103 protein-coding genes and 1 pseudogene (1 of these 104 only partly in view) are annotated in these 115,343 nt (G+C 44.7%); 69 read left to right on the top strand and 35 right to left on the bottom strand.

The window, feature by feature from the left end:
* Positions 1-578 carry the 5' portion of an HAD-IA family hydrolase gene (locus RIM23_RS25400; protein WP_446370489.1) on the bottom strand. The gene continues 85 nt to the left of window position 1, outside the view, so only the first 578 of its 663 coding nucleotides appear in the window; the start codon lies at positions 576-578; the stop codon falls past the left edge of the window.
* Between the two features lie 427 nt (positions 579-1,005).
* On the bottom strand, positions 1,006-1,347 hold the full coding sequence (locus RIM23_RS25395; protein WP_446370487.1) for a hypothetical protein: 342 nt from the start codon (positions 1,345-1,347) through the stop codon (positions 1,006-1,008).
* Between the two features lie 109 nt (positions 1,348-1,456).
* Between RIM23_RS25395 and RIM23_RS25390 the strand changes: the two genes are divergently transcribed.
* Positions 1,457-1,618, top strand: coding sequence for a hypothetical protein (locus tag RIM23_RS25390; RefSeq protein ID WP_446370485.1), 162 nt, complete (start codon positions 1,457-1,459; stop codon positions 1,616-1,618).
* A 95-nt stretch (positions 1,619-1,713) separates the two neighbouring features.
* Positions 1,714-2,466 carry a hypothetical protein gene (locus RIM23_RS25385; RefSeq protein WP_446370483.1) on the top strand — a complete coding sequence of 251 codons (753 nt, stop codon included), beginning with the start codon at positions 1,714-1,716 and terminating at the stop codon, positions 2,464-2,466.
* Positions 2,467-2,865: 399 nt separating this feature from the next.
* Here RIM23_RS25385 and RIM23_RS25380 read toward each other — a convergent pair whose 3' ends face one another.
* Entirely contained in the window at positions 2,866-4,254 is a 1,389-nt protein-coding gene (locus RIM23_RS25380; protein WP_446370481.1) for a carotenoid oxygenase family protein, read from the bottom strand.
* A gap of 207 nt (positions 4,255-4,461) precedes the next feature.
* On the opposite strand from RIM23_RS25380, the gene RIM23_RS25375 reads away from it, so the two are divergent.
* The 5 genes from RIM23_RS25375 to RIM23_RS25355 all read left to right on the top strand — a co-directional run bounded on the left by RIM23_RS25375 (position 4,462) and on the right by RIM23_RS25355 (position 10,388).
* Entirely contained in the window at positions 4,462-4,611 is a 150-nt protein-coding gene (locus RIM23_RS25375) for a hypothetical protein (protein ID WP_446370479.1), read from the top strand.
* A 261-nt stretch (positions 4,612-4,872) separates the two neighbouring features.
* Positions 4,873-5,982 (top strand): tetratricopeptide repeat protein, encoded by a 1,110-nt coding sequence (locus tag RIM23_RS25370; protein ID WP_446370477.1) that lies wholly within the window; start codon positions 4,873-4,875, stop codon positions 5,980-5,982.
* 1,174 nt (positions 5,983-7,156) lie between these two features.
* The gene (locus RIM23_RS25365; protein WP_446370475.1) at positions 7,157-7,915 is read left to right on the top strand and encodes a PEP-CTERM sorting domain-containing protein; all 759 of its coding nucleotides are present in this window, start codon (positions 7,157-7,159) and stop codon (positions 7,913-7,915) included.
* Between the two features lie 370 nt (positions 7,916-8,285).
* Complete coding sequence (locus RIM23_RS25360) at positions 8,286-9,185, top strand: RsmE family RNA methyltransferase (RefSeq protein WP_446370473.1); 900 nt, start codon at positions 8,286-8,288, stop codon at positions 9,183-9,185.
* A 90-nt stretch (positions 9,186-9,275) separates the two neighbouring features.
* A complete protein-coding gene (locus RIM23_RS25355) occupies positions 9,276-10,388 on the top strand; it encodes a tetratricopeptide repeat protein (RefSeq protein WP_446370529.1) in 1,113 nt (370 codons plus the stop codon).
* A gap of 159 nt (positions 10,389-10,547) precedes the next feature.
* Here the strand turns inward: RIM23_RS25355 and RIM23_RS25350 are convergent, their stop codons facing one another.
* Positions 10,548-10,700: a hypothetical protein gene (locus RIM23_RS25350; protein WP_446370471.1), complete on the bottom strand. Its 153-nt coding sequence runs from the start codon at positions 10,698-10,700 to the stop codon at positions 10,548-10,550.
* Between RIM23_RS25350 and RIM23_RS25345 the strand changes: the two genes are divergently transcribed.
* Both RIM23_RS25345 and RIM23_RS25340 read left to right on the top strand, forming a co-directional pair.
* Positions 10,690-10,773, top strand: coding sequence for an element excision factor XisH family protein (locus tag RIM23_RS25345; protein ID WP_446370527.1), 84 nt, complete (start codon positions 10,690-10,692; stop codon positions 10,771-10,773). The genes RIM23_RS25350 and RIM23_RS25345 overlap by 11 nt on opposite strands.
* Entirely contained in the window at positions 10,761-11,099 is a 339-nt protein-coding gene (locus RIM23_RS25340) for an element excision factor XisI family protein (protein ID WP_446358530.1), read from the top strand. Before RIM23_RS25345 ends, RIM23_RS25340 begins: the two co-directional genes overlap by 13 nt.
* 79 nt (positions 11,100-11,178) lie before the next feature.
* Here RIM23_RS25340 and RIM23_RS25335 read toward each other — a convergent pair whose 3' ends face one another.
* From RIM23_RS25335 to RIM23_RS25315, 5 genes are all read right to left on the bottom strand, one after another.
* Positions 11,179-12,195 (bottom strand): ComEC/Rec2 family competence protein, encoded by a 1,017-nt coding sequence (locus RIM23_RS25335; RefSeq protein WP_446370469.1) that lies wholly within the window; start codon positions 12,193-12,195, stop codon positions 11,179-11,181.
* Entirely contained in the window at positions 12,179-12,877 is a 699-nt protein-coding gene (locus RIM23_RS25330) for a hypothetical protein (RefSeq protein WP_446370467.1), read from the bottom strand. Before RIM23_RS25330 ends, RIM23_RS25335 begins: the two co-directional genes overlap by 17 nt.
* A gap of 5 nt (positions 12,878-12,882) precedes the next feature.
* A complete protein-coding gene (locus RIM23_RS25325; protein WP_446370465.1) occupies positions 12,883-14,925 on the bottom strand; it encodes a sensor histidine kinase in 2,043 nt (680 codons plus the stop codon).
* Positions 14,926-15,117: 192 nt separating this feature from the next.
* Positions 15,118-17,619 (bottom strand): phosphoenolpyruvate synthase, encoded by a 2,502-nt coding sequence (gene ppsA, locus RIM23_RS25320; RefSeq protein ID WP_446370463.1) that lies wholly within the window; start codon positions 17,617-17,619, stop codon positions 15,118-15,120.
* A gap of 729 nt (positions 17,620-18,348) precedes the next feature.
* Positions 18,349-18,519, bottom strand: coding sequence for a hypothetical protein (locus tag RIM23_RS25315; RefSeq protein WP_446370461.1), 171 nt, complete (start codon positions 18,517-18,519; stop codon positions 18,349-18,351).
* Positions 18,520-18,756: 237 nt separating this feature from the next.
* On the opposite strand from RIM23_RS25315, the gene RIM23_RS25310 reads away from it, so the two are divergent.
* From RIM23_RS25310 to RIM23_RS25255, 12 genes are all read left to right on the top strand, one after another.
* Complete coding sequence (locus RIM23_RS25310; protein ID WP_446370459.1) at positions 18,757-19,311, top strand: peroxiredoxin; 555 nt, start codon at positions 18,757-18,759, stop codon at positions 19,309-19,311.
* Positions 19,312-19,554: 243 nt separating this feature from the next.
* A complete protein-coding gene (locus RIM23_RS25305) occupies positions 19,555-20,481 on the top strand; it encodes a heme-dependent oxidative N-demethylase family protein (RefSeq protein WP_446370457.1) in 927 nt (308 codons plus the stop codon).
* A gap of 169 nt (positions 20,482-20,650) precedes the next feature.
* Complete coding sequence (gene rnc, locus RIM23_RS25300) at positions 20,651-21,817, top strand: ribonuclease III (RefSeq protein WP_446370455.1); 1,167 nt, start codon at positions 20,651-20,653, stop codon at positions 21,815-21,817.
* A 26-nt stretch (positions 21,818-21,843) separates the two neighbouring features.
* Positions 21,844-22,008 (top strand): hypothetical protein, encoded by a 165-nt coding sequence (locus tag RIM23_RS25295; RefSeq protein ID WP_446370453.1) that lies wholly within the window; start codon positions 21,844-21,846, stop codon positions 22,006-22,008.
* 859 nt (positions 22,009-22,867) lie between these two features.
* Positions 22,868-23,005 carry a 50S ribosomal protein L34 gene (gene rpmH, locus RIM23_RS25290; protein ID WP_446339826.1) on the top strand — a complete coding sequence of 46 codons (138 nt, stop codon included), beginning with the start codon at positions 22,868-22,870 and terminating at the stop codon, positions 23,003-23,005.
* A 137-nt stretch (positions 23,006-23,142) separates the two neighbouring features.
* The gene (gene rnpA, locus RIM23_RS25285; RefSeq protein WP_446370451.1) at positions 23,143-23,547 is read left to right on the top strand and encodes a ribonuclease P protein component; all 405 of its coding nucleotides are present in this window, start codon (positions 23,143-23,145) and stop codon (positions 23,545-23,547) included.
* Positions 23,537-23,929 carry a PH domain-containing protein gene (locus RIM23_RS25280; RefSeq protein ID WP_446339824.1) on the top strand — a complete coding sequence of 131 codons (393 nt, stop codon included), beginning with the start codon at positions 23,537-23,539 and terminating at the stop codon, positions 23,927-23,929. The genes rnpA and RIM23_RS25280 overlap by 11 nt, the downstream gene beginning before the upstream one ends.
* Positions 23,930-24,218: 289 nt before the next feature.
* Positions 24,219-25,388: a membrane protein insertase YidC gene (gene yidC / locus RIM23_RS25275; protein ID WP_446370449.1), complete on the top strand. Its 1,170-nt coding sequence runs from the start codon at positions 24,219-24,221 to the stop codon at positions 25,386-25,388.
* Between the two features lie 2 nt (positions 25,389-25,390).
* Positions 25,391-25,873 carry a Jag family protein gene (locus RIM23_RS25270; RefSeq protein WP_446370447.1) on the top strand — a complete coding sequence of 161 codons (483 nt, stop codon included), beginning with the start codon at positions 25,391-25,393 and terminating at the stop codon, positions 25,871-25,873.
* A gap of 42 nt (positions 25,874-25,915) precedes the next feature.
* Entirely contained in the window at positions 25,916-26,419 is a 504-nt protein-coding gene (locus RIM23_RS25265; protein ID WP_446370445.1) for a YceD family protein, read from the top strand.
* A gap of 166 nt (positions 26,420-26,585) precedes the next feature.
* On the top strand, positions 26,586-28,100 hold the full coding sequence (locus RIM23_RS25260) for an AAA family ATPase (protein WP_446370443.1): 1,515 nt from the start codon (positions 26,586-26,588) through the stop codon (positions 28,098-28,100).
* Between the two features lie 144 nt (positions 28,101-28,244).
* Positions 28,245-28,736: an SH3 domain-containing protein gene (locus tag RIM23_RS25255; protein ID WP_446370441.1), complete on the top strand. Its 492-nt coding sequence runs from the start codon at positions 28,245-28,247 to the stop codon at positions 28,734-28,736.
* Between the two features lie 175 nt (positions 28,737-28,911).
* Here RIM23_RS25255 and RIM23_RS25250 read toward each other — a convergent pair whose 3' ends face one another.
* Complete coding sequence (locus RIM23_RS25250; RefSeq protein WP_446370439.1) at positions 28,912-29,721, bottom strand: SH3 domain-containing protein; 810 nt, start codon at positions 29,719-29,721, stop codon at positions 28,912-28,914.
* Between the two features lie 314 nt (positions 29,722-30,035).
* Between RIM23_RS25250 and RIM23_RS25245 the strand changes: the two genes are divergently transcribed.
* From RIM23_RS25245 to RIM23_RS25225, 5 genes are all read left to right on the top strand, one after another.
* On the top strand, positions 30,036-30,212 hold the full coding sequence (locus RIM23_RS25245; protein ID WP_446339817.1) for a hypothetical protein: 177 nt from the start codon (positions 30,036-30,038) through the stop codon (positions 30,210-30,212).
* Positions 30,213-30,304: 92 nt separating this feature from the next.
* Positions 30,305-31,273 (top strand): peptidoglycan-binding domain-containing protein, encoded by a 969-nt coding sequence (locus RIM23_RS25240; protein ID WP_446370437.1) that lies wholly within the window; start codon positions 30,305-30,307, stop codon positions 31,271-31,273.
* A 377-nt stretch (positions 31,274-31,650) separates the two neighbouring features.
* Positions 31,651-32,487 carry a WecB/TagA/CpsF family glycosyltransferase gene (locus RIM23_RS25235; RefSeq protein ID WP_446370435.1) on the top strand — a complete coding sequence of 279 codons (837 nt, stop codon included), beginning with the start codon at positions 31,651-31,653 and terminating at the stop codon, positions 32,485-32,487.
* 369 nt (positions 32,488-32,856) lie between these two features.
* On the top strand, positions 32,857-35,208 hold the full coding sequence (locus tag RIM23_RS25230; protein WP_446370433.1) for a GumC family protein: 2,352 nt from the start codon (positions 32,857-32,859) through the stop codon (positions 35,206-35,208).
* Between the two features lie 499 nt (positions 35,209-35,707).
* Positions 35,708-36,901, top strand: a complete 1,194-nt coding sequence (locus RIM23_RS25225; protein WP_446370431.1) for a glycosyltransferase — start codon at positions 35,708-35,710, stop codon at positions 36,899-36,901.
* Between the two features lie 108 nt (positions 36,902-37,009).
* On the opposite strand, the gene RIM23_RS25220 is transcribed toward RIM23_RS25225, so the two are convergent.
* The gene (locus tag RIM23_RS25220) at positions 37,010-38,011 is read right to left on the bottom strand and encodes a glycosyltransferase family 2 protein (RefSeq protein ID WP_446370429.1); all 1,002 of its coding nucleotides are present in this window, start codon (positions 38,009-38,011) and stop codon (positions 37,010-37,012) included.
* 177 nt (positions 38,012-38,188) lie between these two features.
* Between RIM23_RS25220 and rfbC the strand changes: the two genes are divergently transcribed.
* The 25 genes from rfbC (at position 38,189) to RIM23_RS25095 (ending at position 65,994) form a co-directional block, all read left to right on the top strand.
* Positions 38,189-38,734 carry a dTDP-4-dehydrorhamnose 3,5-epimerase gene (gene rfbC, locus RIM23_RS25215; RefSeq protein ID WP_446370427.1) on the top strand — a complete coding sequence of 182 codons (546 nt, stop codon included), beginning with the start codon at positions 38,189-38,191 and terminating at the stop codon, positions 38,732-38,734.
* Positions 38,731-39,615, top strand: coding sequence for a dTDP-4-dehydrorhamnose reductase (gene rfbD, locus RIM23_RS25210; protein ID WP_446370425.1), 885 nt, complete (start codon positions 38,731-38,733; stop codon positions 39,613-39,615). The genes rfbC and rfbD overlap by 4 nt, the downstream gene beginning before the upstream one ends.
* Positions 39,616-39,624: 9 nt before the next feature.
* On the top strand, positions 39,625-40,671 hold the full coding sequence (locus RIM23_RS25205; RefSeq protein ID WP_446370423.1) for a sulfotransferase domain-containing protein: 1,047 nt from the start codon (positions 39,625-39,627) through the stop codon (positions 40,669-40,671).
* Between the two features lie 131 nt (positions 40,672-40,802).
* Positions 40,803-41,876 (top strand): glucose-1-phosphate thymidylyltransferase, encoded by a 1,074-nt coding sequence (locus RIM23_RS25200; protein ID WP_446370421.1) that lies wholly within the window; start codon positions 40,803-40,805, stop codon positions 41,874-41,876.
* Between the two features lie 825 nt (positions 41,877-42,701).
* Positions 42,702-44,507 (top strand): ABC transporter ATP-binding protein, encoded by a 1,806-nt coding sequence (locus RIM23_RS25195; RefSeq protein ID WP_446370419.1) that lies wholly within the window; start codon positions 42,702-42,704, stop codon positions 44,505-44,507.
* Between the two features lie 51 nt (positions 44,508-44,558).
* Positions 44,559-45,575, top strand: coding sequence for a class I SAM-dependent methyltransferase (locus RIM23_RS25190; protein ID WP_446370417.1), 1,017 nt, complete (start codon positions 44,559-44,561; stop codon positions 45,573-45,575).
* Between the two features lie 28 nt (positions 45,576-45,603).
* Complete coding sequence (locus RIM23_RS25185) at positions 45,604-46,518, top strand: sulfotransferase domain-containing protein (protein ID WP_446370415.1); 915 nt, start codon at positions 45,604-45,606, stop codon at positions 46,516-46,518.
* A gap of 71 nt (positions 46,519-46,589) precedes the next feature.
* A complete protein-coding gene (locus RIM23_RS25180; RefSeq protein WP_446370413.1) occupies positions 46,590-47,993 on the top strand; it encodes an O-antigen ligase domain-containing protein in 1,404 nt (467 codons plus the stop codon).
* Positions 47,994-48,081: 88 nt separating this feature from the next.
* Entirely contained in the window at positions 48,082-49,212 is a 1,131-nt protein-coding gene (locus RIM23_RS25175; protein WP_446370411.1) for a glycosyltransferase family 4 protein, read from the top strand.
* Between the two features lie 64 nt (positions 49,213-49,276).
* A complete protein-coding gene (locus RIM23_RS25170; RefSeq protein WP_446370409.1) occupies positions 49,277-50,548 on the top strand; it encodes an ArnT family glycosyltransferase in 1,272 nt (423 codons plus the stop codon).
* Between the two features lie 112 nt (positions 50,549-50,660).
* Entirely contained in the window at positions 50,661-51,605 is a 945-nt protein-coding gene (locus tag RIM23_RS25165) for a decaprenyl-phosphate phosphoribosyltransferase (protein ID WP_446363497.1), read from the top strand.
* 174 nt (positions 51,606-51,779) lie between these two features.
* A complete protein-coding gene (locus RIM23_RS25160) occupies positions 51,780-52,274 on the top strand; it encodes a YqeG family HAD IIIA-type phosphatase (protein ID WP_446370406.1) in 495 nt (164 codons plus the stop codon).
* A gap of 9 nt (positions 52,275-52,283) precedes the next feature.
* Positions 52,284-52,622 (top strand): SMR family transporter, encoded by a 339-nt coding sequence (locus RIM23_RS25155; protein ID WP_446370404.1) that lies wholly within the window; start codon positions 52,284-52,286, stop codon positions 52,620-52,622.
* Between the two features lie 227 nt (positions 52,623-52,849).
* Positions 52,850-54,538, top strand: a complete 1,689-nt coding sequence (locus tag RIM23_RS25150; RefSeq protein ID WP_446370402.1) for an alkaline phosphatase family protein — start codon at positions 52,850-52,852, stop codon at positions 54,536-54,538.
* 321 nt (positions 54,539-54,859) lie between these two features.
* Entirely contained in the window at positions 54,860-55,720 is an 861-nt protein-coding gene (locus RIM23_RS25145) for a PEP-CTERM sorting domain-containing protein (protein ID WP_446370400.1), read from the top strand.
* Between the two features lie 44 nt (positions 55,721-55,764).
* A complete protein-coding gene (locus tag RIM23_RS25140) occupies positions 55,765-57,285 on the top strand; it encodes an alkaline phosphatase family protein (RefSeq protein WP_446370398.1) in 1,521 nt (506 codons plus the stop codon).
* Between the two features lie 285 nt (positions 57,286-57,570).
* The gene (locus tag RIM23_RS25135; RefSeq protein ID WP_446370396.1) at positions 57,571-58,395 is read left to right on the top strand and encodes a sulfotransferase domain-containing protein; all 825 of its coding nucleotides are present in this window, start codon (positions 57,571-57,573) and stop codon (positions 58,393-58,395) included.
* Positions 58,396-58,742: 347 nt separating this feature from the next.
* A complete protein-coding gene (locus RIM23_RS25130) occupies positions 58,743-59,573 on the top strand; it encodes a sulfotransferase domain-containing protein (protein WP_446370394.1) in 831 nt (276 codons plus the stop codon).
* A gap of 69 nt (positions 59,574-59,642) precedes the next feature.
* The gene (locus tag RIM23_RS25125) at positions 59,643-60,656 is read left to right on the top strand and encodes a sulfotransferase family protein (RefSeq protein ID WP_446370392.1); all 1,014 of its coding nucleotides are present in this window, start codon (positions 59,643-59,645) and stop codon (positions 60,654-60,656) included.
* 40 nt (positions 60,657-60,696) lie between these two features.
* Positions 60,697-61,827, top strand: a complete 1,131-nt coding sequence (locus tag RIM23_RS25120) for a glycosyltransferase family 4 protein (RefSeq protein ID WP_446370390.1) — start codon at positions 60,697-60,699, stop codon at positions 61,825-61,827.
* A 10-nt stretch (positions 61,828-61,837) separates the two neighbouring features.
* Positions 61,838-62,833, top strand: a complete 996-nt coding sequence (locus RIM23_RS25115; protein WP_446370387.1) for a glycosyltransferase family 2 protein — start codon at positions 61,838-61,840, stop codon at positions 62,831-62,833.
* The gene (locus RIM23_RS25110) at positions 62,830-63,741 is read left to right on the top strand and encodes a sulfotransferase family protein (protein ID WP_446370385.1); all 912 of its coding nucleotides are present in this window, start codon (positions 62,830-62,832) and stop codon (positions 63,739-63,741) included. The genes RIM23_RS25115 and RIM23_RS25110 overlap by 4 nt, the downstream gene beginning before the upstream one ends.
* Positions 63,734-64,288, top strand: a complete 555-nt coding sequence (locus RIM23_RS25105; protein WP_446370383.1) for a serine O-acetyltransferase — start codon at positions 63,734-63,736, stop codon at positions 64,286-64,288. The genes RIM23_RS25110 and RIM23_RS25105 overlap by 8 nt, the downstream gene beginning before the upstream one ends.
* A gap of 54 nt (positions 64,289-64,342) precedes the next feature.
* Positions 64,343-65,566 (top strand): glycosyltransferase family 2 protein, encoded by a 1,224-nt coding sequence (locus tag RIM23_RS25100; protein WP_446370381.1) that lies wholly within the window; start codon positions 64,343-64,345, stop codon positions 65,564-65,566.
* 179 nt (positions 65,567-65,745) lie between these two features.
* Positions 65,746-65,994, top strand: coding sequence for a ribbon-helix-helix domain-containing protein (locus RIM23_RS25095; RefSeq protein WP_446370379.1), 249 nt, complete (start codon positions 65,746-65,748; stop codon positions 65,992-65,994).
* Positions 65,995-66,038: 44 nt separating this feature from the next.
* Here the strand turns inward: RIM23_RS25095 and sigC are convergent, their stop codons facing one another.
* From sigC to RIM23_RS25070, 5 genes are all read right to left on the bottom strand, one after another.
* The gene (sigC, locus tag RIM23_RS25090) at positions 66,039-67,289 is read right to left on the bottom strand and encodes an RNA polymerase sigma factor SigC (protein ID WP_446370377.1); all 1,251 of its coding nucleotides are present in this window, start codon (positions 67,287-67,289) and stop codon (positions 66,039-66,041) included.
* Between the two features lie 931 nt (positions 67,290-68,220).
* Positions 68,221-69,198: an NAD-dependent epimerase/dehydratase family protein gene (locus tag RIM23_RS25085; protein WP_446370375.1), complete on the bottom strand. Its 978-nt coding sequence runs from the start codon at positions 69,196-69,198 to the stop codon at positions 68,221-68,223.
* Between the two features lie 420 nt (positions 69,199-69,618).
* Positions 69,619-70,680, bottom strand: a complete 1,062-nt coding sequence (gene hemE, locus RIM23_RS25080) for a uroporphyrinogen decarboxylase (protein WP_446370373.1) — start codon at positions 70,678-70,680, stop codon at positions 69,619-69,621.
* Between the two features lie 74 nt (positions 70,681-70,754).
* Positions 70,755-71,819: a S66 peptidase family protein gene (locus RIM23_RS25075; RefSeq protein ID WP_446370371.1), complete on the bottom strand. Its 1,065-nt coding sequence runs from the start codon at positions 71,817-71,819 to the stop codon at positions 70,755-70,757.
* A 73-nt stretch (positions 71,820-71,892) separates the two neighbouring features.
* Entirely contained in the window at positions 71,893-72,363 is a 471-nt protein-coding gene (locus tag RIM23_RS25070; RefSeq protein WP_446339782.1) for a tetratricopeptide repeat protein, read from the bottom strand.
* A gap of 320 nt (positions 72,364-72,683) precedes the next feature.
* On the opposite strand from RIM23_RS25070, the gene RIM23_RS25065 reads away from it, so the two are divergent.
* Positions 72,684-73,664 (top strand): hypothetical protein, encoded by a 981-nt coding sequence (locus RIM23_RS25065; protein ID WP_446370369.1) that lies wholly within the window; start codon positions 72,684-72,686, stop codon positions 73,662-73,664.
* A gap of 181 nt (positions 73,665-73,845) precedes the next feature.
* Here RIM23_RS25065 and RIM23_RS25060 read toward each other — a convergent pair whose 3' ends face one another.
* Both RIM23_RS25060 and RIM23_RS25055 read right to left on the bottom strand, forming a co-directional pair.
* Entirely contained in the window at positions 73,846-75,045 is a 1,200-nt protein-coding gene (locus tag RIM23_RS25060; RefSeq protein WP_446370525.1) for a homocysteine biosynthesis protein, read from the bottom strand.
* 207 nt (positions 75,046-75,252) lie between these two features.
* Positions 75,253-76,470 (bottom strand): AI-2E family transporter, encoded by a 1,218-nt coding sequence (locus RIM23_RS25055; RefSeq protein WP_446370367.1) that lies wholly within the window; start codon positions 76,468-76,470, stop codon positions 75,253-75,255.
* A 168-nt stretch (positions 76,471-76,638) separates the two neighbouring features.
* On the opposite strand from RIM23_RS25055, the gene RIM23_RS25050 reads away from it, so the two are divergent.
* The 5 genes from RIM23_RS25050 to RIM23_RS25030 all read left to right on the top strand — a co-directional run bounded on the left by RIM23_RS25050 (position 76,639) and on the right by RIM23_RS25030 (position 81,493).
* A complete protein-coding gene (locus tag RIM23_RS25050) occupies positions 76,639-76,974 on the top strand; it encodes a hypothetical protein (protein ID WP_446339779.1) in 336 nt (111 codons plus the stop codon).
* Between the two features lie 286 nt (positions 76,975-77,260).
* Complete coding sequence (psbB, locus tag RIM23_RS25045; RefSeq protein WP_446370365.1) at positions 77,261-78,790, top strand: photosystem II chlorophyll-binding protein CP47; 1,530 nt, start codon at positions 77,261-77,263, stop codon at positions 78,788-78,790.
* Positions 78,791-79,017: 227 nt separating this feature from the next.
* Positions 79,018-79,113, top strand: coding sequence for a photosystem II reaction center protein T (locus RIM23_RS25040; RefSeq protein ID WP_446370363.1), 96 nt, complete (start codon positions 79,018-79,020; stop codon positions 79,111-79,113).
* A gap of 566 nt (positions 79,114-79,679) precedes the next feature.
* Positions 79,680-80,252: a transcriptional regulator NrdR gene (gene nrdR, locus RIM23_RS25035; RefSeq protein ID WP_446370362.1), complete on the top strand. Its 573-nt coding sequence runs from the start codon at positions 79,680-79,682 to the stop codon at positions 80,250-80,252.
* Between the two features lie 263 nt (positions 80,253-80,515).
* Complete coding sequence (locus RIM23_RS25030; protein ID WP_446339827.1) at positions 80,516-81,493, top strand: 30S ribosomal protein S1; 978 nt, start codon at positions 80,516-80,518, stop codon at positions 81,491-81,493.
* A 114-nt stretch (positions 81,494-81,607) separates the two neighbouring features.
* Here RIM23_RS25030 and RIM23_RS25025 read toward each other — a convergent pair whose 3' ends face one another.
* The 15 genes from RIM23_RS25025 to RIM23_RS24955 form a co-directional block, all read right to left on the bottom strand.
* Complete coding sequence (locus tag RIM23_RS25025) at positions 81,608-82,765, bottom strand: glycosyltransferase family 4 protein (protein WP_446370360.1); 1,158 nt, start codon at positions 82,763-82,765, stop codon at positions 81,608-81,610.
* Positions 82,766-82,791: 26 nt separating this feature from the next.
* Positions 82,792-83,943: a glycosyltransferase family 4 protein gene (locus RIM23_RS25020; RefSeq protein ID WP_446370358.1), complete on the bottom strand. Its 1,152-nt coding sequence runs from the start codon at positions 83,941-83,943 to the stop codon at positions 82,792-82,794.
* A 63-nt stretch (positions 83,944-84,006) separates the two neighbouring features.
* Positions 84,007-84,390: a DUF2304 family protein gene (locus RIM23_RS25015; protein ID WP_446370356.1), complete on the bottom strand. Its 384-nt coding sequence runs from the start codon at positions 84,388-84,390 to the stop codon at positions 84,007-84,009.
* A gap of 55 nt (positions 84,391-84,445) precedes the next feature.
* A complete protein-coding gene (locus tag RIM23_RS25010) occupies positions 84,446-85,147 on the bottom strand; it encodes a glycosyltransferase family 2 protein (RefSeq protein WP_446370354.1) in 702 nt (233 codons plus the stop codon).
* A gap of 168 nt (positions 85,148-85,315) precedes the next feature.
* Positions 85,316-86,800 carry a B12-binding domain-containing radical SAM protein gene (locus RIM23_RS25005; RefSeq protein ID WP_446370352.1) on the bottom strand — a complete coding sequence of 495 codons (1,485 nt, stop codon included), beginning with the start codon at positions 86,798-86,800 and terminating at the stop codon, positions 85,316-85,318.
* A gap of 1 nt (position 86,801) precedes the next feature.
* Complete coding sequence (locus RIM23_RS25000) at positions 86,802-88,229, bottom strand: protoporphyrinogen/coproporphyrinogen oxidase (protein ID WP_446370350.1); 1,428 nt, start codon at positions 88,227-88,229, stop codon at positions 86,802-86,804.
* A complete protein-coding gene (locus RIM23_RS24995) occupies positions 88,226-89,119 on the bottom strand; it encodes a class I SAM-dependent methyltransferase (protein ID WP_446370349.1) in 894 nt (297 codons plus the stop codon). The genes RIM23_RS25000 and RIM23_RS24995 overlap by 4 nt, the downstream gene beginning before the upstream one ends.
* 57 nt (positions 89,120-89,176) lie before the next feature.
* Entirely contained in the window at positions 89,177-90,556 is a 1,380-nt protein-coding gene (locus RIM23_RS24990; protein ID WP_446370347.1) for a hypothetical protein, read from the bottom strand.
* Positions 90,556-90,870 carry a hypothetical protein gene (locus tag RIM23_RS24985; RefSeq protein ID WP_446370345.1) on the bottom strand — a complete coding sequence of 105 codons (315 nt, stop codon included), beginning with the start codon at positions 90,868-90,870 and terminating at the stop codon, positions 90,556-90,558. The genes RIM23_RS24990 and RIM23_RS24985 overlap by 1 nt, the downstream gene beginning before the upstream one ends.
* Before the next feature lie 127 nt (positions 90,871-90,997).
* On the bottom strand, positions 90,998-92,647 hold the full coding sequence (locus tag RIM23_RS24980) for a hypothetical protein (RefSeq protein WP_446370343.1): 1,650 nt from the start codon (positions 92,645-92,647) through the stop codon (positions 90,998-91,000).
* Positions 92,648-93,047: 400 nt separating this feature from the next.
* On the bottom strand, positions 93,048-94,232 hold the full coding sequence (locus RIM23_RS24975) for a glycosyltransferase family 4 protein (protein ID WP_446370341.1): 1,185 nt from the start codon (positions 94,230-94,232) through the stop codon (positions 93,048-93,050).
* Positions 94,232-95,173 (bottom strand): class I SAM-dependent methyltransferase, encoded by a 942-nt coding sequence (locus RIM23_RS24970; protein ID WP_446370339.1) that lies wholly within the window; start codon positions 95,171-95,173, stop codon positions 94,232-94,234. Before RIM23_RS24970 ends, RIM23_RS24975 begins: the two co-directional genes overlap by 1 nt.
* Before the next feature lie 9 nt (positions 95,174-95,182).
* Positions 95,183-97,645, bottom strand: coding sequence for a glycosyltransferase (locus RIM23_RS24965; protein WP_446370337.1), 2,463 nt, complete (start codon positions 97,643-97,645; stop codon positions 95,183-95,185).
* Positions 97,642-98,850 (bottom strand): class I SAM-dependent methyltransferase, encoded by a 1,209-nt coding sequence (locus tag RIM23_RS24960; RefSeq protein WP_446370335.1) that lies wholly within the window; start codon positions 98,848-98,850, stop codon positions 97,642-97,644. Before RIM23_RS24960 ends, RIM23_RS24965 begins: the two co-directional genes overlap by 4 nt.
* Before the next feature lie 52 nt (positions 98,851-98,902).
* A complete protein-coding gene (locus RIM23_RS24955; protein ID WP_446370333.1) occupies positions 98,903-100,192 on the bottom strand; it encodes an ABC transporter ATP-binding protein in 1,290 nt (429 codons plus the stop codon).
* A 302-nt stretch (positions 100,193-100,494) separates the two neighbouring features.
* Here RIM23_RS24955 and RIM23_RS24950 point away from each other — a divergent pair, with 302 nt between their 5' ends.
* A complete protein-coding gene (locus RIM23_RS24950; RefSeq protein WP_446370331.1) occupies positions 100,495-102,930 on the top strand; it encodes an O-antigen ligase family protein in 2,436 nt (811 codons plus the stop codon).
* Positions 102,931-103,018: 88 nt separating this feature from the next.
* On the opposite strand, the gene RIM23_RS24945 is transcribed toward RIM23_RS24950, so the two are convergent.
* Together RIM23_RS24945 and RIM23_RS24940 are read right to left on the bottom strand one after the other, a co-directional pair.
* Positions 103,019-104,932 (bottom strand): polysaccharide biosynthesis protein, encoded by a 1,914-nt coding sequence (locus RIM23_RS24945; protein WP_446370329.1) that lies wholly within the window; start codon positions 104,930-104,932, stop codon positions 103,019-103,021.
* Positions 104,933-105,079: 147 nt separating this feature from the next.
* A complete protein-coding gene (locus RIM23_RS24940) occupies positions 105,080-105,934 on the bottom strand; it encodes a hypothetical protein (RefSeq protein WP_446370327.1) in 855 nt (284 codons plus the stop codon).
* Positions 105,935-106,489: 555 nt separating this feature from the next.
* Here RIM23_RS24940 and RIM23_RS24935 point away from each other — a divergent pair.
* The 11 genes and pseudogenes from RIM23_RS24935 (at position 106,490) to RIM23_RS24885 (ending at position 115,302) form a co-directional block, all read left to right on the top strand.
* Positions 106,490-106,930 carry a DUF29 family protein gene (locus RIM23_RS24935; RefSeq protein WP_446370325.1) on the top strand — a complete coding sequence of 147 codons (441 nt, stop codon included), beginning with the start codon at positions 106,490-106,492 and terminating at the stop codon, positions 106,928-106,930.
* Between the two features lie 204 nt (positions 106,931-107,134).
* Complete coding sequence (locus RIM23_RS24930; RefSeq protein WP_446370323.1) at positions 107,135-107,587, top strand: DUF29 domain-containing protein; 453 nt, start codon at positions 107,135-107,137, stop codon at positions 107,585-107,587.
* Positions 107,588-107,649: 62 nt separating this feature from the next.
* Positions 107,650-108,087, top strand: a pseudogene (locus RIM23_RS24925) (Uma2 family endonuclease); the annotation flags it as partial.
* Between the two features lie 93 nt (positions 108,088-108,180).
* On the top strand, positions 108,181-109,524 hold the full coding sequence (locus RIM23_RS24920; protein WP_446370321.1) for a nucleotide sugar dehydrogenase: 1,344 nt from the start codon (positions 108,181-108,183) through the stop codon (positions 109,522-109,524).
* Complete coding sequence (locus RIM23_RS24915; protein ID WP_446370319.1) at positions 109,521-110,465, top strand: Gfo/Idh/MocA family protein; 945 nt, start codon at positions 109,521-109,523, stop codon at positions 110,463-110,465. The genes RIM23_RS24920 and RIM23_RS24915 overlap by 4 nt, the downstream gene beginning before the upstream one ends.
* On the top strand, positions 110,458-111,036 hold the full coding sequence (locus RIM23_RS24910; RefSeq protein ID WP_446370317.1) for an acyltransferase: 579 nt from the start codon (positions 110,458-110,460) through the stop codon (positions 111,034-111,036). Before RIM23_RS24915 ends, RIM23_RS24910 begins: the two co-directional genes overlap by 8 nt.
* 71 nt (positions 111,037-111,107) lie before the next feature.
* Entirely contained in the window at positions 111,108-111,380 is a 273-nt protein-coding gene (locus tag RIM23_RS24905) for a UPF0175 family protein (protein WP_446370315.1), read from the top strand.
* A 101-nt stretch (positions 111,381-111,481) separates the two neighbouring features.
* A complete protein-coding gene (locus tag RIM23_RS24900; protein WP_446370523.1) occupies positions 111,482-111,946 on the top strand; it encodes a DUF4058 family protein in 465 nt (154 codons plus the stop codon).
* A 23-nt stretch (positions 111,947-111,969) separates the two neighbouring features.
* On the top strand, positions 111,970-113,136 hold the full coding sequence (locus RIM23_RS24895; protein ID WP_446370313.1) for a DegT/DnrJ/EryC1/StrS family aminotransferase: 1,167 nt from the start codon (positions 111,970-111,972) through the stop codon (positions 113,134-113,136).
* A gap of 31 nt (positions 113,137-113,167) precedes the next feature.
* The gene (locus RIM23_RS24890) at positions 113,168-114,649 is read left to right on the top strand and encodes a lipopolysaccharide biosynthesis protein (RefSeq protein ID WP_446370311.1); all 1,482 of its coding nucleotides are present in this window, start codon (positions 113,168-113,170) and stop codon (positions 114,647-114,649) included.
* On the top strand, positions 114,646-115,302 hold the full coding sequence (locus RIM23_RS24885; RefSeq protein WP_446370309.1) for a class I SAM-dependent methyltransferase: 657 nt from the start codon (positions 114,646-114,648) through the stop codon (positions 115,300-115,302). The genes RIM23_RS24890 and RIM23_RS24885 overlap by 4 nt, the downstream gene beginning before the upstream one ends.
* The last annotated feature ends 41 nt before the right edge of the window (positions 115,303-115,343 follow it).

The following is a 115,343-nucleotide window of genomic DNA, read 5'->3' as shown; positions in this document are numbered from 1 at the left end:
TCCTGTTGAGTAATGAAAGCAGTTCGCAAACCAGCACAGGCAGCACCTGCAATATCCCAGCCATGAGCAGCAATCATCCAGATATCCCCCTCGACATCCTGTTTCGCCAAAGCGTAGACATCCGGGTGCGGCTTCGTCTTCTCGATAGCATCACAGGAGAAGATGCTGGCAAAGTACTCAAGAGCATTGGCTCGTTCTAGCAGCTTATGTGTGGAATCCTCACTACCGTTGGTGAGGGCGACTAGCTTCCAGCCTGCTGTTGTTAGAATGCGAAAAGCTTCTAAAGCTTCTGGCTGCGGCTCCAGTTCAGAGAAGGCGTTTACTACGTGCGATCGCTGCTCGTTATCTGCCTCAATTCCCAGCACCTTGAGCGTCCGGGGCAGTTCTGCCTCTAGTACTTCCTTGAGCCGTCGGTAGCCACCTGCATGGGAGAGGGCGAAGGCATCCCGTAAGGTTTGGGCAAACCAGAGTTGGAGAGCATAAGGGGGAGCACCTAGTTCTACCAATCTCTGGCGGGGCTTGTCCAAACTGAAGCAGGTGCCGATGATGTCGAATACTACAGTGCCTTTTGTGTTCATTTAGGGTTGATAAATTTAGATTATACGAGAATACCGGGCTACGCGGTAAACCAGTCCAGTGCAGAGCATGCGATCGCAGGAGGAATTCAAATTCCTGAAAGCCTTGTACAGAAAGCGTTTTGTGTAACTCCCACCTAGCGTCTTTGCGTAAGTCCTGAGATTTTAGGAGACACGCAACGCCTTGGAGAACTAGAGAAACACCGTAGGGCTTGAGAATGGTACTCTTCAGATAGATGACAATTCCGGCGGCGAAAGGCTAAGTCTTAAATCAGTAATATACTGCTCATTGGCAAAGGAGAATAAAGTGGCATAAAAGTTTCAGTCGGTTTAAACCGACTTAAGCTATAAGCCAAGAACTTGAGTTCTTGGCGAGTGCAGGGAAACCTACTAAATATAAATTAGAACAGATTTCAGCTTAACCCCCTGCTTACCCTTTTTCTGTAACATCCACATCAAGGTTTTGGAATTCTCCAGCTTTTGGCACATCTGCTTTCATTTTCAGTTTACCTAACCCGATCACATTCACACTAACTTCTAAGGATACATTTTCCGTAGGAATATCTTTTTCAATAACCCGCTTGCTAGCAATTTGCATCACATTGACAGCGCGATCAACAGCCGCCGTTATCGCCTCCTCAGACAACTCTGATGCTTTATCTTGAGTAGCATTAACTACCTGTTCTTTAACCTGTTGTCCTTTTTCTTCCAGCGTATGAGTGACTTGATTCACTACATTTTTTCCTTTTTCTTGAATGTTTTGCAAATCCATACCTATCTCTTTAGCTTAGTAAAACTATTGAGCCTAGTATAAGGCTTGTACTTCTGTTCTACCTCATCCTAGAGTTATAGTATCTGTCCAGCTATAATCCAGACGCGCCATGGCACGTCTCTACAGTCTGGCAATACAGCAGTTTGCTCTGCTATGCGGTACATTGTCGATCCCCCTCGCATCCCCCTTAAAAAGGGGGACTTTTATTTACTGTACTTTATTACAGCGCAAAGCGCTGTATACACAGATCGTCATTTTCCTTATGCCATAATACAGGCGCTGAATTTTTGGACGCGGATATCCCATGGAACAAGTTGAGTTGAAAAGCGTCCAGATATTCTGAAAAAGTTAACGATTAATTCTAGAATGCCAACCAAATCAAAGGTAGCTCAGTATACTCTTTTAGTATTTACAACCCTGATTAGCTACACCAGTTTTATAGTTAAATCCCCTCCTAGCTTCGGACAAATAGAGGCAGAAAACATAGAGCAAAAAAAGCTAAAAAATCGATCAAATTCCACCCGATTTATAGCTGAATCTATTAAAATTACCCAAGGTTCACCACCAGCGAACCTAAACGCATCAGCTATTGCTGAATCCGTTGAAATTGTTTCTGATGGCACCCAACTGCAATGGGAATGGCAGGGAGAAACCTATAGCATTAATGTTAATCAGCTAAACGTGCGGCTGATGGATAGCGTCGATCGTGAAACCTACAATCAGGTTGAAAAAGTCATGAATGGTCAACGTTTTATCAGAGATAGCATTAGCGTTGATCCAAAAACTGGCAACATTGCTGTTGGGGTAGTTCTCGATTATTTTGCTGCAACAAGTTTTAGTGCCGTTTTCATTATCGCTCCCCAACCGGGTGCTTACGCCATTTATCGAGTTCAGGTGCCAGGTTCTAAACCCTTACCGGATGAATTTTCTACCTATTCTTTGGACACGATTAATTATGTGAGGTTCTTAGAGGGGGACTTATTAATCAAGCATGGAGATGCATCGGGGACGACAGCACTATTAGTGTTTAAACCTGCCAATACCCCAGCAATGGACTATGCCGGTTGTGTTGATCTAGAGATTGGCGAAAGCCGTAGCGTTTGTCCCAGAAACAAATAGAGATATTGGCGAGGAGGAAGTCACAGCTACACTTGCCTTGCGTCTGCCTGCGCGGACTCGATTATAACTTTGGTAGGTTGGGTTGAACGAAGTGAAACCCAACAGACGAAAGCTAGCTTTTGTGGGGTCTCGTACCTCGACCCAACCTACCTCAATATATAGCAGTAGACACATCGATTAGGACAAACGAACTGTTGTAGAGACGCTTCAAAAGCGCGTCTCTACCATAAGATGCGTCCTAACCGCTATGGCGATTGCTATATCAGTAAGCAAATCTAATATGCTCCCTATGAATTTATGACACTAAAAAGTTATGATTCCTTATAAAAATAGGATTGCTCAACAAAAAAAAGGGACTCAATTGTCCCCTGATTCTTAAACAGTGCGGAAATCCTCAAACTACATCGAATCGGTCAACTGTGCTTGAGTAACCCAAGTCCCATGAAACCCATAAGGAACACGTTGAGGCATCAAAACCCGCGCTATCGGTTCAGCCGTCAAGTCTTGAGCATTCAACACCACCAGTTCAGAGGTGTCTGAATTCTCATCATGGACAAACGTGATTAGCCAGCCATCATCTTCAGCTGTTCCATTCGGACGTGGCGCAAATACCGCCTCACCGCCATAACGTTTTGCCCCATAGTTGTGAACTTGGGATGTGCCATTACTAAAGTCGTATTTAATCACGCCTTCAAACAACGGCATCGGATTATCTGCCATCTTTGCCGTGTAACCATAGCGCATTTTGCGTCCGATTCGCTGTTCATTGATGCGGGGGAAATCCGAGATGCGCTCATCCAATGGCTCTTCTTGCACTTTGCCTGTGCGAAGATTAAACCGCCACTGATACAGCCGAGGCTTATCTGAGTCAGCTTCAGGCGTAGCCTCTTCAGAGGTTAACACCGTCGTCGAATTCATGCGACAGGCAATCAGCACCACCTCATCCCCTTCCTGATAGGCATTCAGGGTATGGAAAACAAAGCAGGACGGACTCTCAAACCAACGGATACTGCTATTATCACCATGACGGGGAACAATACCAAACCGACTGGGACGTTCAGGTTTAAACTGAAGCATTGGTTCTCCCTGGGGGTTAAACACCATCGGCAGATCCATAAACAAAGTGTAATCTTGGGTAATGGCAAAATCATGCATCATTACCGGTTCTGGCAAGTCAATTGGCACAGTACGCAACAGTTCACCTGATGCCGATACAATGCTGTATGTTAAGAACGGTGGCTGCATGGGTGAGTAGCCAAAAAACATCATTTCGCCCGTGACTGGATCAATTTTGGGATGCGCCGTAAATGGAGACGCTAACTTGTCCTCAAACGTATAAGCACCAATCGTCTCTAACTCCGGAAGCTTAATCGCGTAGGGTTCCCCACCTTCCCACAGCGCCAGAAAATGACCAGCGTGCCAGATAACAGACGTATTCGCAACATTTTTAAACGAGGGTGGGGAGTCCTCATCCTTGGGAGGTTCCATTAACCCTGTCCAGATAGCATGACCCGCTTCTCGCTCTTTCTCAAACCCTGGAGTCCGGACATAGCGATCGCGGTAAGATGCTTTACCATTACTAATGTGCACCCCATGTAACATCCCATCGCCATCAAACCAGTGATATTGACCGATAGGAGGAAACTGAGGATTCGGACCATTGCGGACAAACATCCCGGATAAGTTGGGAGGAAGTTCACCAATGACAGTTAGTTCATCCTCCGTGATTTCGTCCTGCACTGGGGCAAAATTCCCCTCCAAAAACGGATTGACGGCTGTTGTATTCATCCTGTTCACTGAAGTTGTTACCTAAAATTTTCGGAAAAAATTCCCACTATCCTCCATTGTGTCTTGCCGAGAGAGAGTCAAGACGGCTGCTGAAGCACGCTAATCCTCAACCTTTTGCTTCAGTACGACTAAGGTAATATCATCAAATGCAGTTCGGCAAAGAGCAATTCCACGTCCACAGAATCGCAAACCTGATCAAATACAAATATGATGAACCTGGAAAGTCAAGCCTTTAGCGCCAACGGGATGATTCCTTCCCAGTACACCTGTGATGGAGAGGAGATTTCTCCCGAACTCCACTGGGATGCACCCCCCATAGGAACCGAGAGCCTTGCTTTAATCGCACATTGGGATTAGACGCAGGTGCAACCAAAGCGCAGCTTCAAGCCGCGATGAGTGGTCATATTCTGGCAAATGGGGAACTGATTGGACGTTACTCGCGAGCTTAATTGGGTTAAAGTTAGGGGTTTTCTCTGTTACAATCCTCTTTGTTCAAAACTTCTGCTCTTAAAACTGGCACCGCAACCCTACCACTTGCCCCTTGAGGATGTCCTGATGTCTAGCTCTGGTTGGCGTAAACCAAAACCATTACACTCAATAGCGACGAGAAGATTAGCTGTGTCCAAGCCGACTCTATTTCTGGTGAGTAGCCTATTCCTCACCGGCGTGACGATAACCTTAACGCCTGTAGCTCAAGCGAGTCAACCCCAGCTAGTTAGCCAGCTACAGCCGGAACAACAGCGGCTGCGCGAATTACTCCGCCAAGCGCGAGACTTGGTGGATGCAGGGAATTATCCTCAGGCGATCGCAACCTATCAACAAGCGGCTAATCTAGATCAAGACAATGCCAGGATTTTCTCCGGAATCGGTTATCTCCAGGCGCGTCAGGGGAACTTCCGAGAAGCGGCGAGAGCCTATCAACAGGCAATTGCCCTTGAACCCAATAATGCAGAATTTCAGTATGCTCTCGGCTACAGCTTAGCCAATGCCGGAGAGAATGCGGGAGCCGAACAGGCGTATCGTCAAGCACTGAGACTGGAAAGCAACCATATTAATTCCTATTGGGGATTGGGGGTTGTCCTCCTGCGTCAAAAAGATTATGACGGAGCTATCCAAGTTTACCGCCAAGTCATCAGTCTTCAACCCAAGAATGCTCAAGCTCACCAGTTGCTGGGTAGGGTTTTTCTCCAGCAGGGGCGTCCCCAAGAGGCGATTCAGGCACTCCAACAAGCCGAAACCTTAGCGCCTCTGGATAGTAATATTCAGCTTACATTGGGAATGGCTTGGATAAGTCAGGGCGATATCGACACCGCACTGAAGGTTTTTGACCGAGCGGCAAAATTAGAACCCAATAATAGTCAAGTTTATCTGCAAATTGGCAAAATTCTCCAAGCTCAAGAAAATTTCGCCGGTGCATTGAAAGCCTTTCAACGAGCTGTGGCTGTGCAATCGGATTTAGTTGAAGCTCAAGCCGCTATTGGTGAGATTTTACTCACTGAGGAAAATTACTTAGAAGCTATTGTTGCCTATCGGCGCTTAATTGAAATTGCCCCCCAAGACGCCCAAGCCCATTACAATTTAGGATTAGCCTTAAAAGGACGGGAGCGCATTGCTGAAGCGATTACTTCTGTGGAAAAAGCCCGTGATCTCTTCCGTCGTCAGGATAATCGCGATGGCGTCAAGCAAGCTGAATCTTTGCTACAGGATTTAAAGAAAGCGCGGCGTTAAACTGGGTTCGTAGTCGGGTATGCGAGCCTTTCATTCTGTTAAGCTTCCTGCGTCAACCCAACCGACTCGTTCACTAGAATGTCACTCACATCTTGCACCATTCAAGGGTCAAGCAAATTTTAGTAGCGTGGCACACCTAAGCAAGATGAATGACGCTTACGCCCGGAAACCGTAGGGGCGCAAAGCCTTCATTGGTGGGAGCAGGGGAATGCTCTTGCTGATTGCTCTTTATTTTACTCTGCCTAACCTTTTAATTCATCATGTTTTAACATATATTCAATTTAAATTCATATTTATTCAGATTTTACAAATCTACAATATTTGCTGAATATTCTGTGAAATCATTCAATTCCTATAGACAAGGCAATCACAGATTCAGTAAATTATAAAAATATAAGGGATTACTAATTTTTTAGTTATTCAACCCGAGTACCCTGAGTTTTATAATCCTATCACCCCTCTATTGAACATGAAACAACTGCCTTTACATCTCCTAAGTCACAGCTTACTTGCTACCAGTTTTACACTCATATCCTGTTTTGTTTCAACTAACGCGGTACAAGCCTCAGTTATTTCCTTGGATAACACCAGCACATCAACACATACGCTTACTACTGACGCTGTTGTTCAAGTCAACGAAGCAAATAGAAGAATACTTATTAGTACAATGCCTCATATTCCTGAGCATAGTCTGGATCATGATGATGGTTCTGCGTCCCAACCAACTATGCTAATAAGTTTTGCTTTGATAGTTGGTTCTATCGCCGCCACAGCCGCACGTTATCGGCAGTCTTGCTAAATATTGAGTATGAATCGGTTGGCTGATTGGGGTGGGAAGTTAAATGATACTTCTAACCCCTTTTTTTCGTTGTTGTGAATTATATAGCGTTTCACATATTGATACTTGGCTTGAATTGCCGTGTCTAGTTAAGCGTAGGTATTTTTACAGTCTGAAAGGATTAGCTGAGGAGAGATAGGATGTCTTCATTCCTCCCGTTTATCAGGACTTCATAAATCAAGGCATTTTGCTGAAATTTCTGTAAACTTAGATACTTTTTCTAGACAACCTACTAAAACATTCAGTAACGTAGTAAATAAGAAGAGGGTGCTGATTCTTCTGCCATTCTAAAAAAGTCTCATAAGTTTTCTAATCCTACAAGCCAAGCACAAGAATATGACAACTTTCACCTCTCGTTTACTGGGTTCCAGCTTACTCGCTACAAGCATTGCTCTCGCTTCCTCTTTGGTTTCAGCCAACGCCGCACAAGCCTTAACCATTAACTTTGATAGCACCAGTACTTCAACCAATACTCCAGCTACAGGCGCTTCGGCTCAGGTAGATTTTAATTTCGTTGATGTAGCAGATGGTGTTCAACTTGATTTAACGTTACTCAATACCACAAATCAACTGGCTACTTCATTTGGGCTAGGAGCGACTGACTCGGAATTTGTAGCATTTGGATTCGATTTACCCGATTTTATTTCATCCTACACTTACAATAGTCTGAGCAGTCCCTTTACCCGGCTTTTCGCAGATGCTGAAATTAATGGTGCTGGGGGTAAAAATGTCTTTGACATTGGCATTCGCGTTACTGGCTCAGGAACGTTTGGTGGTGGACAAACAGCCGCCGGACTCAATTCAGGTGAGTCTGCACAAGTCAGCTTTTTCCTGAATACAACCTCTAATGCACAAGCGGTTGAACAAGGGTTTGCAAATTTATTTAATGGTCAAGAATTCCGCGCTGTCGCTCGCTTCCAAGCAGTCGATGGACCAGGGTTTAGTGGCGCTTCTGACAAGTTACTAGTTAGCACTATTTCTAACAGTGATCCTGGTGATGATGGCGAAGTTTCGGTTCCTGAACCAGGTACGCTAGTAGGTTTAGCCTTGATAGGTGGTTCCTTCGCCGCATCGCGTCGCCGCAAGTCTTGCTAACTATTCAATTGTTAATTGGCTGGTTGACGGGGGTTAGAAGTTGAGCCATACTTCTGACCCCTTTTTTTAGGGCGCACCGATGTCATTGGTGTCAACTTAAGCGCTAAAAGGTTTGTAGAGACTCCTCATGCTACGTCTGGGAGCAATGTAGAGACTCCTCATGCTACGTCTCTTAGCTGGGGAAGCTGGGGAAGGTTCAGTCTAGAGTTAATATTTTTCCATTGGTAGGATCTAGAAGTCTTGACCTCTTCGTTTACGAAGAGGTCTTAGACCCAATTAATCAATTGTCAATTATCAATTATTAATTATCCATTGATAAAAAATTCATTTAACCACTCTACTATGAACAATGAACCATGACCAATTAACAATGAACCTGCAACGATTAGTCATCTCACCCACGCAACGACAAAACCAACACATTCTCCTCACCGACAGCCAACAGCATTACCTGGTGCGAGTCTTGCGACTGAGTAAAGGCGATCGCTTTATTGCGATGGATGGACAGGGAAACTGGTGGTTGAGCGAGTTAGCGGCTAACTTGAGTGCAGCTATCATTATTGAATCTATTCCTATCCAAACCGAATTACCCTGTACTATTACCTTAATGGCAGCGATGCCAAAGGGGAGTGGATTTGAGGATATCATCTCCGGTGCAACCGAACTCGGTGTAACCTGTATCATGCCCATTAAGAGCGATCGCACGATTCTCAACCCCAGTCCCCGCAAACTGGAACGCTGGCGGCGTATCGCCCAAGAAGCCGCGGAACAATCAGAACGTCAGATTGTACCTAGGATTCTTGATCCCCTGGATTTTACCTCAGCCATTGAACAAGCTATCCACTCCACCACTCACTGTTATATTTGTGTCGCACGAGGTAACGTTCCTCATCTGTTAAATTGCTTACCCAACTCAGAAGTTTTCAACTCTAAACCAGAAAAGGGAGATGAGGGCGGGTTGAGTAACATCAGGGTGACAACAAACGATAGTAGTGAAACCCATCCCTACCTTCAAAACCAGGTGCCCTCGAACCCAGTGAAGGGTCAAAACCACGCCCTCGAACACGGTGAAGGGTCAAAACTTCCTGTTATCGCCATTGCGACAGGACCCGAAGGCGGCTGGACTCCCGCAGAAATCGAACAAGCCATCGTTGCTGGATTTCAACCCGTTTCACTAGGACACCGGATTTTACGTGCTGTTACCGCCCCGCTCATGGCTCTCTCTTTAATTGCCGCTAGTTTAGAGGTACAACAGGTAAATAGCCGGTAAAAAAGGATTAGATAGTATTGAGTTTTGCTCCCCTTGTTTCCAGACGTTCCACCGAAACGTCAAGACAAGCTCCCCCTGCTCTCGACGATTATGCTTGACCAAGTTACTGATGCCTTTAAACAAAAAGACTACCGCACAGCGGCTCGGTTACTCAAACAGTTAGCCAAGGAAGAACCCAATAACCCTTGGGTGCGACTCTATATCGGACGCTTACATGAAGCCACAGGTAAGCTAGACGCCGCAGAAACCGCCTACCGCAACTTACTCAAAAATACCACGCATCCCAAAGTTATGACCCAAGCGCGTCAGGGACTTGGGCGTTTAGAAGCCAGGGAACAGGAAAAACGTCGCCAAGCTTTAGCCCAAGCCACGGCTGACCCCCAAAATACCCAATTTGGCATTTTAATCCTCGAACCCATTGAACCCCAAGCCAAACCCACCGCCGCCCAAACTTTGGCGAAGATCATGCAAATTGATCCCTACACAGCACGCCTGCAACTCCCTACACGCGGCTGGCGGTTGTATAGAGTTGGACCCATTGGCGAATTAAAATTTTATGCGTCATCCCTACAGCAGGGTTCAGTTCCCTGTTTTTGGGCAATTCTGGCACAGATTCAATCCCTTAATGTGTTCAGCGTCCATTATTTTTCCCAAGTCAGTTCTGAGGAAGCTACAGTTGTCTGCGAAAATGATCAAGGTCAACTGGGTTCTCTCCCCTTCCAGTGGTCCCAAGTGAGTCAACTGGTGGAGGGACGCTTGCCTATTTTTGAACAAGTCGTGGATCTCGACGCTCGTGGTAAATTACAGCGTAAGACTCAAACCCAAGACTACGCCCAGTTTTGCGACTTGCATTTACCGACAAGAAAAACTATCCTGCGTTTGTGCGATCGCGATTATCAGTTTCAACAGGGAATTGAGCTATCCCTCCAGCAAAAGAGCCACCCAATCCAGGGAAAATCCACATCTTCCCTAAGCCATACAACCAATAGAATCAACTGGAATAACCTACGGGATTTTCTCAACCGCCAACTTCCTCAAACCCCAGTTTGGTCAGATTTCACTAGCTTTGCCGAAACTGCTCTCGATTACCGAGAAATGCTGACTCGTTTACCTGCTCACATTGACCTGTTTCGCCGTCAAGAAAGCCTCTGGGATTCTGCCTTTGAGCTATACAGTGGACTGGTTTTTCTGAAAAATGACTAAAGGTTTCCGGTTTATACAGCAAGTCTAGTGATAAAAGAGCGATCGCACTTCCTCACAGAAAACATGCGATCGCACTTACCTCAGTCTACGCCCCATCAAAGACAGGGTAACGCACCAGCGAGGGCTAAGATAGTGAATTGTGGCTTTGCCGAACAAATTCTACTGACTGACACAGCTAAAATTGTGGGATAGATGTGACCATTGAATCGGGCGCACGCCATGCGCCCCTACGGTTTCTGGATATAATTGTAATTCATCAAATAAGGTGTGCCACGCCACTACTAACTGACAATGGTTTGCAATGCCTGCCAAAGATGCCTTTCATCAGCTTGTTAGAACTGCCCTTGAGCATGAGGGCTGGACAATCGCTCAATGGATAAATTAGATTGGTATCGTCAACTAATTCAGGATTTGCTGAGGGCAAGGGCGAAGTTGCGTTCTGCCAATGATCCGATCAAAAGTCAAACCGTTTTCGATCGAGAAGGCGATCACTATCAGCTTGTCAATTTAGGCTGGAAAAATAACAACACTCGAATCTACGGCTGTGCCATCCATGTTGATATTATTGATGGCAAAATTTGGGTGCAACATGATGGAACGGAAGACGCGATCGCTGATCAGTTAGTTAAAAAAGGAGTGCCGAAGCAAGAGATTGTCTTGGCTTATCATGCACCTAATGTACGAAAATATACAGATTTTGCCCCAGGGTAACCTGAAGTTCCCCCCATAAGCTCTCATAATCTTCGTATAAACCTTTCTTTTTAAGGATTTCCAATTTTTGCAGCAAGCCCTAGCTAGAATCAGACAGAGAGCTTGGTTTGAATTTTCGACATATTGGGGTAGGCACTTGATCATCAATAAACGCTTGGTGCAAATCAATTTTAGTATAAGTCGTGCTTCTGCCATTTATATGGACTGAGACAGTTCCTCCACAACAACTGTTTTTTAACCATCCTTTAGCCGGAAGACGACTTAAATGGATAGGTTCAGAACTAGGCAGATTTTCAGCACATTGTTTGGATAGTTGAGTACACAAAATATGAGCCTCTGGAACCGATACACTTATCCCTTCTATGATTTCTTCACGAGGATTATTGAAACGATTGCGATCAATTGAAAAGATTATCAACTTAGGTTTGGTCAAATTACATAACTCTTGAGCAAATGCTTTGCCATCTGCGCCACCCGGTTTTCCGCCATGATGAGGGAAGACAAGTATATCCGTGCTGATATCAGGTTCGTCCTGTAGCAGATTTTCCAATCCTATTTTGTCAATATCTGCCGCTAATAGGGCGACTCGGTGAGAATTATGGACTATGCCAATCACAACGGATATGGAGTTGGAAGTCAATCGTCTCCCTTGTAAATCTCTTCCCCCAGCACCGCCGAGTATTAACTCAGGTGTGGGAGCCAGAACTTGTATATCTACTTGACCAATGTTTAACTGTCCTGTCTTAGTTGTGGTTAATTCCGTTGAAACTACCGTTCCAAAACGTTTTCTGGCATCTTTTAAAGCAATTCGTAGATCCTGCCAAATTTCACTCTTTTTAATGGCATCAGGATTTAAGTGAATATTGTGTATCCTGATATTCTTATCTAATAGCAGATTAACAATACCTGCAATATGGTCTGCATCTGCATGAGAAATCAAAATATGAGAAATGTCTTGAATCGCTCTATACTCAATAATTTCTCTTAATGTATTGCCATAGGGACAATCAATAACAACTACACCCTCTGTATCTTGGAGAACAGCACAATTACCGTGACCGACGTCTACAATAATCAGTTCAGGCAAGTCCATCATCGTCATCTGGCTCAGGTGCTAACTCAAATTTATCGAAGTATAAATCATCAGCGTTATCAGCTCCAATATTAACGTGAGCAAATAGACGGACACCTTTTTTTAATACATCAGACCGAATAGTCTCAGGAATCAGTGAAGCTGGAAAACGGACAGCCTTAGAGGGATTCCAACCAGGGACAATTGCATCGACAACAGGCTCATTAGATGCTTGATCAAGGTCAACAATTCTTACTAATGTTCTAGAAGGTTTTCTGGTAATTGGCAGATGACCACCAAGTTCTTGTTGACAAGCTTCAATTCCTTTGGTGATACTTGACGCATTTGCTTTGTCTCGACTTAACAATACAGGAATTTTTTGTCTCCATTTTCTAATGGAAAAAGAACTGTCAATTTCCACAAACTGAGATATCAGTAATGATGGAAACTTCCGATCATACAAAGTAGCGACTAATTCGGCACCCGAAAAGTTAGCCAGTCCAGAATTAGTCAAGCGATTATCACAAATAGCACCTTGAGTATTTTCTAAAATAACTGATGCTAAATCATTGACGTTTGTAAAATGTCCCTTGACGACTAAAAAGGGTTCATACCCAGCGTCTTCTACTTCCCAGCCAGTTGCTTCTGCTAATTCTGCTTCATCATCAACTATCGCTATTTTCTGATTAGATTGAATAACTGCCATAACAGCTAACCTCCAACAAGTGGTAGTTCTATAATAAATTCTGCTCCACCTAATTCTCCCTGAGCAATTGCCTGCACCTTGCCTCCCAAGTCAGTAACCGAATCTTTGACTATAGTTAGTCCCAATCCTGTACCCTCTGGTTTAGTTGTTTGACCCGGTAACCAAATTTCATTTAACTTTATATCTTTAATCCCAAGACCATTATCTAAAACTTTGATCTGCACATAACCTTCGACAATTTTAGTAGAGATTATGACTTGGCGTCCTTCTGTACGTGAACCTTCTACATTAAAGGCATTGATCGTATTGGTCAAAAGATTAGTAAAAATTGCTTCTAATAGAGCTGTACTTCCACGAATAAAATACTGATTATTAATACTATTTTTTATAACCTCTATTTTGCTGTCTTGAAGGAATGGATGAAATAGCTCAAGTATGTCATCAATTACCAGATAAACATCAATACGACCTGTTTTACGCTTTTCTCGCTTTAATAAATGTAACGGAAACCTAGAAAAACTCAGCAAAGATTTGCTAACTTTATAAAGTATATCTACAGGTTTTGCAAAAGACTTGAGATATATCTCTTCTGGTAGCTCTTGACCTTTTTTTTCTATTCGTTTAGCGGCTTTCTCGATTAACGTGACAGGTTTACCAGACTCATGAGCAAAAACGGCTGCTGTTGTTCCGGCTGTCGCCAGACTTCGATAGAGTTGAAGATCTTCCCGTAGTGCTTTTGTTTCACGCTCTTTTACCTCTTCGTACTGTTGAATTACCTTGCGTACTGTGTCACGGGATTGCTGTGGCACCGTTTTTTCAATAACACTTTCAATATTTCTTTTAGCAGAAATGACATCACGACTCGATTCTTTCTTAATTGTTTGTCGTCTCTTTTCAGTTTGTTCCAGCCTCTCTTTAGCCATCCAGTTCAATACATCAATGGCAAAGCGTTTTAGCTCCAGAAAAGCTTCATTTTCTATAAAACCTAGCCTATCAGTCTTTTGAATCAGCAGATCATCAGGATCATTGACAATTATCCGACCGATAACAGTACTTGTCGAGGGACGTACCTCTGGGTTTCTGGCTCGTGCATAATTTAATTTCAGCCAATCATCTCCTTGATCGCCATAGGGTTTCACCCGCAAACCCCTGTGGTATAAATGAACATTACCCACTTCTGATAGCCATTTTCTAACCTGTCCGAAAGAAGCTGTTTTTGTAGAGAAACTTTGAGGGTTTAGCAAAAATACCCATAACTCAAATTCTGCTGGTGCTGTTTTGTAATCTTCTTGAGCGATATCACCATTTTTGGAGTGAAATAGCAAATCCCCCTTCCAGTCCAATACAGAAGCTTCTACAATTCCATATCTATTAACTGACGACTTCAAATGATATTCAGCATCATCAAAATAAGATTCATTAACTTGTTTTTCAAGATCAGTAAATTCTGGAGCAATCAGCCGAGGGCGGAAAGCAATATCACTATCAAATGGATCTGCTAAAAATAAAAGTTCTCTGGCTAATCTTTTAACCTCTCGCCGACCCAACTTTATGTTTAAATTTTCAATTAAAATTTCCGTCCCTTGGGGCAAGTTAGCCATATCTTTTTGGACATCGAAGGAAATGTCTTCCACAACAGAGGCTTGCTCAAAATCTTGCCAATTAATAGTCAGAGAATACTCAACTTCAGGTTCATTTTTAGGTCGGGTTTTTAATTGTACTTTCGACCCTTGTCTCAACGCAGCTAACCGACCTAATCCCTTATCACCAACAGGTAGACGTCCTAAAGACGTAGGTTCGCGGGCGGCTTTTTTTGACCGACCTAGCACAAACCATCCCTCACTAATAGCCGCGAGATCCATACCAATGCCGTTATCTGAAATCAGGATCGAACCACCTGTGGTGTCAGTATTGATAAGCTCTACTGTACATTGGGTCGCATCAGCATCATAAGAATTCTTTACCAATTCGATAATTCCTTGGTCTGGATTAGGAATCAGTTCTTCACCTAATCTATTCAGGATATTGGGTGAAAACTTAAAATGCATGATTTTATCGCTGTGACTTGACAGCCAATCGCTCTGTTTAAGATTATACCTGAGTTCCATCGATAAGGTTGAGCCACGAACAAGTGATTCTATCTCTTACGAGAAAGAGCGATCGCACCCCCCACAGGAAATGCGATCGCTCTTACCCAAGTCTACGCCCCATCAGAGACGCAGACTCTAGACACTCAAGACTTAGCCTTGTTTTGCTTCAACTTCAGCCACCATCAACAGTGTCTTCATCACGGAGTCAGGGTTCAAACTCATCGAGTCAATACCCAACTCAACCAAGAACTTGGCAAACTCAGGATAGTCACTGGGCGCTTGACCGCAGATACCAATCTTACGACCATTCTTCTTCGCCTTCTCAATCACCATCCGCACCATTTCCTTAACCCCTTCATTGCGCTCATCAAAGATGTGAGCCACCAAACCGGAGTCGCGGTCAAGACCCAAGGTTAACTGAGTCAGGTCATTGGAACCAATGGAGAACCCATCAAACACTTCACTGAACTGATCAGCCAAGATCACGTTGCTGGGAATCTCGCACATCACATAGACTTGGAGTCCATTTTCGCCACGCTTCAAGCCGTATTTCTCCATTTCTGCCAACACCTTGCGCCCTTCATCGGGGGTACGGCAGAAAGGAACCATGGGGATCACATTCGTTAAGCCCATGTCATCCCGGACACGCTTGATGGCTTGACACTCTAAGCCGTAGGCTTCGGCATAGTTTTCATCGTAGTAACGAGACGCACCACGCCAGCCAATCATCGGGTTTTCTTCCTTCGGCTCAAACTGCTGACCGCCGAGGAGGTTGGCATATTCGTTACTCTTGAAGTCGGACATCCGTAACACCACCGGGTTGGGATAGAATGCCGCAGCAATCATTGCCACACCCCGCGCCAACTTATCTACGAAGAAGTCCGCCTTGCGTTCGTAGAGGTAGGTCATCTTGTAGATTTCCCGCTTGACTGTGGCATCTTCGAGCTTATCGAAGTTCAGCAGTGCCAAGGGGTGTGCCTTAATATGATTGGCGATGATGAACTCTAAGCGGGCTAATCCCACACCATCGCAAGGGATCGCCGCCAAACCAAAGGCTTCTTCTGGGTTACCCACATTCATCAAAATCTTGGTGCGGGTTGTGGGTAGGTTTTCCAGTTGGGTTTCTTGGACTTCAAAGGGTACAAGACCTTCATAAACCCGTCCTTCTTCCCCTTCGGAACAGGAAACTGTGACCTCTTGTCCACTCTTGAGGATACCTGTGGCATCACCACAACCAACAATCGCTGGGATTCCCATCTCACGGGCGATAATTGCCGCGTGGCAGGTACGTCCACCTTGGTTGGTGACAATGGCTGATGCCCGCTTCATGATCGGTTCCCAGTCAGGGTCAGTCTTGTTGGTGACTAAGACTTCTCCGGGTTCAAACTCATCAATCCGGTGGACATCCAGAATCACTTTAGCTTTGCCCTGACCAATCATTTCACCAACGGCGCGACCGTTGACTAGGACATCAGAGGTTCCTTGAAGCTGATAATGCTGGAGGACGCTTTTTGACTTCTGGGATTGGACGGTTTCTGGACGAGCTTGAACGATATACAACTCACCCGTTTCACCGTCTTTTGCCCACTCAATGTCCATGGGGGTATAGACACCCCGGACTTCGGAGTAGTGGTCTTCAATAATACAACCCCAGCGAGCCAGTTGGAGAATTTCTTCGTCGTTGATGGCGTATTTGATCTGTTCCGGCTCTGACACGGGTACGTTCTTGGTCAGTTTTGAACCACCGATGTCATAGATCATCTTGATTTCTTTGCTACCCAAGCGTTTTTCGAGAATTGGGCGATACCCTTGCTTGAGCGTCGGTTTGAATACAAAGTATTCGTCGGGGTTGACAGCACCTTGAACAACGTTTTCACCCAAACCATAGGCGGCGGTGACTAGGGCGGCATTCTTGAAGCCCGTTTCTGTGTCGATGGAGAACATGACACCAGACGAGGCTAAGTCAGAGCGCACCATTTTCTGCACACCAACTGAAAGGGCCACATCAAAGTGATCAAACCCTTTGAGGGTGCGATAGGAGATGGCTCGGTCAGTAAAGATGGAGGCAAAGCAGCGATGACAGGCGTCTAAAACGTCTAGGACACCGTAGACGTTCAGGTAGGTTTCTTGCTGACCCGCAAAGCTGGCATCGGGCAAGTCTTCAGCCGTAGCGGATGAACGGACAGCTACGTCAACGGCTTGGGTTTTCTCCTTGCATTCTTCTTGGTATTCCGGCTCAAACCGCTCGCAAAACTCAGCGGTGACTCCATACCGTTCGCACAGCTTCAGGTAAGCTTCCGCGATCGCGGTTCGCAGGTTTTCTGGGAACGGTGTGTTCAGAATCAAAGACCGCGCTTGCTTACCCCTGACTCGCAGGTTACTCATATCCTCGACATCGAGGTCAGAAAACAGTTCGCGTAGCCTTTCTTCTAAACCTGCTTCCTTAATGAAGTAACGGTATGCATAAGCCGTCGTCGCGAATCCGGTGGGAACCCTGACGCCCTTAGCCGTCAGTTGTCGGATCATTTCGCCGAGGGAGGCGTTTTTACCACCCACCAAGGGAATGTCTGAAATTCCTACCTCTTCAAACCACAGAATCAGAGCTTGCTCTTTAGACGATTGAGATGTTGTTGTTTCAGTAGCTGCAACCATTCAGTATTTCCTCCTACTTTTGGTTTCAGGTTCAGTTTACCGAGAGTCAGCCTGGAAAATTACTTTAGGTAATCTTTTCTTTAGGATCGGCTGTTTTTTATAGAACCATACTTCACAATCAAATTCGTAGTGATTTACACATTTAGTAGTAATTTACACATTTATCTTGTCGGAAGTCTGGTTATATTCCTGTTCATCGCTAATCTAGCCCTCAACTTAACTTGAGAGTTTAAGCCGTCAGCTAGACTATCATTCCTTATCCCTATAGTCTGGATAGATTTAATTGATGTTTATCTTCATCAATTTTTTAGATTTTGACTTAGGGAGTAGATATATCAAACCCAGCCTTGTCGCGCTTGGGCGAGTTTGTAGCGTTGAAAAGTTACAGCGTTCTCCTTGAAGAATTGTTTAGCTAAAGGAGACTAGAAAAGTCGGAAACAGTCCTTTCTTTTAGAACACTTCTACCATAGCAGACTATCGAAAAATAGACAAGCAGTAACAGCTAATCTAAAAAAATAAAGCCACTATCTATATGGATATTAGCAACAATAATATTGTTTATTTGGTTGGTAACGCGAATGATAGCTCTGGTTGTTATACATCATTAGTTTAGATGTCTTACATTTTTCAATGATCCCCAGCTAGATGTGTCAAACCTTGTCTATTTATAGATCCATTTTGTGTTTATTTAGACAAACTCATTATAATTAAGATAGGGAATTTATACGTTTAATAGAGCGGATTCTCTTCATCCAACCTATCCAAAGTCTTTTGAATAGTTAAAACAATGGTGTTAAGGGGACTTCCTGGGGGTTGACGCTTTCCTTCCCCCGGTAAGAGTACGAGAATGACCTGTCCCTCTAGAGCGCGATCGACACGAATCTTTTTTTGAACATCCATAATTCCCCTTCCCCTATCCATCGGACTCATCCTCATCAGCAAATATGTTCAGGAGCGTGTTTATCTGAATTTTCCTGACACCCCCTCCACCCAGACATGCCTCTGCGGCTGACTTACAAAAGGAGCTTTACCTCCGAGTGACTCTTACCTTGCTAGACATGATAGCGCAATCACAGATTCTGACAAGATCTAAATTAGGATTGTAAACTTATGTAAAACAAACACGCTGTATCGATCATGATTTCTCGTCGCACCCTGGTGAACATTCTCTTGGCAAGTTGTCTAGCTTGCTTAACTTGGTTACACGTCACTCCCGCCGCTTATGCTCTCGGCGGTAAACAACCGCCACTAAATGAGCCTGCACCAGAGTTTACGCTACCGACTAATAGTGGGGATGGGGAGGTATCGCTCTCCGATTACCGGGGGAAATGGGTGGTTCTGTACTTTTATCCCAAGGATTTTACCTCAGGTTGCACTCTAGAGGCTCGTCGCTTTCAGCAAGATTTGCCTGAATATATAGAGAGAAATGCCCAAATTTTGGGAGTGAGTGCAGATGATGTAGACTCCCATGCCGATTTTTGTGACTCAGAGGGGTTGAAATTCCCCCTTTTAGCAGATACAGATGGGTCAGTGAGTCAGGCGTATGGCTCTTGGATGGGGTTTATCTCCCTACGCCATACTTATATCATTGATCCTGATGGCATCTTACGGGAGACATTTCTCGGCGTTCGACCGGCGATTCATAGTACAGAGGTACTGGCACGGTTGGATGAGTTGCGATCGGTGACCTAAGCATCATCCACTACCAGAAGGAACTTGTAGGGGCGACCCGCTTGCATTGGTGTCAACTTAAGCGCCAACAGCAGGGGGAGCAGGGGAAGCAGGGGGAGCAAGCAAGAGGAGGCGATTGAAATCGCTGCTACACAAACTTTCGTCCGCCTGCGCGGACTGGGTTATAACAAGGGTAGCGTTCCCCGGATTTGGTATCACACTTCTAGTCCATTCAATTGGATCGGGTCGCCCATTATTGAACCCATGAGGCTTTCTTCACAACCCATGAGCCGCCAACCGATATATCTACCCTTTGCAGAAGGAAAATGGCAAATGAGAATGAGTCTCAAAGCCCTTGCTCCCCAGGATTGGATTGAAATTGATGATCAGTTTGTCAAGTATTTGTTACAAAAAGATACTCTGCTCAAGTCTCGACATTCAGAGGTATTTGCTAGTCTCCCCGGAACCGAAGCCAGTCAGAAAGAGGTTCTAGATTTACTGCTTGATCATCTGCTGAAACGCTTTCCCCACCATTATCGACGCCACGGTCAAACTATTGACGCGATCGCAACAAATCAAGTTTGGCATATTCCTGACTTTGAGTCAGCACCTCTGGATTTAGCTGGGCGTCTGGTACAGGAGGATTTATTATTGATGGAGCGATCGCGTCAAGGATATCGTTTAGTCGCGGCTTCTCTCTGTTTTCCTTTACGTTGGCGACTGCGAGAAAAGTTGGGGTGTCCTCTGACTCAAATCCACGCCCCGGTTCCGGGATATTCTGAAAAACTGGCGCATCCTGTGGATAAGGTGTTCAATCGCCTCAAATCCAGTCATCCCGTTTGGCGATTAAACTGGAGTATTGTTGAGTCCCCCGAACTATTTTTCCCTCCAGAGAACGCCAAACCCGGTTGGGAAACAACGATAAATTGCCAAAACGCTGGGGATAAGCTGTTTTTGAGAATTGAACGTCAGACATTAAGACGCTTAACCGGGAGTGGTGACATTCTGTTTACCGTGCGTACCTACGTGCATCCCTTGCGAGTGCTTGAAGATAATCCCCAGATGGCTCATAATTTAAGGGAAACTATCCAGCAAATTCCCCTTGAGATGCAGAATTATAAAAACTTACTGCCAATTCAGGAAGTGCTTTTGGGGTATCTTGAGTATATAGCTAGTTTCAAGCCTTTGTAAAATGGCAGCCTGGGTTGGACAAGTTTTTCAAATACTTTTACGTTCACACACAATTTATTGAAAACAGCCATATTACTAAATGATTTAATGTTCAAAAACTAAAAATAAATAATTCTTAATCTAGTAAATTAGTTTAATATTTCATTGTTGTAAAGTTTAATGTATCAGTATGGCGAAAAAAAATAACACTTTAAAAAGCAGTACGATAAATAATTCATCTCCTCTAGTATCACTTTATTGGGATTGCCAAAATGTTAAAGTCAGCCAAGAGAGAGCCGAGTTTTTGCAAGCATTTGCCAACGAACAAGGTGATGTAATTTGTCAAAAAGCATATTCCAATTGGCAGCGAGAAAATAAAGACTATGCCAAATTTTTAAGTGGTATTGGTTTTAAAAGAATTAATGTTCCCTCCTTCACCAGGAACAGCGTAGACAATCAACTAATAGTTGATTGTATTGAAGAAGCCTATAGTAATGCCTCAGCTAATATCTTCATTATCGTATCAGGAGATGGTGACTTTACTAGTCTAGGTCATGTCTTAAAAAATAAAGGGAAGAAAGTCATAATTTTCGCTCAACAAGGTGGGGTTAGTCAGAGTCTAATTGATATTGCTGATGAATCCCACATCATAGAAAGATTAGATGAAATATCCAAACTTCCTTCCTTCCGCGACCCTTCTCTTCTCAATCGTGCCCTCACCCACCGTTCATACATTAACGAAAACCCTAGTGCAGGTGAAGACAACGAACGTTTAGAGTTTCTCGGTGATGCTGTACTAAATTTTATTAGTGGTGCGTTTCTCTATAATTATGATCCAGCGATGAAGATGAGCGAATCTAAACTTACACGTCTGCGAGCTAAATTAGTTGAAGAGCAACAGTTAGCAATATTTGCAAAAGAACTAGATTTATCTAAAAAAATGAGGTTAGGTCATGGTGCTATAAAAGAAGGAGGACGCAGAAATCCGTCTTTGCTCAGTGATACGTTTGAAGCCGTTGTTGGTGCTTACTTTCTCGATTCAGGTATTGAGGCAGTTATCACTTTTATTAAACCTTTGTTAAGTTCTGCAATTAGAGACCTCTGTTCCACTGAAACAACTCTAGATAATAGTATTCTCGTGGACTCCAAGGGTCGATTTCAGCAGTGGGCATTAGAAAAGTTCGTCCAGAATCCCGAATATTTTATTATCGATGAGTCGGGACTAGATCATGCCAAAGAATTCACGGCTGAAGTGCGCGTAAATGGTAAAGTTTACGGTGTCGGAAAAGGTCGCCGTAAACAAGATGCTGAAAAACTTGCAGCCGAAGCAGCACTTAAAAAAGTTGGAGTGGGATAAATCTGCGTGACCCACAGGATAGTGGCGTGGCACAGCTAAAATGGGAGATTAGCATTACATCCAGAAATTCATCAAATGGTTTTGGCAAGGAAGTCCTCAACCCCAACAAAATCTACGACACCCACCTGATCTGGATTATTGGGATTATCGGGATTTTCGCGGTTGTAGGGGCGAGTCGCTGCATATCGTAGGTGGTGTGAGAATTAAGGTATATCGACTCGCCGTTGTCCAAATGCGGTGTCAGATAGTTTCCGCTATCTAATACGGGGTTCCCCTGATCAAATTAAAGGTTGGGTGATGTTAATTGAATGCGGCGGGTCGCCTCTACCATTGTGTTTGGGTACACCGTGTAGTGCGATATATATATGAGTTGGGTTACTCTTCGAGAAGGCTCCTCGCCTACGTACCAAGGGCCCAACCTACATCTTGCCTCCACACCTGTGGAAAACGGAAACTTTATTTAGATTGGGTATTGACTTAGGCACAACAGCTTGCTATCGTGTCCAGTAATAGGCATCTCGTTAAAGTTTCATAGAAAGTCCTCAGCTATGCTCAACTACAACAACTACTTTTATTTTTGGTTTAGGGAGGTTCACCGGAGGTGAGTAGAGTTCCTCATGGAACCCCCCGGTGGACCGCAGAGCGAAAGCTGCGGTCTTTTTGTTTTTTAAGGAGTATCTGGTAAGCAACCCCGGTCTAAAGACGCGGAGCAAAAGCCAAGCAAGTTGAAGCTGTGCTTACCAGCCTAAGTCTTAATTGACTACGTTATCGGCAAGTGTTTAAGACCTACCAGTAGATGCGTAGCTAGTCTGCTGCTCTAGAACCGAAAAGTTAAACAGTTTTAAGGTCACTGAAACAGTGCTTTTTGGATAGTTACCGACCGATAACATTGGCGAAGCTAACTTTACCCGAAAGGAGATTGAGGCAACCATACCTCACAGGAGGGGCAACCATACCCCTCCACCCCGAAAGGGGTATGCGGTTTTAACCGCTACCGCGCGTTCCTCCCCGGTCTGAAGACACGGGGTTTCCCACAACGGAGGAGTTCTAATGACAAAACGCACATTAGGCGGTACTAGCCGCAAGCAAAAACGCAAATCCGGATTTCGCGCCCGCATGCGAACCAAAAACGGTCGAGCTGTGATTAAAGCCCGCCGGAGTAAGGGACGTTATCGTCTAGCGGTGTAATGTCACCTGGTAAAGGCTCAGGACTTACGCCAAATTCACCATTAGGCGTCGATAGTACTATAGGGTGCTTGATCAGGCGCCCTATAGCCCCTTCCCTGACGAATGACGAATGACGAAGGAAAAAGGACAAATAACAATTGTTGCCTCAAGCAAATCGACTCAGGCATTGGCGAGATTTTAAGGCAGTATACCAAAAGGGAATTCGTCGCTATGGACGCCATTTAACAGTGCGAGGGTTGCGCTTGCCTAGGATTATCCATGAGGATGTTCTAAGTTCAGACAACTCACAGCTTAATCGGTTAAGCCAGCCGCCTACTCGCATTGGTATTTCCGTCAGCCAAAAAGTCAGTAAAAAAGCCGTTGTCCGTAATCGCTTGAAACGACAGATTAGAGCCGCTTTGCGCCAATTATTGCCGCGACTGAAACCGGGTTGGTACGTCATAGTTGGAGTACGTCCCAACGCCTTGGAGTGCGAATATGCTCAATTTTTGCAAGAATTAGAGCAGTTATTGGTAGATGCTGAGGTAATAAATGGGCATTAAAGAAGAAACCTATTATGAGGGGGGTCCCCACGTCGGTGACTTGATTATAAACATTTTGCTGGGGTTCACGGTTATCGCCTTGCCCTTAACCATTGGAGCGGTTGTGCGGGCGTTGTGGCTGCGCTATCGGATTACCACTCGCCGCATTTCGGTGACAGGAGGATGGCAAGGGCGCGATCGCACGGATATTGTCTACTCCGAAATTGCTCAACTGCGGAAAGTTCCCCGTGGTATCGGTCTTTGGGGAGATATTGTGGTTATCCTGAAAGATGGTAGCCGTTTAGAACTGCGGGCTATGCCTCAGTTTCGCGAAATTTACGATTACATCGGTGAAAAAGTGTCTGCCAAAACGGGTAAACCTCTGGATTCCGTTAAGGCTTAAAGTATAGCGGCGGTGAGCAGGAGGGCAATATTCCTAGGGTTTGGGTGTAGGGTACGGGAAATAGTTGAACTTCTTTATACCGCTCAAAAATTTCCCGTAACTTTTGATACATTTGCCCATTGGATTTCTCTGGGCTGCCAAAGAGGGCGATCGACGCCAAAGTCGCCCCATCCGATTACAGCTTAGATTCTTAAGAGCGATAAATTGGGTGACATTGCCTCCCATTGCCGCCAATATTCGATAAATTAGATTCAGAAAACGTTACAGCGCCTAGGTTGAATTTATACGAATGGATTTTGGTATCGGGTTTCTCTCTAACAACGTCATGCTGCCAATCCTGGATTTTTTCTACGGGATTGTGCCTAGCTACGGTCTTGCCATCGTGGCACTGACTCTGGTAATTCGCTTTGCTCTCTATCCCCTGAACGCAGGCTCCATTCGCAACATGAGGCGCATGCGAATTACCCAACCCTTAATGAAAAAGCGGCAAGAGGACATTCAGAAACGCTATGGCGATGACAAGGTGAAGCAACAAGAGGAAATGAGCAAACTCTTCCAGGAGTTTGGTAATCCCCTAGCTGGCTGTTTCCCTGTCCTGCTACAAATGCCTGTTTTATTTGCCCTATTTGCCACATTGCGGGGATCACCGTTTTCTAATGTGAACTATACGGTGGATGTTCAAATCTTTCCCCAGGAAAAAATGGAGTTCATCCAACCCCAAGCCTTTGCCACCAAACCCCAAAATATTTACTTTGCCGATGGTGTGCATGCACCAGTCGCCGCCGTATTACCGAGCGGTAATCGTTTAGTGGTGGGGGAGAAGACGCCAATCGACTTTCAATCCGTTGAGGGGAAATCCTTAAGCACCCTGAAGCAGGAATATCCAGACACCAAAATTATTCCTCAATGGGAAATCACCAAAGGGGAAGATAAGGTGCGCTTGAGAGAAGATGGCACCATTGAAGCCTTAGCACCGGGCGAGGTAACGCTCAAGGCAACGATTCCAGGATTGGCGGCAGATCGAGGATTCCTGTTTATTGACGCCTTGGGACGGGTGGGTGCCTTTGAAGAGGATGGCAGCATCCACTGGGATATTGTCGGCATGATTCTATTTTTTGGCGTGAGTTTGTATGTGAACCAGATTCTCACCGGTCAGAATGCTCCAAGTGGTTCATCCCAGCAAAACACGGTGAATAAGATTACCCCAGTTTTATTTTCTGGGATGTTCTTCTTCTTCCCCTTACCAGCCGGGGTGTTGATGTATATGGTGATTGCTAACGTTTTTCAGACGCTACAATCCTTTATTTTGATGCGAGAACCCCTACCGGAAAATATCCAGAAAATGGTTGAGGAGCAAGAAAAAGCGGAACGGAAAACCCAATCGAAAGAAAACTCAGGCGAAGGGCGAGAATCACTGCCATTTGAACCGAAACGTTCCAAGAAAAAAGCGTCAAGTTAGTTATGAGTAATCAGCAGCGGGGTCAGCAGTGGCTGGAAGAGTTGCTACGCTTATCCAATGTGTCGGCGACGGTGCAAGTCACTGATGAGAACCAAGATAGTAAAGCGAGCTACTGGTTGACCATTGACCAAAGCCAATTGACCGAGGCAGAAATTCAAACCCTGATTGGCACCAATGGTGAGGTTCTGGATGCGCTACAGTATTTGGCAAACGCAATTCTTAACCTCGGTCAGCTACCAGTAGATCAGGCGGCGTATACCGTTGAACTCAATGGTTACCGTCTGCGGCGTCAAGAGGAACTCCGGATACTAGCAGATCAGGCGGCTCAGAAAGTGCGGGAGACCGGTCAAGATTATGAATTGCGATCGCTCTCCGCTGCAGAACGCCGTCAAGTGCATACGTTTCTTCAGGAATGTGAAGATTTAGAAACCCATAGTCAGGGTCAAGAACCAGACCGCCGCTTAGTGGTTCGTCTACGTCCTTGAGTGGCGATTATGGTGGGTTGTTTGCAGCAAAGGAGTGGCATCATGGAAGCAGTTTATATTCCTGGATTGCTTAAATTACCAGAGCAAACCGATGTGATTCAGGTGAATGAATTCCTGCCTGATTTAGAAACTCTAACGCCCGTGCGAGGAGGCTTACAGGTTAAGCATCAAGGGAATTATTTGGAAGTATCGGCGCAAGCGGAAACGATTATTACCCTAGCCTGTAACCGTTGCTTGCAGCAGTACAATCATCGGTTAACCTTGGATGTGTCTGAACTGGTTTGGTTAGATGAAGCCGCCGACCAAAAGGATCAGGGTGTCCTAGAACGAGAAACGCCCTTGGAGGAGTTGGTGGAAACATTACATCCCCAAGGGTATTTTGATCCCCATAGTTGGCTTTATGAGCAATTGTGTCTAGAAATTCCTCCCCGACAGTTATGTGACGCCAACTGTCCAGGAATTGTTATTGATGAGAATAGCACCACTAAGCCAACAGACCGACGTTGGGATGCTCTGGAAATTTTGAAGGGACAATTGCCCAAATAATGGTCATTTGCCCAGATTTATGTAGGTAGGGGTGGGTTTAGAAATTAATGTTGATGATTTTTCCTAACTGAGATAGAAAACCCGCCCTCCTCTCATTGAACAGAGGTAAAATATAGGTTTGGTGAATGATTCGGTTTGAGGTTGTCGCATTTAACCCCAGTACACCATGAGTTTTAATGATGAGTTTGAGCTGCTTCTACGCGCCCGCTACCCCCTGATTTACATCCCCACCCTGGAAGAAGAACGAGCCGAAGTCGCGATCGCACAGGTGGCTCAACGCTTGGGTGAACGTGGGGTTTATCTGTGGGATTTTGTCGATGGCTATCAAGGGAACCCTAATGATCAAGGGTTTGGACGCCGCAATCCCTTACAAGCCTTAGAATTTGTCGAGAAAATCCCCCCGAATGCCCCTTCTATCTTTATCCTCAGAGACTTTCACCGCTTTCTAGACGATATCTCCGTTTCCCGTAAACTGAAAAACCTGGCGCGACTCCTCAAATCCCAGCCGAAAAATATTGTCATCGTCACCCCCCAAGTCGCCATCCCCCCAGACTTAACTGAAGTGCTGACAGTACAAGAGTTTCCCCTACCCGATGTCTCACAAATCAAAGCCGAAATTAGTCGCTTAGTCGCCGCAACCCATCAATCCCTCAGCGACAAAGTTTTAGATGAACTGGTGCGCTCTTGTCAAGGGTTATCCTTAGAACGGATACGCCGGGTATTAGCCAGAGCGATCGCGGCGCGGGGACAAATCCAACCCGATGACGTGGAAATGGTGCTAGAGGAGAAACGCCAATCGATTCGTCAAACCCAAATCTTAGACTATTACCCCACCGCAGAAAGAATTTCCGATATTGGTGGCTTAGATAACCTCAAAGACTGGCTGCTACGTCGAGGCGGTGCTTTTACTGAACGCGCCCGACAATATGGATTACCCCATCCCCGTGGCTTGCTATTAGTGGGAATCCAAGGAACTGGAAAATCACTCACCGCCAAGGCGATCGCTCACCATTGGCATCTTCCCCTATTACGCTTAGATGTAGGGCGTTTATTTGGCGGCTTAGTCGGAGAATCCGAATCCCGTACCCGCCAAATGATTCAACTCGCCGAAGCCTTAGCCCCCTGTATTCTTTGGATTGACGAAATTGACAAAGCGTTTGCGGGAGTGGAATCCAAAGGCGATTCCGGTACCGCTAGTCGGGTGTTTGGTACATTTATCAACTGGTTAGCCGAGAAAAAATCTCCCGTCTTTGTCGTCGCCACAGCCAATAATATCCAAGCACTCCCTCCTGAAATGCTGCGGAAAGGGCGATTTGATGAAATATTCTTCGTTGGCTTACCCTCTCAAGACGAACGCCAAGCTATTTTTGAACTGCACTTAGGGCGACTACGGCCTCATAACCTAAAGAACTATGATCTAGAACGACTAGCTTACGAAACCCCCGACTTTTCCGGTGCAGAAATTGAACAAACCCTGATCGAAGCCATGCACATTGGCTTTAGTCAAAATCGAGATTTCACCACTGATGATATATTAGAAGCCGCCAGCCAAATCGTTCCCCTCGCTCGTACCGCCCAAGAACAAATTCAATTTCTCAAAGACTGGGCGGCGGCGGGAAAAGCACGTATGGCGTCTAGAGATACTCGTTTGAGTAGTCGGATTCAGCGTCAACTCCAATAAAAATTTGTAGTTGTGATCCTTGAGTTTGCTAATTGGGCATAGTTTTGTATAGGATCTCTTTTCACTATTATCGTTTCTTACCTCACAAAAGATGCGACTAAACCCGCCCCATCCAAGTGAGAGACTTTTGAGTTTTTTTTAGGAATGACAAATCCTATGATTTTATCAGGTATTGCCAAATTTTTTATCGGTCTTATTCTGGGTATTACCATACTATTAGCAGGAGGTGGCGCTGTCGCCTATTACTTTTTCACAAAATTGTCAGCGAATCCAGCTAAACCCATTTTTGCTGAAGAACAACCAGCCCAGCCAGTTAAATCTCCCGATTCAGCTAAGAAACCCGCCCAATCTACCCAGAAGCCGAAACCTAGTCCTAGTCCTAGTCCTACTCCCAGTGAATCCCCAGAACCCGAGGAATTACCCCCTGGCGCTTATGAAGCGAGGGTAACTTGGCCCGAAGGATTAAGCCTGCGCGATTCTCCCAGTCTTGATGCCAATCGCATTGGCGGGGTAGCCTACAATCAGGATATTATCATCCTTCAAGAAAGCGATGATAAAAAATGGCAGAGAGTGCGATTGGCAGAAGGTGAACAAGAAGGTTGGGTTAAGGCGGGAAATGTTGAGCGATTCGAATAAGTGTAGAGACGATTCGAATAAGTGTAGAGACGCGCCATGGCGCGTCTGTATTTAGACCCTGTGCTTCCCTCAATCGCATGGTTTGTAGGGGCGGGTTTTACTACTATCGTTTCCTTAGCACCCATAAGTAACTAAACCCGCCCCGATCAAATGACAATGAACCATCAACCAATGGCTAGAAACATGCTTTAAGATTAATATCGCCCAGTTGGGGAAATCCATTCGATATCCACCCAGCCGTCGGGGCGGTAATCCTCACCCATTCCCGTCCGGCGTCATCTAGTCTAAATTGGGGCGGATCAGAAAGAGTGACGCGATCGCCAGGGAAGACACCACCCACTCTCGCTGAATTCGTATTGGGACCCTCCCGAATCGCTAACCCTTCTTCTTCTTCATAAATCACTCGGCGACAACGGTTAGGCGGTGTGGGTGAGGGCGTAGTTGCAGCAGTATTCCCCGGACAAGGCTTAAGATCTTTCGCTTGGACAAATCCACTAATTGGAGAACGAATTGCAATCCAACCATTCCTACCACTATCTTCGGCGATGATGACTTGCTCGTCAGCTTGTAAGGCGCGAATTGGATTGGCGGTAGAACGTTCCGCGTAGATAAAACTTGACTGCGTCGCCGCCCGACATTGCCCACTCAGCCCTTGAGTGAGCAGAAAAGAACTTGTCGGGTTATACTCATGTTCGATGATGTTGCGCCCTATTAACCCACTGGGCGATAGTCCAGTTGTGTAAACGTTTAACGATTCAACAGAAATGGTATGAGAGGGCTTTGAGGAGAATGTCACACCCTGGTGGCTGATAATGTTTCTGTCAGAATTTATCTTTACATTTTCTTGGGTATGAACAAAAGTGGTCACAAACGGGGTCTGTCCTGCACCAACAGCTACACTCGCCGTTACTGTCCAACCTTCTACTAAAGCAAATCCTAACACCAAGAGTGCGGCTGGCTTACTCCATTGGCTAATTTTGCTCATCCTAATCACTCCTCAATCTGATTTAGCATCATGTCCGCTTGAATACACACAATTGCAATTTCTAACCAGTGCGATTGCTTTACCGCCAAGACCCGGATATATCATCAGTGGTGAACCGGACTTGATCGCAGTAGTTGCTCAATCACTGGGCATAACCATCATCCATCAAAATAGCGTAACATCGAGATTATATTAAGAAAGTTAGCTAAATCTAAATCTTGATTGCAATACTTCAGCAAAGACTTCAGTTAAACAAAAGAGAGTGGTACGGTTAGAAAACTTGTCTAAATTGATCCAAAATCCGAAAAATACGCATGTACCACAAAAATACAAATAAAGATATCTGGACAGCATTAATTACCGCCGCCTTGGGTGCTGGAATCGTCACCTCCTTTGCCGTAAGTCAAGGTCAACACCCCATATTAGCCTTGACAATTACCGGCATAGCAGCGCTGTCGGCGGTTCTCATCGAGCGATCAGGATTAATTTGACATCCTCCCCAACAGACAACGATAACATACCCCCCCATACCATTTTCCCAGATAGCTTGATAAACTAGCAATAAAAGCTATCGGGGAAACCTATGGAAACCCTTGCCTATAGCCATCTTGTCTGGGCGTCGGAAAGCCAAGCCGAGGTGGTTCTAGAGAGTTTAAATCTGGATGAGTGGCAGCCGACCAAGCCTTCGGCTGCCGTACCCTGGCATTGGCTATTATTCGCCATCATCCTCAGCAGCCTAGGAATCACAGATAAAGCTGTAGCCCAAACGCTACAGCAAGGAAGTCGTGGAGCTCAAGTCTTTGAGATTCAACAGCGTTTGCGGGAATTAGGCTATTTCAATCAGCAACCCACCGGTTATTTTGGTCAAATCACCACAGATGCTGTCCGGCAATTTCAACGCACTCAGGGACTGGTTCCGGATGGAATTGTCGGTCAACGCACTCAATCTTTCTTGTTCGATAACCTTAAGAGTCTTTCCCCCTTCGATTCTACCCTTACCCTGACAACTTTACCTCCCCCGAGTTCCATGATCGGCACATTGCCTACCCCTCCGAGTATCGGGAACATCTTAACCCCTCCTAGAGGGCAAGTGACGCCGCCGCCTCCCATTCAGACGCAACCGTTTAACCTGCGAGAGTTGCGTCCCGGCGATCGCGGTGAAGATGTCGTTGAACTTCAGCTAAAGTTAAGACAGGCAGGTTTTGATCCAGGTCCTGTTGATGGTATCTATGGCGCCCAAACTCAGGACGCTGTGGAGCAGTTTCAGGATGCGAATAATCTATTTCCCGATGGCGTGGCGAGTCAAGACACACTTCAGGTGTTGGGGTTAATCCCGACTCCTGAATCCAATCCCTATGTTGTCATTGTCCCCATTTACAATGGTGATACACTTACCCGAGTGCAACGATATGCGTCGGGGGCGTTTACCGCAGACTCCGGGCGGGGCAAATTTGTCAATGCTGGCTCATTTACAGATCGTAACACTGCCGAAAGTCTTTCCCATCAGCTGCGATCGCAGGGTTTGGATGCACGGGTGGCGTATTTTCGCTAAGATTCACACCCAATGTATCGTAACAGAATCAAGCAATCTTTTATTCTTAGCCAAGGGAAAGACAGAGAAGTACCTAGACATAAATTCTTTCCGCTGTACTAAGAAATGTTAAAACGTCAAATCCTTACTGTTAAGATTTCCCTGTTTCCTATTCCCTTGTCCTCATGCTCAACTTGAATTGGGTTCGACTATTTAGAGGATCTTCTACAGGTTATCAGCCAACACCAGCTAACCACCTGAACATCAGTCGGCTGACAGATTTACTATTTGGCGCAGGCTCTTTAAATTGAATCAATAGCCATTCAATTCCAGCCTAAGTTAATGTTATCATTGATGGGGTTGCTTCTACTATGAATTCATCATCAGTTCCACGCCCAATGAAAGACCAACAGGATAGTCAGTTTACACCTGAATCAGAGGTTATGCCGATGTCTTTAGCTAGTGAAGATAGCGGTCTTTCAGTTCGTAAAAAAGTTAGAATTCTTAACTTATATATTGATAATTTTTCTAAAGATGAGTTTTTAAAGAAATTAAAGCAGGGTGTGGTCTTTACTCCTAATGTCGATCATCTCATGCAATTACAAGAAAATCGACAGTTTTTACAGGCTTATAAAGCCGCTGATTATTTGATATGTGATAGCCAAATTCTGGTTTACGCCTCTAGATTTTTGGGTACTCCCTTCAAAGAAAAATTATCGGGTTCAGATGTCTTTCCAGAGTTTTGCCACTATCACAAAAATAATCCAAATATTCGCATATTTTTATTAGGAGCCGCTCCGGGCGTAGCCAAGAAAGCTCAAGCAAGAATAAACGCTAAAGTTGGTCGGGAAATCGTCATAGCCGAATATTCACCCCCTTGGGGATTTGAAAATGATGAACAAGAATGCCAAAAAATTGTGCAACTGATTAATGATTCAGGCGCTACAGTGTTGGGTGTAGGAGTCGGGGCACCGAAACAAGAGTTGTTTATCAGTAAATACAAAAACCAATTTGATGATCACATTAAAATCATTATGGGAATCGGTGCAACCATCGATTTTGAAGCCGGTAATGTCAAAAGAGCGCCAATTTTTCTCAGTGACATCGGCTTAGAGTGGTTTTATAGGTTCATGATTGAACCGAGACGATTGTGGAAGCGATATTTTGTCGATGATGTAGGTTTCTTGTGGCTGATATTAAAACAGAAGTTAAAGATTTATAAGCCTCCTTTTTAGAAGATAGATTCATCCATTATAAAGTCTGCTTCGATACTGGAACTAAGAGTTGTAGAGACGTTGGATGCAACTTATCTACACAAGAGATTATTTTGCCGCTTTTGTTACAGTTTTTCGTTAATTGCTAGCATCAATTTCGATTACCCTAGACATAAATTGGGTTAACTCAGTTCTGTAAAGAGGCAAAGGTTTATTGTTGCTGTTCCCTGTTCCCCGTTCCCTCTTGAAGTAAACTTTATCAAAGCTTTATTGATAGTCATCTAGGGTTTCATTTAAAATGGATGAAGCAGACTCGCCAATTGGCAAAAAAGTATTGTGTGAGACACCTAGGGATAGAGACAGTTGGCTCAATGGTCTGGCATAATAGACATGCCAGGAACTGTTGCTAAAGAAGGGTTTGGGTGCGGTACAGTCAACATGACAGAGGTCAACATGGAAATAGAACGGGATTCTGCACTTTCATCAAACGGCAAGGGCGATAGACTTGATCCGCCGTTGTCCTCCGATTTTGCTGATGAGGTGACAGCGACTCCTCAACGCGGATTGAATTTGCGTCCCTTGTTGCGAACCGCGAAGCGGAAAGCTTGGCTAATTGCTGGTTTGACTACCCTAACTACCGCAGCCGCTTGGTATGTAAGTACCAAAGAACCCCCAATTTATGCAGGAAATTTTCGTCTATTAGTAGAACCCGTAACCAATGAAGAACGGGCAAGTGACCCTAGCGCCCTGGCTCGCACCGATGGATTGCCAAGTGATAAAATGTTTAGTCTGGATTATCCGACTCAGATTGAAATTTTAAAGGGAGTGGGTGTTCTCAAGCCAGTGGTTGAGGAAATTGAAACGGAATATCCGGGATTTAGTGTTGGGGCTTTAAGACAAGGGTTAAATATTGAACAAGTCACTGTCGGAAAAGGTAGAGATGCTGGAACCAAGATCCTGGAAGTGAGTTATCAAGGATATAATCCAAAACTGGTCGAGTTGGTTTTAGAGGAAACCGCCCAGAAGTATTTAAAGTATAGTCTGGATGAACGCCAGAGCAGTATTGGCGAAGGGGTTAAATTTATCGATGAGCAACTGCCGAAATTGCAGGAGCGTGTCACTAATTTTCAGAAACAGATTCAAAGTATTCAAGAGCGGTATAACCTGATTGACCCCCAATCTAAAGGGGCAGAATTACTTGCCCAAGTCCAGGCTATTGAAAACGAACAGATAGCCACCCAAAAAGAGTTACGGGAGTTGAGAACCCTCTCCACTAACTTGCGGCAACAATTAGGATTATCACCAGAGGAAGCTATCGCTTCATCAGCCTTAAGTCAAGACCCTCGTTATCAAGGGTTGTTGGGGAAAATTCAGGAAGTTGAAAGTCAGATTGCCATTGAATCTGCCCGCTTTGGACCGGACAATCCTAGGATGCAAGCCCTAGAGGAACAGCGACAGAATTTACTGGCACTGCTGAATCAAGAAGCCCAGCGGATTATTGGCGAGAACCTAAAAAGCACGACGAATAATTCGGATGTGATGACATTTCAGAATTCAGTTCGCATGGGGCTGATCCAGCAACTGGTGGAAGCGACGAACCAGATTAAACTCTTAGAAGAACGCACTCAGCAGTTAGCCCAGACGAGAGCTACATTCGCTCAACAAGCCGCTCAAATGCCTGAAGTTATCCGTCAGTATAGCGAACTCCAGCGGCAGTTGGAAGTGGCGACTCAGACGCTGAATCAACTTTTAAGGCAGCGGGAAACATTCCAAGTTGAGGAAGCGGGAAATAAACTGCCTTGGGAAATTCTTTCGGAACCGCAAATCGCCCGTGATGGAGAAGGGGAGCCTTTGAATATGGCGGAATCCTCCGACAAGCTGCTGTTGATGGGTGTGATGGGTGGAGTAGTCTTAGGTCTGGGGTTAGGAGTTCTCCAGGAAAAAATTAGAGATATTTTTTATAGCACAGAAGACCTTAAGGATGCGACGGATTTGCCGGTGTTGGGTGAAGTTCCGGCTTATCAAAATCGGAATCCGAGGCAGGATAAAGACTCTGGGGAGCAGAGTTATGCTGATGCGACGTTTATGGAAGCTTTTGACTCCATTTATACCAGTATCCGGTTTCTGTTTTCTGACCGCCCAATTCGTTCCCTGAGTGTTACCTCGGCGGCGTTGGGGGATGGTAAATCCACGGTGGCGTCACACTTAGCGCAAACGGCAGCCCAAATGGGTCAACGGGTGCTTTTGGTGGATGCAAATTTGATGCACCCTCAGATTCATCAACAGTTGAATTTATCGAACGCCAAAGGGTTGAGTGACTTACTGGCAGAGAATTTGATGCCTCATGACTTTATCCAGCGATCGCCGATTTCTGATAATCTGTTTGTATTAACCGCAGGTCAACCTCGGCCAAATCTGACGCGGCGGTTTGCCTCGGCGCAGATGCAGGAGCTGATGGCGGAGTTTAAGACTAAATTTGATTTGGTGGTTTATGATACGCCAGAGTTTCCCAGTTGTATGGATATCAGTTATTTGGCAAGGCACACCGATGGGTTGTTGCTGGTGACAGCAATCAAGAAAACCAAGAACTCCTTAGTTAAGCAAACCATCACGCAGTTAGATGCCTTTGGCTTGCCCACACTAGGGATTATTGCCAATCATATCAAACGCTCAGGATTTATGGGGTTACCGCCCGCGCCCCAGGATAATAGTTGGGAGAAAACCCCGGTTTCCGTCTCTTGATTGTATCGTAGAGACTCCTCCGATAGAACGTCTAGGGTCACCCATTGGTAGGGGCGGGTTTAGGGAATCTGTAGGGGCGGGTTTAGGGACTTTGTAGTGGACTGACACAGCTAAAATTGTGGAATAGATTTGACGTTTAAACTGGGCGCAAGCCTTGCGCCCCTACAATTCTAATCTACCATTTTAGGTGTGCCACGACAGTAGGGGCGGGTTTAGGGACTAAATTCAGCTATTTACCGATAACGGAACAACAAAACCCGCCCTTTCCCACCGATAACTGAACAGCAAAACCCGCCCTTAATAAGCTGTCATGCATTTAAATTGGGAATGGGTAGCGAGCAAGATGCTCAATGTAGCGAGCAAGATGCTCAATGTAGCGAGCAAGATGCTCGCACTACGGCAAGGATTTAGCCATTATTGACATTAAGGTTTAAATGCCGAACAGCTTAAATGGCGAAGGACAAATGACCAATGACCAATGACCAATGACTAATAACCAATGACAGTTGCCTATTTAGTTAATCAATATCCCAAGGTTAGCCACAGCTTTATCCGACGAGAAATTCTGGGAGTAGAAGCCTGTGGGATTCCCGTTTGTCGATTCGCTATCCGTTCTTGTGCGTCTGAGTTAGTTGACGAAGGGGACAAGTTAGAGCTGGAAAAGACCCGAATTGTATTAGATATGGGTATAGTGGGCTTACTCTTGGGCTTACTCCGGGTTGCTATAACCCGACCGATGCGGTTTCTGAGTGCATTAAGGCTAGCCATTCAGGTGGGGTTCAAATCAGAACGGGGAGTTTTGCTTCATCTGGCTTACCTGGCAGAAGCCTGTGTGTTGCTTATATGGTTTTCTCAGGCAAAAATCACCCATGTTCACGCTCACTTTGGCACCAACTCTACCACCGTGCCAATGTTGTGTCACGCTTTGGGTGGACCTCCCTATAGCTTTACCGTTCATGGACCGGAAGAATTTGATAAAGTAGGAGCAATCTCCTTAGCGGAAAAAATTAAGCGGGCAGCTTTTGTCGTAGCAGTTAGCAGCTTTGGCAAGAGTCAACTGTATCGCTGGTGTGCTTCAGAACAATGGTCGAAAATTCATATCGTTCATTGTGGGGTGGATGAAAAGTTTTTAACTCAGTCCCCTATCCCTGTGCCAGATTGTCCACATTTGGTGTGCATTGGGCGGTTAAGTGAACAGAAGGGACATCTGCTGTTGATAGAAGCAGCAGGTTTATTAGCGGCAGAGGGCTTGTCCTTTAAAATTGTACTGGTTGGGGATGGGGAACTACGACCAGAAATTGAAAATAGAATCGCACAGCTAGGGTTAGAGGATAAGGTTGAGATTACCGGATGGCTGAGTAATGATCAGGTGCAGCAACAGATTTTAGCAGCGCGGGCGGTGGTACTCCCTAGTTTTGCCGAAGGCTTACCTGTAGTAATTATGGAGGCATTGGCTCTTTCTCGTCCCGTGATTAGCACCTATGTAGCAGGAATACCTGAACTGGTTGAACCTGGAGTTTGTGGTTGGTTAGTTCCAGCCGGTTCAGTTAACGCTTTGACTGAAGCAATGCGTACAGTCTTACAGCTTCCGGTAGACAAGTTGGAACAGATGGGTAAGGTGGGGGCGGAACGAGTAGCGAAACAGCATGATGCAACGAAAGAGGCGGCAAAATTAGCCGAGCTATTTCAGTAGGTTCGTAGTCAGGGCTTTAGCCTTTAAACGTCACTCACCCCCAGACTCTATTACAGAGGGCGTATCGTTTGTAGTAAGGGCTTTAGCCTTTAAGCAAACAGGAGGATCTTATACAGATGTTTTATATTCAATCAATGTTGCCTGCTGACCCCGCCATCGGCTCAGCCAGTATTTCATCTGCCCAATAACTTGCGGCAACTTGTATAATACACAAAAAAGAGCGTACAATCCGGCGTGGGACGGCAAATCACCATAACGGCGGCGATACCGATACACTCGCCACATCAAAACCGGGTAACCCAAAAATAATAATAGACTCAGACCCGATGTAACCCAAGCCAAACTTAGAGCCGTCACAGGTAGAACAAATCCCCACAACCAACCGCTCAAATTTTCCCGAATCATATACCGTTCCGGGGGATCACCATGCATCGCCGCACCTTCTGCTACTGCCCAGCCACCACGCATGGAGCGTTTCCACCATTGGCTAAACTTGAGCATTGCCGCATCATGAAGGGTCATATCGGCATCAATACGACGAATTTTCCAGCCCCGTTGACGCAGGCGGATACACATTTCCGGTTCTTCTCCACCGATGAGGGTTTCGTTGTAGCCGTTCACTTCTCGAATAGCGCTAACGCGGATTAAGGCATCCCCACCACAGGCTTGGGCTTCACCCACAGGCGTGTTCCATTCCATATCAGCGAGGCGGTTATAGATTGAGGCATCCGGGAATCGTTCCCGCCGTCGTCCACAGGTGGTCGCTAATTTATCATCATTATCTAGGGTTTCGATGGCTTGTTCAATCCAGCCGGGGATCAGTTCGCAGTCGCCGTCGATAAACTGCACGTATTTAATATCTGGGAACTGTTCGACTAGATACCTAAATCCCGTATTCCTTCCCCGCGCCATGGTAAACGGGAGGGACATATCCAGGTTGATCACTTGGACACCCAGAGATTCCGCCGCTTCTACGCTGCCATCGGTGGAACCGGAGTCCACGTATATAATTGGTGTATCTTGGGGAAGGAGTGCGATCGCGGACTTTAGACAGCGAATTAGTCGTTCCCCTTCATTTCTGCCAATGGTGACTACCCCAATGCGGGTCATACTTCTTAACTTCAGTAGCTTTTCAATTGATTCAATTAACTTCTATTCTAGAGGTGTAAATTATCATTGTCTTTACCATAGACTTTAAAAAACATTCCGAGGTCTGGGTTTGATGATATGGTATCCCGACAATTTAACGGCACGAATCCTTATATAACTATAACTTCAGAAGGCTAAATGCAAATTATTCCGACTAAAATTCCAGACGTTGTAATTATAGAACCTCGCATCTTTGGGGATGAGCGTGGTTTTTTCTTGGAAAGCTACAACCAGAAAGCGTTTACAGAGAAAGCGAATATAGGCGCTACCTTTGTCCAAGATAATCATTCCCGTTCCGTCAAAAACGTTCTCCGGGGGCTACATTATCAAATCCAGCAACCTCAGGGGAAATTGGTACGGGCTATCGTGGGGACAGTATTGGATGTGGCGGTGGATATTCGCCAAAGTTCTCCCACGTTTGGGCAATGGGTAAGCTGTCTATTGAGTGCCGAAAATAAACGACAGATTTGGATTCCCCGGGGTTTTGCCCACGGCTTTTTGGTGGTTTCCGATGTAGCTGAGGTTTTGTACAAAACCACGGATTATTATGCACCGCAGCATGAACGGACATTGCTGTGGAATGATCCCGAATTAGGCATTGATTGGGATTTGACCACAGAGCCTATCCTATCGGCAAAAGACCAAGCAGGGCAACCCTTGAAGACAGCGGAAGTTTATCCATGACGCGAATTTTACTCACAGGTATGGCTGGACAACTGGGGAGTGAACTGCAACAAACCCTAGCCCCCCTGGGAGAGGTGATGGGAGTTGACCGTCACAAGTTAGATTTAACTCAACCGGATAAAATTCGCCAGGTTATCGGTGAATTTAAACCTGATGTGATTGTTAATGCTGCCGCTTATACTGCCGTAGATAAAGCCGAAACCGAAACCGAACGGGCAAATGCGATCAATGCTACAGCGCCCACAATTATGGCAGAAGCCGCGCAGCAGCTAGGGGCGGCGTTAATTCACGTTTCCACCGATTATATCTTCGACGGTAAAAAAAATACGCCGTATACTGAAGACGATAAACCTGATCCGATTAATGCCTATGGTCAATCAAAGTTATTGGGAGAAGAGGGCGTGCTAAAACAGTGCGATCGCGCCCTGATTCTCAGAACCTCTTGGGTTTATGGGGTGCAAGGTAAAGGCAACTTTGTCAAAACCATGTTAAGACTAGGAGCGGAACGTGACGAACTGCGAGTGGTTGTGGATCAGGTGGGGACACCAACTTGGACGGGGGACTTGGCAAGTGCGATCGCGCAGTTGGCTCAATCTCTCAAATCCGATACTCTGACGGGTATCTATCACTTTACCAATAGCGGTGTCACCAGTTGGTATGATTTTGCTGTGGCTATATTTGAGGAAGCTCAACAAATTGGCTTCCCGTTGCAGGTCAAGCAGGTTGTGCCAATTGCCACGGCTGATTATCCCACACCAGCAGCGCGTCCAGCTTATTCAGTTCTCTCTACTCAGAAGATATCAGCTGTTTTGGGGAATCATCCTCCCCATTGGCGCACCGGGTTGCGGCGAATGCTTCAGCAACTTTACACGTACCAATAGCAAGCAGAAATGTCTTTTAACCTTAATCAAACTCGTAGTGGTAGCAACCAGCTAACTCAAAAAGCAAATGGTGATGAACAATTCCACTATGTTTGCATCATTGGTCCAGGTCGTTCCGGTACAACTTGGCTGGGTCAGATTATGAATACCTACGAACATTGTAGCTATAAGTACGAGCCATTTCTCCGGTCGAAGTCTACACCTTATAGGGATTGGATGCAAGACTTAGAGTCTAGCCCTATCGAGGAACTGCGTCACCGCTTTCAGTCATTATGTCGTCAGTGTTATCACGAGATTGATCTACCCCCGTTTCCAGCCAAAAGCTTTCGCTGGCAAAGTCCAACGCTACTCCATCTACTTTATGGTCTGGGCAAACGTGTAGACCCGTTGAAGTCTTTTTATGAATGGTACGGACAAACACGACTGACCTCAAAACACCCAATCCTGATCAAGGATGTGAACTTTCCCAATGATTTGTTACCCCGTCTGTGTGAAGTCCTGCAACCCACACTGATTGCGATGATCCGTAACCCCTTTGGCAGAATTGCCTCGGGTCTCAAAGGCGTCGAAATTGGTGTTTTTCAACAAGCGGAACAGTCTCAAAAGATAAACAACCTACGTCAGAAACTTAATACCCCCAGTGGCAAGTTTCTCTCTCAGTATTGTGATCAACTCGAAGATATGTCAAACGTTCAGTTAGGAGCCGTGATTTGGCGTTTGCAAGTAGAACCCTTGGTTGAGTTTGCCCGGTCATACGAACGTGGATTGGTGGTTGTTTACGAAGACTTATGTACTGACCCCCAAGGAAAGGTTAGTGAAATCTTTGACTTTGTTGGCTGGAGACTCGATCAACCCACTCTTGACTTTCTCAATCAATCAACCGCTGGGGAACATAATTCATTCAATCAGTCTAAAGCTTACTACAGTGTCTACCGTGATCCCCGTAAGAGCATGTCCAAGTGGAAAACCCAACTGACGGCTGAACAAAAGGCGGACATTGCCTCTGTGATTCGTGAATCACCCCTAAAAGATCTTTGGTCTGATTTACCCATTTAAACTCTTACTGTTCGTAGTAGGCACTTTAGTGCCGCGTTGAAGCGCTCACTACAAAACCTTTATTTTTGCAATGGTACAATAAACTTTTTCTCTATCCGCACCAGCCACTCTAGCCCATCTAAGCAAATCTTATGAAAGCACTAATTCTTTCCGGCGGTAAAGGGACGCGCCTACGACCCCTAACTTATACAGGAGCAAAACAACTCGTTCCCGTTGCCAATAAACCAATTTTATGGTATGGGATTGAGGCAATTGTCGCCGCAGGGATTACCGATATCGGAATTATTATTAGTCCAGAAACCGGAGAGGAAGTTAAGAGCAAAACGGGAGATGGCGATCGCTTTGGGGCTAAGATTACTTATATCCAGCAAGATCAGCCTGCGGGGTTGGCACATGCGGTTAAGATTGCTCAACCGTTTCTTGGTGATTCGCCCTTTTTAATGTATCTGGGTGATAACCTAGTACAAAGTGACTTGAGTCTATTTGTCGAACGCTTTCACGAACGGCAGCTAGATGCCTTAATCCTTCTGTGTACCGTCCCTAACCCAACCGCGTTTGGCGTGGCTAAGGTGGATGAGGAAGGGCGAGTCTTGCAGTTGGTGGAAAAGCCCAAGGTTCCACCCTCGAATCTGGCATTGGTGGGGATTTATCTATTTTCTAGCACAGTTCACCACGCGATCGCGAATATCCAACCTTCGGCTAGAGGGGAGTTGGAAATTACCGATGCGATTCAATATCTGATTGACCAGCCGAAGAAGGTGGAGTCCTTTCAGTTACAGGGTTGGTGGCTGGATACGGGGAAAAAGGATGACCTGTTGGAAGCCAATCGGGTTATTTTGGATACCCTGTTAGAAACCGCTGTCCAGGGTGAGGTTGATGAAACGAGTCAGGTGATTGGGCGAGTCAAAATTGGTCAAGGTTCAAAGGTAGTCAACTGTACGATTCGCGGACCCGTGACGATTGGCAGCAATTGTCATTTGGAAAATTGTTTTATTGGTCCCTATAGTAGTGTAGCTGACCAGGTTACGCTGGTTGATACCGACTTAGAGCATAGTGTTATCTTACAGGAGGCGAAGGTGATTGGAGTGCAGCAGCGGATTGTGGACAGTGTGATTGGACAACGGGCAAAGTTGAGTGTAGCGCCACGGCGTCCCAAGGCGTTGCGGTTTATGATTGGCGATGATTCGCAAATCGAATTGGTGTGATAACCTTAGTCGCCCAAAAACACCTGGGGTGAACTTGTAGGGGCGACCTGACTTTTCACAAAATCTAGAACCCTGATTCGGGGCGGGTTTAGTCACATCTCTTGTGGAACCGAAAAGATACTCGTGAAACCCGCCCCTACACACGAGAGAGAGGCGTCATGTCATCGAGGGAAGCGAAGGGTCAAAACTTACCTCCCTTCGTTACACCACATACCGTGACAAGTAAGGTAGGGGCGACCCGCTTGCACTAATTAACAACTCCAGCTACTGAATGGGTTCGGGTCGCCCTCTCCTCAACCCTCTGTGACAAAAAGTGTTTCCCAGACAAGGTTAACAGTTGAGCTATTTATCCTCTAAAATTAGGAGAGTATAGGATAAATTGGCTACCCTACCCGAGTGTAAGTGAATTTAGCTACAGCCTTTCAGCCTAAATCCAACAGTGTGGTCATAACCCAACCCACTTTTAGTATTCTATGTGTATTACTGCTCAAAGCAAATCCATTTCATCAAAAAAGTCATTCGTAGAGGCGCACCGAGGTGATTGGTGTCAACTTAAGCCAGAAACCCCTCACCCCCCACCCCTCTCCCACTCTGGGGAGAGGGGAGCAAGAAAGGTGTTATCTTCTAGATATAGCCAGCTACATTTTTTAATTAATAATTCCGGTTCCCCTTCTCCCTTCAAGGGAGAAGGGGTTAGGGGATGAGGGTGAAACGCTCCCCCTATATTAGTTCTCACCTTAAGTTGATACGGATGACCGACGTGCGCCCTTACCCATCCCCGGCAATTCATGTAAATAGGCACTAATCTAAAAAATATTTATCTAGATGATTGACTATCTTTCCAAAGTTTTATATGTTCTCACGGGCAGTCGGAAAAGTCTGATATTCCTCTTATTGGTATTTATCTTCACCTCAATTCTCGAAGCCTTTGGTATTGGCTTAGTCGGACCCTTTATCAGCCTAGCATCTAACCCCGAATCGATTCAGAGTATTACCGTACTTGACTGGGCTTATCGAAAGTCAGGAATTGAATCGCCTCAGCAATTTATTCCCATCGTCGGATTTGTCATTATTATAATTTTTTGTATTCAAGCTATATTATATTTTCTAGCTCAAACGTATATCTATCGATACACCCATCAGCAAAAGAGCCGACTGATCGCCCGATTACTCAAAGCTTATTTGACCGCCCCCTATACATTTTACTTAAAACAAAATACAGCCCACATCATCAAGAATATTATTACTGAAACGATTCAGTTTACTCAGGGATGCTTGTTATCCTTACTCCTGTTTACAACGAACGGTATTGTGGTCGGCGTTTTAATGGGGTTAATGGCTTATAGCAGTCCCCTACTCCTGGTGATGATTCTGGTGATTTTAGTACCGACTTTTTTAGTATTCAATAAATTGGGACATCGATTTAAACGGTGGGGAAGAACCCAATCGGAAACTCAACAAGAAATGATTCGCACCGTCAATCACGGTTTAGGTGGATTGAAAGAGACGAGGGTGATTGGCTGTGAATCCTATTTTGAAAATAAAATGGATGAGCAAGTTCGCAAATACGCTAGGGCGGCTACGTTATCTCAAGCGTCTAATTTATTACCGAACATTTTTATTAAAACCTGTTTAATTGTATTTGTTGTCCTCTTTGTTTCTCTGTTCAATATTTTCTTCACTGAGAGTGGGCAAGATTTGACTGCTGTGATGGGAGTCTTTGCTGTGGCTGCAGTGCGTTTAATTCCAGCATCCAGTCAGTTTATTAGTGCAATGGGGAAAATGCGAACGTCTAGCCATGCGCTGGATATGCTCTACTTGGATCTCAAGGAGATAGAGAAACGAGAAGTCCACAATCGTTTAGAGACTTTAAAGGATTCAACAACGAAAGAGCCAGTTAAGCGGGGAAATAAAGATAGGAACCTGTTGAGTTTCGCGAATCAAATCGAGCTGATTGATGTAACCTATCGTTATCCGGGGGCTTCAGAACTCTCGCTTGATCATATTTCTTTTAAAATTCAGAAAGGGGAATCGATTGCCTTAATTGGTAAGTCGGGAGCAGGAAAGACGACGTTAGTGGATGTGATACTAGGGCTTTTGGATCTAGAGAGTGGAGATATTAAAGTTGATGGTGTATCCATCTATGAGAATCTGCGCTATTGGCAAAATCTGGTTGGGTATATTCCCCAGTCTATTTTTCTGACTGATGATACAATCGAACGGAATATTGCTTTTGGTGTTCCTGATGCTCACATTGATCAGGGACAATTAGACAAGGCAATTCAAGCCGCGCAACTTGAGGACTTAATTGAGCAATTACCAGAGGGGATAAAGACGGGGGTTGGTGAACGGGGAGTACGTTTATCGGGGGGACAACGCCAACGGATTGGTATTGCTAGGGCAATTTATCATGAACGGGAAATTTTGGTACTGGACGAAGCAACGGCGGCATTGGATAATGAGACAGAGAGTCGGGTGACTGAGGCGATTAACGCTCTGGCGGGAACAAAAACTATGATTATTATTGCTCATCGGCTGAGTACAGTTGAGAATTGCGATCGGGTTTATGTTTTAGAAAAAGGAAAGGTGCTTAAATCGGGAAGTTATCAGGAAGTCGTGTTGGAACAATAAAAACGTTTACTGATAAAAAATAGACAAAATTAAAATGATAGGAGATATGTAATGATTAATCAGAATTGTGGGAGTGCTGACCCTATCTGCCCAATATCTGGAGCTGAGCTGAAACCGTGGCTTTTGGTTCCAGGGGACTGGATGCGGTCTAGTGTTAATGCGTCATATCAATTGTATTGGTGCGATGAGTCGAAATTGGGACGTCTTTATCCAACTCCAGAGGCTGGCATGATTGCTAGCTTTTACGATATAGATGATTACTATACTCACACCATAACCCGCCAATCTCCAACAATTTCCTCCAACATTTCCTTTTTAGAGCAATTAAATTCTTTTTTAGATAAATTGCGCGTCCATCTGGCTTGGCGTTTAGATCATGGAATAGAAATTACCACTGATTGGTTTAAGAATCATTTTGATCCTACCTCTAAGTCTATCTGCGAAATTGGTTGCGGCAACGGCAACTTGCTTGCTAAGCTTCAAGCAGATGGTCATACAGTTGTTGGTGTTGAACCCGATCCGGTCGCCCGATCAATCGCTATCCAGAAAAGAGGTCTGAATGTATTTGATGGAACGGCAGAATCTCTTCCCCCGGAAATTCAGTCGAGACGTTATGACATAGTAGTGATGACTCATGTTCTTGAACATACTATAGATCCTGTATTGGCACTCCATAATGCTATGCTTTTGCTTGCTCCGAATGGGAAGTTGGTAATAGAAACACCTAACAACGAAGCATTAGGTCTCAAATGGGCGGGAATAACTTGGTTTTCTCTTCGGGTTCCCAGACATCTAAACTTTTTCACTAAAGATAGTTTAATAGGAATCTGTGAAAAGGTTGGTCTGAAGGTGGTTAAGACTGAGTTTAGAGGTTACAGTCGCCAGTTTGTCAAAAATTATATTAAAATTGAACAGAAGATTTGGGATGTTTTTTATTCAATTGACTGTAAAAATAAGAGGTTGCCTAATAAAAACTCCAGATTAAAAACTTGGCTCCTGTTGTTGGCAACTTTCTTTGTGGATGATGCCCAAAAGTACGATTGTGTTCGCGTTATTGCTAAACAATAAATCAAAAATTTTTCTAGAGAGCAATGAAATGCGTTTACCTGATTTTTTAATCATCGGTGCGGCTAAAGCCGGAACAACAACTTTATATAAATACTTATGTCGCCATTCGCAATTCTATCAACCTGCGCCGGAAAATACAGCTTATGTTCCTCAAAAGCCTTATTCCTACAAAGAACCTAACTTTTTTGGTTGTGATGAGAATTATGCTAAAGGTATAAACTATTACGCTTCGCTATTTACTGAGGCGCAAGTACACCAAGTTTGTGGAGAAGCTTCAACAGACTATACTAAGTATCCTCAGTTTCCAGAATCGGCGGCAAGGATTGCTCATCATTGTCCTGATGTCAAGCTGATTTACATTATGCGACATCCCGTAGATCGGGCATATTCTTACTATGTACATCTTAATCGCACTAATCGAAAATTAAATTTTCAAGAAACTTTTGAAGAGCATCTTCAAAAAACAACAGTTTCCCTAGACGGCAGTGACTATATGTTGCAAATTGAACAATATCTAAAGTTTTTTTCTAAAGAAGCATTCCTTTTCCTGTTAATGGATGACTTAGTTCAACAGCCTCAAGATACCTTGAAAAAAACTTTTAATTTTATTGGTATTGATGATGGTATTGATGTCATCTCAGGAAACGAGATAGCTGAAAATAAAGCGAGTCAATATTTGGAAAATATTTATCGTTCCAAACTATCTGTTCCTTTGCGTAAAATTCCAGGAGCGAATTCAATGAGGATGTTGCTGCCTCAGTCTTGGAGGGATCAGATCTACTATCTACTAAGGAAGACTGCTTATGGAGAACAGGTTAAGAAACAAGCTTACCCTCAGCCAATGCTGCCAGAGACCCGCAAGATGCTGTTAGAGAGATTCCAGGAACCGAATCAAAGACTGTCTGAATTTCTCAATCGAGATTTATCCCATTGGTCTAGATAGATAATTAAAGAAATGAAAGAGTTCTACTGATAACTAGTCCATATCGCAAAAGCATACCTAAAACTAAGCCTATGACCCCCCAAGCCCAACTGGCAATGCTTGCCTGGATACCCCTCCTGTTGTACCTGTTTATTCGGCTTCCTGTACAAAAGGCAGTAGTGATTGGGTTCATCGGGGCTTGGCTATTTTTACCCCAAAAAGCAGCATTTTCTTTTATCGGGTTCCCAGACTATAACCGAGTATCAGCAGCAAGTTACGGGATTTTGCTGGCGACTTGTATCTTTGATGTGGGACGCTTTCATTCCTTTAAATTCGGTTGGCTTGATCTACCAATGCTGATTTGGTGTGTATCTCCTTTAGCGTCCTCCCTGAGCAATGGCTTGGGACTTTATGATGGTCTTTCAGCAACTCTTTCTGAAACGGTGCAGTGGGGATTTCCTTATTTTTTAGGTCGCATCTATTTAAACGATTTTAAAGGATTGCGTCTGTTGGCGATGGGTATCTTCCTGGGTGGCATGGTTTATGTGCCTTTATGCCTGTTTGAAGTCCGCATGAGTCCTCAGCTACACAACATGGTGTATGGCTACTTTCCCCATAGCTTTCTACAAACCATACGTTATGGCGGATTTAGACCCCAAGTATTCATGCAGCATGGTTTAGCCGTGGGCGTGTGGATGATGGCAGCTACTCTAGTTGGAATTTGGCTGTGGCAAGCTGGGGTGATTAAACAAGTTTGGGGAATACCCATGAAGTGGCTTGTACCCCTATTGCTGATTACTTTTATACTGTGTAAATCCACAGGAGCATGGTTGCTGTGTGGCTTTGGGTTGGTTATCATCTTTGCTGCCCGCTGGCTAAACACTGCCCTACCCTTATTATTTCTAATTGGGGGAATCTTTTTCTACCAATACTATGTAGCAACTGGACAGTTGACACCGCAACAGCAGGATCAAATGATTTCTGTGATGACTCAGATAACGAATGAACAGAGAGCTTCCTCGTTAGAATTCAGAATGGATAACGAAGAGATTCTGGGGGACAAGGCGCGGCAGCAGATAATTTTTGGTTGGGGCGGATGGGGAAGAAATCGTGTGACGGAATACAATTGGCGCGGAGAACCTGTGGATGTTGCCGTTACTGATAGCTTTTGGATAATCACATTTGGTACGAAGGGGCTAGTCGGCTTATTTAGTATCAACGCAGCCATGTTACTGCCTGTGGTAATCTTGTGTCGGCGTTATCCGGCTCAATACTGGTTTAACCCGAAAGTAGCCCCAGCTATTGCAGTGGCAGTTACCGTAACGCTGTATATGAATGACAATCTTATAAATTCTATGTTTAATCCAGTCTTTCCCCTGATTAGTGGCGGAATCGCAGGGCTGGTACTGCAAGGGAGTGACATGAAAGTTCAGAGGCGATCGCTCCCTAGAGGTAAAGTCAGGCGGATTCAACAGAGACATCCCTCGTCTAATTAATGGGGTTAAGGCATTATCAGCTTAAGGTGTGCGAAAATGTCACTGGATTGATTAACCCTTGAGGCAATAACACTGAGGTACGCTTGCCATGCCAAAACCGCGAGTTGGATTTTTATCCTGTCAAAACTACCTAGATAGGAATGCGTTTTCCGGAACGCTTTATTCAATGCATCAATCCTTAATCGGTCAACCGCTGCAAGTTGTTAATCTGGGTAATGCCGAGATGCCTTCACGCTGGCGCCAGCTTAGGCATTACTTTCATCCCCAAAAGACTTCTTTAAAACTAGGCTCTCAAGATTATATGGTTGAGTATACACGATTTGCTTATCAGGTACAAAAACAACTGCTTAAGACACCCTGCGATGTTATTGTCGCGCCTGTGGCTTCAGAAGAATTAAGTTTTTTTAATAGCAATAAACCGATAATTTATTTATCAGATGTGACATTTAGTTTATATAAAAAATATTATCCCTTGGCTTTGGACTCTGAAGAAATCGAATGGAAAGACAATCAAGAAAAAGCAGCTATATTAAAATCTCAAAAAGTTATCTATTCTTCGGAATGGGCAGCCAAGTCAGCGATTGATGATTATCAAGCAGATGCTGAAAAAGTAGAAGTTGTCCCCTTTGGCGCGAATTTAGACGATCCCCCATTGGCTGAGGATGTTATTGGCAAAAAATTATCTTCACCTTGTCGTCTTTTATTCGTAGGCAAAGACTGGCAAAGAAAAGGGGGAACAATTGCCTTTGACACGCTGATGGCTTTACTGGGAATGGGAGTCGATGCGGAGTTGGTTGTGGTGGGAACTATACCCCCGATTCAACATGAAAAGCTGACGGTGATTCCCTATTTGAATAAAAATGTGTCCCAGCAGCGTCAGCAACTCAATCAGCTATTTTTAGACTCGCATTTTTTCATTTTCCCAACTCGTGCGGAATGTTCACCGATTGTGATTTGTGAGGCTAATGCCTTTGGTTTGCCTGTACTGACGACTGAGGTGGGTGGCATACCGACGATTGTTAAGAATGGTAACAACGGCTATATGTTACCGCGATCGGCGTCAGGAGAAGAGTATGCTGATTTAATCGCCCAGACCATCTCAGACCCCAGTACATATCAGCAATTAGTTCACTCGTCTCGCCGAGAATATGATCAGCGCTTGAATTGGGATAAATGGGGGGAAAAGATGTATCAAATAATTACCGAAATGGTTGATTGAGAGATAAACAAAAGTGATAATATGGGATATAAATGATCGGAATGTGAAACTTTGAGAGTAGAATGTGGCTAAAATTACAGCATTTACCGGAAAACTGAAGGAACTATCAAAAAATTACCAGCCTGACCTGGGGATCATACTGATTGCTCTAGGGTTACGTATCCTGTGGGCAATAGCGGTACCCGTAATCCCCGTTTCCGATAGTAACGCCTACGATACCTTTGCCCTCAACTTAGCAACTGGACAAGGGTATGGCTGGAAGAGTGGTGATCCCACGGCTTATTGGCCCCCCGGAACCTCTTTTGTCTATGCTCTATTTTACTGGCTGTTTGGTCACAGCTATTTACCGATTATTGTTTTCAACCTCTTACTGACCGCCGTCATTATTTGGGTTTCAATGCGCTTGGCAGAAACCTGGTTCAATCGTCGCATTGCTATAGTAACAGGTATCATTTTGGCATTATGGCCCAGCCAAATCCAATTTACCACCGTCCTGGCTAGTGAGTTACTCTTTACAGCATTGGTATTAGTGGGACTGTGGCTATGGTTTAATGAGAGATTCACACTTCGGTCGAGAGCATTAGGGGTTGCCGTGGTCTTGGCGGCAGCAAGTTATGTGCGACCGACGGCACTGTTGATTCCTATATTACTATTATTTGTTCGGGCGGTTAGGACAAGGGAGATATTTAAGAACTTGACGGCTACTTTGGTCATGTTTGTCGTCATGGCGCTGCTGATTGCACCTTGGTCAATCCGTAATACTCAGGTTTTCGGACAGTTTACCACCATTTCAACAAATTCAGGTGCTAACCTTTGGATGGGCAATAACCCAAAGTCCACGGGTGGATATATGCCATTACCCCCTGACGTCAAGGAAATGAATGAAGCACAGCGAGACGATTATCTAAAGTCGGTTGCTGTTGCTCATATTAAAGAAAAACCTTTTTTGTTTATCAGACGCAGCCTGGTTCGGTTGGTTCAAACTCATGCGCGTGAAAGTATCGGAGTAGCTTGGAATGAGAAAGGCTTAGTCAAGCGCTATGGAACTGGGGTGCTATTGCCTTTGAAAATCATCAACCAACTCTACTGGTTAGCAGCACTAGGACTCGGCTTAATTGGTATTGTATTACTCGGTAAACAACAGGGATGGGTGATGATGATCTCCCATCCAACTGTATTACTTTGGGGTTATTTTGCCGCTGTCCATGCGGTGATTGTTGCCCAAGACCGTTACCATTTTCCGAGTATTCCGATGATTGCTATCCTAGCTGCCTTGACTCTTGTATCTTTACTGAAAGTGAGGCAAAAAAGCCAGAAAGTTTCGGAAATAAATTAATTAAGGATAAATACGGCTTTTTTTAGAGAGAGTTATAGGTGCTTGAATTAAATAAAAGAAGACCGTTAACAAATCATCAAAAGCAATTCTCCTGCTCCAAAAACTAGACAAGATGAGCAATCGAAAATCATTAACCGTTAAATTTCCCTATTTAACTGCCCTCCGCCCTCGTCAGTGGACAAAAAACTTAATCGTTTTTGCGGCGCCTCTGTTTGCGTTTAGTATTAATCTTCAATCTTTTCTAGGCAGCTTACTTGCCTTAGTCCTATTTTGCAGCGCTTCTAGCAGTTTCTATTTATTCAATGACATTGCCGATGTCGAATCAGACCGTCGCCATCCTGTCAAGTGTAAGCGTCCCATTGCCGCAGGTTTAGTCCGTGTGCCAGTGGCAATCGGGATGGCGGTGATTCTGTTGCTCGGTGCCCTAATTATCGGGTGGCTGAAGTCACCCGCTTTGGGAGTAACTATCCTCGGTTACGCTGTGCTGCAAGTTGCCTACAACCTAAGGCTGAAGCGCACCGTAATTTTAGATGTATTCGCCATCGCCACGGGATTTGTCCTCCGGGCTTTTGCGGGTGCTGCGGCGACGGGAATTATTCTCTCTCCCTGGTTTCTCTTGTGTACAGCAATGCTGGCGCTATTTTTGGGCGTGGAAAAGCGCAAAGCTGAGTTGCGGTTGAGCGAAATTAAAGGGGGTAAGACTCGGTCAGTGCTACGCCGTTATTCTTTATCCTTGCTGAATCGCATGGAAAGTATTGTGACCACAGCGGCTGTGGTTACTTATGCGCTTTGGAGTTCGGGTCCCAAAGTTCAGGGAGCATCAACTCCCTGGATGATGCTGACGTTACCCTTCGTTCTCTACGGTATTTTTCGGTATCAACTGCTCAGTGATCCCCGGGAAATTGCGCGGAGAAGTGACACGGTTGAACAGGGAGGACGAACTGAGCGACCGGAAGAAGTTTTATTGAAAGACTTACCAACTTTGCTCACTGTCCTGGGTTGGGTGCTGACCAGTTTTATCATTTTGTTGCTCAAACAGCAAGGGGTGATTAACTAATCTTTTTCCGTTTTTTGAAAAAACTATCTATTACATGAGAGGTGGAAGGAATATATGCGAAAGCGTACTACAGTTTTGCTCTTTCCTTTAAAGTTATTCAAATTGCCATCGAAATTAAAGCGAAGAAGGCAAAGAAACCTCCGGGTAAAGGATTTTCCCAGAAACGTTCATACTGTGGCTTGTATTAATCTAGATTTGTTAAAGACTGCTGGCATTCAAGGTATAATTCTCGATTTAGATAACACGATTGTTTCGGAACATGATCGCTATTTATCTCCAGAAGGCGAAGCCTGGATCAAAAAAGCCAAGTTAGCCGGATTTAAATTTTTTATCCTCTCCAATGGTAAGCGTCGCTATCGGGTAAAAGCCTGGTCTGAACGCTTGGATATTCCGGCAATCAATCCGGCAAGGAAGCCCTTTCCTTTTGCCTTCCGCAAAGCCTTGGCTCAGATGCAATTGACACCCAAACAAGTTGTTGTGATTGGAGACAGTCGCCACACGGATATGTTAGGGGCGTGGGTAGTGGGCTGCTCCAGTATTCAAGTTGCCACCCTTCCTCATCCGTTTCGCTGGTGGGAAAGGCTGTTTGGGAAGTACGTGCAAACTCCCTATCCAGTGGGGTATGATCTTTGGGACTTTGATCCGCTGAATGATTATGAACAGGGTTAATTGATTATCATGCTCACTCACCTTTTTTTCAGTTTATTGATTTTGATTAGTGTTGGACTCAATACTTTAGGGCAAACGCTCCTGAAACTGGGTTCGGGTCAGAACCCGATGAATATTTATTTGTTTGCGGGAATTTTTAGTTATGGTTTAAGTACCGTATTTTATATTTTGGTGTTAGGAAAGCTGAATTTGTCTGTAGCCTATCCTTTGGTTATTGGATTGACTATTACTTGTACAACCATTGCTGGAGCGGTGTTTTTGCACGAAAAAGTTGAGTCTGTGCATTGGTTGGGTGTGGGCTTGATGTTAAGTGGCATATCGGCAATCGCTTTAGCCAAACCCAGTTGATTCATTCGATTAGGTTTGTAGTAAGGGCTTTAGCCTTTAAAAGGATTAGCCTGACGTCCAGAAACTGTTTGAGCGTAAATCTTGCACTCAAACACCCTTTGAGTCGATTCTTCGCTTCGCTCAGAATCACACATGAGAACGCAACTTGGTATGAGTTCAGGGTTTAAGTCAGTGTCATTCATGTTAAATTAGAAGCCAAGACAATACATCCAACCGAGGCTAACTTCATGGTAAAGGGCAAAACTCCGGTTATCGCCATCGGGCTAGATGCCGCTGAACCCTCCCTGCTGGAAAAGTGGATGGCGCAAGGGTATCTGGAAAATCTTAGCCGTTTGCGGCAGCAGGGAATCTACGGGCGTCTGGAAAATTTCCGGGACTCGAATGTGGAAACCGCTTGGACTACCTTTGCTACGGGGAATCCACCCCAGAAAACAGGGTTTTGGGCGCACATGGGGTTGCGGGAAGGAACATACAACTTTGAAACCCGTGCGGCTTATGATTTTAAAGAGTATCCCGCTTTTTACGCCTTGGGTGAGGACTATCGAGTCGTGGCATTTGATGTGCCTCAAGTACGGCTGACGGATCAGATTCATGGGGTACAGGTGGCGGCTTGGGGAGCGCATTCGCCGCAAGTGGAGATGGGTTCGTTACCGGAAACCCTGTATCAAGAGTTGGTTGATCAGCATGGTGCGAGTCCAGCACTACACAATGACTATGCCGTATGTCTGGATTTGAAAAAAGCGTTTCAGGTTGAGGAACGATTAAAGACTGGCATTGCTCGGCGATCGGCGATTTGCCAGGATTTGCTAGAACGGGAAAAATGGGACTTGTTTTTGACGGTATTTAACGACCCGCATTCTGGGGGTCATCTGTTTTGGCAGTTGAGCCAACCGGATCATCCGTTGTATGAGACGTTAAGACCTCGTATTTCCCATGACCCACTGCTGGCAGTGTATCAGGAAATGGATCATGCGATCGGGGAGACTTTGACGAAGGCTCCTGATGATGCTTATATTGTTCTGTTTTCTGCTCATGGTACGGGCGCGGCGACGATTGATTTACCTAGCTTTATCTTTTTGGCTGAGTTTCTGTATCGCTTTAATTTTCCGGGAAAATGGGCATTGGGGTATGGTGAAGTTTCAGATCCTGTACCACCGTTGATTACGAAGCTGAAATGGAATTGGTGGGAGCGTCATATCTGGGGAACTAAGTATGATGCGAATCCCCTGCGTCGTTTTCTCAGACGGGAAACCCCTTCTCGACTGTTTAAGTTAATTGAACCGTTTCTGGATAAGACTGAGGCGGGGGATTTAATTTCACCCTTCCAACTGGTGCGACAGGGGGAACGGGTGGTTCCTTGGAATCCAGCTCAATGGTATAAACCGTTATGGTCTTCGATGAAGGCATTTGCTCTGCCTAGTTTTGCGGAAGGGTATATCCGGATTAATCTTCAGGGGCGAGAACCGCAAGGGATTGTGCCGCCGTCGGAGTATCATGCTTTGTGTGATGAGCTGTGTGAGAAGCTTTATGCGCTTAAAGATGCCCGTAAGGGGATACCGATGGTTAAGCGCATTGTCCGGACACGAAATGATCCGAATGAGCGCGATCGCAAGTTACCGGATGCTGATTTAATTGTGGTATGGCAGGAGGAGTATCCTACGGATGTGATGGATAGTCCTGAGTATGGGCGGTTTGGTCCTTTACCGCCTTATCGCGGAGGCAGTCATCGTCCGGAAGGGTTTATTATGGCGTTGGGTTCGGGTATTGAGGCTGGGTCGAGTTTATCAGCGGGTCATGTTATGGATCTCGGACCAACGATTCTGGAGTTGATGGGAGCGCCGATTCCGGAACGCTTACAGGGGAACCCTTTGCCCTTAGGAAGGAGTGAGGGTGTGGTTGATGGGGTAAGAACCTGATTGAGTAGTTGGATGAATGCGTCGGTATCGATGCATCGTTTTTGCCCTGTCCTCTAAAGCTATTCATACCTTGGCTTTACAATATCTTTAAGCTGTTCGGCAGTATTCTTTATCGTTGCTTCACACAATAATTAGCTGTTAGGCTTTACTATTTAGGAAGAATTTGCAACAGGCTCTCGATATTTGTGAGGGAGCAAACAAGTATCTATCTCTTGGGATTCTTCCTGTAGGTAGAATGATTTATTTGAAAACTCAGGTAATAATGATGCTTGGAATCTAAATTTTGTAGTAAGTCACACATAAGTGATAAGGATTTTGAAGATGACACTAATAGAAAAATTGAAGGCTCTCTCAGTACGAGGTTTACAAGTCGCTGCTGTTGGAGCTTCTGTTTTAGTAGCTAATCCATCGGATGCAGCGCTTATTAAGGTTATGAATGCTGGTACTAAAGTTTACTCATCAGTTGCGGAATCAGGAGAATACAACATTAACAGACTTGACCCATTAGAATCATACGATAGTGTTGTATGGTACGAAGACAACGCTGATGAATTTGCTCCTCCCAAAGAAGGCAACGTCATTATTTCTGATTCATTTCCATCAGATTTACGTGAAGGAGCGAATGATAGTACATTGTTGCAGATTTTGGGCGAACAATGGGATTTAGAGCTTTCTGTGGACGTAGGAATAAATACTCCAAATGATTGGCGGGGAGAATTAGCTGGTACAATTCCTCAAGGTACTCGAATTAATTCCTATTACATATTTATTGATGGCTTACCAATTAATGTAACCAATCCAAATCTTAGTCCGTGGGGTAATTCACGTCGGCTTAATGGTTTTGCTACTCTCGTGTTTGAAGAAGATATCCTGGGCTTAATTGGAGGTAGACAACTTTTAGTGGACACTAATGATATCTTAGGAAAAACTGGTGTTCAATATGAACCAAGAATTGGATTTGCTGGCTTAGAACCAGGAGCAGGCGATATAGCAATGATTGAGGGGAATGACCAGTGTAATGCCTGTGTCTTGACATTTGACTTTAGAACACACGACACCATGGATGCTATTCGTGTGATTACAAAATCAACTGCTGTTGAAGTTCCCGAACCCATCACTATCCTTGGTTCTAGTATGGCTTTAGGGTTCGGATTGATGTTCCGCAGAATGAAGCAGAAGTAAGATAATAGCTTCTGCATCTAATTTGGAAAAAGTACATAAGTATCATGACTCTCCCCAAAATTCTCTTTATTGGCCTTGATGGAGCGGACAGAGATTTAATTCGTCAGTGGACAGATGAGGGTTTACTGCCTACTTTCCAATCCCTGATGCAAAAAGGGGCTTGGGGAATCACCAAAGATCCACCCGGAATCAACGGTTGCCACTGGCCTACTTTTTTAAGTGGCGTTTCACCTGCTCAACATGGTCGTTATTGGGCGCAGCAGATTCAACCAGGTACTTATGATATAAAACCCTTTGGGTTTCCATGGGAACCCTTCTGGAATGTTCTCAGTCGAGCGGGTCGTAAAGTTGCCTTAATTGATTCTCCAGAGGCTCCTCTGGCTGACGACCTCAATGGGATTCAGATCATTGAACGCCATAGTTATAGTCAAAAAACTTCATCAATTCAGACCTATCCGTCGTCTTTAGCCGTTGAATTAGAAACTAGCTTTGGGAAAGAACCGATTGGCAGTTGGCGTACTGCTGGACGCAGTTTGGCTGACTTAAAGGACTTCCGTCAAAATTTGATGACTAGCATTGAAAAGAAAACTAAGCTGGTTAGTCATTTACTCAAACAAGACGAATGGGACTTTTTTCTGACAGCTTTTCGTGAAGCTCACTGGGCAGGTCACCAATGTTGGCATCTTCATGATCCCAATCACCCAGAATATGATCCAGAGATTGCTCATTCTCTGGGAAACCCGATGAAGGATATCTATGTCGCTATTGATGCTGCCATTGGGGAACTCTTACAGCAGGTGAGTCCAGAAACAACTGTTTTTATTTTTGCTAGTACTGGTATGGGTCCAAACTATACCGGGGTGCATGTTCTCGATGAAATCCTTTTACGGATCGAAAATCCTCAGAGAGCAGCAGTGCGTCAAGAGGTTGGCAATACTCTGAATTCTTTGAAGCGATATAAGTTTCTCCGGCAACTCAAAAAACGGCTCTGGAAACCTATACAGAACCTTCGTGGTAAAGGGAAGCCACCTATCTCACAGTTAAGTAATCGCAAATGTTTCCAAGTTCCTTCGAGTGAAGCATTCGGAGGAATTCGCATCAATTTAGTGGGTCGTGAACCCCAGGGTAAGATCCAACCGGGGCAAGAGTATGAAGACTTTTGCCAATCCCTCTGTCAAGATCTCTCAGAACTAGTTAACCATGACACAGGAGAACCTCTAATCCGAAATATTTTCCGGTCAGCCGAAATTTATAAAGGAGAACGTCCCATGGGTCATCCTGATATTTTAGTCGAGTGGAACCGGAATGCACCCATTGCTTCTGTTTCCTCTGCCAAAATCGGGAAAATTGATAAGGTTTACTGGGATAGCCGGACTGGGGATCATAAACCAGGTGGGCTTTTCTTGGTGTCAGGAGCGTCCATCGAACCCAGACGAATTGAACATCCTACATCGATTGTAGACTTTGCGCCGACGATCGCGTCTCTCCTTGATGTATCCCTTCCTCATAGTGATGGCAAACCGATTTCGGGGCTGTTCTCTAAAGAACCAAGTATTCAGTCCTAAGCTTAATGGCACTGAAATAAGCATTAGGGAATCACCTAAACCTTTAGTCTACCGTAGGGTGGGCATTGCCCACCAGCCTTAAGTCAGTGCCATTCGTTCTAAGTTGAATAGCATTGAATTAAGGTTTTGTAGTAGGTGATGCGGGCGCTGATGGCGCTTTAGCGCAACTACTAACTTAGCTTATGGCGGTGACATTTGTCCTAAGTGGATATTTCTAGCCTATACTACATACAAAGTGAAAAAAATACGATTACACTCTCACCAACATAGGGTAGAGGAGTTCAAATGATTAAGCGATTGATTAAGGATGTTACTTATCCCATCATTAAGTCCCGACCAGACTTCCTAATTATTGGAGCGCAGAAAGCGGGAACCACCTCTCTGTACAACTACCTCATTCAGCATCCTCAAATCTTTGGCAACACTGGCTGGAAAGAAGTTCGTTACTTTGATCGCCCAGAACATTATAATCTAGGCTTTGGTTGGTATTTAGGCAATTTTCCGTCTAAACTTAAGAAAGGCAACAAGCTAACTTGTGATGCCTCACCCAACTATCTTTACTACGAATTTGTTCCTGAACGCATCAAAAAGGATTTGGGAACTCTTAAAATGATAGCCGTATTGAGAGAACCTGTCTCTCGTGCCTATTCAGCATGGCAAATGTTTCATAGCTTCTCAGATATTGATAACGACCATTTGAGACGATTTTACGATAAAAGAACCTTTGCTGAAGCGATTGAAGAAGAATTCCAATCCGACTTTGATCATACCAAGTACCCTTTTCGCTATGATTATGTAGGTCGAGGTAAATATGTCTATCAATTAGAAAATTACTATAACTACTTTAACAAAGACAATATTCTAGTTTTGAATATGGACTGGTTTCGTCAGGATTTGGGTTCAGTCCTCAATTGTGTCTGTAATTTTCTTGGGATTGACGAGTTTCCTCAGGAAACGCTTCAAAAATTACAGCAAAAAAAACATAATAAGGGAAAGTATGAATTTCAGAAAACCCCCGAAGATGAGGAAAAACTGGAATTTCTCAAGAGTTATTTTACTCCATTTAATCAGAAGCTGTATGAACTCCTCGGTGAGCGTTATACCTGGTGAAGCCAGTTGTGGCAATTGTAGGTCTGATGGAGTACATTGGTTGGTGGGGGCAAGAATTCATCCGTGTCAACTTAAGCTCAACCCCTCACCCCCAGCCCCTCTCCCCTGCGTGGGAGAGGGGAGCAATAGAATCCCTAACCCCTTCTCCCCACGGAGGGAGAAGGGGTTAGGGGATGAGGGGGAAAATGTCGAGGAGTAGATAGACACAGCTTAAAACCTTGCCAGTATTAATTTTCACCTTAAGTTGATACTAAGGGCAAGCCTGGCGCCTCTACATTTTGTTTCACCTCATACAGGGGGAAACCGCTATATACTCTAGTCAAATTCTTTTGGAAAACAGTGGTGCAATGATAAAACCGATCAAACAATCGATAAAAAAACTAGTCTATCCACTATATCCAATTCTTAATTCGTCACCAGATTTTTTAATTGTTGGAGTCCAACGCTCCGCAACGACATCACTCTATCACTATTTAACTAAGCATCCTCAGATATTAGTCACTCATAACTGGAGAGAAACCTACTACTTTGACAATCCTGAAAATTACAGTAAAGGTTTTGGCTGGTATCTGAGTCACTTCCCCTCTAAGCTTGGCAAAAACAAGAAGCTAACCTTTGAAGCTTCACCCAGTTATATATACCACCCCCATATTCCTAAGCTAATTAAACAAGACTTACGAACTATTAAAATGATTGCCATACTCAGAAATCCTGTGGATAGAGCATACTCAGCGTGGCAGATGTATCATAGCTATTCTAGCCTACCGCATAAGCATTTGCGAGAAAGAGCTGATGAGAGGACGTTTACCGAGGCGATTGAACAAGAATTTAATCCGGAATCTAACACGGCTAAATACCCCTATAATTATATTAACCGGGGTAAGTACGTTCAGCAACTAGAAAATTACTATAACTATTTTGATAAGGATAAGATTCTGGTTCTGAACTTTGCTGCGTTTAGCAATGATCTCGGTTCAAGTCTGAATCAAGTCTGTGAGTTCTTAAATATTGAACATTTTTATCAAGAAGCTATTCAGCAGTTTCAGAAAGAAAAATACGCAGCAGCGAAGTATGTGAGCAGTTCTGATGACGATCAAGTCTTGGATCGGCTGAAGGATTATTTTGCTCCGTATAATGAAAAACTGTACACCTTATTAGGACATCGATATGACTGGTAAAAATAGACCGTATATACTATCTTAATAGATAAATTACTATATCCTCAAGTCTAATACCTAACAGCCGTCATGAATACCGACAATCCATCCTCTTTTGTAGATAAACCAATTTTTCTCGTTGGTGCTGAACGTTCTGGCACGACAGTTTTGAGGCTGATGCTGGATCACCATCCCCAGATTGCTTGGTGCAATGAATTTGAATATGTTGTTGATCAGATATCGGAGAATGGTAACTTTCCTAAACTTGAGGCGTATTATGAATGGTTAGAAACGCATCGTATCTTTCAAGGAACAGGTTTCGAGATTGATCGTAGCTTGAGCTATCCCCAACTCGCCAATAGTTTTTTGTGCCAAAGACGCGATCGCACGGGCAAACCTCTAGTTGGTGCTACGGTTCACCGCCACTTTGATCGATTACTCGACATTTGGCCCGATGCCCGTTTCATCCATCTGATTCGTGATGGTCGAGATGTTGCCCGTTCCTGCATTGGTATGGGTTGGGCGGGCAATGTTTGGACAGGGGTAGAACGTTGGATAGAAGCCGAACATTTATGGGCGAAACTCAGTAAGAATATGCCTCCAGAAAGGCAAATCGAGATAACCTATCAAACTTTGATTGAAGAACCTGTTGAGACTTTAACACATTTGTGCAATTTCATTGGGGTATCTTATAATGATGCAATGTTAAGTTATCCGGAGACAACTCCTTATGATTTACCCAATCCAAACTTAATTGGACAGTGGCAACGCAAACTCTCTGATCGCGAGATTCAATTGGTTGAATCACGAATTGCCAATATGCTAGTTGATCGTGGATACAAGCTCAGTGGATTACCCCAGCTCACAGTTACTCCTGCAATGGAGCAAAGACTCAGGGTGCAAGACTGGTGGGCGCGACTGCGCTACCGAATTGATCGTGATGGTGTCGGTTTGGTACTCTTAGATTATTTATCCCGACGCTTTAAACTACAACCCTTGCAGAAGCGGGTTAAACAGCAATTTAACGCAAATCAGAGAGCTAGACTTGAGGAAAAAGCTAGAGTTAAGTTTTCATCGAAAAATGCAAATCAACAGAAAAAATAATGTTATTAACCTAGATGAATAGGATTAAGGTAAGAATCTAATGCCCCATCAACGAGTTGGTTTTTTGTCATCTCAGAATTACCTGGATAGAAATGCATTTTCCGGTACTCTATACTCGATGTATAGAGCATTAAAAGCCAGGGAACTTCAGATAGTCGAGTTAGGAAAACCTCACAAACCTTCCCTATGGCACAAGCTTCTGGGTCGTCTGCCTAAGAATAATGCACCGATAAAATTTGGCTCACAACGTTTTATTCTTGAATATACACAATTTGCTTATCAGGTGCAAAAACAACTTCTTAAAACTCCGTGCGATCTGATTGTTGCTCCGGTGGCATCAGAAGAGTTAACTTTCATTCAAACTAATAAGCCAATAATTTATTTTTCCGACGTCACATTTAATCTATATAAGCAATACTATCCATTAAAATTGAATCAAGAAGAAATTGAATGGAAAGAAAGACAAGAAAAAATAGCGATTGCTCAGTCCACTAAATTAGTCTATTCTTCTGAATGGGCTGCTAATTCAGCAATTCAAGATTACCAAGCAGATACAGCTAAAATTGAAATCATTCCATTAGGAGCAAACTTAGATGAGATTCCTTTAGTTAAAACTGTTTTATCACCGAGAAAACATTCGCCTTGCCGGTTATTGTTTATTGGAAAAAACTGGCAGCGAAAAGGAGGCGATATCGCCTTTGAAGCGCTAGTATCTTTGCTAGAAATGGGTGTTGAAGCAGAACTAGTCGTGATTGGAACTGTCCCTCCAGTGCAACATGAAAAATTGACAGTTATTCCTTATCTGAATAAAAATGTTCCTCAGCAGCGACAAAAACTCAATGAATTTTTTTTCACCTCACTTTTTTTCATTTTTCCGACTCGTGCTGACTGTTCGCCGATTGTAATTTGTGAAGCCAACGCTTTTGGTCTCCCCGTACTCACTACAGATGTAGGCGGAATACCGACGATTGTCAAAAATGGAAAAAATGGTTACATGTTATCGCTTTCGGCTTCAGGAAAAGATTATGCAAATTTAATCACCCAGATTCTCTCCGATCAAAGTAGCTATCAACAGTTAGTTTATGATTGCCGCAAGGAATATGACGAGCGTTTAAACTGGGATAAATGGGGTGAAAGGATGTATCAAATTATTCTAGATATACTAAACTGAAATTTTAAAGATGTCTCGTGCCATTCAACTCAACCCTCCCTATCGTTTGGTGGTAGTTATCCTCAACTACCGCACCCCCAATCTCGTCATCGATTGCTTATCCTCATTGCAAACTGAAATTGAGGTGGGACATGATGTTGTCGTGGTCGTTGATAACGCCTCCGGTGATAACTCAGTCCCCCACATCGAACAGGCAATTAACGAAAACAACTGGAGTTCCTGGGTCAAACTTTTACCCTCTCCCATCAACGGTGGCTTCTCGGCTGGCAATAACCTCGGCATCAAAGCCTTAACCGCAGACGCCTATCTCTTACTCAATAGCGATACAATTGTCCGTAAAGGGGCAATCAAATCCCTCCTAGATGCCCTAGAAACCTATCCTGAAGCTGGACTCATCAGTCCCCGCCTAGAATGGCTCGACGGCACCCCCCAAATAAGCTGTTTCCGCTACCGTTCCCCGGTTAGCGAATTAATTAACTCTGCCGCAACCGGACCGATTACCAAACTGCTCAACCATTATGACGTACCCATCCCCGTCTCGGATACTCCCATGGAACCCGAATGGACAAGCTTTGCTTGTGTTCTGATTCGGCGGGAGGTAATCGAGCAAATTGGCTTAATGGATGAAGGATACTTTATGTATTTTGATGATATCGACTACTGTCGGAGAGCAAGAAACGCTGGCTGGAAGATTCTCCATTTGCCTCAAGCAAGAGTTGTCCATCTGCGGGGTGGGAGTGGACCGGTGAAAGCTGCGGTAGCGGCTCGCAAACGCCCTCCTGCTTATTCCTATGCTTCCCGAAGCAGATACTTCGCTAAATTCTACGGTCTGACTGGGCTGTGGATGGCTAACCTATTATGGTACGCTGGTTGGAGTATATCACTAATGCGCCAATTAGTGGGCAATAGACAGCTCCATACCTGCGAAAAGGAGGTGTATGACATTTGGACGAACTGGCGAGAACCGATGAAACCCCCAGTATTACCGGGAAAAGAGAATCAATGAGTCATTCTCCTAGTTTTATTATCATCGGCGCGATGAAATGCGCCACTAGCACCCTGCACGAGCAATTAGCCGTCCAACCTGGCATATTTATGAGTGAGCTGAAAGAACCTAATTTTTTCAGCGACGATGACCAGTATGCTAAAGGAATGGACTGGTATCTGGCTCATTTTCAGCCAGCTAATGCCAATGATATCTGTGGCGAATCCAGTACCCACTACACCAAGTTCCCCACTTACCCCAAAACCATAGAACGCCTGTACAACCATTTGCCAGATGTAAAACTCATCTATGTAATGCGCCATCCCATTGACCGACTCGTCTCTCAATACATCCACGAATGGAGCCAACGAGTCATTACCGTCGAAATTAACCAGGCGATCGCTCAACATCCAGAACTGATTTACTATAGCCAGTATACTCGCCAACTTCAACCCTATTTTGACACTTTTGGTCAACAGCGCATCTTACCCGTTTTCTTAGAAAGGCTATTCAAGTATCCCCAACAAGAATTAGAACGAGTCTGTGGCTTCATTGGTTATCCAGGTCAACCCATCTGGGATAATGAACTCAGTACTCGCAATGTCTCAACAGAGCGGATGCGAACGAGTAAAATCAGAGACTTTTTTGTCGAAGCTCCCCTGCTTAAACAAATGCGACGCTGGTTGATCCCCAAAAGCTTCCGCAATTGGGTGAGAAGTTTGTGGACGATGAAACAGAAACCTGAGCTTGAGTCGGAACAAGTGGAACACCTACAGGCTATCTTTGATCAAGACCTGGCTGTACTTGGCTCTTGGCTGGGAATTGAACTATCTTGTCATAACTTCAAAGCAGTAGTACAGGCGGAACCCAGGAATTGGGTTAATCTATCACCAAAGAATCAACCAATCTCTTCGGGCGATTATGATTGAATCAATTACTGCACCATCCATTTCTGCAACAGAACCCGATTGGAGTCGCGAACAATTGCGCCGCTGGTGGGACCCAAGCCGCCAACTCCTCAAATCTATCCGTGAGTATCAAAAGTGGTATGCAAAAGGAGGACTTATTGGAGGATTATTGCGTCGGGTTAACGTCTTTCAGCATCGCTTCTGGAGTGTGGTCACGGGCGCTGATATCCCCCTGAATTGCCAAATTGAAGGGGGACTACTCCTGCCTCATCCCAATGGGGTTGTCATTCATTCCAAGGCTTCGATTGGACCCAATTGCCTGATTATGCAACAGGTCACAATAAGTAAGGATATCAAAATCGGCGGTCATGTTGATATTGGTGCGGGTGCGAGAATCTTTTACGAGGCTAAGGTCGGTAACCATGCCAAAATAGGGGCTAACGCCGTCGTACTTTGTGATGTGCCAGCAGGCGCAACAGCTGTGGGCGTACCTGCGAGAATCATTACTCAGTCTCAGCCAGAAACTCAGGAGAATTCTGATTTGGAAACCCCTATTTCTAATGTCTAGCGATCGCACTATCCCTATTCCCCAGAGTTCCAGACACAGCGAGGTTTCCGGGTCATGTTCATTAATCCGCCATGGCTGATTATCATGGAAATAATCCTATTCGCGATCGCACTCTCCCTTCTTGTCCCCATCGGGATGCTGTTCATTGAGTGTTTCGCCGCCCTCTTCCCACAGCGTCAACACCCAGAAGCCGCCCCAGCCTCCCCTCCCCGCATAACTGTGTTAATTCCCGCCCACAACGAAGCCTCTGGAATTAGCACTACCCTAAAAACAATAGTACCCCAGCTAACCGACCAAGACCGATTGGTGGTTATTGCCGATAATTGTACCGATGAAACCGCCGCGATCGCACGTCAATTAGGCGCAACGGTAATTGAACGCCAAGATACAGAACGCCAAGGGAAAGGATATGCCTTAGACTACGGGATAAAGCACCTAGCCACAGACCCACCCGATATCGTGGTACTCGTAGATGCTGACTGTATCGTACATCAAGGCGCGATCGCGAAACTCGCTCAGCGTACCAACACATCCAAAAGACCCACCCAAGCCATTTACCTGTTAGAACAACCCCCCAATCCTACACCCAAGGATACCATTTCCGCTCTAGCGTTTCGGGTGAAAAACTTAGTCCGTCCCTGTGGACTAAATCAACTGGGATTCCCCTGCTTATTGACGGGTACCGGAATGGCGTTTCCTTGGTCAGTTATCCACCAAGCGCCCCTGGCAAGTAATAATATAGTCGAGGATATGCAGCTTGGCATTGATTTAGCCATAGCCGGACATCCTCCCCTATTTTGTTTAGACGCTAGAGTCACCGGATGTCTCCCCCAGCAGCAGGAAGCCGCCAAAACTCAGCGCACCCGCTGGGAACATGGACATTTACAAACCTTACTCACCCAAGTCCCGCGACTCCTTAGCCAGTCTTTGTTTCAGCGGCGGGTTGACTTGTTCGCGATCGCCCTTGATTTAGTTGTACCACCCCTGTCCCTGTTAGTCATGATTTGGGTAGCGGCGATGGGGGGAACATTACTAGCAGCCATTGTGGGAGTATCCTGGATACCAGCGATTTTTGTAGGACTAGAAGGACTATTAATTCTACTATCAATTATTGGGGCATGGGCTAAGTTTTGCCGTGAGGATATACCTGCACAGACACTTTTGACTGTACCCTTTTATATTTTGTGGAAAATTCCCCTGTATTTGGCGTTTCTCGTGAAGCCGGAAAATAAGTGGATTCGCACAGAACGAGACGCAGTGGATGTTCCAGAATCTTGATGGTTTCCCAATCTACCTGTGTAGAGACGCGCCATGGCGCGTCTCTACAATGTGTGGGGAATGCCCTTAACTCAACGCTTCTACATACTGATGAGGATAGGGATGGCGTTTCCCTAGTTCGTCATTCGCCAAAGGCTCCTGGCAAGTAATAATATAGTGAAGGTATAGGGTAAAAATCAATGAATGTATCTTTAACCCCAGAACTAGAACAATTTATTCAACGTCAGATTGATGCAGGAAAATACAATTCACCCGAAGAAGTAATTATTAGAAGTATCCAGTTATTAGCAATTATGGAACGTTTCGATCAAGGAAGCGTTGAAGTATTACAACCAACAAAACCCAAAACGGAATGGATGCCTGGTTTTTTTGAAGAAGTGATTGGAGGTTGGGTAGGCGCACCGCTAGTCCGCAAACCGTACATGTAGAGACGCGCCATGGCGCGTCTCTACAATATGTGTGGGGAACTCCCCTAACTCAACGCTTCCAGATAATCCCGCACCCGATTCCGCCGCTTGGGTTGGCGCAACTTCTGCAACGCCTTCGCCTCAATTTGCCGTACCCGTTCGCGAGACAGTTCCAGCGCCCGCCCAATCTCAGCTAAGGAGTAGGGATGTCCATCGCCCAAACCAAACCGCATACAAATCACATCCCGTTCGCGACTGGTTAAATCAGCCAGGAGTTGCTGTAAATCCCGCTGTAAAGCCTCGCGCATCAACACGTCTTCTGGGGAGGTTTCCTCGGTTTCCAGTAAATCACCCAGTTCTGTATCCTTCTCCTTCCCGACTTTAATCTCCAAGGAAACCGATCGCGGAACTCGCATCAGCACTTCCCGTACCTGCGGCGCATCCATTTCCAACTCTTTGGCGATATCCTCAATCGTGGCTGTACGTCCTCGTTCCTGAGAAATCTTCCGCTGGGCTTTCTTAATCTTATTCAGCTTTTCGGTAATATGAACCGGTAAGCGAATCGTCCGACTTTGAGTCGCGATCGCACGAGTAATTCCCTGACGAATCCACCAATAGGCATAGGTACTAAACCGATACCCCTTAGTCGGATCAAACTTCTCAACTGCCCGTTCTAATCCTAAAGTTCCTTCCTGAATCAAATCAAGCAGTTCTAAACCGCGATTTTGATACTTCTTCGCCACCGACACCACCAGGCGCAGGTTGGCTTTAATCATGTGTTCCTTCGCCTGCAACCCTTGGGCTTGAACCTGTTCCAGTTCCTTAACCGTCAGTTCCGCTAAATCCGCCCAGCGCCGTTTCCCCACCACCAGACTTGGCTTCAGGGTAGCCACATCCACCCCAGCGGTTGTCGCCCAGCGTTCTAAGGAGGGGCGATGTCCTAACTGAGAGGCTAAACGGTCATGGGTTTCGATTAAATGAACGAAATGCTCAATAACTGGCTCCTCTGGTGTGGCGAACTTGACGCGCAAGTCCAGTAGTCGCATATAGCGCTGAACTTTTTGAGCTTCTGAGACTTCCTCATCTCGTCTCAATAAACGAACCCGACCGATTTCTTGAAGATATAGCCGCACCAAATCGGTGGTGCGGCGGTTGGCACTTTTAGCAAAGCTACTCGTGTCGATGTCCTCTTCAATATCTGGATCAACGAAATCATCCACAGGATTATCGATATCGCCGTGGGTATCATGCAAATCCAGGCTGTAGGTAGGTTGGTCGTGGTCGAATTCGGTGTCGGTAAAAGGAGTGGCTGGCATAGTGATCTCTTAGATTACGACCGATAACGACACTTGATCGAAGTGTGTCATCACTTATTACTAGAATTCCCACCCTTGATGACCGGATAACAGCGTTTTTCGTTTTTCTCAGCGATAAGGGTTACCTGTTTTGCCAGGAAACCCTTACTAAGATTTACTGCTAACGCATCGCCACAGTTTCCGTTTTTACAGAATTCTCAGCATTTTGGGCTTAAAATCTGTCTCAGGTTAGATGACTGGGCTTCTCCTCTAGCAGATAGTGTACGCGATACCCTCTTGGGGAATGAGTGACCTTAGTCAAAGGCTGTATTAATCTACATCACCCATCAGACGGATTCCAGAAAGATTATTGAGACTTGTTTGGGAAACCGTTTTTTGACCAGGGTATCATCCGCGAAAACTGGATGGATAGCATGGGGTATAACCCCTAGCTCCATCTCTTTCTATTCCATTGTATAGAACAGGCGATAGGAAGTAGGTAACAATTTATATTTTGAACCCGTTTGTTGGGTGTCGGGTGTCGGGAGAAACCAAAGTCATTGAAGTTCCCTCCCTAGAACCGCTTCACCCTCATCCCCTAACCCCTTCTCCAACCCCCCTCATTCCCCCCTTTTAGATCCCCCTTCCGTCCCCCTTGTAGATCCCCCTTCCGTCCCCCTTAAGAAGGGGGAAGCCATAGGATACTTCGCGTTTTTTGCACGGGGGAGACCTAAGGATGCTTCGCTTTTTTTGCACGGGGGAGGACAGAGGATGCTTCGCTTTTGTTTCATGGGAGAAGGGGAACCATCCCATAAAGAAGCTTCTAAAGCACACTTGGAATATTGCTTCCATCCCCCCTAACCCCCCTTTGAAAGGGGGGTTAGGGGGGATGGAGAGGGGCAAAGGCGTGAGAAAGGGCGCACGTCAGCAAAGGGCGCACGTCGGTGCGCCCCTACGGAATACCGCTGATTTTCAAAACGTCACTCAGGGTAGGACAGTATGTTGGTAAACCGAATGTCTGGGGATTCACTGGGTTTTGATAAGTAAAATGGCGATAGTTGAGGCAAAATCGATCCCACGCCGCCATTTGAATCCGGAATAAGATAATTAATAGATTCGCTAGTCCAATCGATAAGGGGACTCGAAGATAAATTTTTTTACCCAAATAAGTACAGACTTCTTCTACCGCCTGATTCACGCTGAGGCGCGGATTTCCTAAGACTAAACGATTTGTCGATAATACGTCACCCGTGTTCGCTGTCAACTTCTGACTCGGAGGATGATTAACCAGATAGCGCACTACCTGAGCGATATCCTGGGCGTGCATAAAGTGGAAACTCCCATCGGCTTTGAACCAACGAATTAAGTCCATCCATTTCACCACATCCTTAATCCCTGATGAAATATGGGAGTAAGGTTTACGCTCATCTCCCCCCAATACCAACGTGGGAAACACTGTAGTAATTTTAGGCGCGATCGCTAATTTTGAGAGCTGCTGTAAACAGTCATATTTGGAACGGATATAGTCGGTTCCCAGTTGACCGGCTTGTTTGAGTAACTGGTTTTGCTGATTTAGAATGCTAGCAGTGGAAAAATAAATGACTTGTTCACAACGTTGTGTATTCAGCAAATCCAGCAACCGCAGGGTTTTGACCACATTAATATCAAAAACTTCCTGTACTCCTCCCCAAGCCGTTGCTGCCAAAATAGCTACATCTACAGTTTTAAGCAAATCGCCAAACTGATCAATCTGCCGTAAATCGGCTTTACAAATCGTAATACCCGGACGAGCATGGTAGTCAAATCCTAATTTATCTGGATTTCTGACCAATAAATATAACTCGTGATCCGTTTGTTGAATTAAAGTTTCGGCGACATACTGACCGATACAACCACTAGCACCGGTCATGAAGATTCGCTTGGGAGCCATTTGATTTTAGATCTTGAAAATATCCTAATCCTAGCTCAACCGATATTACATTATGTAAATATTTGGCTTGTAGTAAGGGCTTTAGCCCTAGATTCCGTTGGGTAACATGGGTCAACCTAACTTACAATCTATTCCACGATTTTAACTGTATGATCCACCTGAATTTGTGTCAGGGGCGGATTGAGTCACATCTGGGTGATGGACGAAACGACAATAGTGAAATCCTACCTCTACATTTGGAAAGGGCGGGTTTTGAATAAACGTTATCATCAATAGCGACACGAAAGCCCATAAACCCGCCCCTACAGACGCGCAATGTCCGACAGACGTAGGGGTTCTCGCATTCGTTTCCAGATGTATCGGTTTTCTGTCAACATACCAGCACGAAGGCTTTACCCAATCCCCTATTCCCCAATCTCATTACGCATGAACGGTGAGCAATTGATCCACTTGTTTGGCTGTCTCAAAGAAGAACCTAACATTATCTTCTGGGGTTCCCGGTAAGACACCATGACCCAAATTAAAGATATGACCTCGGTTTCCGGCTTTGCGAATTGTATCCAAAATGCGATCGCGGATAAAATCCTGTGACCCAAATAACACCCCTGGGTCCATATTCCCCTGAACGTTCTTATGATAGCCTAACCGCTGTCGCGCTTCTGCCATATCCACTGTCCAGTCTACGCTGATAATATCCACACCGGATTTACCCATGCGCTCTAATATACCTGCACTCCCACTGATATATAAAATCAGAGGCGTATCTGGATGGGTGGCTTTCACCTGCTCAACCACTCGCTGCTGATAGGGTAAAGCAAAGGTATCGTAGTCTTGGGGACTCAGTTGACCCGCCCAAGAATCGAACAGTTGCACGACTTGAGCACCATTATCAATTTGATAGCGCACATAAACCGCGATCGCGTCGGCTATTTTACCCAGAAACTCATGCAGCATGGCAGGTTGGGAAAATGCCATCCCTTTAATAATCGAGTAATTTTTGGAACTTTTCCCCTCAATCGCATAAGCGGCTAACGTCCAAGGCGCACCGACAAAGCCTAATACAGCGGCTTCGTTACCGACTTCCCGGCGCAGCGCCTGTAATATCTCTCCGACAAATGTTAATTTTTCTAACTCTAAGGAATGAAGCCCGTCAATTTGTGCTTTGGAGCGAATCGGCGGATCAATAATTGGTCCCTTGCTTTCGATAATATCAAAGGGAATACCGAGTCCGGGTAGGGGAGTGAGGATATCAGAAAATAGAATCACTCCATCCGGACGAAACGCCTTCCAGGGTTGGAGAGAAATTTCAATAGCAATTTCGGGAATTTCCGAGCGTTCCCGGAAACTGGGATACTTATCGCGTAAATCCCGATAGGCTTTCATATATCGACCCGCCTGTCGCATCATCCACACCGGCGGACGTTCTAATTCTTCACCACGAGCGGCTCGTAATAAATAAGGAACCTGGGTTAACCCAGTCATCAAAATACCTCCGATGTAGGAAACTCGTTTTCGATGCATTTGTTAGCTTACCATTCCGGGCTGACGATTATTTATTAATTTTTCCAACATAATGTTCCCTGATCCCCATCCAGTTCAACCCAGCGTCCCACAGGCAAAGCCGCGTTGACACCATCGTGACCAAAGGGAAAATCTGAGACAATGGGGATATCTAGATCACTTAAGCGATCGCGTAATACCTCTTCAACCGTCCAACTTGGTATATTCTGGGGGGGATAGCAGCGGCTAAACCGTCCCAAGGCAATACCCTTAACCTTGTGTAACATGCCACTCATCCGCCATTGAGTCAACAGGCGGTCAATTCGATAAGGCGCTTCAGTTACATCCTCTAACGCCAGAATTGCCCCATCTAGCGGTGGTAGAATCGGTGTACCCAGTAAATGGGTTGCCACAGTTAGATTCCCTGGCAAAAGCCACCCCCTCACCTTACCCCCGCCCCAACCTTTCCCAGTTAAGGGGGACACATAGCGTCCTTCTACACAGTCAAATAAGCGATTTAGCGACCATTCCGGTTCACTGGCTAATGTGGTTAAGACCGGACCATGAACACTGCCAATTCCCACTCCAGCTAGACTCCACAAGAGACAAGTTATATCGGAAAAGCCAATCAGCCATTTTGGGATAGGAGATTTTGGCTCAAGACTCCTTTCATCAGCTCTAATTTTATCTCCCCCAGCTTCCCCTACTTCCCCAGCTTCCCCAGCTCCCCCAGCTCCCCCAGCTCCCCCTACTCCCCCAGCTTCCCCAGCTTCCCTGCTCAATATTACTGGGGACATCCACGTCCAGTCTTCCAGAAGACGAGCGCTACCATAGCCACCTCGGGTACAAAGAATCCCCTGACATTCTGGGTCATACCAAGCGGCGGCTAACTGATGGCGTCGTTGGTTATCTGTACCCGCCAGGTAGCCATCCCTAGCATCCCAATTAGCTGGCAATTCAACTCGATAACCTCGACGACGCCAAATTTCCACTCCCTGATGGAATGCGTCAACCTCTCTTAACGCACCACTCGGAGCAATCACCCGTAGCAAATCGCCCGCTTGTAAGGGATAGAGCTGATTTATATTCACCAAATTCACCTCACGGTAGAGAAGTAGCATACTACGTCTCTACACATCGCCATCATCGCCATAATCACCATCTTTCCCATCTACTAATACAGTTACTCACCCTCTAACTCAACCGCGCCGTGCATTCAAGAATCAACTTTTGATTAACTAAAGAATAGGGTTGAATTTCCAACGCCCTACGAAAGGCTGTAATTGCCGCTTGATAGTCTCCCAACGCCGCATGGCACAATCCCAAACCATGCAGCGCCCCAAAATGAATAGGATTAAGTTGGATAACCTGCTGACAATCGTCTCTTGAGTTTTGATACTGTTTAAGTACGTAGTAAAGAACGGCTCGTCGATTCCACGCTTCGGCAAAATCAGGTTGCTCTCTAATAATCTGGGTCAGCAGCGCTTCAGCTTGGGCTGCTTCCCCACGTTCTAATAAAATCTGTGTTCGTTCCAGCCGTTCCATACCGGAGATTCCCTTTTGATAGAACCAGATACGCCATAGTGCTTCGGTTGCCTGCTTGCGGACATTTTCGTCAGGGTTTTTTAAGTCCTCCAGTAAGGAATTGATGGATGATTCACTCATATCTTGTCCTCTTATCTAGTATGTAACGGATTACTCAGATTGATACCCACTACCCTATTTTCCCGCCAAAATTTGAATAGAGTCCAGATTGTTGCGAGTAAAGATTCCATAAACTTTACGGATGTACCAGTTTTATGACTGCATTTTGTAAAATGGGCAGACTGATACTAAGTTCGCTTACTGTGCTGGTTTTTTGCGGGAAACGTAGCTAGGAGAGTCATTCTAGCTGTTCCACTCCAGCAAGGATGTTGAACAAACTAGAATTCAAGCAGTCAGTCCAACTCCCACAAGGGAATGTGTCTCCGCCGCTAGGAGGTTATATGAGTCCTTCTGTGAATCGGTCTTCCGACTCACCCAAGTCTTCTGGTGAAAATCTGCCAGAAGCATCCAGTGTGCAACCGCCACACCCAGCCCCGCCCAATGGCAATTCTCAAAACGTGACTAACTCATCTACTACAACGGATTCAACCGGGACAATGCCATCAGATGTCCAACGACAACAACCTATTCCTCCGCCCAGTGAACCCATGCAGTACCGAGCAATCGGTCTGATTCGGGGAAAATATATGCCCTCTGCTGAGCAATTGACACGGGGTACTCTACTCGCAGATGACGGTACCTTAATTGATGCCGTCTTACTGGGTCGGGTCATGAGTTTGGTGAAAAATCATCTTGATTTAGCTCAATCCCATCTTTGGGTAGTTTATCCTCGCACGAGACAACAAGACGGAAATTTGCACGTCCAAATTGTCGGTGTTTGGGAACCTGAAACACTCAATCAAAATCAAACAACGGCTTCGGAATCAACCGACTCGCCACCGGAAGAGTCAACCCCTGAGGCGCAAACGTCTCCAGATGATTCTCAACCTGAACCAACAGAGCAATTACCAGAAGGTTATTTTTCAATTCGGGGTCAAGTCATTTACCAGTCGCGGGAGAATGAAGACGTTATTGTCAAAATCAAACAGTCTCCCCGTAAAGAGTCAGAGAAAACCAAATTTTTCAAGCTTCAGCTCAAGGGATTGCTTGGGGAAAAGGTGATTAATCACTTTTGGGATTTGCACGTCAAACTGCATACCAATACCCTGATGATTGAGGAAGGCAATGATATTGGTATGGTTCATGCACCCAAAAGGCGATCCAATAAGAATTTTCGCCCACGCCAAGGGTCAAGACCTAAAAAGAGTTCTCCCCGTCGTGGTGCAGGCGAAACAACAGGAACAGGAACCTCACTCAAGCGTTCAGAACCCTTATCCAAACCGGTTCAACGTAGGGACAAGCCAGGTAAAGGTAATTCCTAAGAGCGATTCCTGATAGGCATTGAGCAGGATTCCGCCGCCTATTCTATGCTTCTACCTCATTGGTGAAGTGGTAGTTAGCGGCGGTTATAGGACATTAAACCTGTAAAGTGCTAATATAACAAAGGACAAATGACAGATGACAGATGACGCCAATCCCACGACTGAAGGTCGTGGGATTGGCTTAATCTATGGTTATTTGAGCCCCCCAGCGATCTTGAGGCAGAAAGGAACGATCCATGGGAATGGATGCGACGGGTTCGGTGAGAGTAAATTCCCCCATTTCAATCCATTGCTTTAATTCCAAAGCAACTTGCCGTGAGAGAAATAGACTTGCCAAGGGCGCCGTCCGCACAGATTTGCCGTCAATGGTAATGCGCCCCTGCTTCAGTTGGGCGTAGCTGACTAATCCAAAGGTGGGACGAACGCGACGGGGGATCGAGAAATCAACCACTGGGGCGACAATCTCTTGATCCGACACGGCACAATGCTGAACAACCTCTTCACTCAAGACAGGTAAGGGTACACCAACGCCCAACATCAGAGACGGGCCATAATTTTTAAAGTAGCAACCCCGTACCCACTTGGGATTCATCTGCTTGGCATCCCCAATTAATGCTAATGTAGCGGCAGGACCAATGGGCGTGTGATTGGGAAGGCGTTTCTGCAGGGGAAAATGTTGAGTCCCTTCCCAAGCGATGTAACCAATACCCCCACCCAAGAAAATTTTCGTGCCAATTCCAATCAATTTGAGTTCAGGATCGTTAAGGAGTGGGGAAATAGCTCCAGGATTGGAATAGACTGCATTGCTCAGTCTGGGCTGGAGCGGACCTAGATAAGTGTACAAGAGGCGATCGCCCCCATTGACGCCGACGATAAAGTTTTGATAAAGATTGCGCGGATTGTAAAGATAGAACTGGTTAATCGTTTCGCGAGTAATCGTCGTATCACAAGAGACTCTAGGATAACAGTCTGTTACCTGTCCAATCGCTCGTAACTGCACAGATTTACCAGCAATCAAGTCTTCAATCACATGGGAACCACCCCGTTCCCTAGATTCCTCAACCTCTGGCAGATCTCCCATATCGGTAGAGTCTACGACTTGAGTCGCGCCCAAATACAAATCCACCGCACCAAAGCCTGCATAAGCAGGTACACCATCTAACCAACATTTACGAATTTTAATCGGAGGGTCTGTGTGACCTAAATTAATAATCGCGCCAGAGGACTCCATTGGCTCAAATGTACCTGTGGTAATCACATCGACGTTCTTAGCCGCCTGAGTAACACCTATCTCGGCGACTCGCGCTTTTAATTCCTCGACCGTCCAGACGACTGCACGACGATGGTGAATTTTGTCATTGATGTCAGCTAGGGTTCGCACAATCAACAGTTGTCATTGGTCATTGGTCATTGGTCATTTGTAAGGGTTTGAGGAATATTTACAAAATTTAACAGAGTTCGGTTTATTTCCATCAACCTACTTAGTGGCTCTTTTCACTATTATCGTTTTTTTCCCGCCCTAATGTTACTTAACCTGCCCTGATGGGGTGACAAGTCGAGAATTGGGCGTACAGACGTAGCTACATCTCTACATTGCGTCTTCTGCTCCCCCTGCTCCCCCTGCTCCCCCTGCTCCCCCTGCTCCCCCTGCTCCCCCTGCTTCCCCTGCTCCCCCTGCTTCCCCTGCTTCCCCTGCTCTCCCTGCTCCCCCATCCCTTAGGGTATCAGCAGTGGGAGAAACAGCAAAGGTTGTTGCTACAGGTTGAGCATCCTTGTGACTCGGATGATGCCATTGGTCAAGAATATCTTTGACTAGAACCTCCTTGAGCCAAACCTGAGCCACTACCGTTAGGGGAAGTGCTAAGAATAATCCTAAAAATCCAAAGAAGGTCACAAAAAATAACTGGGCGAGCAAAGTTATGGCGGGTAGCAGGGATACCTGCTGCGCCATAACTAAGGGCGTGAGTAAATTAGTTTCAACCTGCTGAATCACAATATACAGAATCAATACAGCCAAGGCTTTCCAGGGCGAATCCAGCAGCGCGATCGCTATCGGTGGGATCACACTCAACGCAGGTCCAATATTGGGAATAAATGTCAAAATTCCAGCTAACGTAGCTTGTGCCAGTGCCAGGGGAACTCTTAACAGCAGCAAGCCGAAAAAACTCAACAAAGAAATAACTGCCATATTAAACAGAATACCCGCTAGCCATCCTCGTAACGATTCATTACACCGTTGCAAAATCTCATCGACTCGACGCCGATAAAATGATGGAAAAATGCGAACAAAACTTTTCCGATAAGGGTTAGGATCGGCAAGGAGCATCAGTGTTAAAATCAGGACAAGCAAACTATTAAGCAGAACACCCAAAGCATTATTAAAAAATGTGACTCCACCCCCTAATACACGATTAATTAAGGGAGGAAGCTGTTGCAGCAACTGGTTAATATCTGGGATATACTGATCGAGCAATCCCGATGAAATATCCGCTTCTATGGCTTCTATCCACTCACCTAATTGTTCGATACCCTGGGGAACCAACTCACTCAGTTGTAGAAATTGCTCGGCAAAAGGAGGTACAATTAGGAAGTAAAATACGACCAAAACACACAGTAACAAAAAAAGCGACAGCAGAACCGAGAAAAAACGCTGTAGTCCAGATCGCTGAAATCTTTCCACCAGAATATTCAATGCATTAGATATCACAATTGCAGTAAATATAAGCATTAAAATATGCCTAATTTGCCACAAAATAAATAGTGAAATAATAAAGACAAGTATACCAATCCATTTACCCAGACTCACTGCCCTACCTCCACGTTACTCTGGTTTGATCATGCTGGAATTCCCCAACTCCCTCATCTGCCCCATCTCCCCTATCTCCCCTATCTACTTTATTATCAATACAGACTGAAACAAAAAACAACTTTTGCCATGCTGCACTAGAACACCAGTTCCATAAATGTAATACAAATGTCTGTAAAGTACTTTTTTCTATCCGATGGCTGGACTGTGGGACGAGTTTGGGAGTTTGGAGGACTCTGGAATGTTAATGCTTGGCGACGGGAACCCGAAATCATCCGTCTAAACCTTTGCATCCTGGAACAGGGGGAAAAGTTATGGCTATATCGGGTCGAGGATGCGGTACTGATGGTAGAAGTTAAACCGACACCGGAAGCCTCACCCCAATCCGCAAAAACCATTGGTCAAGTCGTCCTCAAACGTTTGATGAGTGCTGAACAAGTGATTGAGCGATTGACCACCGCGCCGAGTGTTTTGAATCTCTCCTCAGAAACTGACGATTCTTGATTAGCGATTGGGTAGAGACGTAGCATGCTACGTCTCTACGTTGGGGCAGGCACTGTTGAGCAAGCGCGTTGGGTCACAACTCAAAACTTCCCCTCGGCTTGCAATCGTTTCTAACAAAAGTTACACTTCTTTAAAGTCAACTGACTCGCCTAGCACTTATGGAACATAGAGGTTAACCTCAAAAAGTAATCGGTTCATTCCTCTAGGCGGGTAAGATCAATTTCTAATATCTTGATTCAAAAGAAGCGTCAAAGTAGAAACTCTATCTCTAGGAGGAGCGTAGTCGATGGGACTACCGTGGTATCGAGTACATACAGTCGTCCTGAATGATCCAGGGCGTCTGATTGCTGTGCATCTGATGCACACTGCCCTTGTGGCAGGCTGGGCTGGTTCGATGGCTTTGTACGAACTAGCCATATTTGATCCGAGTGATCCAGTCCTCAATCCCATGTGGCGTCAAGGAATGTTCGTGATGCCGTTCATGGCGCGTTTAGGGGTCACTGACTCTTGGCGGGGTTGGAGCATTACTGGGGAAACAGCGACAGATGTCGGCTATTGGTCCTTTGAAGGTGTCGCGGCGGCTCATATTGTTCTGGCAGGTTTGTTGTTCTTAGCAGCCTGCTGGCATTGGGTTTACTGGGATTTAGAACTGTTTAGAGATCCCCGCACCGGCGAACCGGCGTTGGATTTGCCGAAAATGTTTGGCATTCACCTGTTCTTGTCTGGTCTTCTCTGCTTTGGCTTTGGTGCATTTCACCTGACTGGGCTTTTTGGTCCGGGAATGTGGGTATCTGATCCTTATGGTCTAACGGGTAGCGTTCAACCTGTAGCCCCAGCGTGGGGTCCTGAAGGATTTAACCCCTTTAACCCAGGCGGTATCGTGGCTCACCATATCGCTGCAGGTATTGTCGGAATTATTGCTGGACTTTTTCACTTGACAGTTCGACCCCCAGAGCGACTTTTTAAAGCGCTGCGGATGGGGAATATCGAAACAGTACTCTCTAGCAGTATTGCCGCTGTATTCTTTGCAGCGTTCGTCGTGGCGGGTACGATGTGGTACGGTTCTGCGGCTACACCGATTGAACTGTTCGGTCCTACCCGTTACCAATGGGATCAAGGCTATTTCCAGGAAGAAATTGATCGCCGTGTGGAACTGGCGATGGCAGACGGAGCCAGCCGCTCAGAGGCGTGGAATCAGATTCCGGAGAAGCTGGCGTTCTACAACTATATCGGCAACTCTCCAGCTAAGGGCGGTTTGTTCCGCACCGGTCCAATGGACAAGGGTGATGGTATTGCCCAAGCTTGGTTGGGTCATCCGGTATTTACCGATGGCGAAGGTCGGGAATTGACGGTGCGCCGTATGCCTAACTTCTTTGAAACCTTCCCGGTCGTTTTGACCGACGCCAATGGCGTTGTTCGTGCGGATATTCCATTCCGGCGGGCTGAGTCGAAATATAGCTTTGAGCAAACAGGTGTCACGGCTAAATTCTACGGTGGTCTTTTGGATGGTCAAACCATTGAAGAACCAGCGGTTGTTAAGCAGTATGCCCGGAAAGCTCAACTGGGTGAGCCGTTTGAATTTGATCGCGAAACCTTAAACTCTGACGGGGTGTTCCGTACTAGTCCACGGGGTTGGTTCACCTTCGGTCATGCGGTTTTTGCTCTGTTGTTCTTCTTTGGTCATATCTGGCATGGTTCCCGGACTCTGTTCCGAGATGTATTTGCTGGGGTTGATCCTGACCTAGACGAGCAAGTCGAATTCGGTCTGTTCCAGAAAGTGGGTGATAAGACCACTCGGAAAAAAGAAGCAGTGTAAAACAGCAAGACTTCGTTAATCGGTAGAGGGCAAAAGAAAAAGCACTTTTTCTTTTGCCTCTTTCGCTATTTTGGTTGATCGATATAATGAGTTTGGTTTAAGTACTGCCGTAGGATAGGCATCTTAAAGGCGTATCGATGAAGATGATATTCCCTCGTCTTCAGACAGGGGAGTGTCAATGAGCAAGGTAAACTGGTAGTACAGTAGATAATTGGGTAAGTTGTGACATGGAAAGCCTCATTTATACATTTTTCTTGATTGGCGCTCTTGGTGTTCTGTTTTTTGCTATCGCCTTCCGGGAACCGCCTCGGATTGAAAAGTAGCGATGGCGGCGCTGTTCTCCCTCGGAGAAAGCTTCCTCGTATCCCCCTGATGATGAGCGAATTTTATCAGTTCTCTAGGATACCCTGAGCCGAATACGGTCTATCTGATTACTTTTGCCGATAGGGATTCGAGCCGGAGGAAATTAGATAGACCCTTATCGGCTCAACTTTCTTTATTTAACTGGATTCGGCGAGAAGTCCCGCGCTGTACTTTTATGTCAGCGTCGGGATGAACGAAGGGAGAGAAAAAACTGGTTTTTATCAACTTATGCTTTTGACGCATTACCATCAATGACTTGCATGTGTTAGATTAAAGTAGATAGGCTAGAACTCTAGCCAAAAAACCGCCCGCGAAAACCAAGCGGCACAAAAACATTATTCTGCCTTGGAAGGGCGGCTGCGCGGGTTCTCCTAATGGGAGATAAAGGTTAGATAACTAACCAGAGATGCTGAGTAAGACCGATATACTTTCGGGTATTGAGGCATCGGCGGACGAGACGCGAAACCTGCATCATAATCTTCGATTTGATGTAGGTAGTTCACCCAGTCTCTAAAGACTTGCTACTATGCGATGCCCCTATTGTCAGCACACCGACAGCCGCGTTTTGGAGTCTCGTTCAACAGAAGCAGGACAAAGTGTTCGGCGTCGTCGGGAGTGTTTGCTTTGTAAACATCGCTTCACGACTTATGAGCGGATTGAATTTGTACCGATTACTGTCCTGAAGCGGGATGGCAAGCGGGAGTCCTTTGACCGTTCTAAGTTGTTACGGGGAATGGTTCGGGCTTGTGAAAAAACAGGAATTTCCCAACGACGCCTAGAAGCGATAGTCGATGAGATTGAAGCTGAAGTTCAGCAGCACTATGGACGGGAGGTCACCAGTAATGAAGTGGGTGAGTTAGTCCTGCGCTACCTGCGACACGAGAGTGAAGTGGCGTATGTCCGGTTTGCCTCAGTTTATCGAAAGTTTCAGGGCATTCGGGATTTTATCGAAACCCTAGAGCATCTCAGAAATGATGCTGAACTAGACAACCCAGGGATGCCGCCTGTAACACCAGCTATGCCGAAGGATTCGGATGATTCGGAGACATCAGCCTCCCTGGTTACTCCCGCGTCAGAGGAGCAACAGGTTTTACGGTGAGAGGCGCTAAACCCTTATGAGATAAAGGTTTTATCATTTTAGGCTACCCGTATATCCGATTTCATGAAGTTTTGTGTACTTCTCGATCTCAACAGGGCGCTCCAGATTGAGTTATAATTACCTGTCTGGACTTTATTAAATCTTTTAAAATAAGGTTAGGTTGAGACAAAGCAATGTAGGTGTAGGTGGCACAATACCGACGTGCGAGTACATCGACAGGAGGCATAGTCATTACGGAGATTAAACAAGGAAACACAACGCACATGCTCAGTCAGAAAACAAATACAATAGATATTGGCTTCACTCACGACGATTTTGCCGCCCTCCTCGACAAGTACGATTATCACTTTAGCCCTGGTGATATTGTCGCAGGTACAGTATTCAGTCTGGAGCCAAGAGGCGCTCTGATTGACATTGGTGCTAAAACCGCCGCTTATATTCCCATACAGGAGATGTCAATTAATCGGGTTGACGCCCCGGAAGAAGTATTGCAGTCAAATGAAACGCGAGAATTTTTCATTTTGACTGACGAGAATGAAGATGGACAGCTCACCCTTTCCATTCGGCGCATTGAGTATATGCGGGCTTGGGAGCGGGTACGGCAGCTTCAAGCGGAAGATGCGACAGTTCGTTCTCTGGTTTTTGCCACAAACCGAGGTGGGGCGCTGGTTCGCATTGAAGGGCTACGGGGTTTTATTCCCGGTTCTCACATCAGTACTCGCAAACCGAAGGAAGATTTAGTCGGCGAAGAACTGCCGCTAAAATTCTTAGAGGTAGACGAAGACCGGAACCGTCTGGTTCTCTCTCACCGTCGCGCTCTGGTTGAACGCAAGATGAACCGCTTAGAAGTCGGTGAAGTCGTCGTGGGTTCGGTACGGGGTATTAAGCCTTACGGTGCATTCATTGATATTGGTGGTGTGAGCGGATTGCTACACATTTCGGAAATTTCTCATGATCATATTGACACGCCTCACAGTGTCTTTAATGTCAATGATGAATTGAAAGTGATGATCATTGACTTGGATGCTGAACGCGGTCGGATTTCTCTGTCCACGAAGCAGTTGGAACCTGAACCGGGAGATATGATCAATAATCGGGATCGAGTCTACGAGAAGGCAGAAGAAATGGCTCAGAAGTATCGGGAGAAGATGCTGGCACAACAGCAAGGCACTAATCCTGAATCTCCAGAGCCAGAGTATGAAGTTGAAGAAGAAGAGTTTGTATCAGCGACGGAAGAGTAATCTCGGCGTAAGGACAGATTTATCTAGTTGTGGGGGGAGAGGTGGAGCAATAAGACCCACGCCATAGTTTTTAATTTGGCGTTGGGATACACTGGACTTCCCCACCTCTTTTTTTTAACTGTACTTTTGCAGGACTTCAACGGTTTTCTGTCCGGTTTTTGCCCAACTAAATTGGCGGGCGCGTTGGAGTCCGAGGGTGCTAAGGCGCGATCGCAGTTGGGTGTCGATGGCGATAGAGTCCATGGCTGCTGAGAGTTCTGAGGTGTTGTAAGGGTTCACTAGGATAGCAGCATCACCCGCGACTTCCGGGAGGGCGGAGAGGTTGGAGGTGATTACCGGAGTCCCACATGCCATGGCTTCTAGAACCGGGAGTCCAAAGCCTTCCCAGAGACTGGGGAAAATAAGTGCGATCGCGCCGTTGAGGAGGATGGGTAGTTGGTTGTAGGGAACGTAGTTGAGAAATTTAACCTGATGGCTTAAGCCGAGGTGGTTGGCTTGGGATTGAAGTTTAGGGGTGTAACGTCGATCACTTGACCCAGCAATCCACAGTTCATAGTCGCCGCAGTTGGGAAGTGTGGCAAAGGCGTCGATCAGTCGCTGTAGGTTTTTATAGGGATCGTGACGTCCAATGTAGAGGAAGTAGGGGTTGGGGTGGGCTGATGTTGCTTCGTGGGGCTTTTTGGGAAACGCAGAGGGGCGCAGAGGGTGGCGCAGAGGGACGCAGAGGGGGCGAAAGTGGTTGGTGTCGTAAGCTAGGGGAATGGGTGTGATTTTGGTGGCGGGGATGGGGTAATAGTCGGTAATGTCTCTGGCGGTGGCTGTGGAGTTACAAATAATTTGTTGGGCTTGGTTGAGGATTTGGGGGATGTAGTAACGGAAGTAGGGGGTGAGGGGGGAGTTAGGTTTGGGAAAGCGTAGTGGGATTAGGTCATGAACCATGACGACATAGCGACAATTGGTATTGAGGGGGGCTTCGGGGATCGGAGAAAAGAGGAGGGGGGAGTTTAAGCTGTGGTAGAGGCGGGGAAGTTGGAGTTGAGTCCATAACAGGCGACGGAAGTGTCCTTTTGTTCCTTGGGCGGGGCTGAGATTGGCGGGAACAGGGTAGCTGATAAAGTCAGAGGCGAGGGGGAAGTGGTTTGAGGCGATGGGTGAAATGAGGAGGGTGGGATTCAGGGGTTTTAAGTAGGGGAATAGGTTGGCAGCATACGTGGCGATGCCAGTGGGTTGGGAAAAGAGGATGGAGAGGTTGATTAATAGGGGAGAAGACAAGGTTGAATAAGCGATTGAGGAATTAATTAACTGAGTAGAGATTTATAGGCGTTTAGGGTTTCTTTAGCCGTTTTTTCCCAAGAGAATAATTTAGCTCTTTCTTTACCCTTTTGAATTAAGTCCTGGCATAATTGGGTGTCACTTATTATTTTTAAGATGGCGTCTGCTAACTGTGTGGGGTCGTTGGGATCAATGAGAAGGGCTGCATCGCCAGCGACTTCGGGGAGAGAGGAGGTATTGGAAGTAACGACGGGTGCGCCTAGGGTCATGGCTTCGAGAACCGGAAGACCAAATCCTTCGTAGTGGGAAGGATAGGCAAAGACATCAGCTTTAGAGTAGAAAAGGGCGACATGTTCATCACATAGGTAGTCCAGATGATGGATATGGTGATTCCAGGGAGAGTTTTCAATGGCGGCAAATATAGGTTTGTGATGCCAGCCTTTTTGACCGATGAGAATTAGATGATGCTCGATTTTATGGTTTTGTTTGAGGTGGTTAAAAGCAGAAATTAGAGTGATAATATTTTTTCTCGGTTCGATGGTGCTGACAAAGAGGATATAGGGGTGGGAGAAGTCGTAGTTCACAGATGGGTTGGAGGGAATAACTAGATCATCACAAGAGTAGCGGCTGGCTAGGGGCGTGACTTGGATGCGGTCGGGATTTACGTTGAGATATTCAATAATATCATTTTTGGAACTTTCGGAGATTGTGATCACTAAATCTGTCCAAGTTAGACATTTTTTTACGCGCTTTGAGTAGGTCTTAACTACGGAATCAATATAATCAGGATATTTAAGAAAAGTCAGATCATAAATTGTCAGTACTTTTAGAGTATTCGGATAAGGAAAAACGGTATAGTTAGTCCCATGTATAATCGTGGGTGAGTCAAGGTGATGTTCTAGATGGCTTGAAAAAAGGCTAGGAAAGTAATCGATAATAACGTTAGTAAATTTAACGGGTAAAGGTAGAAAATAGCGGTTTGAATAGCGAGAAAGCGATTTGGGAAAGTCTCGGCGGAGGCGTAGCCAGTTTCTGAGTCCAGGTTGGTATATTAATGCAAGTTTAAAGTTTTCTTTGTATTGGAGAGGATAAAGATAATGGATTAGGTTGGCTACGTAAAAACTGATACCACTGGGCTTAATGGAAAAAGGAGTAACATCAATTCCAATGCGATACATAAATGATAATCGACTTACTTCATTTAATTATTTTGAGGTCAAATACCTACTACACAATCAAGCTTATTCTTCGGATTTCTTGTTTGAAATAGCCTGCATTAATTCAATCTGTTGTTTGAGTAAACTTATTTCTTGAATGAGAAGTAAGTTTACTTTTTCTTGTTTATTGACTTTGATTATTAAACGATAAAAATATATAAAAACACACACAAATAAACCTCCAAATAGTATAATAAAGGGAAACTCAACCCCGACTATATGAGCTAAATATACTACAAATTGAGGGGCAAAAACAAATATACCAGGAAATATAGCTAAGGAAGAAAGCAGCAACAAATCGTATAAATCTATCGTATTTTTAATTGTTTTTTTTAGCAATAAAAACAAATAGAACATCATAAAGATTAGTACAAATACAACCGTCTGAGGTGTGGGAATATAAGTCATAGTTTGAAAAATAGTTTTATTCATCAATAGTCGCTAGGAATATGGGATAAAATATTTATATATGTCGTCCCATTCTCACTAAAATCAAGTATCCAATCACTCTGATCATATAGAGAAATGATTTTATCCCAGTAATAGAACTAAAGCCCTGCTCTCTTGAACGCATATTTACGGAAACTTCCCGCACCCTAAGACCCCGTTCAAGAGCTACAGCCAATGAAATAGGTTCAGGAAAATCATGAGGGTATTCAGTGCTGAATAATTGAATTGCTTTTCTATCCATTATCCTTAGTCCACTGGTGGGATCGGTGATTTTATACTGAAAAAGCCATTGAATTACTCCGCTAATAATTCTAATTCCTATTCGGCGTTTCCAGGTTGATTTAAATTCTTTTTTCCTTAAAAAGCGAGAACCAATAATTAAGTTGGCGGGTGACGTTAGGTAGCTTTCTATTAAACGGTAAACTTGGCTAGGAGGATGTTGACCATCGCCATCAACTTGCACACAGAGTTCATAATTGTGTTGTAAAGCATATTTTATTCCTGTTTGTACAGCACCACCAATTCCTAAGTTAGTTAATAGCTTCACACAGGGAGACAACTTACTCGCTACCGCATAAGTATTATCTTGAGAACCATCATCAATAACCAGGGTGTCGTAGCCAAGATTTAATTTTTGGATTTCACGGAGGAGTTTATCAATATTATTTTCTTCGTTATAACATGGAATAATTAAAATGGTGCTAGGATGGGTCATGGTTACACCGGATCTATGACTTATGACTTATGAATAAGGGCGGGTTTGGTGGCGAAGTTTTTGGTAACAAGCTTGCTTGAGCGGCTAAAGGGATTCCCGACAATTGACTTATGGCTTATGGGTTACCGAAGCGACGCTCTAGAACGAAATAGAGGACAACAACTGAAGTTAATAATTCTTGAGCATAAGCCAGTAGATAAACAAAACTCTGCGGGGTAAATTCTCCATTTTGGTGCGGGGTGTTCCTAACAAAGCTCGAATCCCTTGTAACCAGAGTCCAGCTCCCCTTTTTAGCTTCTGCCAAAAAAAGAGTTGAATCAGCTTGCGGCGACGGTGTTTTAACTCCTCCCATCCTCGTCTTCCCTGGGGACTAAAGCTGGTCAAAGTTTCTGAATCATCCAGTTTAATTTTATTTTGACGATGTAATTGACTCCCGGCTAAAGGGGCGACAATAAAGATAGCAACTTCATCGAGTCCAGCCAGAACCATTGCGCGTAAATAATTACAAGATAATTCATAATCAGCTACCGTCTCGGTGGGATGACCCACTAAAAGACAGGCTTGAGTGTAAATTCCATGACGATGACAGGCTGCAATTAAAGCTAAACCATGAGCATGGTTAAAGGGTTTACCAATTGCTTTGAGGACAGCCGGACTACCGGATTCAGGGCTAATGGAAATGTAACGACATCCAGCTTGAGCATAAAGGGGAATTTGCTCTAATTTTACGGTTTCTGCCTTGGTTCCACTAACAAAATAGAAAAATATCCCGGCTTGGCGTTCAATCAGGAGTTGACATATTTGATTCCATCGCGCAGGTTTCACGGTTGGATTAAGATCCTCAACTTGAAAATGGCGGACATTAAATCGATCGCGCAGCACGATCATTTCTGTAACCACTTCCTCAGCCGTGCGATCGCGCCATTGCTGGTTATTGGTTTCGGGAACCACGCAGAAGTCACACGGATAGGGACAACCCCGTGATGTGAGTATCGGGAGGAAGCGTCTGGTTTTGGGTCCATGGGAATAGGGAATCGACCAATAATTGTTTAAATGGAATAAATCCCAGGCGGGAATCGGATAGGTGGGATGCTTTTCCACGTTTCGCCGCAAGGTATGACTAGGGGGTGGATTTGACACAATCACGTTTTCCGGAACCGGAACCGTTTGGGGATGGGTTAAGTAGGTGCTAATTTCATGCCAATTCCAGTAGATTTCACCACATAGAAGTGCATCCACACCCGCATTAAAGAAATCCTCAGCCAATTGAGAAACCGCATAAGCGGTAACGGCTTGGGAATTTTCCAATACTGCGATCGCACTTTGAGGGTGAGATTGGCGCAAGTCCCGAATAATCCCTAGAATTTCCTGATGAGACATGACTGAGATCGCGTAAATTATCACCAGATCGGCTTGCTCAATCTCAGGATTGTGAACAAACGTGACAAAAGGCTCACCTTGCAGGTAATGATCGCGCCTGGATTCCAGGGTGGTAGGCGAACTCCCAAACAGATCAAGGACACATATAGAATATCCTTGTTCCCTGAAAAACGCAGCTAAAACTGCCAGTTCCAGGGGCAAATAGGGGACTCCAGAACCCAGGAAATCTCCTTTTTGTACCGCCAGTCGTGGAGAGATTAACGTGATTTTCATATTAATCAAGAACTGGATAATGACTGGTTCTTTCCCGTTCCTGTTTCCAGCTATACTCTTGCTGTCCGGTTATTTGCTGAATCAGCCATTGAGCCGCACCGTAACCAATGTCCATCGCATCTAACGTGCCAATATAGTTAAAGGAACCTTGACGACCGATGGTACGAAAATTAGCGAAGTGATCCAGTTGATTCAGGATCGCGTCTAAGACAGGCTCAAACCCTGATTTATAGACAGGATAGGACGAAGGTAGACGGATGACCCGCTGATCGAGTACAGAAAATCCTTTATACCCCATATCTTTTAACCCCTGCAGGGCGAGGGCAATTAAGTCGCTGTCACAACGTTGACTCATGGCTCTGGTTTTTGAACCCATCACCTCACAACAAATAATACTACCCCCAGGCGTCATCTGCGGATCAAAGGATTCCTGTTCGCTGAGTCGATGAAACGCGATGTTTGAGTCAGGAACAAAGACCCAAGACTCATCCAACAAGCTCGGTTGGTCTATCTTTAAAAATACCAGGATCAGGTCGTTGAGCTGAATAATCTCCTGCATCCGAGCCGTTGTCGTTGGCTCAAGCGCATCACCCATGAGTTCGGTTAGTTTGAGTAGGGGGAGTGTAGACACCACCCAGTCATCTGGGTTCACCTGAATTTGTTGGACTGAGCCGGTGACGCGATCGCGATAACGAATCCTTCGGATGGTATTATTTTCCACAGTAAGGTGACACACTTCCTGATTCAGCCGATACTCACCTTGGTGGCTGGTTTGAGTCGCGATCGCTTGCCACAGTTTTTGCAGTCCGCCTTTGGGATAACGAAATTCTAAGGCTTCAAAATTACTCGATTGGCTCATTTTTAGCGATCGCTTCACCAATTCTGTCAGGGATGGGGTTTGCACTCGTCCCTGAGACAGTTTGACATCGAGTTGGGCTGGATCATCCCATAGTTTTAGCGCAATGGGCTTGAACAAGGCATCATAGAGCTTTTTCCCTACCCGCCCCTGCAAATCGGCTTCAAAGGTTAGGGGACTTTTTGAGGTAACTACAGAACTAATCTGAGCCAGTCCATAGTCCCAAACCATTACCGAAAACGAGGCTAACCCATAAACATGAATTAGTGAAAAAGGTGAGGGGGGATAGGGCAGAAAGTGACCGCCCATAAAAATACTACTTTTCTTGGGGCGAGTCAACCAATCTTCAGGAGACAAAAGGCGTTCGACTCGCGTCATTAAGTCTTGATTGAGTGTAAAAATTTTATGGGGACCTAAGTCATGAAAGCCGTTTCCTGACCAATGAATGGTTTGGGCGAGTCCTCCCAAACTCGACCCCCGTTCAAGCAGAACAAAAGAGGCGTTGCTATCTTGGGTTAAACCGTGAGCTAGGGCTAGCCCAGCCGGTCCACCGCCGAGGATATAAAGTGTCATGGTTTAACTCGCGCCAGAGCCGTGGTTTGACTGGCATAATAAGGGATCGGAATCTGTTGAATCAACCGGGGGGTGAGTTGTTTCAATACCTGACTCAAGGGAATTTTATAGAGGATTGCCATATCTTCCAAATAGCCAAATTGTAATGTTTGCCAGTACGGTTGAAAATGGAACATCTGAAAACCCGTGCGTTGGCAAATCGTGCTAAGAGTCTGGCGGGTAAAGTGATGCAGATGGACGGAAATAATCCACCAAAATCGATGACCTGCTAATTTTGCCTGCCAAGTGCCGATATCGGGATAATTAATCAGCAGAATTCCTCCTGGCTTGAGTAATGTTTGAATTTGCTCAAGTGCAGCTTTTGGATGGGTCAGATGTTCGATCACATCCCAAAGGCATACTAGGTCAAATGATGCCGATTCAAAGGGATGATTGTCCAGAGTTCCCTGTTCTATCTTCAGTCCGCGTTTTCTCCCTTGTTCGACTAAAAACTGTGAGGGTTCTAATCCCACAGCATTGTAACCAAACCGTTGAGCGGCTTCCAAGAACGCTCCCCCAGCCGTACCAATATCCAGCACCGTTGCGCCTTTTGCCGGAATCCGAGAACCCAGGGATAATAAGGTTCGATAAAAGCTTTCGACGCGCATCGGATACTGACTATCATGTCCCGATTCCTCAGATAGCAAATACCCTTGTAAAATAACCGGATCAGGAAAACGGGGAGTTTCATAAATCATGCCACAGTTTTCACATTCAACCAGCCGTTGAGTACCCGGAACACCTGAGGCGGCGCCGTAAAGTTTCTGGGGATCTTGAATATCTATCCAGGGTTCATACTTAACCTTGTTTTGATTGGAGTCACAGACAGGACAGAGAACTTCTATTTTCATGACTTAGGATTTGCTATTATTAAGTCAATTTGGCTAACGTCTTTGGCGATAACATCTCTATTTCTGAGAAGGTGGCGGGGTAAATTGCCACGAAATAGGCATTTCTGGGTCTGGGGTTCCCGCAAATCCCATATTAATCGGATAAACATTGACCTGATAACGTTCTGAGCAAGGAAGCAGCGTGAATGACTGATCTGGACTAACAGTTGTTGCCATTCTTTTTCCCGTTGAGGGACAACTTGCGGCAACTATATAACGTTGGTTATGGATTTTTATGACTTGTTTCTGATGGTTATAGCTGTTAACATTTAAGGAACAGATAAGACTCTGGCAATTCTCCTCTAACTCTATTTTTTTTATGTGCATTTTTTCAAACTCCCAAAACCCTGTATAGTGAACGATTATTTGTCCATATACTACAGATATTAGTATAGGTAGAATACACACACAGACTAAATATTGAGGAAAAAAGCGACGACTTGAAGGTAAAAGAGTTGGGAAAAAGTGCCATGGTCCTGCTACTAATGCCAGACACCAGGTTACTAACATCATGTTGCGAACCACCCCATATTTTAAATGCGGACTGCCAAACAGCGGACTCCCCAGATAGGCAACTGTTAAGATTAATCCAGTAATTAAAGGAATTACAAAACTTGCTTTTTTTAGTAGAGTTTTAATATTTTTTTTATATCCAGAAAAGATTAATAGAGTAAAAGTGGCTGGTATGGCATAGATTAAAAATGGTATTTGTAATAAAAAAGGCATTTTAAAAACATCAAAGTTAAACCCAAAAATTAAGGGATTTATTTCGTAGTTTTGATTGAAGCTAAAAAAGTTTGGATCGATAAATAATTGAACAAATTTAACTGGAAAAACATCCGGGTAAGTTTTATACATTTCTTTTAAAACAGGATGATTATCTCTCAATCCAAAATAGAGTAGGGTTATCGCTTTTTGATGAGTAATAATTTGGCTGGTTAAAAAAGTTACTAAAAAGGATAAACCTAAGACAATATTATATTTGATTAGCTTAAAATAATTAACCCTAGACTTTATTTTTTGTAGTGTTGCTATAGGAGACATCAGCGCTAACAATAATAACCAAGTTCCTATACCTAATAGTAAAGCAATTCCTTCAAATGAACGAATTTGCACTAGGAGTCCTAGGGAAAAACCCAAAAGACTCAACCCAAATAATATTCTTCTATAATGTCGTTTTTTATAACTGTCTTCAATATAAAAAATTAATAGCATACAAGATATGCCCATCAGCGTAGCTGGGAAATGAGACCAAGGAATATCTGAAAACGATACAAAATTACTTGAAAATATTACGGTTAAGGTATAAATAAAAGAGATTAAGTTTGCCGTTTTAATTTTTGCATTTATAGATAAAGTTTCATTGGTTTCTTTTGCTTGATTTAAGGCATAATACATTAAAAAATTAGCTGAAAAAAAAAGACTAAAGTCGTTAAGATAAATGAGAAGCGATTAAGTAAGACTAGAGACTTTTTTGGATCTGTCGAAAAAAGCTTCGTTACAAGAAAGCCTAAAGTTATATAGCCAGATCCCACAAGACCATTTTCTACTGAACCCGACGCTTTTCCTGCCAAAATGTCTTGAAGTGCCTTTAAAAAAACACTTTGATCCCACCAACTCAGTTGCACAATCTCTCCTTGACCCGAATCAGGTAGGATTAGGACAATTAGCAAAAGTAATACGGCAAAAACTAACGTAGTATTGATTTTCATTGCTTTAACCCGATTTCATCTAATTTTATAGATTATTTGACCACAATCTGCAAATTATAGGGATTGTCAGAATTTTCTGGAAACATAAGAGCTTTTAGAATTTATAACGTAGTCCAATAACTCACAATTAGTATGTTTGAGGAGGAACAACATCCATGGGAATTGTTGGATGATTGGTGTTTTTATCATTAAACCAAGCTACATCCTCTTGAACCATAGTTAGAATAAGTTGATATTTTCCAGGAGTTGGAGGTGTACGGACAATTGCATTTACGGCAAAGAAATCTTCGGGTGAAACATCCCAAGGTAAACTTGTGCGATCGCCATCTCCATCAAACTCAGCTAACTTGCCATTAGCATCTATCCAACGATAAGAGAAATTCGTTTTATTCTTACCTTCTTGAGTCCATATAAAATTACTTTTGTTTTCAACTAAAGCTACTATTTTTATAGATGAGCTTGTGTAAACAGGATTTGAGGGAATATCAAGAACAGTTATACCCTGAGCAAATAATTTTTGGAGTGGAAATTGAATGGTAGCAGAGGTGAACTTGTTTGAAAAACTGGTAATTTCTTGTACAGCATAGTTGGAAATCAGACTATCAGTTTTTTCCCCTAAATTAGGAGAGATCATACAAAGTCTTCCTTGAATATTTTTACTAGCTATATCAAGCCAATGTAAAATCATTGCTGTATCCATCGATTCAGTAGTCGTGCCATAGTTCGGTGGCTCATTCCCAGAGTAGCCATTAACAACTGGTACATTAGCTTCAATACCAGCCCACATTGCTGTTAGCTGCTCTGCCCAAAAAGGTCTTGCCGGATTCAGCGATACATAGGCAAAATCGCAGTTAGTCTGCATTAAGTCACGAAGTTCTGCAACTTCTTCTATCCAGGGAGCTTTTTCATAGTTAGGTAGGTTTAAAACAATTTGCTCTGACACGCTGATAAGGCAAATGACACTTACTATCAGCAAACGTAAATATTTACTATTTACTAATGTTTTTAAAAGAGAATCTGCATTTAATAAAACTGCAATAAATAAATAAAAATAGGCAATAGTCCATATTCTACTCACGGCTCTAATAACAGAAGCTCCAGGTACAACTTCATAAATAATTCGCCATAAAGATAATCCAAAAGGTAAACGTAATGATAAACAGAATATTATAATAAAAACAATCAGACAGATTTTAATAATTTTATATCTTTGAATAGTTAATAAAGACTTTAACCGGAGGATTGTGTATATAGATAGTCCAGTCAAAAGAATCAATGTCAAGCCTGCGAATAAATGATGTTCATGTTGCATGGGTAAATCACGGGAAACCCAACCTAGCAAGGATGACCACAGACTACCTGGTGGAACGGAAAACCAGGAAGAAATTCGTGGAATCATTGTATCTACACCTGAATAAGATCTTCCTCCTAAAACTAACTTGGCTTTCAAATAAGGGAATAAGGTAAAAACTGTCAATACTAACCAGCTTAAAGTAATGCCAATAATTTGTTTATGACTCTTTTTCCAGTAAGTTATAAAACGATGTCTGGCTTCGGATTCTAGTTTATAAGCTATGCCCAAAAATATGGGTAAGCTAAACATTAAAAACCATCCTAAATAAATCCCCGACAGAATTTGTAAATAAGTGAGTAAGAGTAGTAAAAAAAGCCGTTTTGAGGTCGGCTTTTTCATAAAACTTAATGCGGTTAGGAAAACCAAAGGCGTAAAAAACTGGGGAAGTAACTGCTGATGCACAATCTTGACAATTCGAGGCATACTGAAGGCAAATAATTATTAAGTCTTAGTTGCTTTGTTGTAATATTGCCCCCTTGATAAACCTGAACTTTAAAATCTACACCTACTCCATATTTTATATGACTAGATATAGACCTTAAAAAAGTAGCTGACACACCACAACCAACATCTAGTAAAATAGAATTCTGAGGAATATGGGGTTTGACTCTCCTTAATCTCATCCATCGCAGCAGTGGTTCTAATAAAGGTTCTTTTATTTTTTTCATTGCTTCAATCCGATTTTTTTATTGTAAATAAGTAATTGATTCACCGCTATAGTGAAAATCAAAAAAATGCAAATGACAAGACCAACTAATTTATGGTTTTCTAAATAGCTAATTCCAACTATAAGGCTATATGCCATTTGGTTCGGTATAGTTTATTAATTTTCGTTATAGCAGTCATCTTTAGGAATTATACTTAAATAATCACAATCTATCTTAGACCAAACATAATGGCTTTGAACAAAGCGTTGCCCTTGTAATCCCAACTGATAGCTGACGGAGTTTTGGATCATGCCTATAGCCACGAGAAATTCGTCCTTATTTGTATACCAAAGTCCCCCTTGCGCCCGCCTACACTGTCCGACTAAAACATCGCATCGCCCATTCACTAAAACGGGTTTACCTACTGCCCAAGCTTCTAACAAAACCAGAGAAAGACTTTCATAAGGCGAGGGCATAACTACAATATCACAAGCCGCGATCGCATCCCACTTGGTTTGCTCATCCACAAACCCCAACGCGAGGATATCGGGATGCTGGGGAATGGGCATAGCTGGCTTTCCTAGTAAGACTAACTTTCTGGGTTTTGTTTCCTGCGATCGCAACTCCATGAAATAACCAAACAACTCCTCGCATCCCTTAGACGGATCGATTCTGCCAATATACAACAAAAATGGCTCGTCAATCTTATAGTTGTGCCGAAACGCTGCTGCACTATAAACATCCGGGGGTTCCACCGCCACTCCCACAATTGGTCCTTCACACTTAGCATTAAAAAAGCGTGCTTGTATCAAATCCCGTTCTTCTGGCGTATTAAAAATAAACCCACGGGGTTTTTCAAATAACCTGTCCCACATACTCAGATATAGCGTCCACTCATTATGAGCTAAAGGCGCTAAATACGCTTTTTGAGCCACCCAGGGTAAGATAAAATAAGTCGTCGCATATAAATACGTGAAAAAGATAAAAGCATCATACTCAGCTTGATACGCTTTAACATAGTTGATCAGGTCAGGGGACCATGGTCCTTGAGCTTGCATCCAAGCTTCCTGCTCCTTTAGCGAGACTGTTTTGAGCCGAGAATAAATGTTATCAGATAACCTATTGAAACTAGCGATATCTCTAGGTTTTGCTACCGGAAAACGCCGAACTTTTACACCCAATACGTCTGAAACTCCTGGCGAATAGTAATTCTGCCAAGTCATATAGTCCAAAGCACAAGTTGTTAGGATTTCTAAATCCCAATACTGAGACATCCGTTGGGCAATCTGAAGACAGAGGGATTCCGCACCCCCATTAACCTCCAATCCGCAACGTTGAACAACAAAGGCAACTTTAGGCATTATTCTAGCTGGTCTTCAGGATAACTTCGATATAAGAAAGCAGGCTTTTTATTCCCGGCTTTTTGCTGATTTATTGCTCGCACAAAAATATATTGTCCTAAATCCAGTTCTCGATGTTTCAAAAAAGGTTGTAATTGAGCGACTGAACAGTAATGACTGGCAAAATTTTCATGAACATCAGCCGTAAACATTGAGTCTATTGTAAACCCCATATAATTGAGTAACAAATACAACTCGTGCTTATTATATTCGCGATTGTGTCTGCCATAATAACCATAACCCGAATAGGGATCATAAATATTAGCGCCAGCAATCATTTTACTAACATTTTCCAAGCGGCTGACATTGGGAGTTGTCAAGATTAGCACCCCATTGGGTTTTAATACTCGTTTTATTTCCTGGATAACGGCGACAGGGTCTATGAGTAAGTGTTCGATGATTTCACAGAATAAAACAGCGTCAAATTCGCCATCTTTAAAGGGAAATTTATCACATTCTATATTAAAGTGAAATGATTTCAATTCTGTTGAACATTCTTTGCCCCTGGGAAAATCTTTGTAGTTTACTTTTTGAACAATGTAATCTGTGATATGAGAACCAAAATAGTTGGCTAAGACTAATTCGAGTTGAGTAAATCTTTTGAGCAGCAGAGTGGTGAAATAGGGGTTAGCGCCTAATTCTAAGCACTTACCCGATACATCCCGGACTAACCCGTAGGTATAGACAAATCGTCGAAAATCTTGCTCGCAGTAATTCGCCATTTCTTGAGGAGGAGCATCAGAGACTAAAACAGACTTTAAATAATCCCGTAGTTCTGCTTCGCTCACTCCTTCAGGCAGAGGTAATTCGGGGTTCAAAGGAAATAATTTATTTGGCGTGCCATTCAATTTGATTTTAATTTTTTCTTTGATTTTTTTCCCATATTGAATAATTTTATTCATTTCTTTATTTTAAAAATTTTCTAGTTTTGTACATAGATTGAGGATATTTTGATTAACTATAGCCTGTAGGAAACTATCTCGTCTTTTCTGTTGAGCTTTGAGTACAGTCTTTCGCAATCTCCAATCTTTGACCAGTAACTTGGCTAAAGCAGCAACCTGAACCAGATCATCCTTGGTGGTAAACAGAATGCCGGCTTCGCCCAATGTTTCCGGGACAGCACTACTTTTATATGCCAAAACCGGAATATCAAACCATAGTGCTTCCACTAATGGCACACCAAACCCTTCATGTTCACTCATCGACCAAAATAGGTGTGCCGTTCGGTAAAAGGCAAGCAATTGAGTTTCACTAACTAATCCTGAAACTACAACATAATCGTTTAAACCGAGTGCTTTAATTCTATCCAAGAGGTGACAGTAATAGGGATCATTAACATCTCCCCATCCAGCCAAAATTAGCCTCGCCTCTTGATCCATCGTCAGGTAATGGTAGAATGATTCTACCAGATGAGTCTGGCATTTATTGGGGGTAATACGACCCACAAAAAGCAAATTGGATTTGCCATCCTGCAATTGCTCCATCAACGTAGCATCCGCAGACATATCCCATTTGCTTGGGTTTACGGCGATGGGTAAAACTCCGGGTTGATGAAACCCAACTGCTGCGAGTTCCGCCGCATTATAGGCAGAATCACCTACGGATAAGGGAAAGGATTGAGCCAATTGCTTTAGTTCAGCACGTCCTTTTTCCAGCAGTTGTGCAAATTCGGGTCTATAGGGGCGAAAAAACTCCGCTGGCGTGATATTATGATAGATTAAGCACTTAGAACCCGGATGCGCGATCGCATAGTCGGTGAGTTCTGAGCCAATTGAATGGTGGTAGATGATCCCAGCTTGCGGGCTAATGTCATTTGGCTTAAATAATTTGGCTTCATGGGCAACTCGCTCATCAATATAGCGGACAAAAATATCGGATTGATAACCACAGCGACGTAGATAATCTCGAATGGCTAGTGCCTGATTTGAGATGGCATCCCCATAAGCTAAATTGGGAAGGAGTTGATGGATTTCCTTTAGCTTTCCCCCTCTTGTCGGCTGTAGATGCTGTTTGACGGGTGTATGGGTTTCGCTGCAGGTAACCGAGCTTTTGTCATGGTTCGCCCAACCCTTCACAACCTGCCAGGATAAGCTCCATGTAGGGAAACATCTGGTGAGATGCTTCACTCCGCTATCGCTGGGTTCAGAATCACAGACTCTAACCGGGCGAGATAATCCTAGGGCAACTTGATACCGTTCAATCACTTTATCCCATACGGCATATTCTTGGGCATAAGCTTGACCCCTAGTCCCATAGCTTAACAATTCCTCCTCTGCCATCTGATCAACTTTGGCAAATAATTCTGCCCATTCTACCTCACTCCCCGCTAACCAACCCCCTTGACTGACTTCCACCGCCATCGCTGTGGCTAAACAGTCTCGATTCGCCGCCACAGGTTTCCCGTAAAACCAGGCTTCCATGATCACACGGGAGAAGCTTTCGTTACGGCTGGGTTGAAATAATCCGATACAGTGGGTGAGTAATGCGGCTTTTTCCGGTTCACCTACTAAACCTAAATCAATCACACCCTGTTCTGAGTGATCATAGGATTGATTACCTGAACCAGCCAGGACTAATTTTAGGAGCGAATTCGGATAATTCTCTTTGAATCTGAGATAAGACTTGACTAAAAGATTAGTGTTTTTTGTGGGATCACGACGCCCTAAGTAAAGAATAAAGCGTTCTGGGTATTCTTTATCTCCCCTATTGGTTAAAGGCTCATCCTGACTAACTTCTATCCCTGCCCCAACGACTACACTTTTGGGAATAATCCCGGAACCGTATAACCGTCTCGCCAGTTGAGCTTCGCCGTCGCTATTGAATAATAAACCCTTTACCTGATGAAAAATAGTCGCAATTTCTGGCAGATAAGCATAAACCTCATCATGTAAACAGGGCTGCAAAAAAGCTTTGCTGGACACAATAGGCAGTCCGTTTAAAATTATTCCATAAAGATAAGGAATAAATAGAAACCCTTGATAGCGTTGGGATTTTTGGGACAAATAATTCAGCAACTTGGGGGAATTAATATTTTCCGAGCAGAAAATAGCTGATTCCCCCGATTTAACCGGATTAACCCCTGGTTTAAGTTGGCAAGGGGGTAAACTTAGCATAACCCGATTAACCTGATCAAACGATGCGCGATCGCGACGAGTCACCGGAAACCGCCGAATGAGTAACCCAGACTCCCGGCTAATTCCTGCTTTGAGATGGTTCACCGCCCAGTCATCATGAAAGGAACGACAGCAGGTGGTTAGCACTTCAATTTTATGACCCCGACGCGCCAAACGGGTAGCAATTTGCCGAGCTTGTTGCTCGGCTCCTCCCGTGAGATTCTTACCAAACCAAGGTGTTACGATAGCCAGGGGTTTCATGGTTTGTAGCCAAGGACTGCGTAATCTTGTTCACCGTAGAAATACTGATTAAAACGTTCTGCCACTGGAGAACCCGTCAGTTTCAAAGATTCGTCACCAGGATGGAGGTTAATAATGTCCACTTTCTCCAATCCGCAGTATTTTAGCATAAATTTTACCAAGGCACTCGGCAAGGGTTTGAGATGACTGGGATCAATGTAAAAATTCTGCGTTCCCACTAATACATTTTGAGGATTTGGGGTTTCAAAGAGGACTAACCCTCCTGGCTTTAATACTCTTACACTTTCCTCAATCACATTCATTAATACAGGAAAAGGTAAATGCTCAATCAAGTGAAATCCTGTCACCGCACCCAGGCTAGCATCAGGTTGAGACTTAAGATAAGTCAATGCATCCCCTTCGATAACATCAAGCTCTCTAGTTTTACACTGCTCCAGCATAACCCGATTACTATCTAACCCGCGTGCCACATATCCCGCATCTCGCAGCAACTCCAACCATTCCCCCCGCCCACATCCTATATCCAAAATCGGCGCGTCTTGGCTGCCAATTTTAGCGTCAGCCATTCGGGGTAAGTAAACCTTTAATCGAGCCAGAATTTCCTCTCGACTCCCACGAAACTGGTCTTCAAATGCGACATAAAACGCATCGAATAACTCTTTCTCTTCATTGACAAAAGTTTGCCATTTTTCTGGATTAAAAGGTTCATGCACCCGACTCCGTGCCTCATCTAAAAATGAGGTCATTAGTTGTTTCTGTCGATTCAAATCACTTTTTACATAACTACAGTTTTGGATAGTAGACTTGAGTTTAGCTTGAAAATCAGTCACTTGCTCACTCAACTGTTGATTCAGGGCTAGAGAATCTCTCAAGGCTTGAATCAACGATAAATTTACGGCACGTTGCTCCTTAAACAGAAAGGCATACAGTTTTAATATAAACCTCTGTAATCGTCGGCTGAGGGTAAAGGGAAAACGATTAAATTTTTCCGGAAATTCTGTGCGAACTTGAGACTTAGATTCAGCGTTATTCAGTAATGCTTTTATTTGGTGAATAAGTAGAGGATTGATACATTTTTCCGGCGGATCATTTGTGCCAAGATAGTTTTCTTTTCCCAACGGTTGATTCTGGCGTCTTGCCACCTCCTCCCGTACTTTTTCCATTAATTCATCAACATCAATTTCTGGGTTGTTGGCTTCAATCATACTCACTAATCAGGGAATAAACTTGAGTGATGTTTGGGTTAAGGATTTCAGCTTAGGGGGTCAGACAAAAAACGGCATCAGCTTTGATCTGGACATCGGCTTGCAAATCGACGATGCCTTCACAATGATTGCCATTGATTACTTCAAACACGACTAAATCATCAATCCAGTCATAACTTAACCCTTCTTGAGAATGAACTCCTATGGTTACTGTATAAATCCCCTTATGTAAGTTACAAGGAAGTTGAAATCCTACATTCAATTCTTGTCCCCTGTCAAGCTGGGGCAATTGACAGTTCAATAATTGAGTATTCGTGCCATAGATAACCAACCCCATTAAGTTTCTAATGGAAATACCAATCACCAGATCAGACAGCTTGGCATTAACGGCTAACTTCACCTGAATCTTAAACAGAGAACCCGTTTCTATTGTCTCTACTTGGCGGTTATAGATATTGATAATCTTAACCTCATTGATTACGGCGATTTGATTCCCATGTCTATGTTCGTGTAATCCAGGTAAGGTGCGGTTTAATGAAGTTTCAGGTTGGCAATCATTGAACTCCAGCCTTTCTCTAGGCGAAAGAATCTCTTGATAATTGCGGGGGTTGTCTGAACTCAATAGCGCCGTATAATGATTAATAACTTCTTTGGGCTGACCCACATCAATGATTGAACCATAATTCATCAGAGCAGCACGAGTACAAAGCATTTTAACGCTGGCTGAATCGTGGGAAACAAAAAGAATGGTTACGCCTTGCTCTTTAAGCTGGCGAATTCGTTTCATACAACGCGCTTGGAACCGGGCATCACCAACAGCTAAGGCTTCGTCTACGATTAATATCGTGGGATCGATATTCGCTACCACAGCAAAGGCGAGGCGAACCACCATGCCACTAGAATAGGTTTTGACCGGTTGATCTAGAAAATCACCGATATCAGCAAAAGCCGCAATGCTATCAAACTTTGCTGCTATTTCTTCCCGACTTAAGCCGAGAATTTGACCATTAAAAAAGACATTTTGCCGTCCGGTAAACTCTGGGTTGAACCCACTCCCTAACTCCAATAAGGCGGAAACTCGACCATTAACCCACACCTCACCTGTCGTTGGTGTCAGCGTTCCGGCTATGATCTGTAGCAGGGTACTTTTCCCTGAACCATTTTGCCCCACAATGCCCAGAGTCTCCCCTGGGGCGACTTCCAGGTTAATATCACGCAATGCCCAAAACTCTTGGGCGCGGCTCTTTCCTGGCAGTACTATTTCTTTGAGTCTATCGAGGGGACGGTTATAGCGCCTATAGCACTTGGAGACATTTGTCAATGAAATCGCTATCTCACTCATCACACCATTAGGGTTTTAGCAACCTCTAGAGGACATCAGCTCACGCTAATCGCGTCGCTGTTCAATTCACACACCACACTAAAACACTACCAAATAAATCACAGTTGCTACACGCGACTGCTTCACCGATTGACCTTTCTGGGTAATATCAGGTTCCGACAAGGCGAGATGAGTTGCCCAAGTGAACAAAACATCCGGTTTCAGAGGTTCTCTTAGGGTAGGATAAACTAAACTAGCCCTGTCTCAACGAATACACGGTATATCAAGTGAGTCAGCCGAGATTACGATGGCAGCCGCTTAGCATGGGATTGATATTAGGAATCGTTGTTGTATTCCATTTGCTTGTCCCCATCAATCCCGACCATACTCTCCCCGCGATACCCGAACTGGTGGGAATAGCGCTATTGAGCGGTATTCTTTCTGGTAGCTTGAGTTTTGGCAAGACACTCCAGCGACGCGATTGGTCATTTCGACGGGGTGAGGGTATTGTTTTGAGTCTGGTGTGGCTAAGTGTCGTAGGTGTGATGGGAGTACGGGCGGTTTGGTCTGTGTTTCACACGCCCAATCAAGCTTGGATACCCTGTCGAATTGTTCCGGGTATAGCGACTAAACTGGAGTGCCTATTGCAGGCGAGTATCACTCAGCACTATGGGTTGCGGACGTTTTTTATGCTGTTGACGGCGGCGATGATGGGAACCCTAGCGTTTCTGATTGCCCGGATTGTGCGTCGGGGTTGGCAGTTACTCTTCGGGGCTGTAGTTTTTGGTCCTGTGCTGGTTACAGGGGTTGGGTTTTTGTGTATCGGGTGGGGAATTGAACAGGTGTTGCCCAAAAGTTTACTGCATAATGCTTATGGGTTTGAACGGCTGACTCAAATTTTTGGCAATCCCGGTTGGGTGTGGCCCTACTTTGCACCCGGGCTTGCCATTGCTTTATGGGCAACGATTGCAGCATCGACTTGGGCAAGTCGGCTGATTGGGGCTGGAATCTCTACTGTATTAGTTCTGGGTGTTCTGGCTACTCAGCAACGGGGGGGACTGTTGCTATGTATGGTTTATGTGACCATCTGCCTCTGTTATTGTTTAGCTTGTGGTTTGAAACGCAGAAGCCTTCCCATCCTGGTACTTGGGGGAATTGTGTTGGCAGTTCTGGGGAATATTCTTTACTCTCTGATTAACCATCAGGAGCGTTTACAGGAAATAGCTCAATCTATTGGCTATAACTGGAGAGCCAATCCTGTGTCTTTGGATACGGCAAGACTAGACATCTGGAAAGCTGGGTGGGAGATATTCAAAGAAGCACCAATTTGGGGACATGGATACGCGAGTTGGTTCCAAGTGATTTCAGACTATGGGTCAAAACACAACATGACGTATGTGTTGGATACGGCTCACAACTTATTCATGCAAATGCTGGTAGAACTGGGTTTACTACACAGCTTACTGGTTCTGAGTATTTTAAGTTGGATTGCTATAACAGTCTGGCAAAATTATCGTTTGCTCCCTAGAGCCAAATTACTGCTCCTCTTGGCACTGAGTTCTTTTTTTATCCCGTCACTGGTACAAGAAATCGACTACATCCGCCCGGTTTTTTACCTGCACGCTCTTTTCTGGGGAACTTTAGCTGGTTTACCGTTTTGCCCCAATTACTCCCAATCAAACCACTTACAACTTGTTCACCAATCTGAATTAAGCGTTTGTCATGAGCGTTTGAGCGCTGGTGGCACTAAAGTGCCGACTACAAACCCAGATTATGTCGGTACTATTCAACCTAACTTTGATGGGGAGGTAGGGCGTGGATTAGAAAAAAAGGCTCAACATCAGTGGCGTGAAAGACGGGATCAATTCTGGTGGCAAAAAGAAGGGTTGGTGAGTCAAACAGGTTTTATTTTTAGAGGGACTTTTTCCGGGTTAGCAGGGATTTGCCTGTTTTTAATTTTCTTTTGTACGTTTACCTTTAGCTTTGGCGGATTTCCATTTGAAGCCAATTTGACGCAGCCGAGTTCAAATCTGATGCGTTGGTTAGGTTCCTCTGTCAATCTGGCAGCTTTCGCCACGCTAGAGGGAAAAACCTATTCAGTTTTTACCACACATCCCGTCGAGAAACCCATAAGCGTAGATTTTAGGGAATCTGACCATCAATTCCGGATTACGGTGAATGAAAAGGCTGAACTGGGATTGCCCCTGGCAAATGGGAATCGGTATTTGCCCAGGAAACATAAACTATCCTTCTCAACGGCTCAGCCCGATGGCACTCGTTGGATCAGTACCCAAGTCTTTTATCCCCCTGTACAATCTAATCTGGGTATAGGGTGGTCGAGAAATATGTATGATTGGGAAACAAATTCAGGGCGGGCTGGACGGTGGTGTGATAAAAATTGTACATTTCTCGCCAAGAGTTGTGAACGGCGCGATCGCTTAGATTTTACGGTTCAAGCTCCTAGACCTGACTATTCTCAGGCTCAGCCTCTATCTTTCCAGATATCTGTCTACAGTTTGACAGACACGAGTGAGTTTTCAGCCCAAGTTTTACAGAACTTACCTCAGCCCCTGACAACTGTTGAAGCGCAGTTGGAGACGCGGGATGAGGAACAGCATTTTCAGTTCAACGGTACACCACAAACTGTCTGGTATTTGGTACAGATTCAAGCCAAATCGGTGTTCAATCCCAAGTCACAAGGGTTTTCCCAAGATGATCGGGATCTGGGCTTATTTGTTGGTGAAGCCGATTGTTCATAGACCACTGATTAAATAACCAAATAATCTATTTAGATTACTCAGAAATGGTAATTTATGCGACTGAATAATTCAATCTATATATGAATTTTTATTTATTAGGAATGATTAATTTTTGGGCTGGTTCTAGAGTCGCGACAACATCCTTTGCCAGTAACCATAATTGCTCCGTAGGAATATTACTATTTTTTGTATTTGAGAGGGTTTGAACAACATTGAAAAATGCTTCAGTTGATGGCAATGGGCTGGAAACCTGCAAAATTTTAGGATGATCTGTCGGCATCACTTTTTCATTATAATTCACTAAAGATTCATGTAATTTCTCGCCGGGACGCAATCCGGTAATCTTAATCGGGATATCCAGTTCTGGCATGAAACCCGCTAGGTGGATCATTTGTTGTGCCAGGTCTAAGATTTTCACAGGTTGACCCATATCCAAAATTAAGGTTTGACCGGATTGTCCCACAGCAAGGCTCTGAATCACAAGCTGAGAGGCTTCAGGAGTGGTCATGAAATAACGGGTCATATTGGCATCAGTGACGGTGACAGGACCACCTCTGGCAATTTGTGCCTGGAAAATTGGGATCACACTACCGCGACTCCCTAAGACATTACCAAAGCGCACCACAAGAAAGCGGGTTTGACTTTTGGCGGCGCAAGCTTTAACCAGGAGTTCGGCTAAGCGCTTGCTTAAACCCATAAAGTTACAGGGATCAACGGCTTTGTCGGTAGAAATGAGGACAAAGGTATCTACACCCTGTTGTTGAGCTAGTTGTGCCAGATGAGCCGACGCTAGAGCATTATTTTCTAGGGCTTCAGTGGGGTTATGCTGCATTAAGGGGACATGTTTGTGAGCCGCCGCATGGAAGACAATTTCTGGATGCCAGGTTTGGAAGATGGTCTGGATACGACTCTGATGGCGGATATCGGCAATAATGGGTGTCGCTTTCAGATTGGGGAAATCGCGGCGTAGTTCTTGCTCTATGTTGAAAATACTATTTTCCCCGCGTCCGAGTAATAGGAGGTGTTGGGGTTCGAGACGGGCAAGCTGGCGACAGATTTCTGAACCAATTGTACCGCCGGCACCCGTAACCAGAACCGTGCGCTGATAGACTTGCGATCGCGCGGAGGGAAATTGCTGATTAAATTCATCGGCAAAGTCCAGTTTAATCTCCGGGCGTCCCAAGATATCCTGAATTTGGATGGGTCTAGCTTGGGGGGTCAGGGAGCGATCGCACAACAGTTCTGCCTGTCCCGGTAATACTTTCAGCTTCAAGGCGCTACCCTGGGCGAGATCCACCAATTTACGGATTTGGGATGCCTTAGCCGAGGGCATAGAAATTAGCACTTCATCGGCGTTGAGGCGTTGGGCAATGGGTACAAGTTGGGATGTCGCACCGAGAACGGGTATACCCTCCACTTTACGTCCCATCTTCGTCGGATCATCATCCAGAAAGCCAAGAATTTCTAAGTTAAGCTGGCGATTTTGGTTGACTTCTTGGGCAATTTGTGAGCCAGCCCGCCCCGCACCCACTAATAATACCCGTTGGGAATCTCTGGGTGAAGCCGTGCGATCGCGTGGGTGGTAAAGGACAAATCGACGACGGGCGTAGCGCAGGGCGATCATCCCCATTACACAAAAACTCCAGTCAATCACAGCCACACCCAAGGGAATTCCCGAAAAGGAGGTAAAACGGGGAATCAGTAAGCGAGTGATGACTAGAATTAGTAAGGAATAGAGGGTAATGGACTGACAAACGGTGGTGGCATCTTTAAGTCCAAACAGACGCCAGACTTGCCTGTACAGACCAAACGTGGCGTGAAACAGCAAACGCCCTGGAATCGCCAATAGGGGAAGCATCCAAGCCAGGGTTTGGTGAGAAGCGGGAATATCACCGTCAAAACGGAACCAAAAAGCAAGGCTACAAGCTGACCAAGCTACAAATCCATCAAGTCCGAGTTGTCCCAATCGATATGCGGAAGGAAAGAGCCTTTTTTGGGGCATGAACGGCACCTCTAAGGCAATACTTGCTGCAACAAGGTATGATACATTGGCTTTAACGTCCTGGCTAGGATCACTTTTGTTCCCAATCGACCAGAATGTCAGTCGCTCAAAACGTTCGTAGTGGGAACTTTAGTTCCCTAAGCGTAGCTACTTTTTCTGGGAGAACTCATCCTTAAGGCGTCTGGCTTGATCGCGGATAATGGCAGCGAGGATGGCAACCATGAAACTAGCGATCGCAGCCAGTACGGCAATTTGTACTAGAGAGCGCGTCGGTTCGACTTTGGATTCGCTTAAGAGCTGGATGGAAATAATTTGAGAGGTAAACTCAGCTAGATTCTCCTGAGCCGGTTCGAGATACTGTTTGTCAAATTCTAGGGCGGCGATGCGAGCTAGAACTCCTGCTCGTTGTGTCTCTAGCGCCTCCAGCCTGAGAGTGGTTCTAATCCGTTCGGGCTCGATACCCTTGGAGTCACGAACTTGAGCAATTTGTTGTTCAAGCTGTTCGAGAACCTGTTGCTGTTTCTGGATTTCCAACTCGGTGCTGAAGAGACTATTCGCGATCGCTTGACCAAATATGGCTTGAAACTCCTGCAGGAGCAGGGTAGAGACTTGGGAACCCGCTTCAGCTAAGAAACCAGTATCGGGCGATCGCACGGTGATGTCGATTTGCTGGGTTTCAGTGTTATAGTTTGGTTTGACCTCAGTTTCGTCGATTTTGTCGTAGTGATTCTCCAACAGTTTTACCGTTTGGTTACTGGCTTGTTGCAGATCGATGCCAGGGATACCGGAAACGGAGATGGGAACCGGGGTGACTGAGAGGGTGAGTTGTTTCTGGTATTGTTTGGGCATCAAGAGGGAGAGAGCGATCGCGATCGCTGAGAGTCCCAAAGTTCCCCATGCCATAAACCCCCAGTTGCGGCGGAAAAACTGAATAATATCGAGTAAGGAAATTTCATCCTCATCCTCAATCGTTCTCAGTTGTGTATTTTGCCTCAATTCCATATTTCTCCTACACCGAGCGAGCATGATTACCATTAGCATACAGTGTCTAGCTGTAGCGTCATGAGATTGAACTCAATGGCTGATATCAATCAAACCTTTCTAGACTTACAAGGGAAAATCCGTAACCCTGGTGCCATTGTTGATGGGGTAGGATATGGGGTTCTACTGGCTTGACACAGCTAAAATTGTGGAATAGATTTTACCATTGAATCGGGCGCAAAGCGAAAGCGCCCCTGAGGTTTCGGGGCGTAATTCTAATTCATCAAATAAGCTGTGCCACGCCACTACTGGCGTGACACAGATAAAATGGTGGTGTCAACTTGAGGATGCTTCGCTTTTTTTGCACGGAAGGGGGAGCATCAAAGCCCCTTCAAATAAAAAAATATATTCCGCTTCCCTCCCCTTGATAAGGGGAGGGTTAGGGAGGGGTTAGGGGATGATGGTGAAAGGCTTATCAGCATGGCTTTTTAGCTTAAGTTGACACATACAAAGGCTTGGCGTCCCTACGGTTTCCAGGCGTAAGGTTAATCCATCAAATCTAGATTAGGCAAGCCAATGGAAGAACTACTAGAGTTGAAAGGTTTACTCCTCAAAGGTGATATTTCTGGGGCATTGGTCATTGTTGAAGAATTGGAGGAAATGAGCAGAGACGACAAAATCAATAATATTCGTAGCTACGCCAAGATTTTGCTCCTCCATTTAATCAAACAACAAGCTGAAAACCGCACTACCCGCTCTTGGGATGTCTCTATTCGGAATTGTGTCCTAGAGATACAGAGCAAAAATAAACGACGCAAAGCAGGCGGTTATTATCTTAAACCGGAGGAATTGCACCTCGCCCTAGAAGAAGCCTATGAACAAGCCCTCAATGGCGCATCTCTCGAAGTCGCTGAAGGACTTTATGCTCCAGAAACTTTAGGGAACATGATTGACCGCAACAGTATTATTGATAGCGCCATGCTCCTCATTTTACCTAACTCAGACCCATCGAATTAGGTTGTATGCCCTACAGTTAATTTACCATCGAAAATCTTCAACCAGACTTGGGCATTACAATTCAAGAACGGCTTGGACTTTTTGCCACCGTGCCAGAATGGGTTGGGGCGGGTTTAGTTACATCTGGTTCATTGGAAAGGATAGTAGTCAAACCCGCCCCTACACTCCCAACAAGACAGAAAAGTGATTTGGAGTATGAGAACGATGAATCTAGAGGCTGAATACGATCTGGACTTCTATGCTTGGATTCGTAAAAATGTAGAATTACTGCGGCGAGGTCGTTTGTCTGAAATTGATGTTGAGCATATTGCCGAAGAGTTAGAAAGTATGGGCAAGCGTGACCTCCGTCAACTTCGCAGCCGCTTACAGGTGTTAGTTATGCACCTGCTCAAGTGGCAATATCAACCCGACAAACAAAGCAAAAGTTGGCTGGTGACAATTGATCATCAGCGCGATGAAATTGAAGCCCTATTGCTAGATAGTCCGAGTTTAAGAGGCGAGTTGGAGCAGGGATTGCCAAGGGTGTATCCGAAAGCTGTGCGGGATGCCTGTCGAGAAACGGGTCTTCCTGAGACGGCATTTCCCTTATCCTGTCCTTTTGAGATAGAAGAGATTTTGGCTCAAAATTTTATGCCGGATTGTCGTTATTTTTCTTAACTACTGTGATAATAGGGAGAATAAAATGGCAGGAGAAACCCTTTATGAACAGGATTTTTATAACGGTACGCCTTGATTTAGATAATGAACCGCAGCCAGATGCGCTGCTGCGCTTAGATGAAGAGAGTGGGGGGCGATCGCGGATTAGTGAAGATGACTATGTTGAAGGAGCGCCAGAATTGATTGGGGAAATTGCTGCGAGTAGCGCGTCTTACGATCTTCATGATAAGTTGCGGGCTTATCGGCGCAATGGGGTACGGGAGTATCTGGTTTGGTTGGTGCAGGATAGAGCGTTTCGCTGGTATATTTTGGAGCAGGGAGAGTATCAACAGCAGCAACCGCATTCGTTAGGGGTGTTGAGTAGTCCCTTTTTTCCGGGGTTACGGTTGGATGTGCAGGCACTTTTGCGGGGAGATATGTCGCGAGTTCTAAGTGTGCTACAGGAGGGATTGGGTTCCCCAGAGCATCAGACATTCGTGGAGGAATTATCTAGGGCTTAAAGGCGATCCATGGTATTTTTATCATAAATTCCGTTTTCTTCCTACATCGATTATCATGGTCACAACTAGCATACAGCGCCTAGCTGTAGCGCCATGAGCTTGAATTTAATGGCTGATATCAATCAAACCTTTCTAGACCTGCAAGAGAAAATTAGCAACCATACTGCTATTGTTGGTGTGGTGGGTTTGGGATATGTAGGATTGCCCTTTGCTGTGGAAAAAGCTAAGGTTGGCTTTACTGTGCTGGGGATCGAGCAAAATCCGCTACGAGCTGAACGAGTTAATCAGGTTGATAATTATATCACCGATGTTAATAATGAAGACCTGAAGCAGGTGGTTAAAGGTGGCAAGCTCAAGGCATTTCCCGGCTTTGATCATGTTCCGGAAATGGATGTGATCGTGATCTGTGTCCCGACACCCTTGACCAAGAATCTGACGCCGAACTTAAACTACATCGAAAATGTCACCCAAAAAATTGCTCACCAACTGAAACCAGGTCAGCTCGTGACGTTGGAATCAACTACCTATCCGGGGACAACGGATGAGGTTATACGCCCGATGCTAGAACAAATCAGTGGTCTCAAGCAAGGTGAAGATTTTTTCCTGGCTCACTCTCCAGAGCGGGTAGACCCCGGAAATAAACGCTACACGACCAAAAATACCAGTAAGGTGGTAGGGGCATCAGATGGTCATTCTCTGGAGATAGCGACGCTGTTCTATGAGCAAACCATTGAGCATGTTGTACCTGTTACCAGTGCTAAGGCGGCTGAGTTGGTTAAGGTGTTTGAGAATACGTTTCGAGCAGTAAATATTGCCTTGGTCAATGAGTTGGCACTGTTGTGCGATCGCATGAATCTAAATGTCTGGGAAGTGTTAGATGCTGCCAATACTAAACCCTTTGGGATTATGCCATTCTATCCCGGACCGGGGGTAGGGGGTCACTGTATCCCTATCGATCCCCATTATCTCGAATGGAAAGCCAAGGAATTTAACTTTGAGACACATTTTATTGCCCTGGCGGGTGAAATTAACCGCAAAATGCCGGAGTTTGTGCGAGAGAAAGCACGGCGAGTTCTGAATAATTTGGGTATTGCTCCGGCAAAAGCGAAGGTGCTGGTTATCGGTGTAGCTTATAAGAAAGATTTAGGAGACTGGCGAGAGTCACCCGCGATCGCGGTTATCGATTACTTGTTAGAGGATAACGTGAATGTGGTTTATCATGACCCTTATGTTCCCGAAATCGAAGCACAAGGGCAGATGTTTTACTCGGTTGAACTGACGGATGAGACAATCGCTGTAGCTGATTTGGTGATTATTGCCACAGACCATAGCCAAATCGATTATATTAACCTGGTGGAGAAAGCCAAAGCCGTTCTGGATACGCGAGGTGTGACGCGGCTGTTGAAATGCGATCGCGAAAAGGTGACACTTCTATGAAGCCTGTAATTGTCGTCGGTGCAGGAAACTGGGGCAAAAATTTGGTGGATAATTTTTATATCCTGGGGGCGCTGGCGGGTGTGGTGGAGGTGAATCCTGAACTTCGCCAAGGTGTATCAGCAACCTATTCTGATGTGATAACATATAGTGATTATCAGGACGCTCTAGCCGCAGATGTTCCGGCGGTGGTGCTAGCTACACCAGCCGCGATGCATTACCCAATGGCACTCGCCGCCTTGGAAGCTGGGAAGGATGTATTTGTGGAAAAGCCGATGTGCTTGCAGGCTGAGGAGGCGCGGCAATTGGCGGAATATGCGGATCAGCATGAGCGTATTTTAATGGTAGGGCATTTATTACTCTATCAACCCGCGATCGCTTGGATGCGGGATTATTTAGCCAGTGGGAAAGCCGGAGAGGTGTTGCATGTAGCAACCCAACGGGCGAAACTGGGTAAGGTTCGCACTGAGGAGAATGTTTGGTGGTCCTTTGCTCCCCATGATATTTCAGTCGTGCTGGATTTATTAGGCAATCCTCCGGTGAAAACGGTGCAAGCTAACGGTCATGGGATGTTACAGCCTAAGATTGAGGATAATGTCCATGTAGACCTAGAGTTTGAGCTGGGTCAGACTGCCCATATTCATTGTTCCTGGTACTGGCCCCTACTGCAACGGATGACAGTGGTGATTGCCAGTAAGCAAATGTTGGTCTACGATGAGGTCTTGCAAACCGTTACGGTGTACGACAAGGGTGTTGATGATCAGTTGCGGAATCGCGATCAAGGGAATTGGTGTGTGCAGGTGGCAACATCTGAACCGCTGAAAATTGAGTGTGAACATTTCTTGCACTGTCTCAAGACTCGTGAACGCCCTCGTTCCGATGGTTGGAATGGGGTAGCTGTGGTGGAAATTTTGGCAAAGGCGCAGGAGGCGATGGGTGGCTGATTATTTCGTCCACGAATCAGCTTATGTGGATGAGGGGGTTCAGATTGGTGCAGGAACGAAAATCTGGCACTTTTGCCATATTATGGGCAAGGCGAAGATTGGTCACCATTGTTCTTTGGGGCAGAATGTTTTTGTGGCGAATAATGTGGTGGTGGGTGATGGCTGTAAAATTCAGAATAATGTTTCTCTCTATGAGGGGGTAATTCTGGAGGAGTATGTCTTTTGTGGTCCGAGTATGGTATTTACCAATATCAAGACGCCGCGCTGTGAGTTTCCTCGGAATACCACTGAGGATTATCAGACGACGTTAGTCAAGCGGGGGGCGAGTATTGGCGCAAATGCGACGATTGTCTGTGGGGTGACGTTGAATGAGTATGCGTTTGTAGCGGCGGGGGCGGTGGTGACGAAGGATGTACCCGCTTATGCGATAGTTGCGGGGGTTCCGGCAAACGTGACAGGGTGGATGAGTGCTTATGGGGATGTGCTAGAGTTTGATGCTGATGGTTATGCTGTTGACTCAACGGGGGTGAAGTATCAGCGTGTTTCTGCGCTAGAGGTTAGCCAGTTGTAGACACAGGCAGTGTAGATTTATGGTTTCACAATGCCAGATTAAAATTGGCTTTGAAATAACAAGATTCAACCATGGAAGAATTAACGGTTCGCTTAAATTTACCCCGTAATTTACTTGGAGTAATTGATGTCTCGGAAACGGGATTAGAAAATCGTATCCGAGAATTGATTGCCATTGAGTTATTTCGAGAAGGAAGGATTTCTTCAGGTAAAGGTGGAGAATTAGTCGGAATTTCTAAATGGGATTTTATTCAGCTTTTGACCCGGTATAATGTTCCTTATTTTAATCAAACTCCAGAGGATTTAGTTGCCGAGGTTCAGCTCATAGAAACCCTATTGGACTAAACGGAACATACGCACAAACGCCACATATAGTAGGGACACGGCATTGCCGTGCCCCTACAGGTAGCGCCTGTGCCGTCAAGAAAGCGTAAGTCCTATTAGAAATTCGAGAAATCGGAATGGGGGCGGTGGTGACAGCGATAGAAATCCTGTTCCCAAAGAATAAGCGTGCAAGTGTGGGGCGCAAGGCTTATTCTCGCAAACGCCTGGAGGTTTTAGATAGTTTTACTCATTTAGTCGAAATTGATTTGCTTAGGGGAGGGAAGCCGCTCCTGATTTTGGCAGAAAGACCGTGCGGCGATTATGGTATCCTAATCAGTCGTAGCGACAAACGCCCCCTAGCTCAGTTGTATGGGTTTGGGGTTCGGGACAAAATTCCGGTTTTCCTGCTACCCTTACAGTCAACTGATGTGGAACCTATCGTGAATTTACAGGAGTTACTCACCCAAGTCTATGACAGAGCCAGCTTTCACTTAGCCGTGGATTATACGAGTGAACCTGTACCCCCTCTCAAGGGAGATGACGCTGTTTGGGCGGCTACCCTGTTGCAAGAGCGTGGATTGCGGTAATTGTCCAGAATATATTTAACTAGATGAGCCAGATCAAAATTCCTGTTCTAGACCTGAAACCTCAGTATGAGAGTATCAAAGCAGATATTCAGGCAGCGATTAATCGTGTGCTGGAATCTGGTCAATTTATTATGGGTCCAGATGTCAAGCTGTTTGAGCAGGAGGTGGCGGCGTATCTGGGGGTGAAACATGCGATTGGAGTTAACTCGGGTACGGATGCGTTGGTGATTGGTTTGAGGGCGTTGGGTATTGGTGAGGGGGATGAGGTGATTACCACTCCCTTCTCGTTTTTTGCCACGGCTGAATCGATTAGTAATGTTGGGGCAATACCTGTATTTGCTGATGTTGATTTAAGGAGCTATAACATTGACCCAGAAGCGATTAAAGCTAAAATTACGCCTCGGACTAAGGCGATTATGCCAGTTCACCTGTATGGGCAGCCAGCAGCGATGGGTCAAATTATGGATATTGCCCAGGAGAATGGTTTAAAGGTGATTGAAGACTGCGCTCAGTCGTTTGGGGCGCGTTATTGGGGAAGTTGTTCGTCTTGTCAGGGTTTGTGTCAGGAGAATACACGCACTGCGATTAGCGGGAAACATACGGGTACGATTGGTAATGTTGGAGCTTTCTCTTTTTTTCCTTCTAAGAATCTAGGCGCTTATGGTGATGGCGGTTTAGTTACAACTGATGACGATCAGGTGGCAAAAGTAGCATGGATGCTACGGGTGCATGGAGCGAAAAAAAAGTATCATAATGAACTGTTGGGGTACAATTCCCGCTTAGATACGTTGCAAGCTGCTATTTTGCGGGTCAAGCTGCAACACATTGACACTTGGAATCAAGCAAGGAGAAAAGTTGCCAGAACTTACAACGAAGGTTTAAGAGGCATTCCCGGCATCATTCTACCGGAATTAACTGATGGTCATGTATTTCATCAATATACGATTCGCATTACCAATGGTAAAAGGGATCGAGTACAGCAGTTATTAGCATCACATGGCATTGGCACTATGCTTTACTATCCAGTGCCGCAAGATCAGTTACCAGTGTATAAAGGTCAATATACTCCAGCTCCAGTGAGTAATAGGCTTTCAGAGCAAGTGCTTAGTTTAGCAATTTGGCCAGAGCTTGAGCCAGCCGTCATTGAGCAAGTTGTGCAAGCCCTTAAGCAAGTATTAGAGTATGTCTAAAAATTTTGTTATTAGGATTCAATGAGATTTGATGGCAGCCTTTTTGGTATCGATATGGCACCAACTCCGTCGGGGGACGTTTCTTACCCATGTGCTGATACTGGTCGGCGGAACGGCTCTCAGTCAAGCCTTATTATTTCTGTCTTCACCCATAATCACCAGGCTCTATACACCTGATGATTTTGGTGCTTGGTCGCTAATTCAGAGTTTCAGTTTAATTTTTTCGGTGGTAGCAAGTTGGCGATACGATGTGTCAATTGTGCTACCTGAAAACGATGAAGAAGCTGCAAACCTTTTTGCAGCTTCTGTACTCATTTCCGTAGGTATGTCTATTCTCCTACTTCTGTCGATTGCCTTCTTTGGTCGTCCGGTTTCACAACTGCTAGGCATTGAGGAAATTGGTCAGTGGCTGTGGCTTCTTCCTCTCATGCTCTTATCCACAGGTTTGTATCAGAGTAGTAACTTTTGGTCTACTCGAAAGCAGCAATTTATGCGACTAGCTATTGCCACGCTTACTCAAGCCTCTGTAACGATAAGTACCCAGATAGGTGTACCAGTGATTATGGGCATCAATGTCGGTGCATCTGGTCTCATCATGGGGACAATTGCCGGACAACTGACGGGTACAGGGTTATTGACTTTAAAAATATTGCTGAAAGACGGTAACTACTTATGGCAAGTTTTTTCGTGGATATCTATCAAAGAAGTAATCTACAAATACAAAAATTTTCCCCTTTATGTTGCTCCCTACAGTTTTATTGGAAATGCCAAAAAACAGTTATTATTGATGCTTTTGGGCATCTACTCGACAACCAATATTGTTGGATTATATGCTCTATCGACAAAAATTTTACAGATGCCAATCAGCTTGATTGCATCGGCTTTAAACCAGGTGTTCTTTCCAAAAGCATCCAAAGAGCTAAAGTCAGGAGATATGGAAAAATTTGTTCTCAAAGCTATGAGACTATTAGTGATTATCACTACACCTATATTTTCTTTATTTGTCTTTAATTCTAGATGGTTATTTTCTAATATTTTTGGCGCGAATTGGACTAATGCTAGCATTTATGGGGTATGGTTGGCATTACCAACGTTCATGCTTTTGTACACTTCATGGTTAGATAGAACTTATGATATTCTCGATCGGCAACGCTTAGCTCTATCGATGGAAATTATTTACGATATCCTGTCTGTTTGTCTGTTTTGTGTACCGTTAATTTGGATGAAAAGGTCAGACGTGGCTGTTGCTACTTACAGTATAGTCACTACTATCTACAATGCGATCTGGTTGGTTATTACATTTCGCGTTGCTAAATTCTCTCTCAGAGGGCTATGGCAAATTATTCAGTATTTTATTAGCTTATTTCTCTTGGCTAGTTTAGTCCATAAGATAGCAACGCTATTGTTTTCAGAAATAGGGATTGTAGCTACCGATGTAGGTATAGCTGTAGTATACTATAGCGGTTTGTGTTGGAATCTGTATCACACACAAAAAAAGAGGAAAGCAATATGAGTACTTTAGAAAAATGGAAAAATTTTTGGCAACAAAAGACAACTCCATTACATCGTCATGATACGGAGGAATATTATCAGTCTTATGCCGCAGAACTAAAAATTCTTTTTCAATCTATAAGACCTAAAACTATACTGGAAATTGGATGTGGAAATGGAGCTATGTATGAGTATTTGGAATTCAACCGAGCCAGATATAAAGGTTTAGACTTTTCCTTTTCTATGCTTGATGCTTTTTCTAAAAAGTATCCAACTTTAGAATTGGAATGTTGTGATGGTTCTTCATATCAGGATACGAATCAATACGATCTAATTTTCTCTAATGGCGTTCTTCAATACTTTGATCAGACTATGCTGGATCTACATTTTAGTTGTGTTAAGGCAATGATGCATCAAGAATCATATTTCGTTTGTGCATCTATTCCTTGGGAAAATCAAAGATTTAACTTTTATAACGGCGAATTAACAAGTAAAAAAGAAAATTTATTAAAAGGATATAAAGGTTTTATCAAAAGTATCTTTCATGATAATATGGGTTATTGGTATAATTTTGAGGATATTAAAAAAGTAGCTTCAAAATATAAAATGTCTGTAGCTTTTTATGGTTCAATGCATTACATGTATAGATTCCATGCCGTAATCAAGCTAAGGTGAAATTACCCAAAGATGCAATTGTTGCTGAATGAAAAAGGCTC

Origin of the sequence: Coleofasciculus sp. G3-WIS-01, from assembly GCF_040223135.1 — a bacterium.
Taxonomy (GTDB): Bacteria; Cyanobacteriota; Cyanobacteriia; order Cyanobacteriales; family Coleofasciculaceae; genus Coleofasciculus.
The sequence above is the reverse complement of the archived record's forward strand: the minus strand, read 5'-3'. Positions and strand labels throughout refer to the sequence as shown.

Bases quoted from the DNA above. Each gene is read 5' to 3' on its own strand.
- RIM23_RS25395 (WP_446370487.1), bottom strand. From the start codon at position 1,347: ATGGATTTGCAAAACATTCAAGAAAAAGGAAAAAATGTAGTGAATCAA.
- RIM23_RS25390 (WP_446370485.1), top strand. From the start codon at position 1,457: ATGGCACGTCTCTACAGTCTGGCAATACAGCAGTTTGCTCTGCTATGC.
- RIM23_RS25385 (WP_446370483.1), top strand. From the start codon at position 1,714: ATGCCAACCAAATCAAAGGTAGCTCAGTATACTCTTTTAGTATTTACA.
- RIM23_RS25380 (WP_446370481.1), bottom strand. From the start codon at position 4,254: ATGAATACAACAGCCGTCAATCCGTTTTTGGAGGGGAATTTTGCCCCA.
- RIM23_RS25375 (WP_446370479.1), top strand. From the start codon at position 4,462: ATGATGAACCTGGAAAGTCAAGCCTTTAGCGCCAACGGGATGATTCCT.
- RIM23_RS25365 (WP_446370475.1), top strand. From the start codon at position 7,157: ATGACAACTTTCACCTCTCGTTTACTGGGTTCCAGCTTACTCGCTACA.
- RIM23_RS25360 (WP_446370473.1), top strand. From the start codon at position 8,286: ATGAACCTGCAACGATTAGTCATCTCACCCACGCAACGACAAAACCAA.
- RIM23_RS25355 (WP_446370529.1), top strand. From the start codon at position 9,276: ATGCTTGACCAAGTTACTGATGCCTTTAAACAAAAAGACTACCGCACA.
- RIM23_RS25345 (WP_446370527.1), top strand. From the start codon at position 10,690: ATGCCTGCCAAAGATGCCTTTCATCAGCTTGTTAGAACTGCCCTTGAG.
- RIM23_RS25340 (WP_446358530.1), top strand. From the start codon at position 10,761: ATGGATAAATTAGATTGGTATCGTCAACTAATTCAGGATTTGCTGAGG.
- RIM23_RS25335 (WP_446370469.1), bottom strand. From the start codon at position 12,195: ATGATGGACTTGCCTGAACTGATTATTGTAGACGTCGGTCACGGTAAT.
- RIM23_RS25330 (WP_446370467.1), bottom strand. From the start codon at position 12,877: ATGGCAGTTATTCAATCTAATCAGAAAATAGCGATAGTTGATGATGAA.
- RIM23_RS25325 (WP_446370465.1), bottom strand. From the start codon at position 14,925: ATGCATTTTAAGTTTTCACCCAATATCCTGAATAGATTAGGTGAAGAA.
- ppsA (WP_446370463.1), bottom strand. From the start codon at position 17,619: ATGGTTGCAGCTACTGAAACAACAACATCTCAATCGTCTAAAGAGCAA.
- RIM23_RS25315 (WP_446370461.1), bottom strand. From the start codon at position 18,519: ATGGATGTTCAAAAAAAGATTCGTGTCGATCGCGCTCTAGAGGGACAG.
- RIM23_RS25310 (WP_446370459.1), top strand. From the start codon at position 18,757: ATGATTTCTCGTCGCACCCTGGTGAACATTCTCTTGGCAAGTTGTCTA.
- RIM23_RS25305 (WP_446370457.1), top strand. From the start codon at position 19,555: ATGAGGCTTTCTTCACAACCCATGAGCCGCCAACCGATATATCTACCC.
- rnc (WP_446370455.1), top strand. From the start codon at position 20,651: ATGGCGAAAAAAAATAACACTTTAAAAAGCAGTACGATAAATAATTCA.
- rpmH (WP_446339826.1), top strand. From the start codon at position 22,868: ATGACAAAACGCACATTAGGCGGTACTAGCCGCAAGCAAAAACGCAAA.
- RIM23_RS25280 (WP_446339824.1), top strand. From the start codon at position 23,537: ATGGGCATTAAAGAAGAAACCTATTATGAGGGGGGTCCCCACGTCGGT.
- yidC (WP_446370449.1), top strand. From the start codon at position 24,219: ATGGATTTTGGTATCGGGTTTCTCTCTAACAACGTCATGCTGCCAATC.
- RIM23_RS25270 (WP_446370447.1), top strand. From the start codon at position 25,391: ATGAGTAATCAGCAGCGGGGTCAGCAGTGGCTGGAAGAGTTGCTACGC.
- RIM23_RS25265 (WP_446370445.1), top strand. From the start codon at position 25,916: ATGGAAGCAGTTTATATTCCTGGATTGCTTAAATTACCAGAGCAAACC.
- RIM23_RS25260 (WP_446370443.1), top strand. From the start codon at position 26,586: ATGAGTTTTAATGATGAGTTTGAGCTGCTTCTACGCGCCCGCTACCCC.
- RIM23_RS25255 (WP_446370441.1), top strand. From the start codon at position 28,245: ATGACAAATCCTATGATTTTATCAGGTATTGCCAAATTTTTTATCGGT.
- RIM23_RS25250 (WP_446370439.1), bottom strand. From the start codon at position 29,721: ATGAGCAAAATTAGCCAATGGAGTAAGCCAGCCGCACTCTTGGTGTTA.
- RIM23_RS25245 (WP_446339817.1), top strand. From the start codon at position 30,036: ATGTACCACAAAAATACAAATAAAGATATCTGGACAGCATTAATTACC.
- RIM23_RS25240 (WP_446370437.1), top strand. From the start codon at position 30,305: ATGGAAACCCTTGCCTATAGCCATCTTGTCTGGGCGTCGGAAAGCCAA.
- RIM23_RS25235 (WP_446370435.1), top strand. From the start codon at position 31,651: ATGAAAGACCAACAGGATAGTCAGTTTACACCTGAATCAGAGGTTATG.
- RIM23_RS25230 (WP_446370433.1), top strand. From the start codon at position 32,857: ATGCCAGGAACTGTTGCTAAAGAAGGGTTTGGGTGCGGTACAGTCAAC.
- RIM23_RS25225 (WP_446370431.1), top strand. From the start codon at position 35,708: ATGACAGTTGCCTATTTAGTTAATCAATATCCCAAGGTTAGCCACAGC.
- RIM23_RS25220 (WP_446370429.1), bottom strand. From the start codon at position 38,011: ATGACCCGCATTGGGGTAGTCACCATTGGCAGAAATGAAGGGGAACGA.
- rfbC (WP_446370427.1), top strand. From the start codon at position 38,189: ATGCAAATTATTCCGACTAAAATTCCAGACGTTGTAATTATAGAACCT.
- rfbD (WP_446370425.1), top strand. From the start codon at position 38,731: ATGACGCGAATTTTACTCACAGGTATGGCTGGACAACTGGGGAGTGAA.
- RIM23_RS25205 (WP_446370423.1), top strand. From the start codon at position 39,625: ATGTCTTTTAACCTTAATCAAACTCGTAGTGGTAGCAACCAGCTAACT.
- RIM23_RS25200 (WP_446370421.1), top strand. From the start codon at position 40,803: ATGAAAGCACTAATTCTTTCCGGCGGTAAAGGGACGCGCCTACGACCC.
- RIM23_RS25195 (WP_446370419.1), top strand. From the start codon at position 42,702: ATGATTGACTATCTTTCCAAAGTTTTATATGTTCTCACGGGCAGTCGG.
- RIM23_RS25190 (WP_446370417.1), top strand. From the start codon at position 44,559: ATGATTAATCAGAATTGTGGGAGTGCTGACCCTATCTGCCCAATATCT.
- RIM23_RS25185 (WP_446370415.1), top strand. From the start codon at position 45,604: ATGCGTTTACCTGATTTTTTAATCATCGGTGCGGCTAAAGCCGGAACA.
- RIM23_RS25180 (WP_446370413.1), top strand. From the start codon at position 46,590: ATGACCCCCCAAGCCCAACTGGCAATGCTTGCCTGGATACCCCTCCTG.
- RIM23_RS25175 (WP_446370411.1), top strand. From the start codon at position 48,082: ATGCCAAAACCGCGAGTTGGATTTTTATCCTGTCAAAACTACCTAGAT.
- RIM23_RS25165 (WP_446363497.1), top strand. From the start codon at position 50,661: ATGAGCAATCGAAAATCATTAACCGTTAAATTTCCCTATTTAACTGCC.
- RIM23_RS25155 (WP_446370404.1), top strand. From the start codon at position 52,284: ATGCTCACTCACCTTTTTTTCAGTTTATTGATTTTGATTAGTGTTGGA.
- RIM23_RS25150 (WP_446370402.1), top strand. From the start codon at position 52,850: ATGGTAAAGGGCAAAACTCCGGTTATCGCCATCGGGCTAGATGCCGCT.
- RIM23_RS25145 (WP_446370400.1), top strand. From the start codon at position 54,860: ATGACACTAATAGAAAAATTGAAGGCTCTCTCAGTACGAGGTTTACAA.
- RIM23_RS25140 (WP_446370398.1), top strand. From the start codon at position 55,765: ATGACTCTCCCCAAAATTCTCTTTATTGGCCTTGATGGAGCGGACAGA.
- RIM23_RS25135 (WP_446370396.1), top strand. From the start codon at position 57,571: ATGATTAAGCGATTGATTAAGGATGTTACTTATCCCATCATTAAGTCC.
- RIM23_RS25130 (WP_446370394.1), top strand. From the start codon at position 58,743: ATGATAAAACCGATCAAACAATCGATAAAAAAACTAGTCTATCCACTA.
- RIM23_RS25125 (WP_446370392.1), top strand. From the start codon at position 59,643: ATGAATACCGACAATCCATCCTCTTTTGTAGATAAACCAATTTTTCTC.
- RIM23_RS25120 (WP_446370390.1), top strand. From the start codon at position 60,697: ATGCCCCATCAACGAGTTGGTTTTTTGTCATCTCAGAATTACCTGGAT.
- RIM23_RS25115 (WP_446370387.1), top strand. From the start codon at position 61,838: ATGTCTCGTGCCATTCAACTCAACCCTCCCTATCGTTTGGTGGTAGTT.
- RIM23_RS25110 (WP_446370385.1), top strand. From the start codon at position 62,830: ATGAGTCATTCTCCTAGTTTTATTATCATCGGCGCGATGAAATGCGCC.
- RIM23_RS25105 (WP_446370383.1), top strand. From the start codon at position 63,734: ATGATTGAATCAATTACTGCACCATCCATTTCTGCAACAGAACCCGAT.
- RIM23_RS25100 (WP_446370381.1), top strand. From the start codon at position 64,343: ATGTTCATTAATCCGCCATGGCTGATTATCATGGAAATAATCCTATTC.
- RIM23_RS25095 (WP_446370379.1), top strand. From the start codon at position 65,746: ATGAATGTATCTTTAACCCCAGAACTAGAACAATTTATTCAACGTCAG.
- sigC (WP_446370377.1), bottom strand. From the start codon at position 67,289: ATGCCAGCCACTCCTTTTACCGACACCGAATTCGACCACGACCAACCT.
- RIM23_RS25085 (WP_446370375.1), bottom strand. From the start codon at position 69,198: ATGGCTCCCAAGCGAATCTTCATGACCGGTGCTAGTGGTTGTATCGGT.
- hemE (WP_446370373.1), bottom strand. From the start codon at position 70,680: ATGACTGGGTTAACCCAGGTTCCTTATTTATTACGAGCCGCTCGTGGT.
- RIM23_RS25075 (WP_446370371.1), bottom strand. From the start codon at position 71,819: ATGCTACTTCTCTACCGTGAGGTGAATTTGGTGAATATAAATCAGCTC.
- RIM23_RS25070 (WP_446339782.1), bottom strand. From the start codon at position 72,363: ATGAGTGAATCATCCATCAATTCCTTACTGGAGGACTTAAAAAACCCT.
- RIM23_RS25065 (WP_446370369.1), top strand. From the start codon at position 72,684: ATGAGTCCTTCTGTGAATCGGTCTTCCGACTCACCCAAGTCTTCTGGT.
- RIM23_RS25050 (WP_446339779.1), top strand. From the start codon at position 76,639: ATGTCTGTAAAGTACTTTTTTCTATCCGATGGCTGGACTGTGGGACGA.
- psbB (WP_446370365.1), top strand. From the start codon at position 77,261: ATGGGACTACCGTGGTATCGAGTACATACAGTCGTCCTGAATGATCCA.
- RIM23_RS25040 (WP_446370363.1), top strand. From the start codon at position 79,018: ATGGAAAGCCTCATTTATACATTTTTCTTGATTGGCGCTCTTGGTGTT.
- nrdR (WP_446370362.1), top strand. From the start codon at position 79,680: ATGCGATGCCCCTATTGTCAGCACACCGACAGCCGCGTTTTGGAGTCT.
- RIM23_RS25030 (WP_446339827.1), top strand. From the start codon at position 80,516: ATGCTCAGTCAGAAAACAAATACAATAGATATTGGCTTCACTCACGAC.
- RIM23_RS25020 (WP_446370358.1), bottom strand. From the start codon at position 83,943: ATGTATCGCATTGGAATTGATGTTACTCCTTTTTCCATTAAGCCCAGT.
- RIM23_RS25015 (WP_446370356.1), bottom strand. From the start codon at position 84,390: ATGACTTATATTCCCACACCTCAGACGGTTGTATTTGTACTAATCTTT.
- RIM23_RS25010 (WP_446370354.1), bottom strand. From the start codon at position 85,147: ATGACCCATCCTAGCACCATTTTAATTATTCCATGTTATAACGAAGAA.
- RIM23_RS25005 (WP_446370352.1), bottom strand. From the start codon at position 86,800: ATGAAAATCACGTTAATCTCTCCACGACTGGCGGTACAAAAAGGAGAT.
- RIM23_RS25000 (WP_446370350.1), bottom strand. From the start codon at position 88,229: ATGACACTTTATATCCTCGGCGGTGGACCGGCTGGGCTAGCCCTAGCT.
- RIM23_RS24995 (WP_446370349.1), bottom strand. From the start codon at position 89,119: ATGAAAATAGAAGTTCTCTGTCCTGTCTGTGACTCCAATCAAAACAAG.
- RIM23_RS24990 (WP_446370347.1), bottom strand. From the start codon at position 90,556: ATGTATTATGCCTTAAATCAAGCAAAAGAAACCAATGAAACTTTATCT.
- RIM23_RS24985 (WP_446370345.1), bottom strand. From the start codon at position 90,870: ATGAAAATCAATACTACGTTAGTTTTTGCCGTATTACTTTTGCTAATT.
- RIM23_RS24980 (WP_446370343.1), bottom strand. From the start codon at position 92,647: ATGCCTCGAATTGTCAAGATTGTGCATCAGCAGTTACTTCCCCAGTTT.
- RIM23_RS24975 (WP_446370341.1), bottom strand. From the start codon at position 94,232: ATGCCTAAAGTTGCCTTTGTTGTTCAACGTTGCGGATTGGAGGTTAAT.
- RIM23_RS24970 (WP_446370339.1), bottom strand. From the start codon at position 95,173: ATGAATAAAATTATTCAATATGGGAAAAAAATCAAAGAAAAAATTAAA.
- RIM23_RS24965 (WP_446370337.1), bottom strand. From the start codon at position 97,645: ATGAAACCCCTGGCTATCGTAACACCTTGGTTTGGTAAGAATCTCACG.
- RIM23_RS24960 (WP_446370335.1), bottom strand. From the start codon at position 98,850: ATGATTGAAGCCAACAACCCAGAAATTGATGTTGATGAATTAATGGAA.
- RIM23_RS24955 (WP_446370333.1), bottom strand. From the start codon at position 100,192: ATGAGTGAGATAGCGATTTCATTGACAAATGTCTCCAAGTGCTATAGG.
- RIM23_RS24950 (WP_446370331.1), top strand. From the start codon at position 100,495: ATGGGATTGATATTAGGAATCGTTGTTGTATTCCATTTGCTTGTCCCC.
- RIM23_RS24945 (WP_446370329.1), bottom strand. From the start codon at position 104,932: ATGCCCCAAAAAAGGCTCTTTCCTTCCGCATATCGATTGGGACAACTC.
- RIM23_RS24940 (WP_446370327.1), bottom strand. From the start codon at position 105,934: ATGGAATTGAGGCAAAATACACAACTGAGAACGATTGAGGATGAGGAT.
- RIM23_RS24935 (WP_446370325.1), top strand. From the start codon at position 106,490: ATGGAAGAACTACTAGAGTTGAAAGGTTTACTCCTCAAAGGTGATATT.
- RIM23_RS24930 (WP_446370323.1), top strand. From the start codon at position 107,135: ATGAATCTAGAGGCTGAATACGATCTGGACTTCTATGCTTGGATTCGT.
- RIM23_RS24920 (WP_446370321.1), top strand. From the start codon at position 108,181: ATGAGCTTGAATTTAATGGCTGATATCAATCAAACCTTTCTAGACCTG.
- RIM23_RS24915 (WP_446370319.1), top strand. From the start codon at position 109,521: ATGAAGCCTGTAATTGTCGTCGGTGCAGGAAACTGGGGCAAAAATTTG.
- RIM23_RS24905 (WP_446370315.1), top strand. From the start codon at position 111,108: ATGGAAGAATTAACGGTTCGCTTAAATTTACCCCGTAATTTACTTGGA.
- RIM23_RS24895 (WP_446370313.1), top strand. From the start codon at position 111,970: ATGAGCCAGATCAAAATTCCTGTTCTAGACCTGAAACCTCAGTATGAG.
- RIM23_RS24890 (WP_446370311.1), top strand. From the start codon at position 113,168: ATGGCAGCCTTTTTGGTATCGATATGGCACCAACTCCGTCGGGGGACG.
- RIM23_RS24885 (WP_446370309.1), top strand. From the start codon at position 114,646: ATGAGTACTTTAGAAAAATGGAAAAATTTTTGGCAACAAAAGACAACT.